This is a genomic window from Rhodococcus globerulus NBRC 14531 (assembly GCF_001894805.1).
Lineage (GTDB): Bacteria > Actinomycetota > Actinomycetes > Mycobacteriales > Mycobacteriaceae > Rhodococcus_F > Rhodococcus_F globerula.
Map to the genome: position 1 here is coordinate 1,095,142 of NZ_BCWX01000002.1, position 115,343 is coordinate 1,210,484.

Annotated in this window: 78 protein-coding genes (2 of these 78 only partly in view); 41 read left to right on the forward strand and 37 right to left on the reverse strand. The window is 62.3% G+C overall.

Annotated elements, in window-relative coordinates:
• Positions 1-12,594, forward strand: the 3' portion of a protein-coding gene (locus RG2_RS13735; RefSeq protein ID WP_230590035.1) for a non-ribosomal peptide synthetase. It extends 1,593 nt beyond the left edge of the window; the window shows 12,594 of its 14,187 coding nt (coding positions 1,594-14,187); its start codon lies off the left edge, out of view; its stop codon occupies positions 12,592-12,594.
• Between the two features lie 4 nt (positions 12,595-12,598).
• On the opposite strand, the gene ku is transcribed toward RG2_RS13735, so the two are convergent.
• From ku to RG2_RS13750, 3 genes are all read right to left on the reverse strand, one after another.
• On the reverse strand, positions 12,599-13,417 hold the full coding sequence (ku, locus tag RG2_RS13740; protein WP_174557358.1) for a non-homologous end joining protein Ku: 819 nt from the start codon (positions 13,415-13,417) through the stop codon (positions 12,599-12,601).
• Positions 13,418-13,508: 91 nt separating this feature from the next.
• Complete coding sequence (locus tag RG2_RS13745; protein ID WP_033232093.1) at positions 13,509-13,856, reverse strand: DoxX family protein; 348 nt, start codon at positions 13,854-13,856, stop codon at positions 13,509-13,511.
• A gap of 66 nt (positions 13,857-13,922) precedes the next feature.
• Positions 13,923-15,062 (reverse strand): lycopene cyclase family protein, encoded by a 1,140-nt coding sequence (locus tag RG2_RS13750; protein WP_033232092.1) that lies wholly within the window; start codon positions 15,060-15,062, stop codon positions 13,923-13,925.
• Positions 15,063-15,220: 158 nt separating this feature from the next.
• Between RG2_RS13750 and RG2_RS13755 the strand changes: the two genes are divergently transcribed.
• A complete protein-coding gene (locus RG2_RS13755; protein WP_033232091.1) occupies positions 15,221-16,852 on the forward strand; it encodes an ABC-F family ATP-binding cassette domain-containing protein in 1,632 nt (543 codons plus the stop codon).
• Positions 16,853-16,912: 60 nt separating this feature from the next.
• Here RG2_RS13755 and RG2_RS13760 read toward each other — a convergent pair whose 3' ends face one another.
• Positions 16,913-17,479 (reverse strand): TetR/AcrR family transcriptional regulator, encoded by a 567-nt coding sequence (locus tag RG2_RS13760; protein WP_033232090.1) that lies wholly within the window; start codon positions 17,477-17,479, stop codon positions 16,913-16,915.
• A gap of 140 nt (positions 17,480-17,619) precedes the next feature.
• Entirely contained in the window at positions 17,620-20,421 is a 2,802-nt protein-coding gene (acnA, locus tag RG2_RS13765) for an aconitate hydratase AcnA (protein ID WP_033232089.1), read from the reverse strand.
• A gap of 444 nt (positions 20,422-20,865) precedes the next feature.
• Between acnA and RG2_RS13770 the strand changes: the two genes are divergently transcribed.
• The 14 genes from RG2_RS13770 to RG2_RS13830 all read left to right on the forward strand — a co-directional run bounded on the left by RG2_RS13770 (position 20,866) and on the right by RG2_RS13830 (position 35,595).
• Complete coding sequence (locus RG2_RS13770; protein ID WP_051730338.1) at positions 20,866-21,465, forward strand: Rv1476 family membrane protein; 600 nt, start codon at positions 20,866-20,868, stop codon at positions 21,463-21,465.
• 406 nt (positions 21,466-21,871) lie between these two features.
• Complete coding sequence (locus RG2_RS13775) at positions 21,872-23,437, forward strand: NlpC/P60 family protein (RefSeq protein WP_033232088.1); 1,566 nt, start codon at positions 21,872-21,874, stop codon at positions 23,435-23,437.
• Positions 23,438-23,610: 173 nt separating this feature from the next.
• Positions 23,611-24,783: an AAA family ATPase gene (locus RG2_RS13780; RefSeq protein ID WP_080711641.1), complete on the forward strand. Its 1,173-nt coding sequence runs from the start codon at positions 23,611-23,613 to the stop codon at positions 24,781-24,783.
• Positions 24,780-25,754 (forward strand): DUF58 domain-containing protein, encoded by a 975-nt coding sequence (locus RG2_RS13785; RefSeq protein ID WP_033232086.1) that lies wholly within the window; start codon positions 24,780-24,782, stop codon positions 25,752-25,754. The genes RG2_RS13780 and RG2_RS13785 overlap by 4 nt, the downstream gene beginning before the upstream one ends.
• Positions 25,751-26,731, forward strand: a complete 981-nt coding sequence (locus RG2_RS13790; RefSeq protein ID WP_033232085.1) for a VWA domain-containing protein — start codon at positions 25,751-25,753, stop codon at positions 26,729-26,731. Before RG2_RS13785 ends, RG2_RS13790 begins: the two co-directional genes overlap by 4 nt.
• Positions 26,732-26,798: 67 nt before the next feature.
• Positions 26,799-27,548, forward strand: a complete 750-nt coding sequence (gene fabG1, locus RG2_RS13795; RefSeq protein ID WP_033232084.1) for a 3-oxoacyl-ACP reductase FabG1 — start codon at positions 26,799-26,801, stop codon at positions 27,546-27,548.
• Between the two features lie 56 nt (positions 27,549-27,604).
• On the forward strand, positions 27,605-28,402 hold the full coding sequence (inhA, locus tag RG2_RS13800; RefSeq protein ID WP_033232083.1) for an NADH-dependent enoyl-ACP reductase InhA: 798 nt from the start codon (positions 27,605-27,607) through the stop codon (positions 28,400-28,402).
• An 87-nt stretch (positions 28,403-28,489) separates the two neighbouring features.
• Complete coding sequence (locus tag RG2_RS13805) at positions 28,490-29,248, forward strand: hypothetical protein (protein ID WP_072782530.1); 759 nt, start codon at positions 28,490-28,492, stop codon at positions 29,246-29,248.
• 160 nt (positions 29,249-29,408) lie between these two features.
• Positions 29,409-30,977 (forward strand): LVIVD repeat-containing protein, encoded by a 1,569-nt coding sequence (locus RG2_RS13810; RefSeq protein WP_033232081.1) that lies wholly within the window; start codon positions 29,409-29,411, stop codon positions 30,975-30,977.
• The gene (locus RG2_RS13815) at positions 30,974-31,639 is read left to right on the forward strand and encodes a DUF305 domain-containing protein (RefSeq protein ID WP_033232080.1); all 666 of its coding nucleotides are present in this window, start codon (positions 30,974-30,976) and stop codon (positions 31,637-31,639) included. The genes RG2_RS13810 and RG2_RS13815 overlap by 4 nt, the downstream gene beginning before the upstream one ends.
• Before the next feature lie 106 nt (positions 31,640-31,745).
• A complete protein-coding gene (locus RG2_RS13820) occupies positions 31,746-32,621 on the forward strand; it encodes an LLM class F420-dependent oxidoreductase (protein ID WP_033232079.1) in 876 nt (291 codons plus the stop codon).
• Between the two features lie 138 nt (positions 32,622-32,759).
• Positions 32,760-34,022 carry a SulP family inorganic anion transporter gene (locus RG2_RS13825; protein ID WP_230590033.1) on the forward strand — a complete coding sequence of 421 codons (1,263 nt, stop codon included), beginning with the start codon at positions 32,760-32,762 and terminating at the stop codon, positions 34,020-34,022.
• On the forward strand, positions 34,012-34,449 hold the full coding sequence (locus RG2_RS32305; RefSeq protein ID WP_230590032.1) for a hypothetical protein: 438 nt from the start codon (positions 34,012-34,014) through the stop codon (positions 34,447-34,449). Before RG2_RS13825 ends, RG2_RS32305 begins: the two co-directional genes overlap by 11 nt.
• Positions 34,450-34,527: 78 nt before the next feature.
• Positions 34,528-35,595, forward strand: a complete 1,068-nt coding sequence (locus RG2_RS13830) for a ferrochelatase (RefSeq protein ID WP_033232078.1) — start codon at positions 34,528-34,530, stop codon at positions 35,593-35,595.
• 10 nt (positions 35,596-35,605) lie between these two features.
• Here the strand turns inward: RG2_RS13830 and RG2_RS13835 are convergent, their stop codons facing one another.
• Positions 35,606-36,214 carry a hypothetical protein gene (locus RG2_RS13835; RefSeq protein ID WP_033232077.1) on the reverse strand — a complete coding sequence of 203 codons (609 nt, stop codon included), beginning with the start codon at positions 36,212-36,214 and terminating at the stop codon, positions 35,606-35,608.
• Between the two features lie 108 nt (positions 36,215-36,322).
• Complete coding sequence (locus RG2_RS13840; RefSeq protein WP_033232076.1) at positions 36,323-36,664, reverse strand: metallopeptidase family protein; 342 nt, start codon at positions 36,662-36,664, stop codon at positions 36,323-36,325.
• Positions 36,665-36,741: 77 nt separating this feature from the next.
• Between RG2_RS13840 and RG2_RS13845 the strand changes: the two genes are divergently transcribed.
• Together RG2_RS13845 and RG2_RS13850 are read left to right on the forward strand one after the other, a co-directional pair.
• On the forward strand, positions 36,742-37,230 hold the full coding sequence (locus RG2_RS13845) for a transcriptional regulator (protein WP_033232075.1): 489 nt from the start codon (positions 36,742-36,744) through the stop codon (positions 37,228-37,230).
• A gap of 161 nt (positions 37,231-37,391) precedes the next feature.
• Positions 37,392-39,194, forward strand: a complete 1,803-nt coding sequence (locus RG2_RS13850) for an enoyl-CoA hydratase-related protein (RefSeq protein WP_051730337.1) — start codon at positions 37,392-37,394, stop codon at positions 39,192-39,194.
• A gap of 17 nt (positions 39,195-39,211) precedes the next feature.
• Here RG2_RS13850 and RG2_RS13855 read toward each other — a convergent pair whose 3' ends face one another.
• Positions 39,212-40,030: an Rv1486c family protein gene (locus RG2_RS13855; RefSeq protein ID WP_033232073.1), complete on the reverse strand. Its 819-nt coding sequence runs from the start codon at positions 40,028-40,030 to the stop codon at positions 39,212-39,214.
• Positions 40,031-40,097: 67 nt separating this feature from the next.
• Between RG2_RS13855 and RG2_RS13860 the strand changes: the two genes are divergently transcribed.
• The 3 genes from RG2_RS13860 to RG2_RS13870 are packed head-to-tail and all read left to right on the forward strand — an operon-like array spanning position 40,098 to position 42,679.
• The gene (locus RG2_RS13860; protein WP_033232072.1) at positions 40,098-40,931 is read left to right on the forward strand and encodes a DUF3097 domain-containing protein; all 834 of its coding nucleotides are present in this window, start codon (positions 40,098-40,100) and stop codon (positions 40,929-40,931) included.
• Positions 40,932-40,968: 37 nt separating this feature from the next.
• Entirely contained in the window at positions 40,969-41,400 is a 432-nt protein-coding gene (locus tag RG2_RS13865) for an NfeD family protein (protein WP_033232071.1), read from the forward strand.
• Positions 41,401-41,404: 4 nt separating this feature from the next.
• Positions 41,405-42,679, forward strand: coding sequence for an SPFH domain-containing protein (locus RG2_RS13870; protein WP_033232070.1), 1,275 nt, complete (start codon positions 41,405-41,407; stop codon positions 42,677-42,679).
• Between the two features lie 63 nt (positions 42,680-42,742).
• On the opposite strand, the gene RG2_RS13875 is transcribed toward RG2_RS13870, so the two are convergent.
• Genes RG2_RS13875 through RG2_RS13885 form a run of 3 tightly spaced genes read right to left on the reverse strand, consistent with a single transcriptional unit; the run spans position 42,743 to position 44,659 of the window.
• Positions 42,743-43,276 carry a hypothetical protein gene (locus RG2_RS13875; RefSeq protein WP_033232069.1) on the reverse strand — a complete coding sequence of 178 codons (534 nt, stop codon included), beginning with the start codon at positions 43,274-43,276 and terminating at the stop codon, positions 42,743-42,745.
• Positions 43,277-43,290: 14 nt separating this feature from the next.
• Positions 43,291-43,908 (reverse strand): hypothetical protein, encoded by a 618-nt coding sequence (locus RG2_RS13880; protein ID WP_033232068.1) that lies wholly within the window; start codon positions 43,906-43,908, stop codon positions 43,291-43,293.
• Between the two features lie 31 nt (positions 43,909-43,939).
• Entirely contained in the window at positions 43,940-44,659 is a 720-nt protein-coding gene (locus RG2_RS13885) for a TVP38/TMEM64 family protein (protein ID WP_033232067.1), read from the reverse strand.
• Positions 44,660-45,059: 400 nt separating this feature from the next.
• Between RG2_RS13885 and mutA the strand changes: the two genes are divergently transcribed.
• From mutA to meaB, 3 genes are read left to right on the forward strand one after another with little or no spacing between them, the layout of a single operon-like run.
• Complete coding sequence (gene mutA / locus RG2_RS13890; protein WP_033232066.1) at positions 45,060-46,964, forward strand: methylmalonyl-CoA mutase small subunit; 1,905 nt, start codon at positions 45,060-45,062, stop codon at positions 46,962-46,964.
• Entirely contained in the window at positions 46,961-49,213 is a 2,253-nt protein-coding gene (gene scpA, locus RG2_RS13895) for a methylmalonyl-CoA mutase (protein ID WP_033232065.1), read from the forward strand. The genes mutA and scpA overlap by 4 nt, the downstream gene beginning before the upstream one ends.
• A gap of 17 nt (positions 49,214-49,230) precedes the next feature.
• Positions 49,231-50,250 carry a methylmalonyl Co-A mutase-associated GTPase MeaB gene (gene meaB / locus RG2_RS13900; protein ID WP_051730336.1) on the forward strand — a complete coding sequence of 340 codons (1,020 nt, stop codon included), beginning with the start codon at positions 49,231-49,233 and terminating at the stop codon, positions 50,248-50,250.
• Between the two features lie 115 nt (positions 50,251-50,365).
• On the opposite strand, the gene RG2_RS13905 is transcribed toward meaB, so the two are convergent.
• From RG2_RS13905 to RG2_RS13980, 15 genes are all read right to left on the reverse strand, one after another.
• Positions 50,366-52,990, reverse strand: a complete 2,625-nt coding sequence (locus RG2_RS13905) for a LuxR C-terminal-related transcriptional regulator (RefSeq protein WP_033232064.1) — start codon at positions 52,988-52,990, stop codon at positions 50,366-50,368.
• A gap of 178 nt (positions 52,991-53,168) precedes the next feature.
• The gene (locus tag RG2_RS13910; RefSeq protein ID WP_033232063.1) at positions 53,169-54,119 is read right to left on the reverse strand and encodes a sulfite exporter TauE/SafE family protein; all 951 of its coding nucleotides are present in this window, start codon (positions 54,117-54,119) and stop codon (positions 53,169-53,171) included.
• Between the two features lie 231 nt (positions 54,120-54,350).
• Positions 54,351-55,385: a nucleoside hydrolase gene (locus RG2_RS13915; RefSeq protein ID WP_033232062.1), complete on the reverse strand. Its 1,035-nt coding sequence runs from the start codon at positions 55,383-55,385 to the stop codon at positions 54,351-54,353.
• The gene (locus RG2_RS13920) at positions 55,378-55,854 is read right to left on the reverse strand and encodes an OsmC family protein (protein ID WP_033232061.1); all 477 of its coding nucleotides are present in this window, start codon (positions 55,852-55,854) and stop codon (positions 55,378-55,380) included. The genes RG2_RS13915 and RG2_RS13920 overlap by 8 nt, the downstream gene beginning before the upstream one ends.
• Before the next feature lie 31 nt (positions 55,855-55,885).
• Positions 55,886-57,190, reverse strand: coding sequence for a CoA transferase (locus RG2_RS13925; RefSeq protein WP_033232060.1), 1,305 nt, complete (start codon positions 57,188-57,190; stop codon positions 55,886-55,888).
• An 18-nt stretch (positions 57,191-57,208) separates the two neighbouring features.
• Complete coding sequence (locus RG2_RS13930; RefSeq protein WP_033232059.1) at positions 57,209-58,087, reverse strand: hypothetical protein; 879 nt, start codon at positions 58,085-58,087, stop codon at positions 57,209-57,211.
• A 3-nt stretch (positions 58,088-58,090) separates the two neighbouring features.
• Positions 58,091-59,179, reverse strand: coding sequence for a hemolysin family protein (locus tag RG2_RS13935; protein WP_033232058.1), 1,089 nt, complete (start codon positions 59,177-59,179; stop codon positions 58,091-58,093).
• Complete coding sequence (locus RG2_RS13940; protein WP_033232057.1) at positions 59,172-60,554, reverse strand: hemolysin family protein; 1,383 nt, start codon at positions 60,552-60,554, stop codon at positions 59,172-59,174. The genes RG2_RS13935 and RG2_RS13940 overlap by 8 nt, the downstream gene beginning before the upstream one ends.
• A gap of 310 nt (positions 60,555-60,864) precedes the next feature.
• Complete coding sequence (guaB1, locus tag RG2_RS13950; RefSeq protein WP_033232056.1) at positions 60,865-62,301, reverse strand: GMP reductase; 1,437 nt, start codon at positions 62,299-62,301, stop codon at positions 60,865-60,867.
• Between the two features lie 3 nt (positions 62,302-62,304).
• On the reverse strand, positions 62,305-63,186 hold the full coding sequence (locus RG2_RS13955; protein WP_033232055.1) for a DMT family transporter: 882 nt from the start codon (positions 63,184-63,186) through the stop codon (positions 62,305-62,307).
• A gap of 5 nt (positions 63,187-63,191) precedes the next feature.
• Positions 63,192-64,700 carry a DEAD/DEAH box helicase gene (locus RG2_RS13960; RefSeq protein ID WP_033232054.1) on the reverse strand — a complete coding sequence of 503 codons (1,509 nt, stop codon included), beginning with the start codon at positions 64,698-64,700 and terminating at the stop codon, positions 63,192-63,194.
• A 62-nt stretch (positions 64,701-64,762) separates the two neighbouring features.
• Positions 64,763-66,220 carry an NADP-dependent phosphogluconate dehydrogenase gene (gene gnd / locus RG2_RS13965; RefSeq protein WP_033232053.1) on the reverse strand — a complete coding sequence of 486 codons (1,458 nt, stop codon included), beginning with the start codon at positions 66,218-66,220 and terminating at the stop codon, positions 64,763-64,765.
• Between the two features lie 217 nt (positions 66,221-66,437).
• Positions 66,438-68,420, reverse strand: a complete 1,983-nt coding sequence (locus tag RG2_RS13970) for a DEAD/DEAH box helicase (protein WP_230590031.1) — start codon at positions 68,418-68,420, stop codon at positions 66,438-66,440.
• Between the two features lie 280 nt (positions 68,421-68,700).
• Entirely contained in the window at positions 68,701-69,654 is a 954-nt protein-coding gene (locus RG2_RS13975) for a M56 family metallopeptidase (RefSeq protein ID WP_033232051.1), read from the reverse strand.
• A 44-nt stretch (positions 69,655-69,698) separates the two neighbouring features.
• Positions 69,699-70,094 carry a BlaI/MecI/CopY family transcriptional regulator gene (locus RG2_RS13980; RefSeq protein WP_033232050.1) on the reverse strand — a complete coding sequence of 132 codons (396 nt, stop codon included), beginning with the start codon at positions 70,092-70,094 and terminating at the stop codon, positions 69,699-69,701.
• Positions 70,095-70,259: 165 nt separating this feature from the next.
• Here RG2_RS13980 and RG2_RS13985 point away from each other — a divergent pair, with 165 nt between their 5' ends.
• A complete protein-coding gene (locus tag RG2_RS13985) occupies positions 70,260-72,833 on the forward strand; it encodes a rhomboid family intramembrane serine protease (protein ID WP_033232049.1) in 2,574 nt (857 codons plus the stop codon).
• A 10-nt stretch (positions 72,834-72,843) separates the two neighbouring features.
• Here RG2_RS13985 and RG2_RS13990 read toward each other — a convergent pair whose 3' ends face one another.
• From RG2_RS13990 to RG2_RS14000, 3 genes are all read right to left on the reverse strand, one after another.
• Positions 72,844-73,698: an ABC transporter ATP-binding protein gene (locus tag RG2_RS13990; protein ID WP_033232048.1), complete on the reverse strand. Its 855-nt coding sequence runs from the start codon at positions 73,696-73,698 to the stop codon at positions 72,844-72,846.
• Positions 73,695-74,708, reverse strand: coding sequence for a FecCD family ABC transporter permease (locus tag RG2_RS13995; RefSeq protein ID WP_202025710.1), 1,014 nt, complete (start codon positions 74,706-74,708; stop codon positions 73,695-73,697). Before RG2_RS13995 ends, RG2_RS13990 begins: the two co-directional genes overlap by 4 nt.
• A gap of 92 nt (positions 74,709-74,800) precedes the next feature.
• The gene (locus RG2_RS14000; RefSeq protein WP_072782575.1) at positions 74,801-76,261 is read right to left on the reverse strand and encodes an iron chelate uptake ABC transporter family permease subunit; all 1,461 of its coding nucleotides are present in this window, start codon (positions 76,259-76,261) and stop codon (positions 74,801-74,803) included.
• Between the two features lie 208 nt (positions 76,262-76,469).
• Between RG2_RS14000 and RG2_RS14005 the strand changes: the two genes are divergently transcribed.
• Positions 76,470-77,225, forward strand: coding sequence for a hypothetical protein (locus tag RG2_RS14005; RefSeq protein WP_242484429.1), 756 nt, complete (start codon positions 76,470-76,472; stop codon positions 77,223-77,225).
• Between the two features lie 259 nt (positions 77,226-77,484).
• Positions 77,485-77,913, forward strand: coding sequence for a PaaI family thioesterase (locus RG2_RS14010; RefSeq protein ID WP_033232047.1), 429 nt, complete (start codon positions 77,485-77,487; stop codon positions 77,911-77,913).
• Positions 77,914-77,988: 75 nt separating this feature from the next.
• Here the strand turns inward: RG2_RS14010 and RG2_RS14015 are convergent, their stop codons facing one another.
• Positions 77,989-79,380, reverse strand: a complete 1,392-nt coding sequence (locus RG2_RS14015) for an NAD(P)/FAD-dependent oxidoreductase (RefSeq protein WP_033232046.1) — start codon at positions 79,378-79,380, stop codon at positions 77,989-77,991.
• Positions 79,381-80,544: 1,164 nt separating this feature from the next.
• A complete protein-coding gene (locus tag RG2_RS14020) occupies positions 80,545-80,754 on the reverse strand; it encodes a hypothetical protein (protein ID WP_218020267.1) in 210 nt (69 codons plus the stop codon).
• Positions 80,755-80,861: 107 nt separating this feature from the next.
• Between RG2_RS14020 and RG2_RS14025 the strand changes: the two genes are divergently transcribed.
• From RG2_RS14025 to RG2_RS14070, 10 genes are all read left to right on the forward strand, one after another.
• On the forward strand, positions 80,862-82,928 hold the full coding sequence (locus tag RG2_RS14025; protein WP_033232044.1) for a glycosyltransferase family 2 protein: 2,067 nt from the start codon (positions 80,862-80,864) through the stop codon (positions 82,926-82,928).
• A 28-nt stretch (positions 82,929-82,956) separates the two neighbouring features.
• Entirely contained in the window at positions 82,957-83,229 is a 273-nt protein-coding gene (locus tag RG2_RS14030; protein WP_033232043.1) for a PqqD family protein, read from the forward strand.
• An 8-nt stretch (positions 83,230-83,237) separates the two neighbouring features.
• Positions 83,238-84,113 (forward strand): phosphoenolpyruvate carboxykinase (ATP), encoded by an 876-nt coding sequence (locus RG2_RS14035; RefSeq protein WP_230590030.1) that lies wholly within the window; start codon positions 83,238-83,240, stop codon positions 84,111-84,113.
• Complete coding sequence (locus tag RG2_RS14040) at positions 84,092-85,228, forward strand: nucleotidyltransferase family protein (RefSeq protein WP_033232042.1); 1,137 nt, start codon at positions 84,092-84,094, stop codon at positions 85,226-85,228. The genes RG2_RS14035 and RG2_RS14040 overlap by 22 nt, the downstream gene beginning before the upstream one ends.
• Positions 85,229-85,380: 152 nt before the next feature.
• Entirely contained in the window at positions 85,381-85,581 is a 201-nt protein-coding gene (locus RG2_RS14045; protein ID WP_033232041.1) for a hypothetical protein, read from the forward strand.
• A 184-nt stretch (positions 85,582-85,765) separates the two neighbouring features.
• A complete protein-coding gene (locus RG2_RS14050; RefSeq protein WP_051730352.1) occupies positions 85,766-86,167 on the forward strand; it encodes a hypothetical protein in 402 nt (133 codons plus the stop codon).
• 18 nt (positions 86,168-86,185) lie between these two features.
• A complete protein-coding gene (locus tag RG2_RS14055) occupies positions 86,186-86,698 on the forward strand; it encodes a helix-turn-helix domain-containing protein (RefSeq protein WP_080711633.1) in 513 nt (170 codons plus the stop codon).
• 127 nt (positions 86,699-86,825) lie between these two features.
• Entirely contained in the window at positions 86,826-87,185 is a 360-nt protein-coding gene (locus tag RG2_RS14060) for a VapC50 family PIN domain-containing toxin (protein ID WP_230590029.1), read from the forward strand.
• A gap of 173 nt (positions 87,186-87,358) precedes the next feature.
• On the forward strand, positions 87,359-88,117 hold the full coding sequence (locus tag RG2_RS14065; protein WP_207787533.1) for an ArsR/SmtB family transcription factor: 759 nt from the start codon (positions 87,359-87,361) through the stop codon (positions 88,115-88,117).
• Between the two features lie 497 nt (positions 88,118-88,614).
• Positions 88,615-89,151 (forward strand): nitroreductase/quinone reductase family protein, encoded by a 537-nt coding sequence (locus RG2_RS14070; RefSeq protein ID WP_033232039.1) that lies wholly within the window; start codon positions 88,615-88,617, stop codon positions 89,149-89,151.
• A gap of 21 nt (positions 89,152-89,172) precedes the next feature.
• Here the strand turns inward: RG2_RS14070 and RG2_RS14075 are convergent, their stop codons facing one another.
• A complete protein-coding gene (locus RG2_RS14075; protein ID WP_033232227.1) occupies positions 89,173-90,051 on the reverse strand; it encodes an alpha/beta fold hydrolase in 879 nt (292 codons plus the stop codon).
• A 117-nt stretch (positions 90,052-90,168) separates the two neighbouring features.
• Here RG2_RS14075 and RG2_RS14080 point away from each other — a divergent pair, with 117 nt between their 5' ends.
• Positions 90,169-90,612 carry a MarR family winged helix-turn-helix transcriptional regulator gene (locus tag RG2_RS14080; RefSeq protein WP_033232226.1) on the forward strand — a complete coding sequence of 148 codons (444 nt, stop codon included), beginning with the start codon at positions 90,169-90,171 and terminating at the stop codon, positions 90,610-90,612.
• Here the strand turns inward: RG2_RS14080 and RG2_RS14085 are convergent.
• Complete coding sequence (locus tag RG2_RS14085) at positions 90,609-91,631, reverse strand: hypothetical protein (protein WP_051730335.1); 1,023 nt, start codon at positions 91,629-91,631, stop codon at positions 90,609-90,611. The two genes, RG2_RS14080 and RG2_RS14085, sit on opposite strands and share 4 nt — an antisense overlap.
• 104 nt (positions 91,632-91,735) lie before the next feature.
• Here RG2_RS14085 and RG2_RS31495 point away from each other — a divergent pair, with 104 nt between their 5' ends.
• Positions 91,736-91,918 carry a hypothetical protein gene (locus tag RG2_RS31495; RefSeq protein ID WP_133637957.1) on the forward strand — a complete coding sequence of 61 codons (183 nt, stop codon included), beginning with the start codon at positions 91,736-91,738 and terminating at the stop codon, positions 91,916-91,918.
• A 240-nt stretch (positions 91,919-92,158) separates the two neighbouring features.
• A complete protein-coding gene (locus tag RG2_RS31810; RefSeq protein ID WP_255285225.1) occupies positions 92,159-92,308 on the forward strand; it encodes an antitoxin Xre/MbcA/ParS toxin-binding domain-containing protein in 150 nt (49 codons plus the stop codon).
• A gap of 155 nt (positions 92,309-92,463) precedes the next feature.
• On the opposite strand, the gene RG2_RS31815 is transcribed toward RG2_RS31810, so the two are convergent.
• Positions 92,464-92,700 (reverse strand): hypothetical protein, encoded by a 237-nt coding sequence (locus RG2_RS31815; protein WP_033232038.1) that lies wholly within the window; start codon positions 92,698-92,700, stop codon positions 92,464-92,466.
• A gap of 536 nt (positions 92,701-93,236) precedes the next feature.
• Between RG2_RS31815 and RG2_RS14105 the strand changes: the two genes are divergently transcribed.
• Positions 93,237-94,298: a GGDEF domain-containing protein gene (locus RG2_RS14105; protein WP_072782533.1), complete on the forward strand. Its 1,062-nt coding sequence runs from the start codon at positions 93,237-93,239 to the stop codon at positions 94,296-94,298.
• Between the two features lie 19 nt (positions 94,299-94,317).
• Here RG2_RS14105 and RG2_RS14110 read toward each other — a convergent pair whose 3' ends face one another.
• The 3 genes from RG2_RS14110 to RG2_RS14120 form a co-directional block, all read right to left on the reverse strand.
• Entirely contained in the window at positions 94,318-94,761 is a 444-nt protein-coding gene (locus tag RG2_RS14110; protein WP_033232036.1) for a DUF5709 domain-containing protein, read from the reverse strand.
• Between the two features lie 48 nt (positions 94,762-94,809).
• On the reverse strand, positions 94,810-96,000 hold the full coding sequence (locus RG2_RS14115) for a lipase family protein (RefSeq protein ID WP_051730332.1): 1,191 nt from the start codon (positions 95,998-96,000) through the stop codon (positions 94,810-94,812).
• A gap of 129 nt (positions 96,001-96,129) precedes the next feature.
• Positions 96,130-115,343: the 3' portion of a non-ribosomal peptide synthase/polyketide synthase gene (locus RG2_RS14120; RefSeq protein ID WP_033232223.1), read on the reverse strand. 7,321 nt of this gene lie beyond the right edge of the window; the window shows 19,214 of its 26,535 coding nt (coding positions 7,322-26,535); its start codon lies off the right edge, out of view; it ends in the stop codon at positions 96,130-96,132.

Here is a 115,343-nt window from a genome sequence, read left to right on the forward strand (position 1 = left end):
TCGCCGAGTCCCGACGATTTTGTATCGATGTTCGCCAATCAATTGGTCCTGAGAACCGAAGCGTCGACCTCCGCGACGCTCGCGGAATTGGTCGAGATCGTTGATGGTGTCACTGTCGAAGCATTCGATCGTGCGGACACCCTTCTGACATCGGTCACCGCAGCCCTCGGGGACGGTCGCACAGTGGAGAGCGGACCTTTGTTCCGGGCGATGCTGTGTTTCGACGAAGCACTCGACGCGCACCCACGGTTTCCCGGGCTGATAGTAGGGGTGCCCATCGGGTCCGACATCGCCACCGACCCGGACCTTGTTGTCTCGCTGACGGTCCCGGCTGGCAGTGACGGCAGCGGCGACCGGACTGTCACCGGGGTTGTGGACTGGCTCGGTTCGAAGCGAGCCGCCGAGGATCTCGCAGACCGCTTCAGTCGTGTCCTGACCGCGCTGGTCACGACACCTCGCTTGGCTTTGGGGGCTGTTGCGCTACTGCGAGCCGACGAGCGAGGTGCGCTCGTACGGCCGGTGCGGCCGCCAACTCCGGTTCGTACACTGACCGACGTCCTTGCCGGTCAAGTCCGCAACCTGCCACACGCTGTTGCGGTTGTGTGTGGCAGTGAGCGGATGTCGTACCGAGTACTGGACGAGCGATCGAACCGGTTGGCCCGCAAGCTGATCCAGGAGGGTGTTCGTTCCGAATCGCTTGTCGGCATCATGCTGACGAAATCGCTCGACATGATCGTCGCCGTAACAGCCGTGCTGAAGGCCGGCGGTGCTTATCTTCCACTCGATCGTGCGCACCCGGCTGATCGGGTGAGTTTTGTGATCGACGACGCGAAGCCGGTGTGCATTATCTCCGATTCCGAAATTCCGAATGCGGTGGTGGTCGGGGTCGAATCCGCTGAATTCTCCGCCGACGCTCTCGGCGACCACTCGGGTTTTCACAGCGCCGACAACCTGGCCTATGTCATCTACACGTCGGGCTCGACCGGGAAGCCGAAAGGAGTCCCGGTAACTCATGCAGCGGTGATGCGACTGTTCGAGAACACACGTCGTGATTTCGGGTTCGACCACACCGATGTATGGACGATGTTCCACTCGTTTGCCTTCGACTTCTCGGTGTGGGAATTGTGGGGAGCTCTGCTGTACGGCGGAACGCTGGTACTTGTCGACCACGACCTTTCGCGTGATCCCGATGCCTTCCGTGCCCTTGTCGCCGAAGAAGGCGTCACCGTGCTGAATCAGACACCGTCGGCGTTCTACCAGTACATCGAGGCGGACACGCGTGCAGTGTCTCCGACTGCGCTCCGGTACGTGATCTTCGGCGGTGAAGCACTGGACCTGCGTCGCCTCGGGCGCTGGTACGACAATCACAGCGACTCGGCACCGACTCTTGTCAACATGTACGGGATCACCGAAACGACGGTGCACGTCACTCGTCTCGAACTGGGCAGTGCACACGCACGCTCAGCGGCCGGCAGCCAGATCGGTGACGCCATCGACGGGCTTCGGGTCTACCTGCTCGACGACCATCTCTCACCCGTCCCAGTGGGTGTTGCGGGGGAGATCTACGTTGCCGGCGGCCAGCTCGCTCGCGGTTACCTCGGGCGTCCGGACCTGACGGCGTGCAGGTTTGTCGCCGACCCGTTCAACGCCGGCGGAGGGCGGCTGTACCGATCCGGAGACCGGGCTCACTGGGTTGAACCCGGCCGGCTCGAGTATCTCGGTCGCGGTGACGCTCAAGTCAAGATTCGTGGTTTCCGGATAGAACTCGGTGAGATCGACGCCGTAATCCTCGCTGCGCCTGGAGTAAACGACGCCGTGACGGTGGTGGCACCCACACCGGCCGGTGATGTTCTGGTCACGTATGTGACCACAGCCGACGCCGTCGACGACCAGGCGTTGCGAATGCATGCTGCTGGAATGCTCCCGACGTACATGGTTCCCGACGCGTTCATGGTGATCGACGCAATTCCTTTGACCACCAACGGAAAACTTGACCGACGCAGCCTGCCGTCACCGATCCTGGGTTCCCAGGCTGCGTTCCGGTCACCGACTACTGCGACCGAAATTGCGGTTGCCGCTGTTCTTGCCGACATTCTTGGCAGTGGCCCACTCGGGCTCGACGACAACTTCTTCCATCTCGGCGGAAACTCATTGGCCGCGACGACGGTGGTTGCCCGGGTGGCCGAGGCAACGGGCGTGCGAATGCCCTTGCGGGCGTTGTTCGACCACCCGACTGTTTCCGGAATTTCCGCGAGCGTAGAATACGCAACTCAGACGCCGGACAGCGGTGCCCTGCGGGTTGAACCACGTCCGCAGACGCTACCGCTCGCGCCCGCACAACAGCGACTGTGGTTCCTGGGGCGAGTGGCGCCGGAGTCCGGTGCGTACAACATTCCGTTTGCGATATCGCTGCGGGGCAACGTCGACACCGCTGCGCTGCAGCAGGCTCTTCTCGACGTCGTGACTCGGCACGAATCGCTGCGCACCGTGTTTCCCCAGTGCGGCGACCAGGCAGTTCAGGAAATCCTCGATCCCGGTGACAGCTTCGAGGCGCTGGAATCCATCGACGTCGAACGGCGCTTGCTCGACGACCGGATCTTCGAATTTGCTTCGGCCGGTTTTGATCTGGTGCGTGAATCTTCGGTGCGGTTCCTGCTGATCCAGGTTGCCGATACCGACGAATATGTCCTGGTGGTTGTCCTGCATCACATGGTGGCGGACGGTTGGTCACTTGCTCCGCTGGCCGCCGATCTCACCGGCGCCTACGCCGCTCGGGTCACCGGCCACGCTCCGATGTGGGAACCGCTAACCGTCCAGTACGCCGACTACGCACTGTGGCATCGTCAGCACCTTGGCGAAGTCGCCGACCCGAATTCGCTTGCATCCGAACAGATTGCGTTCTGGACTCGCCAACTCGCAGACGCACCCGAACAACTTGATCTGCCGATCGATCGTCCTCGCCCGATCGCGCCGTCGCTGCGCGGTTCGCACATGGACTTCAGGATTGATGCGCCCGTCCATCAGAAACTGACGGCCCTGGCCGCAGACCACGGCGCCACGCCGTTCATCGCTCTGCACGGCTGCTTTGCTCTGCTACTGGCCAAGTACAGCGGTACGGACGACATCGTCGTCGGAACGCCGGTCGCTGGTCGAGGGGACAGGTCTCTGGATCCCATCGTCGGTATGTTCGTCAACACACTCGCTCTGCGCACGGTCATCGACCGTGGCATGACATTCCACGAGTACCTCGAACAGGTCAGAAGTATCGACCTCGACGCTTTCGACAACGCAGACGTGCCATTCGACGTTGTGGTGGACGCACTGGAAATCGATCGTTCGTCGTCGCACAATCCGGTGTTCCAGGTGGCAATCACCTCGCGGATTGCGACCACCAACACCGGGGAAATCGCCGGGATCTCGATGACGGCTCGAGCGGTCGATACCGGCCTGACCAAGTTCGATCTCGAATTGACGATCGCCGAACGGCACGAAGCCGAGATCGAGGGGATTGCACGACCAGACGGAATCGATGCCACCCTCACCTATTCCACCGACCTGTTCGACACTTCGACGATCGAAGCGATGGCCGAGAACTTCGTGACGCTCGTGAAGTCCGCCGTTACCGACCCGGCAACGCGGGTTGGCGATCTTCATACGCTTCATGCCGGTGAAAGCGCCGCCGTACTGCCACGACGCGGTCAGGCAGGGTTGCCCGATGCGACGCTAGCGCAGATTATCGGCGGCACGGCAGAGGCATATCCCGACCGGATTGCCGTCGACGACGGTGAGCGCGCACTGTCGTACCGCGAGCTCGACAGTGAATCCAATCGGATCGCTCGATACCTCATGGACCTGGGCGTGTGCGGCGAAGTGCCGGTAGCGCTGGCAGTTGCGCGGTCGGTCGACTCGGTTCTTGCAGTGTGGGCAGTCGCCAAATCCGGTGGAGTCTTCGTTCCCGTCGACCCGCGGTACCCGGAAGATCGCGTGGCGCACATGCTCGAGGATTCCGGAGCGCGGATCGGCATCAGATCAGTCGACGCTGCCGCAGGTGGCAGCGTTGCCGCGTGGATCGACTTTCGCGACCCAGACATCGCGGCGGAGGTCGCGGCGTATCCGGACTCTCCGATCGGCCACGACGAGCACTCCACATCGGCCACACCAGCGTCTGCGGCGTACATCATCTACACGTCCGGATCGACCGGCGTGCCGAAAGGCACTGTCGTCACGCACTCCGGCCTGGCCAATCTTGCGCGGGAACAGCAGGATCGATATCGGATCACCGAAAATTCCCGGACCCTACATTTTGCGTCACCGAGCTTCGACGGTGCCGTACTCGAACTTCTGCTCGCGGGGTCCACCGGCGCGACGATGGTGATCGCGCCGGCTGACATCTACGGCGGCGACGCGCTTGGGAAGTTCCTTCGAACGAGCGCGGTGACCCATGCCTTCGTCACACCCGCAGCACTCGCGACGGTAGATCCCGGCGGTATCTCCGACCTTGAATGTGTTGTTGTCGGCGGCGACGTCTGCACACCGGAACTCGTCGAGAGTTGGAGCCGGGGACGCCGGCTGCACAACGGGTACGGGCCCACCGAAACCACGGTGATGGTGGCGATCAGCGACCAGATCGAACCCGGTGAGTCGATCACCATCGGCGGACCCATCCGCGGTGTCGACGCCGTTGTCCTGGACTCGCGGCTGCAACCGGTGCCGGTCGGCGGCGTCGGCGAACTGTACATCGGTGGAGCGGGGCTGGCTCGCGGCTACCATCGACGTGCCGGATTGACATCGGATCGTTTTGTCGCACATCCGTATTCGACCGACGGTGCACGGATGTACCGAACCGGAGACCTCGTTCGTTGGACCAAGGACCTCACACTTCGCTACGTGGGGCGCAGCGACCATCAACTCAAGATCCGCGGATTCCGCATCGAACTCGGTGAGATCGACGCCGCGTTGATGGAATCTCCACTTGTACAGTTCGCAACAACAATCGCCGTCGAATCCTCCGTGGGGACCGCACTGGCGTCGTACGTGCTGTTCAGTGACGAGAACCGCGACGGCGAGAACCGCGACACCGAAGCTCTGTTCGGGTTGCTCGGGGAAACCTTGCCCCGCTACATGATTCCGTCGTCCATCACCGCCATCGACGCCATACCGCTGACGCCGGTAGGAAAGCTGGACCGCCGGGCGCTACCCACGCCGCTCGCGCGTGAAATCCTCGGTACCGGGCGCGCGCCGGAGCCGGGTCTGGAGCAGGCAGTAGCGGAAGTCTTTGCAGCGCTTCTGGATGTGACCGCCGTGCGAGCAAGCGACAGTTTCTTCGATCTCGGTGGCAACTCGCTGATCGCCACGCAGGTCACCGCACGATTGACCGCCGCGACGGGTATTGCGGTAGAGGTGCGGTCGATCTTCGAGAACCCCACCGTCGAAGGTCTGGCACTGCGTCTCGCTTCGTGCGTCGCAGCCTCGGACGATCGCCCGGCTCTCACGGCCGTTGTCCGCCCTGATCGCGTGCCGCTTTCGGCCGCGCAACAGCGACTGTGGTTCGTCAACCGGTTCGATCCGGCATCGCCGGCTTACAACATTCCGTTCTCGATTCGGATTACCGGAAATGTATCGGTCGACGCCCTCGAAGCGGCATTGTCCGATGTCATCGCACGTCACGAAGCACTGAGAACCGTCTATGTCGATGACGCTGACGGTCCCGTTCAGATCATTCGCGCGCGGGCCGACGTGAATTTTGCGGTGGAGCAGTGCACCGGTAATGCCGACACCACGGTGGACGAGTTCACAGGTCGAGGTTTCGACCTGAGTGCGGACCTTCCGCTACGGGCACTGCTGGTACGCGAAGGCCCGGACGTGCATCGTCTGGTGGTGGTTATCCACCACATTGCCTTCGACGGTTGGTCGTTGACCCCGTTTGCTGCGGATTTCGTTGCTGCGTATTCGGCTCGCGCAGTGGGGGACTCACCGGTATTTATGCCGCTGGACGTGCAGTACGCCGATTACGCGCTGTGGCAGCACACCGTTCTCGGTGATGCACACGATCCGGAAGGCGTGGTTTCTCGTGAGCTGAAATTCTGGACGGCGACAATGGCCGGCGCGCCGGACGAATTGCGCCTACCCAAGGATCGTCCACGAGGATCCGAGTCCACCACCGCGGTCGGTTCCGTCCCGGTCATCCTCGACTCCGATGCAGGCAGGCTCATCGGCGTTCTGGCCCGTGACACCGGAACAACGCAGTTCATGGTCCTGCACGCGATGTTTGCACTTGTTCTTGCACGCCTCGGCGCGACCGACGACGTGGTGATCGGAACACCGGTTGCCGGCCGTGGGCGCCCCGAACTCGATGCGCTGATCGGAATGTTCGTCAACTCCTTGCCGCTGCGCACAGCGGTTGATCACCGGGCGCCGTTCACGGACCTGCTCGACGCCGTACGCGAGAGCGACCTCGCCGCATTCGAACACGCCGATCTGCCCTTCGACGTGCTGGTGGACGCACTTGATCTCGACCGGTCGACGCCGCGTCATCCGGTGTTCCAGGTCATGCTGTCGTACCATCAGAATCTTGTGTCTCCGCAGGTGAGTGTGCATGGCGTCCATCTGCACGCGGAGCCACTCGAACCTGCGACAGCGAAATTCGATCTCGAACTGACGCTCGTGGCGGGTGATTCCGACAACCCGGAGATCACCGGCTCCCTGCGTTTCGCGCACGCCTTGTTCGACGAGGACACCGCAGCTCGGATTGCCGCACGGTTCGAGTCGGTAGCGCGGGCCGTAATCGCCGATCCGAGTACCACGATCGCCGATATCGAACTGCTCACCGCCGACGAGCGGGCGTCGCTGATGCCGGTTCGCGGGCCGGCTTGGGTCGGATCGCGCACCTTGGCGGACATCTTCACCCAGACGGCAACGGAGGCCGGACATTCGGTTGCGCTCCGATCGGGAAATGTGACCCTGCGCTACCGTGAACTGTATTCCCGTGCGTCAGCGGTGGCGCATCGGTTGACCACGGAGGGAATCGGCGCCGAAGACATTGTGGCGATTGCGATTCCGCGTTCCGTCGACTCGATAGTTTCGCTGTGGGCCGTGGCATTGACCGGTGCGGCGTTTGTTCCCGTCGATCCGCGATATCCGGCGGATCGAATCCTGCACATGCTCACCGATTCCGGGGCTTCACGCGGATTGACGACAACATCTGTGCTCGAGTCGCTTCCACGATCCGTGCCGTGGTTGACAATGGATGAGATTGTCGCTGATTCGCGCGAACTGGTGGTTCCAGCAGCACCTATCCGAGCCGACAACCTTGCATACATCATCTACACGTCGGGCTCGACTGGTAAACCCAAGGGTGTCAGCGTCACTCACCGCGGACTGAGTGCGCTAGCCGCAGAACAAACGCAGCGATACAGCATCTCCGCTTCCTCGCGGACCCTTCATTTTTCGTCACCGAGCTTCGACGCTTCTATCCTCGAACTACTGCTTGCCATAGATGCCGGCGCCACGATGGTGATTGCCTCACCCGATGTGTACGGCGGTGAAGATCTGGCCGAGCTCATCGCCCGTGAAGGCGTCACGCACGCCTTCATCACCCCGGCAGCGCTTGCCTCGGTCGATCCGACCGGGCTCGATGTACTTCAATCCATCGTTGTCGGCGGCGAGGCATGCCCGCCCGAACTGGTGCAGCGATGGGCGCCGGGCCGTCGGTTGTTCAACGGCTACGGCCCCACTGAAACCACGGTCATGGTGTGCATCAGCGACGCGTTGGCAGTGGGGGAGCCAGTCACCATCGGCGGACCGGTCCGCGGGGTGTCGGCTGTCGTTCTCGACGGATCCGGAAACCCGGTGCCGGTCGGTGTGACGGGTGAGCTCTACATCGCCGGTCTCGGACTGGCCCGCGGATACCACGATCAGCCTGCGCTGACCGCATCGCGATTTGTGGCGGCACCATTCGGTCCCAGTGGAACTCGTATGTACCGGACCGGTGACCTGGTGCGCTGGACTGCCGGCGGAACCATCGACTACGTCGGGCGGTCCGATCATCAGGTGAAAGTTCGTGGGTTCCGCATCGAACTCGGCGAAATCGATTCGGTTCTCAGCAGCCATCCCGGCGTCGAATTTGCCGTCACGGTGGGTGTGGACGGCCCGGCCGGCGAGACGATATTGGCGTCGTACGTGGTGCTGTCGACGGAAACAGTTGCGGTGGAAGAGCTTCTGAGCCATGCGCGCCGGTCCCTGCCGGCGTTCATGGTGCCATCGGCGATCACTCCGATCGGCCACGTTCCACTCACCCCCGTCGGAAAGCTGGACCGCGCCGCACTACCGGCCCCGGTGCTTGGCACGATCGAGCGAACGGTGGCGCCCCTGGTCACGGCAACCGAACTGGTGGTCGCCGACGCGTTCGGAGAACTGCTCGGTACCGAGGACATCGGCGCCCTGGACAATTTCTTCGACCTCGGCGGCAACTCACTGCTCGCGACCAGGCTGGTTGCGCGTCTCGGCGAATCACTGGGCCGCCACGTTCCGGTCCGCATGCTGTTCGAACACCCAGACATCCGAGACCTCGCAGCTGCGCTGGATTCAACGGCTTCGGTCCTGGCGCTGCCGCCGATCACTGTAAGCAAGCGCCCCGAACGAATTCCACTGTCGTACGCGCAATCACGCGTCTGGTTCCTCAACCAACTCGATCCGGCCTCACCCGCGTACAACGTTCCGGCGGCAATCTCACTCGACGGCAGCCTCGACGTGCCGGCTCTGGAAGCTGCGGTGCTCGATGTGATCGAGCGTCACGAGATCTTGCGAACGGTGTTCCCCGACTCGGATACCGGGCCGCATCAGGTGGTGCAGAGCAACGTCACCGCGGTGGAATTCGAGACGGAAGGCGCCCGTGGGGCGGTGCCGATTGCCGCCGAATTTGCTTCTCGTGGCTTCGACGTCACCTCCGAAGCGCCCATCCGCGCACTACTGATGGAGACCGCACCGGATCGCCACACTCTTGTCATCGTCGTGCACCACATCGCCGCTGACGGATGGTCCGTCGCGCCCTTGATGAGGGACGTGCTCACCGCCTACATTGCACGATGCTCCGGACATGCTCCGAACTTCACACCCCTCGACGTGCACTACGCCGACTTCGCCCTGTGGCAACGCCAGGCGCTCGGCGGCGCGGACGACCCCGATAGTGTGCTCGGCGCACAGGCGTCGTACTGGCGGGAAACCTTGCGCGGGGCACCCGAGTTGATCGATCTCCCCGTCGATCGGCCGCGCCCGCTCACTCAATCGCTGGCTGGTGCGCACGTCACCGTCGCGCTGCCGTCGCACATTCGCACCGCAGTGGAAGCCCTTGCCGGATCTAACGCAGCGACACCGTTCATGGTGTTGCACGCGGCATACGCCGTGCTGCTGTCTCGCGTGAGTCGCAGCAGCGACGTCGTGATCGGCTCGCCGGTCGCCGGACGTGGCCACCGAGTTCTCGACGATCTGGTCGGAATGTTCGTCAACACCGTCGGACTGCGCACGATTGTCGATCCCGCTGCGACCTTCGTCGACGTACTACGCACTGTTCGCGCCGTTGACCTGGATGCATTTGCCCACACGGACATTCCTTTCGAACAGGTTGTGGAGGTTGTTGCGCCGACGCGTACAACCGACCGCCATCCGTTGTTCCAGACGATGTTCTCCTTCCACGCCGCTCATCAGGTGGCGTGGAAACTGCCCGGACTGATCGTCCGCGCGGAGGAGATCACGCCCGACGTCGCGAAGTTCGATCTGCAATTCACGGTCGTGGAACAGACAGACGCAGAGGGCGCCGGGTACACCGCGTCCCTGACCTATGCAACGGATCTGCTCGACGCAGATACCGCTGCGTCGTTTGCAACGATGTTGGAGACGCTTGTCGCCGAGGTGACTGCCGATCCGACCGTCGTAGTCGGCGACGTGGACCTCCTCGGACCGAATGAGTCCAGTGCTGTGCGCGGTGACGTAGCAGGCGACCCCGCGACGTTGCCGCAGCTTCTCGCCCGAGCTGCGTCCGATCCGTTGGCTTTGGCATTGATCGATGCGGCGGGATCCGACGCTCTGACGTACGGCGAACTCGATCGCCGATCCGACGCTCTGTGCCGCGTGTTGGCAGCGAGTGGCGCTGCCCCGGAAACGATTGTCGCGATTGCACTTCCGCGGTCCGTCGACTACGTGATCGCAGTGTGGGCTGTAGCCAAGACCGGCGCGGCGTTCCTGCCTGTCGATCCGGCGTATCCGGCCGAACGCATCGAACACATGCTTCGCGACAGCGGGGCCGTTCTCGGACTGACAGCCGGCAGTTATGTCGCCGACCTGCCGGACACATCGCGGTGGGTCACACTCGAGTCGCTCGAACTTACCGTCGGCGGCGCAGACGTGCGTCCGGTGTCGGTCGAGCTCGATCACCCGGCCTACCTGATCTACACGTCCGGTTCCACCGGAAAACCGAAGGGCGTGTTGGTCACCCACGCGGGACTGTCAGCTTTTGCGGAGGAACAACGCGAGCGATTCGGCGTGAGCGCTGATTCCCGCACCCTGAGTTTTGCGTCTCCCAGCTTCGACGCGTCGATTCTCGAACTGCTGCTTGCCGTCGGCGCAGGCGCAACCATGGTGATTGCACCCTCGACGGTGTACGGCGGCGCCGAACTGAGAGATGTGATGCAGCGCTGCGCTGTCACGCACGCGTTTGTCACCCCAGCAGCCCTGGCGACGGTTGATCCCAGCGGACTCGATCAGCTCGACGTAGTGATCGTCGGCGGCGATACGTGCTCAGCCGAGCTCGTATCCCAGTGGGCCCCACGGCGACGGATGTTCAACGCCTACGGTCCGACCGAGGCCACGGTCGCGGTCACGATCAGCGACGAGTTGAGCGTCGGGGATCCGGTGTCGATCGGTGGCCCGATCCGGGGCGTCGCCGCGCGTGTTCTCGATTCGCGCCTGCACTCGGTACCCGGGCGACTCGTCGGTGAGTTGTACGTCAACGGGGCCGGACTTGCGCGGGGGTATCTCGGTAGTCCCGCGTTGACGGCAACACGGTTTGTTGCCGACCCGTACGGCCAGGCAGGTGCGCGGATGTACCGCACCGGCGATCTGGTGCGCAGCGACCGCGGCGGTTCGTTGAACTACCTCGGACGCGGCGACCACCAGGTCAAGGTGCGGGGGTTCCGTATCGAGCTGGGAGAAATCGACACGGTCGTGGCGTCGGAACCGTCGGTCCGTGCAGCCGTCGCGGCCGTTGTGGGGGCCGGCAGCGATTCCAGGATCGTGGCGTACGTCGTCCCTGCCGTCGGCGGAAGTATCGATTCGGCAATGTTGCGCCGCCATGCCGCTCGCTTGTTGCCGACGCATATGGTGCCGTCCGCCTTCGTGACGATCGACTCGATCCCGACGTCGCCGGCAGGCAAGGTCGATCGCTCCGCGCTCCCGACTCCCACGTGGGACGACGACGGCGGCCGCAGGCCGGAGGGTTCCGCGGAGATCGCTCTGTGCGCGGCATTCGCCGACGTACTCGAACTCGACGTCGACATGGTCCACGCAGATTCGAGCTTCTTCGATCTCGGCGGAAACTCGCTGATGGCAACACGTCTGGTAGCTGCGATCGAGGTGAGGACCGGGAGCGCAGTTCCCGTTGGGTGGTTGTTCTCGGATCCGACGCCGGAGGCGCTGGCCCGCAAGCTTGCCGACGCCGACTCGTCCGAGCCGGATACATCAGCCTCGGCCGAGTCGGATGCATCAGCACTGTCGGTTCTGCTGCCTATCCGAACCTCAGGGGAAGCCGAACCGCTGTTCTGCGTCCATCCCGCGATCGGCTTGGCCTGGTGCTACGGCGGGTTGGCTCAGTACGTCGATCCAGCCCGACCGTTGTACGGCCTGCAGTCGCCGATCCTCACGGACCCGGAATTCCGGGCAGAGATGATCGAAGATTTTGCGGCGCGATATGTCACGGAGATCCGCCGAGTCCAGCCGCACGGTCCATATCACCTACTCGGATGGTCGATCGGGGGACTGATCGCGCACGCTGCTGCCGTGCAGCTGCAGGCATTGGGGGAGAGCGTTGCCGAACTGGTCCTGTTGGACAGTTTCGTGCTCGAGGATCCGTCAATGGACGGAGCGCAACCCACACTCGCGGAATTGGTCGCGGGGCTGGGGATAGCGGTCCCTGACGCGGTGGAGTTGACTCCCGCGGCTGCGGAAGTGTTACTCCGTCGCAGTATCGGGGATCATCCGTTGGCCTCCAGCAACACGATCGAGCGACTGTACGACGAGTACTGCGCCGGGGCGCACCTTGCACATCGGTATCGCCCCGGCAGATTCGTCGGTGATCTGCTGTTCTTTTCGGCACACACGGACACCTTCGACCCACTGCGCACTGCGTCGGCGTGGCGACCGTTCATAACCGGCGTGATCGTGGACCGTCCGGTCCCCACCTCACACGCGGACATGTTCACCGACGTCGGGCTGGCGGCGATCGGGCCCGCGGTGAAACTGGCCGTTGCGTCGGGTGGTGATCGAAGCACCGACGTCGACGCTGAACTCGATGCCTTGATCGACGAACAGGACATTCGGCGGTAGTTGCTCAGGCGCGCTTGCGGGTCTTGGACTTCGACGCGTTGGATTTTGCCTCGTCGACGCTTCGTTGCAGTGCTGCCACCAGATCGACGACGTCGGCGTCCTCGCCGCCTTGTTCGACCTCGGCTGCGGGGATGACCTTCTTGCCGCCGCTCTCGATCATGTTCTCGAGCAGTTCGCGAAGCTGAAGCTGATAGTCGTCGGTGAATTCGGTCGGGTCGAAATCGCCCGCCATGCTGTCTACCAGTGTCTGCGCCATCTTGAGTTCCTTCGGCTTCGGCTTCTCTGCGCCGTCGAGCGAGGGGAACTCGGCAGCGCGAACCTCGTCCGGCCACAGGAGGGTCTGAATTACCAGGACGCCGTCCCTGGCGCGCAACGCCGCCAGACGCGTTTTCTGCCGGAGTGTGAAGTGGACAAGCGCAGTGCGATCGCTCTCCGTGAGCACCGTCGAGAGAAGGACGTATGCCTTCGGTGACGCGGAGTCCGGTTCGAGGAAATAACTCTTCTCGAAAAGGATGGGGTCGATCTGCTCGTTCGCGACAAACTCGAGCACCGGAATTTCATGCTTTTCCGCAGCCGGCAGCTTCGTGAAATCCTCGTCGGTCAGGACAACACGCGTCCCGTCTTCGGCGTCGTATGCCTTGTCGATATCGGCAAATTGCACCGTGTTTCCGCACTCCGAGCACACGCGGTTGTACTTGATCCGGCCGCCGTCCTTGGCGTGGACCTGGTGGAACTTGATGTCGTGATCTTCTGTTGCGGAGTACACCTTGACCGGAACATTGACCAGACCGAACGCTATCGAGCCTTTCCAAATCGATCGCATGGTTCCCATGATGGTCGCTGCAACGCAATTGCGCGAGAGAAAACAATGGGTGCGATGTCGAATTGTTGTTCGCGATCACCGCGTCGGCGGGTCAGGACGACGCGATACGCAGCACCAAGGCGGCAACGGCGAGGAGCCCGAGCATCGCGGGAGGCACGATGTTCTGGTCGCCCGATCGCAGGTGAGCGGCGACGGCGCCGATGAAATACAGGATCAGTCCGATGGCGGCGGCGATGCCGATCACGGGGACAACAAGCCCGACCAATAGGCCGACGATGCCGACGAGCTTGATGACGCCGAGTCCGGGAATCCATTCTTCGGGAACGCCCAATCCGGTCAGGGTGTCGACGAGTTTTTCTTCGCGCGTGATGTCGAGATAGGCAGATCCGGCGAGAGTGGCAGTCAGAATCACGGCAACAACGGCATAAAGAATGAACAAGGAAACTCCAGTGATCGGTGAGGCGATATGTAGTGACGCTATCAACGACCGTTACTTGGACCGCCGTTATTTCGACCTCAACGCTGAAAGCGGCGCGCCCATCAATGTTCGTCTCACCCGCCACGGTGAGGCGGCGAATAGTGACGTCATGACCTTCGCCGTAGCGGCTGCATCGCGGCGATCCGACAGATAGGCCTGTTGCTGTTCGACAGGCAGCGCAAAAAACGTCGCAAAGAACGTTTCGACGTCAGCGGCTTCGAGCGTGAGAAGTGCGCTCAGGCCTACTCGCCGCAGTGCTGCGACAGCTCGAGCCGCTCGCGGCCACAGTGCGTTCTGAGGGTCGTCGCCGCGGGCAATCGCCGAAGCAACAGCGTCTGCTTCGTTCAGGGCCGTGGCGACGCTGTACCCGGTGCCGGGATGCATCAGTCCGCCGCGTGCGCCGAATCGGAAGGGATCACCGCGCCGACGCGGTGGCGATTCCACAGCGAACCGGACACGTTCGACGGGGGCGTCTTCCGCAACGGTGACGCCGCGATTGCCGAGCCGAATGTGCAGTCGCCGTTTCAGCTCGCCGAGCGGTAGGGGCGGTCGACCTACAAGACACGTCTCCTCGAGGAGCGTCCGGTTGGCGTCGAGGGGGACGGCGTAGAGGAACGACGGCTCTGCGGTTTCCGCGGTGCCGTTGTCGCGTCGCCAATCCATGAACCAGGCTGCGTTGCCGTCGAGTGCCGGCTCCGCGGCGGCGCGATCGACCACGATTCCGAAGGCGGTTTGCTGAGCCATTCTGGGAGTTGGTGGTGTTCCACGGGCATCGACCACGACCTGTGCGCCGATACGGGTCCCGTCAGCGCAGATGAGGGAGTGGGTAGTCACATGAGTGACTCTCTCTGCTATGACCTGCGTAGATCCGGTCGACAGTATTGATTGCAGTATCGATGTATTCAATACGCAGTAAGTGCGATCGAGCGTTGTGGGTCGCTGCGCCCACGCCGACGGGCGACCGATACGACTGGAAATGGCCGCGTCCGGCAACCACGCCGGAAGCTCGTCGAGCCAGGCCGCATACGTTGCCGTCCACGCTCGCGTGGGGTGCGGATCGATCAGAATGACCGACAGATTGTGGGCGACGCATCTCGTCGCCAGCGCCCGCCCGGCCGGCCCGCCGCCCACGATGACGACGTCTGCGGCGGTTGTTCGGGTTGTCATCCCCCGAGGATTCCATCTACATCGCAGATCTCCCACTGTTAGCGGATTCACACGCCGCTGGTCGGAGATGGCCCCAGCTCACGGTAAAATTGGAAGTTCTTGTGTCTGCCGTCAGGACACGTTTGCCCGTAGTTGTCTTTAGTTCTGAGGAGTTCTGCTTGATTACCGCCACTGACCTCGAAGTTCGTGCCGGTGTCCGCACCCTTCTCACGGCGCCCGGTCCGTCCTTGCGAATTCAGCCCGGTGATCGCATCGGATTGGTCGGTCGTAACGGTGCAGGCAAGACCACCACACTGCGTCTCCTCGCCGGTGAGGGAGAGCCGTACGCGGGCAAGGTCGTCCGGACCGGCGACCTCGGCTACCTGCCGCAGGACCCCAAAGAGGGCGACCTGAGCGTGCTCGCCAAGGATCGTGTCCTCTCGGCCCGTGGCCTCGACACGATGCTCCGTGACATGGAGAAGCAGCAGATTCTCATGGGCGAGGTTCTCGACCAGGAATCACAGGACAAGGCAGTCAAGAAGTACGGTCAGCTCGAAGACCGCTTTTCCTCCCTGGGCGGCTACGAAGCCGAGAGTGAAGCTGCACGCATCACCAGCAGCCTCGGCCTCGAAGATCGCATCCTCGGCCAGCCACTGAGCACGCTGTCCGGTGGTCAGCGTCGACGCGTCGAGTTGGCTCGAATTCTCTTTGCCGCGTCCGATGGCAGCGGCGCGCGCTCGGACACGACTCTGCTCCTCGACGAGCCCACCAACCACCTCGACGCGGACTCCATCACGTGGCTGCGCGGATTCCTCCAGAATCACGAGGGTGGCCTTGTGGTCATCAGTCACGATGTTGATCTGCTCAACGACGTCGTCAACCGTGTCTGGTTCCTCGACGCCGTGCGCAGTGAAGCCGACATCTACAACATGAACTGGAAGAAGTACCTCGACGCCCGTGCAACCGACGAGCAGCGTCGACGCCGCGAGCGCGCCAACGCCGAGAAGAAGGCCGGCGCTCTGCGCATCCAGGCAGCCAAGATGGGCGCCAAGGCAACCAAGGCTGTTGCCGCCCAGAACATGGCAAAGCGCGCAGACAAGTTGATGGCCAACCTCGATGCCGAGCGCGTGTCCGACAAGGTCGCGAAGATCCGTTTCCCCGAGCCTGCAGCGTGCGGCAAGACTCCGCTCATGGGCAAGAACCTCACCAAGGTGTACGGCTCACTCGAAATCTTCACCGGCGTCGACCTGGCGATCGACCGCGGATCCCGCGTTGTCATCCTCGGACTCAACGGTGCAGGCAAGACGACCCTGCTGCGCATCCTCGCGAACGCCGAGAAAGCCGATGCCGGTGAGCTGATCGCGGGTCACGGACTCAAGATCGGTTACTTCGCGCAGGAGCACGACACCCTCGACGACAACGATTCGGTGTGGGAGAACATCCGTCACGCCGCTCCGGACACGGGGGAGCAGGAACTGCGTTCGCTCCTGGGTGCATTCATGTTCACGGGCCCGCAGCTCGAACAGCCGGCAGGCACGCTCTCCGGCGGTGAGAAGACCCGTCTGGCACTGGCCGGCCTCGTGTCGTCCGCTGCAAACGTCCTGCTGCTCGACGAGCCCACCAACAACCTCGACCCGATCTCCCGCGAGCAGGTCCTGGACGCGCTTCGCAGCTACACCGGCGCCGTTGTCCTGGTGACTCACGATCCGGGTGCGGCTGAGGCTCTCAACCCCGAGCGCGTCATCCTTCTGCCCGACGGCAACGAGGATCACTGGTCGCAGGAATACCTCGAGCTGATTCAGCTGGCGTAACCGCCTGTGCGCCTTTCTGGTAGCTCCCACTACCGAAAAGGCGCACAGGGGCGAAGCCCCTCAGTCCTGTCGACGCACCGATTCCTCGACCAGATCGAGGACCGCCGACAGATTGTTGCCGGCGTGGCCCGACGCGATTCGGGCCACCAGACCGTCCATCACCAGATCGAGATAGCCGATCAGTACGTCGGTGGGTACGTCGTCACGCAACCGCCCGGCAGATTTCTGGAAGGCCAGACGAGCGCTGGTCGCCTCGGTGAGTTCCGCCGACCGCTGTGACCATTTGGCACGGAAATCCGCATCGGTCCGCAGTCGCCGGGCAATTTCCAAGCGTGTGCCAAGCCAATCGAATTGGTCGGGCTGAGCGAGCATGTCGCGCATCACCTGCACAAGGCCCTCTTCGGCGACGACGTCGGCCATGCGGCTCGCGTCCTCGCTCGCCAACGCGAGGAAAAGTCCGTCCTTGTCCTTGAAGTGATGAAAGATCGCGCCTCGGGACAACCCGGTGACATCTTCCAGTCTTCTGACTGTGGCGCCGTCGTAGCCGTATTCCGCAAAGCAGCGGCGGGCACCGTCAAGGATCTGACTGCGCCGTGCCGCGAGATGGTCTTCACTGACCTTGGGCACGTTCTTGTCCTCGTCTCGCGCATCTCCACGATGCCGACTCTTTGTATGGAGTTGGCACCACCCGTGAACCGATACCAAACGCACACGGCGGACTCAGCAAGGTCGCTGAGTCCGCCGTGCGGAAAAGGCAGGCTGGCGAACTAGCCTCGGATCATGTTGCGGAGCACGTACTGCAAGATGCCACCGTTGCGGTAGTAATCCGCTTCACCGGGGGTATCGATGCGTACGACTGCGTCGAACACGACCTTCTCGCCGTTCTCGCGCGTTGCCGTGACCTTCATGGTCTTCGGGGTGACGCCCTCGTTGAGCTTCTCGACGCCTTCGATGTCGAAGGTCTCGGTGCCGTCGAGCTTGAGCGACCCTGCGGACTCGCCGACCGGGAACTGCAGCGGGACAACGCCCATGCCGATGAGGTTGGAGCGGTGGATGCGCTCGAACGACTCGGTGATGACGGCCTTGACGCCGAGCAGGCTCGTGCCCTTGGCAGCCCAGTCACGCGAGGATCCGGAGCCGTACTCCTTGCCGCCCAGGACGACCAGCGGGATGCCGGCTGCCTGGTAGTTCTGCGACGCGTCGTAGATGAATGCCTGCGGTGCGCCTTCCTGCGTGAAGTCGCGCGTGTATCCACCCGAGACGTCATCAAGAAGCTGGTTACGCAGACGGATGTTCGCGAACGTTCCGCGAATCATGACCTCGTGGTTACCGCGACGCGATCCGAGCGAGTTGTAATCCGCACGCTCGACGCCATGGGAGTCGAGGTACTGCGCGGCGGGGGTGCCGACCTTGATCGGACCTGCCGGGCTGATGTGGTCGGTGGTGACCGAGTCGCCGAGCAGTGCGAGGACGCGAGCGCCCTTGATGTCCTTGACCGGAGCCGGATCCATCGTCATACCGTCGAAGTAGGGTGGCTTCCGCACGTAGGTGGAGTTCGCGTCCCACTCGAAGGTGTCGCCCTTCGGTGTTTCGAGGTTCTGCCAGCGGCTGTCGCCCGCAAAGATGGTTGCGTACGACTTGCGGAACATGTCCTGGTCGATCGAGGACTTGATCGTCTCTTCGATTTCCTGCGTGGACGGCCAGATGTCCTTGAGGTAGACGGGGTTTCCGTCGGTGTCGTTACCGAGCGAATCGGTCTCGAAGTCGAAGTCCATGGTTCCGGCGAGGCCGTAGGCAATCACGAGCGGCGGGGAAGCCAAGTAGTTCATCTTGACGTCGGGGGAGATGCGACCCTCGAAGTTACGGTTACCCGAGAGCACCGCGGTGACCGAGAGATCGTTGTCGTTGATGGCCTTCGAGACTGCCTCGGGCAGCGGGCCGGTGTTACCGATGCACGTGGTGCAGCCGTAACCGCCGAGGTAGTAGCCGAGCTTCTCGAGGTACGGCCACAGGCCGGCCTTCTCGTAGTAGTCGGTGACGACCTGCGAACCGGGAGCCATGTTGGTCTTGACCCAGGGCTTGGTGGCAAGGCCCTTTTCGACGGCGTTGCGTGCGAGCAGTGCAGCGCCGAGCATGACCGACGGGTTGGACGTGTTGGTGCAGGACGTGATGCCGGCAACAACCACGGCGCCGTGGTCCAGAACGAATTCACCGGCGTCGGACTTGACGACGACCGGCTTGCTCGGACGGCCATGCGCACCGTTCGCAGCCGAGAGAACGTCGACCGCTCCGTCGTCAGCGAAGGAGAGCACTGCGGGATCGGAAGCGGGGAAGGACTCTTCGACGGCCTCGTCGAGCTGCGTGTGCTCGGTCGGCTGGTTGTCTTCGACGTAGTTGTGGATGTCCTTGCGGAACGCAGGCTTGGAGTCCGACAACAGAATTCGGTCCTGCGGGCGCTTCGGGCCGGCGATCGAGGGAACAACGGTTCCCAGATCGAGCTCGATGTACTCGGAGAAGACGGGCTCCTGGTCCGGGTTGTGCCACAGGCCCTGTTCCTTGGCGTACGACTCGACGAGAGCGAGCTGCTCGTCGCTGCGGCCGGTGAGGCGCAGGTAGTCGATCGTTTCACTGTCGATCGGGAAGATCGCTGCGGTGGAACCGAATTCGGGGCTCATGTTGCCAAGGGTTGCGCGGTTCGCGAGCGGAACCTCGGCGACACCCTTGCCGTAGAACTCGACGAACTTGCCGACGACGCCGTGCTTACGGAGCATCTCGGTGGCGGTGAGCACGACGTCGGTTGCGGTGACGCCTGGCTTGATCTCACCCGAGAGCTTGAAGCCGACAACGCGGGGGATGAGCATGGAGACGGGCTGACCGAGCATTGCTGCCTCGGCCTCGATGCCGCCGACGCCCCAGCCGAGCACGCCGAGGCCGTTGACCATCGTGGTGTGCGAGTCGGTGCCGACACAGGTGTCGGGGTATGCCTGTCCGTTACGGGACATGACGGTGGGTGCCAGGTACTCGATGTTGACCTGGTGAACGATTCCCATTCCCGGGGGGACGACCTTGAAGTCGTCGAATGCGCCCTGACCCCAACGGAGGAACTGGTAACGCTCGCCGTTGCGCTCGTATTCGAGGTCGACGTTGCGCTCGAGAGCGTCGGCCTGGCCGAAGACGTCGAGGATGACCGAGTGGTCGATGACCATGTCGGCGGGGGAGAGCGGGTTGACCTTGTTCGGGTCGCCACCGAGGGTGGTGACAGCCTCACGCATGGTGGCGAGGTCGACGATGCAAGGAACGCCGGTGAAGTCCTGCATGATCACGCGGGCAGGCGTGAACTGGATTTCGATGCTCGGCTCAGCTGAGGGATCCCAGCTTGCGATGGCGCGGATGTGATCCGCGGTGATGTTGGCACCGTCTTCGGTGCGGAGAAGGTTCTCGGCGAGAACCTTCAAGGAATAAGGCAATTTCTCGGTGCCGGGGACGGCCGAGAGGCGGAAGATCTCGTAAGAGTTCTCACCGACCTCGAGGGTTCCCTTTGCTCCGAACGAATCAATACTGGTGCTCACGTCTGCTCCACTCGTCTATGAGGGTCGCCACCGACGGGGCTGTGTCGGCAGCTGAAGCGAGGTACTTACAACTCGGCGTATCCGGTGCCAGCTCACGCCAATCGCACAGTTCACGTGAGAACTGTCCGAACATCGGAGCTGAAGTGGACTCGGTCGAGGCGAGGTACCTCTCGGTCTGAAGTCTAACAGTACGCTTGTCCTGTGAGACTTCGGGGCAACTTGACCGAAACAATCTTCACGCAGTCTCAGGACCTGCGCAACGCAGGGTGGACTGGGTGAGCTGACCCACAACGGATTGTGCGGAGTGTCGAAGACTCGCGGGCTTCGCACTCAACCTCAAGTAGGGTGCATTCAGGCCCGTCGCGGTCAGACCGCCCGATAACGACCTCGGATTCATTCGCACACTCGCGTGTGAACGAGCACCGAACTGCACCCGGATGAGAGATGTCTGCTCCTACACATTTGGTCTTCACGCCCTTGCATGCGAGCGGTCCGCTGCACGCCGCACTACCTCTGCACGCCGCAGTCCCATCGGACGTCGATGTCGACGACGTGGTTGCCGACGTTGCGCAGAATGGGGTTTCCGCACCGGCTGCCGATGTCCCTGCACTGGTGAATGTCGTCGCCGACGCACGTGAGCGCGGGATCGATTTGAGCGTGATCGTTCTCGACGCCAATCCTTCCCGCGACACCGACCTCCGGGATCTGGCGACGACGGTCGGCGAATCCGAGGGCGGCACGGTCTTGGTGATGAGTCCGGACTGGATGGGCAGTTCCAGCGATTCGATCAGTCGAGTACAGCTCGAGACCGCGCAGGATCGCTCGTTCGGGGACAGTTCTGCTGCGATCGCCGATCGCTTTTCCCATGAGATTGTCCAACCGGGTCCGCCGTGGGCCTTGTACACGGTCCTTTTGGTGGCGATTGTGGCGATCGCGGCGGCAATTACTTTTGCCGTCAAATGGCGTCGGAGCCCCGAACCCGCGGTCGCCGAGCAGGTGACCGAACCTTCGGAACTGGCCGTCGGACACGCCGGATCTGCTTAGTCCCGCGCGCACGTTCCTGAATATCGACTAGCAGGTATTCACCAGCATTTGTGGTGAGTACCTGCTTTTTCGTCTGGATACAACAATCCACCTGGCGAAATACCCGATGTGTTATTTGGGGCTAAAGTTTCCAAAGTTCTCTCAAGTGTCGTACGGTACAACTGGCACTTTTTGGGGAAGAAGTGTCGCAGAAAGATGGCTGTTGTTCGACGGACTGCGCGCGACGCCACCCGAAACCGGGCGGCGCCGAGCGTTGCCCCCGAACGGCGGGTTAGCGACAAGCGGTAGCTACTTCGCTGCATCTTGTTGGTGGCGCCACGCGGCGTCATAGCTTCCTGCGCATTCCCTCCCCGCACGGATCGGCGACCCAGCGGGCCCGTGGCGTACACGCGAGGGAGAGTTATTTGTGAGCCAAGTAACACGAGGCGGATTCGGCCGTCGTAAACCTTCCCGAGCGTCGTCCCGCCTGGCACAGCTGGTAATCGGTGCGGGCATCGTCACTGCCCTAGTTGTCGGAAACCCGGGTGTCGGAGCGTCGGTCCCGCCGCCTCCGCCCAATCCCAGTGACTCCGAAATCGCGTCCGCAGATTCGCAGGTTTCATCGAGCGTCAGCACGGTCAGCGCCCTCATCAACCAGGTTGCCGCGGCAAATGAGCAGTTGTCCGCACTCGACAACGAAGTTGCCGTCAAACGCGAAGACGTCAACAAGACACTCGTCGACCTGCAGAACGCTCGAGGCGCCGCCGATGCCGCAGCCCAAGCCGTCGGCATCACCAAACAAGCACTTCGGGACGCCGGCGCACAGATCGACGTAGCGCAGAGCGATTTCGACAAGTACGCCCGATCGAGTTACGTCCAAGGCACCAATACCGCGTCCATCTCGTCGTTCCTCGACGCCAAGGGCCCGGGCGACGTCCTCGATCGAGCGCAGGTTCTCAAACTTCTCTCGAACACCCAACGCGCCGTGCTCGACGGTTTGCAGCGCGCTCGGACCGAACAGGCGAACAAGGACTCGGCGACCAGGCAAGCCAAGCTCGACGCCGACGCGGCCGCCGAAATTGCCGCCAATCTTCAGGCACTTGCCGAGCAGGCCATCGCGATCGCCCGCAACGCACTCGACCAGCAGGTAGCCAAGAAGGCGTCCATCGAAGCGGAGCGCAATTCCGCGCAAGCCCAACTCGATGCGGCGCGTAACGCTGTTGCAGGTTTGCAGGGGCAGCGCCAGGCATACGCGACGTGGGACGAACAGCGAAAGGCCGAAGAAGCTCATCAGGCCGCACTCGAAGCGGCCGCCAAGCAAGCGGCTGAGGAAGCCGCCGCCAGGGCTGCCGCCGATCAGGCCGCCAAGGACCGTGCCGCTGCGTTGGCTGCTGCTCAGCGCCCTCACACTGCCGTCGAAGATCCGACGCCGACAGTCATCCCCGATGACGACGACGAGACGTCGACGGACACGAGCACCGATTCGGATTCCGACACTCCGGTGGTAACACCGAAGCCCACAACTCCGAAACCGGCAACTCCCAAGCCGACAGTGCCTTCGGTGTCCGGAAGCGCCGCAATCGAATCCGTTATCGACCGCGGTATGTCGCAGATCGGCATCCAGTACGCCTGGGGCGGCGGCGACGAGAACGGGCCGACCCGCGGTATTCGCGACGGCGGAGTCGCGGACAGCTACGGCGACTTCAACAAGATCGGGTTCGACTGCTCAGGTCTGATGATCTACGCGTTTGCCGGAATCGGTATCTCGTTGCCGCATTACACCGGCTACCAGTACACCGCGGGCAAGCAGGTTCCGTCGTCCGAGATGAAACGCGGCGACATGATCTTCTACGGTCCGAACGCGAGTCAGCATGTGGCGCTGTACCTCGGTGACGGGCAGATGCTCGAAGCACCGCAGTCCGGATCCAGTGTGAAAGTTTCCCCCGTTCGCTGGGGTGGAATGACACCATACGCCGTGCGACTGGTGTCCTGAACTCGCGAGAAGGCTGAACCCGTTCATGCTTCGATGCCCGGTTCGTTGCATGTGTTGACGTGGTGTTGCGGCATCACGAGCAACTACCTGGAATAGTTGGCGGGGAACACGTTACTGTCGGAACTTTTCTAGGTGAAAGCGATGGATTCTTGGTGACCTCACGTGAAGATTCGATCGGATCGGTCGACGTAGACAAGGCGAGTGGAAATTCCGACGGGGTAGCTCCGTCGCTCGCCACCGACGTCCAGACACTGGAACGAGCGATCTACGAGGTCAAACGAGTCATCGTCGGCCAGGATCGACTGGTCGAGCGGATACTCGTCGGGCTACTGGCCAAGGGACACGTCCTGCTCGAGGGTGTTCCCGGTGTCGCGAAGACGCTGGCCGTCGAAACCTTTGCGAAGGTGGTCGGCGGATCGTTCTCCCGTGTGCAGTTCACCCCCGACCTCGTACCCACCGACTTGATCGGTACGCGTATCTACCGACAGGGACGCGAAGAGTTCGACACCGAACTGGGACCAGTGGTCGCAAACTTCGTCCTGGCCGACGAGATCAACCGTGCACCGGCAAAGGTGCAGTCTGCGTTGCTCGAAGTCATGGCCGAGCGTCACGTCTCCATCGGTGGCAAGCGCTACCACATGCCGGACCCGTTCCTGGTCATGGCGACGCAGAACCCGATCGAGAACGAGGGCGTGTATCCCCTCCCAGAAGCGCAGCGTGACCGCTTCCTGTTCAAGATCCTGGTCGATTACCCGACCGTCGAAGAAGAACGCGAAATCGTGTACCGGATGGGCGTCGCCGCGCCGGAACCCCACCAGATTCTCGGTCCCGAAGAGTTGGTTCGGCTCCAGCGCGTCGCGAGCACCGTCTTTGTTCACCATGCGCTGGTCGATTACGTGGTTCGGGTCATCGCGGCCACCCGTACGCCGAGGGAATTCGGCCTCGACGACGTTGCCGGCTGGATCGCCTACGGTGCGTCGCCGCGTGCAACACTCGGCATCATTGCAGCCTCCCGAGCGCTCGCCCTCGTGCGTGGCCGCGATTACGTTGTCCCGCAGGACGTCGTCGAGGTCATCCCGGACGTGTTGCGCCACCGGCTCGTGTTGTCGTACGACGCACTCGCCGACGAGGTCACTCCGGACGCCGTCATCACGCGGGTCCTGCAGACGGTCGGTCTGCCTCAGATCGCCGCGCGCCCGGTGCCCACTGTCGCGGGCCCACAACCGGTACCGGGACAGCCGGTAGGCCAGCCGATGCAGCAACCTCAGCAGGGCGCACCGCAGTTCAATCCCGCGGGAAACGGCGCGCAGTTCATGAGCCCTGATCCGATGAGTCGCCCGCAGTGACGGAAAGTCACCTTCCCGGTCATGCCGGTGCACCGCCGTCGTTCGAGTCCGGTGAACTTCGTGACCCACGACTGACCGCTGCGTTGCGAACACTGGAGTTGACGGTCCGCCGCCGGCTCGACGGGGTGTTGCACGGTGATCATCTCGGACTCATCCCCGGTCCCGGTTCCGAACCCGGCGAGGCTCGCGAGTATCAGCCCGGTGACGATGTGCGACAGATGGATTGGTCTGTCACCGCTCGTACGACGCACCCACATGTGCGGCAGTCGGTAGCCGATCGCGAACTCGAGACGTGGCTGGTGATCGACCTGTCCGCGAGCCTCGATTTCGGTACCGCAGGTTGTGAGAAGCGCGATTTGGTTGTGGCAGCCGCTGCTGCGGTGACGCACCTGACCAGTTCGGGCGGCAATCGCGTCGGCGCAATCATTTCCACCGGCGCGCAGATGACACGGATTCCGGCCAGGGGAGGCCGCGTCCACGCTCAGGCGATGCTTCGTAAGATCGCGACCACCCCCCATGCGCCGGACGGTGTACGCGGAGATCTGGTGGGCGCAATCGAGGCGCTACGACGCCCACAGCGTCGGCGCGGCTTGGCCGTCGTGATCAGTGACTTCCTGGGCCCGACGGATTGGGAACGTCCGTTGCGCGCCATTGCCGGTCGTCATGACGTGCTCGGGATCGAAGTGGTGGATCCGCGCGACCTCGAACTGCCCGATGTCGGTGACGTCGTGCTGCATGACCCGGAATCCGGTCGCACGCGCGAGTTCTCGACCACTCCGCAGTTGCGCGCGGATTTTGCGCGCGCGGCCGCTGAGCATCGCATCGAGGTTCAGCAGGCATTGCGCGGGTGCGGGGCACCGCTCATGTCACTGCACACCGATCGTGACTGGATCGCCGACGTGGTTCGATTCATCTCGGCACGCCGACACAGCTTCGGTGTCGGCGCCGGAACTGGGGGCGTTCGTTCGTGAGTCTTTCTCAATTCACTGCGCCGTGGTGGCTGCTGTTCCTGGTCGTCATCGCCGCATTGGTAGCCGGTTACGTCTATGTGCAGAAGCAGCGTCAGAGACATACGTTGCGGTTCACCAACTTCGATCTCCTCGAGAAGGTGGCGCCGTCACGACCGGGCCGGTGGCGCCACGTTTCCGCCATTTTGATGGTGATCTCGTTGGTGTTCTTCACGGTAGCGTTGGCCGGCCCCACAGCGGACAAGAAGGTTCCGCGGAACCGGGCAACCGTCATCCTGGTGATCGACGTGTCGCTGTCGATGCAGGCCACCGATGTGGAACCGACACGTCTCGCGGCCGCTCAAGAGGCGGCCAAATCGTTTGCCGACGGTTTGACGCCTGGCATCAACCTGGGACTGGTCGCGTTTGCCGGAACTGCTTCGGTGTTGGTGTCTCCCACGACAAATCGCGACGCGACCAAAGTTGCCATCGACAATCTCAAGCTCAGCGAGCGGACCGCGACCGGCGAAGCGATCTTCACGTCACTGCAGTCGATCGACACGTTGTCCGCCGTTCTCGGCGGGAGTGATCAGGCTCCGCCCGCACGGATCGTCTTGCTCTCCGACGGTAAGCAGACGGTCCCCGACAATTCGGATGACCCGCGCGGCGGATTCACCGCAGCACGTCAGGCCAAAGACAAAGGTGTTCCGATCTCGACGATTTCGTTCGGCACGACATACGGTCGGGTCGAAATCGAGGGTGATCGCATTCCGGTTCCTGTTGACGACGCGTCGCTGAAGGAAATCGCAAATCTGTCCGGGGGAAGTTTTTTCACCGCATCCAGCCTCGAAGAGTTGCGTGCGGTGTACGACACGCTGGAAGAGCAGATCGGATTCGAGACCACCCGCGGCGATGCAAGCAAGCCGTGGCTGATTCTCGGAGTTCTGTTTGCCACCGCAGGTTTGACCGTTGCCTTGGTCACTCGCCAAAGGCTGCCATGACCCTGCACCATTTTCGTTTGTCCGACTACTGCCGGAACTCGGCCCTGGAATTGATAGGTTGATCGCCATGTTTACCCCTTCCACCCCAGTGGTGTCAGAACGGACCGTCACCACTCCACGCTCGGTTCTGGTTACCGGCGGTAACCGCGGTATCGGCCTGGCTGTCGCGCAGCGTTTGGCCGCAGACGGACACAAGGTCGCCGTCACACACCGCGGCAGCGGTGCACCCGAAGGCCTTTTCGGTGTTGTCTGCGACGTCACCGACTCCGAGTCGATCGACCGCGCGTTCAAAGTGGTCGAGGCACATCAGGGCCCCGTCGAGGTCATCGTCGCCAACGCCGGTGTCACCGACGACACCCTGATCATGCGCATGTCGGAAGATCAGTTCACCAGTGTTATCGACGCAAACCTGACGGGTACGTTCCGGGTTGCGAAGCGGGCGACGCGATCGATGCTGCGAGCGCGTTTCGGACGCTTCATCTTCCTCGGATCGGTTGTGGGGCTTGCCGGTGGCCCCGGGCAGGTCAACTACGCGGCCTCCAAGGCGGGCATCGTCGGTATCGCCCGGTCCTTGACCCGTGAACTGGGCTCCCGTTCGATCACGGCGAACGTGGTCGCCCCCGGCTTCATCGAGACCGACATGACCGCAGCACTGGGCGACGACGTGAAAGACAAGGCCACCGAACACATTCCGCTTCAGCGCACCGGCAAGCCGGAAGATGTTGCGGCAGTAGTGAGTTTCCTGGCCTCCGACGATTCGGCGTACGTGTCCGGCGCCGTCATTCCGGTTGACGGTGGACTGGGTATGGGGCACTAGTCCCCGCTTCCACACTTTCCTTTCACTTCGTACGTCTCACTTCAGGAGGACAACTCATGGGCGGTTTGCTCGAGGGTAAGACCATTCTCGTTACCGGCATCATCACCGATTCGTCCATCGCATTCCATGTGGCGAAGGTTGCGCAGGAGCAGGGCGCCAAGGTCTTGATCACGGGTTTTGATCGTCTGCGTCTGATCGACCGCATTGCTCAGCGCCTTCCGCAGCCGGTGCCGCCGGCCATCTCCCTCGACGTCCAGAACCCGGAAGATCTGGCCACTTTGGCCGATCGTGTCCGTGAGTTGGCTCCGGAGGGCCTCGACGGCGTTGTCCACTCCATCGGTTTTGCCCCGCGCTCGTGCCTGGGCAGCCCCTTCATGGACGCGCCGTGGAGTGACGTTGCTGTTGCACTCGAGGTGTCCGCCTACTCGTACAGTGCCCTTGCAAAGGCGCTGCTGCCGGTTCTGAACGACAAGGGTTCCATCGTCGGTATGGACTTCGATCCGTCGCGTGCGATGCCGTTCTACAACTGGATGGGTGTCTCCAAGGCGACCCTCGAGGCTGTGAACCGGTACGTCGCCAAAGAGGTCGGCGTCCGTGGCATCCGCTCCAATCTTGTTGCATCCGGCCCGATCAAGACGCTTGCCGCCAAGGCAATTGCCGGCGACAGCACCGGTCCGGGTGCCGAGTTGGACAAGCTCAACACGGGCTGGGACAGTGCGGCGCCCATCGGCTGGGACGTCGAAGATCGTGAAACCGTTGCGAAGACGGTCTGCACCGTTCTCTCGGATTGGCTGCCGGGCACAACTGCGTCGATCATTTACGTCGACGGCGGTTTCCACGCCATGGTGGGTTAGTAGTTTGAATCCGGTTCGCCTTTGCCTGCTCGACGGGCTACGTCCAGGTGAAGGCGAACACGGGGGACATCAACACGGAGGACCTCGATGATGGAACCAGTCGGCGACGTGGCGGTCGGTGACTGGATCAGACCACGGTTGTCGGGTGCGCTGACGGCAGTTGTACCTTCGGGTTTCGACGCGTACGTGCGAGTTCTCCATCCCGTCGACATCGTTGGCGCTCACGTGGTCCGCTGGCGTGATGTTGCCGCCGTAACCGGTCGGCGGGTTCATCCGCTTGTGCAATGGTGGCGTTTGATCGACGCCACTGATTCCGTGAATCCGCGCAGCGAGCTCTGGGACGGCGGTGAGCCGGATATCGGTTCACTCGATCCGCCCGACAATCAGCGTCTTGTCGATCTTCTTGCAGGCCATACGAATTCACCGGACGATGCGTACTTCGCGGTGTGGGAGGGCAATGGCTTCTTTCATGCCGGAGCTAAGGCGATCTACAGTGCCGGAAAGAAACAATCTCGCCCCGCACCCGTTGTTTCGCTCGCCCGGGAACTGATCTCCGGACCGCGGCTGCGGCACCCTGGACGGGACTATGTTGTGCTGTCAGGATCCCTTCGTGCAGCGTCGACTATCCCCGACCTGATCGGTGCAAAGCCCTGGACGCCGTCAGCAAATCTCGTGTGGCCGCAGGACCATTCGTGGTGCATTGCCACAGAGGTCGATTTTGATTCGACTCTCGTGGGGTGCAGTCGGGCCGCCGCGAAAGAGATCCTGGCATGCCCTGACCTCGAATCGTTCCCGATCGACCCGAACGATTCGTTGAAGTACGACGCTGACTTGGTAAATACCTGAGATCTCCGGTATCTGATGGAGAGTCGCGTTCACTCTTGACGAGAGTGGCGTGCATCACGCACACTTCCCCAGGGAACCGGACATTCGGTCAGGACGTCGGTAGGTGGGATGGATACGGTCGTGTATCGCCGACGCCCGATACACAGGGGGTTGGGCAAAGATGAAACCGCTGAGCGCTCGTCGAACGGTCAGGTCCGCGATTGTTGCCGCGGCGGCCGTACTGCTACTTCCAGTGGTCGGCGCCGCAGCGGCGCCGGAATCCAGTCCAGGTACGGTGTACGAATCCCATACCGTCGGCAGCGATGCGGTCGAGCGCGCGAGTTGTAACGAGGATTCTCAGCCGGAAACCGGATTGCAGGGCGATGTACCAGCTGAAGACCGTAACAGCGGACGCAGTCGAACGGGATACAGCTGCAATATCTCTCGGTTGGGCGGGTACGAAGGCCGCGGCGGCGGAATCACCTCAACCAGTTTCGAGAACTGCGCGTATGTCGGCAGCTTCTTCCCCGGAAATCTCCTCGGACCCGCACAAGGCGTGCAGGTTATCGATGCCTCCGACCCGGCAAACCCGAAACTCACTGCAACGCTGACCGAACCTGCCATGCTCGCGGGAACGTGGGAGAGCCTCAAGGTCAACACGCAGCGAAAACTCTTGGTGGGAACGGGAGTTCCCCTGTTGACCGGCGTTGGCATGATGTCGGTATACGACATCTCCGATTGCGCTCATCCGAAACTGCTCAATCCGGGACCGGGAACGAATCTGGGGATGCTCCTTCCCATTACATCGCATGAGGGCGGGTTCTCCCCGGACGGCAACACCTACTGGTCTTCCGGTACCGCTCCCGGCATTGTGAGCGCTGTCGACCTCACCGACCCCTCCACCCCGAAGGTGTTGTGGCAGGACCTGATCGGTCTCTCGACCCACGGAATCGGCGTCAGCGACGACGGGAATCAGCTGTACCTGTCGAACAATATGGGCGGCATCCACGTACTCGACGTCAGTGCGGTGCAGCGACGCGATCCCAATCCTCAGGTTCGCCAGCTCTCTCAGCTTTCGTGGACCGACGGATGGGCGACGCAGCACAGTATTCCGGTGAACTACGACGGCGCACCGTATCTGTTCACCGTCGACGAGGGCGGTTCGGGCGGCGTCAAACTCATCGACGTCTCCGACGCAGCCCGACCGGAGATCGCCAACTCGATCAAGCTCGAAATCAACCTTCCCGAGAATCAGGACTCCTCGCTCGCGTCAGCGTCCGGCGGTTCGGCCTTTGCTTACGAATCGCACTACTGCGCAGCGGACCGCCCGGACAATCCCACGGCTCTCGCGTGTGGGTGGATATCGTCCGGGATCAGGGTTTTTGATGTCCGCGACCCGTTCGACGTCCGGGAAATCGCTTACTACAACCCGCCGGCGAAGACGGGGGACAATCTTGCGCTGACAAACTCACCGCATGCATTGGCGTCGATCTTGGGCGTTCCGATATTGAGCGCGCCCGCGATCGGCCAGTCGATTCTCAGTGGTCAATTCGACCCGAACCAAGCACTCAGCGCGCGAAGCGGGATGCTCACTCAAGGCGACATCTCCACGGACTGGTGCTTCTCGGCGCCGGAGTGGCGCGGCAGCAAGCTGTGGGTGACGTGCGCGGACAACGGGTTCATGGCGTTGCAACTGGATCCCGACGTCTACTCGCCACCGGCTGATCAGCACTCCACCGTCGGTTCATGACGACGACGCGAGTAGTGCGCATCGCAGCGTTCGGTTGCCTTGCGGTGATGCTGGTTGTGCTCGGTGCGGCAGTGCGGCCGCTGATGTTCACGGAGCAGGCTGCGCCTGCAGAGATATTGAGCGACAACGAAATCGGGTTTGTTCACGATATGGTCGTGCACCACCAGCAGGCCCTGTTCATCGCCCAGCGACTGAGCGTGAATGTCGATCCAGCGGTGAGTAGGCTTGCGCAACAGATCGACGATTCGCAGCGGACCGAGGTCGGGATGATGCTCGGTTGGCTGAGACTCGTGAACGTGACCCCGGGTAGTCGCACTCCGATGGAATGGATGCACAGCGCGTCGGGCACTACCGACCTTGCCGCACACCATGGCGTTGTGACATCAGACGCAACTCACGGTCAGTCGTCGATGCCGGGGATGGCAACCATGGCCGAACTCGACTCTCTCACCTCAGCTACGGGGGTTGATGCGGAAGTGTTGTTCCTGCAGTTGATGGAGCGTCATCACCGCGGCGGGATCGTCATGGCCCAGGCGGCCGACGAACTTCTGGCCGACGGTCCGGTTAAACAATCTGCCCGCGACATGATCAGCACCCAGGGTCAGGAATCCGGACTGATGGCTCTCATGCTCGCACAGCGAAGTGCCCAACCGCTCGCGTAGACGAGCCCTGGATCCACAATGAACAGCGTTCATTCTTCTGGTACGTTCAGCTCCGAGAGCGGCCGTCACCCTTATGTGCCGGTGCACAGTCGAAGGGGTTGCATCGATGCGAATCGGCATCAGTACACCGGTCGTGAGCGTCATCCCAGGCCGGACGGCGGATTGGGAACTGGACGCGGGGATCGAGGAAATCGCAGAGGTTGCGCAGCATGCCGATCGGCGTGGCTTCCATTTCGTCACCTGTAGCGAACACATCGGTATGCCCTCCGACGTATGGTCGCCTCAGCTGCCCAATGGGCGTGGAACGCGCTATTGGGATCCTCTGGCAACCCTGTCGTATCTGGCGGGAAAGACCGAGCGCCTACGCCTAGTGACGAACATCCTTGTCCTCGGCTATCACCATCCCCTCGAGATCGCCAAGCGATACGGGACTCTGGACCGGATGAGCGGCGGGCGCGTGGTTCTGGGCTTGGGCGTAGGGACCGTCGAGGCAGAGTTCAAGGCACTGGGCGTGCCGTTCGAAGGACGAGGCCCGCGTGCGGATGACGCGATGCGCGCACTACGCGCATCGCTGTCACAGCTCGAACCGGAGTATCACGGAGAGTTCTATGATTTCGATGGATTGATCATCGATCCCCATGCGATCCAACCTCGCGTGCCGCTCTGGGTCGGTGGGCATAGCAAACGCGCGTTGCGGCGGGCTGTGACGCTCGGCGACGGGTGGATGCCCGGCGCACCGGACATGGAGACCCTCCGAACAATGTTGGCAGGATTTCCGGAGCGTCCCGCGGGCTTCGAGGTTATCTGCGGTGCGGACTCTCTGGACCCGGCGGCGCACCCTGATCAGGTAGAAGAGACGCTTGCCGAGATGGACGAAGCAGGCGTCACAATGGTCCCGTTCCGCCCAGTTCATCGATCACTGGCGCACTATCTCGAACAACTCGATGCGATGGCTGCATTGGAGAACTTCACGCCGCTGTGATCCGTCGGAGTTCCCGAAGAGAAAGCCCGCGGCGCTTCACCCGGTCGGGATGAGGCGGGAGAGTGCACCCGTGGTCAACGATGGGATCACGAATCACCTCCCGGACGAAGGGCGCCACATGTCGTATCTCGGGGCTACATGAGCGCAGTTCTGGGTCGCATACGTGCTCTGCTGCCGCGCGAGCGAATGACCCGAGCCGATGTGATCGCGGGTCTTCCCGGCGCGATCGGTAGCGTGCCTGACGGTATGGCGTCGGGTGTGCTCGCCGGAGTGAGTCCGCTGCACGGTCTTTATGCGAGCATGGCCGGCCGGGTATTCGGAGGATTGTCCACCAGTACCCGTCTGATGGTGGTCACCACCACGAGTGCCTCAGCACTGGCGGCGGGGTCGGCTCTGACGGATATCCCTGATGAGGACCGATCTGCGGCTCTGGTGATGCTTACCCTCGTCGCCGGTGGCGTGATGATCGTGGCCGCCGTCTTGCGGCTGGGGAGATACACGCGCTTCGTCTCACATTCCGTGATGACCGCATTTCTGCTCGGGGTTGCGGCCAACATCGCGTTCGGTCAGATCCCGGCGCTGTTGGGGGTCGACGCGGAAGGCGGGTTTGCGCTCGCGAAGGCAGTGAATGTGTTGACGCACCCGGGGGAGATCGACTGGCGGTCCGCGGTGGTGGGCGTCAGTGCCCTGATACTCATGTGGGCATTGGGACAGACCCGGTTGCGGTTGTACGCATCGTTGGTTGCGCTGCTCGTGCCGACCGTTCTTGTGGTGGCGTTGGGTTGGGATTCCGTGAGCCGCGTTTCCGACATCGCGACTATCCCCACTGGATTCCCGATCCCGGGTCTTCCCGATCTGACCGTGCTGAGCCCCGCCCTGCTCAGTGGCGCGCTGACGGTAGCGGTCATTGTGCTGGTCCAAGGTGCCGGAGTGGCCGAATCCGCCCCAAATCCGGACGGCTCACGCTCGTCCGCCAATCGAGACTTCACTGCGCAAGGTGTCGGCAACGTCGCTGCGTCCTTGCTCCGCGGGATGCCAGTCGGAGGATCGGTGGGGCAGACTGCGCTCAATCGCACAGCGGGTGCCCGTACCCGTTGGGCAGCGATCTGGTCGGGTTTGTGGCTGGTTGTCCTGCTTCGCGGGACTGGTCGGGCAAGTGCCCATGCCAACCCTCGCAGCTGTCCTGATTGTGGCAGCTGCCGGGTCCCTGGATCCGGCCAAGCTGTCGGCCATCTGGAGCAGCGGATATACCTCCCGGGTCGTGTTCGGTACAACGCTGATGGCGACGCTGTTGCTGCCGGTCACAGCCGCGGTGGGAATCGGGGTCGCGCTCTCACTGATCCTGCAGCTGAACCAGGAAGCCATCGACCTCAAGGTGGTTCGCCTGCGGGTGGACGGTAACCAACTGGTCGAGGCGAGCGCACCGAAACAACTCTCCGACAACGAGATCGTGATACTCGACGTGTACGGCAGCCTGTTCTACGCGGGAGCGCGCACGCTTGCGGCGCATCTGCCGGATCCCGCCGGTGCGAGGTCGCCGGTGGTGATCCTGCGGCTGAGGGGGCGCACGACGGTGAGCGCAACGTTCTTCACCATCGTCGCGGATTATGCTCGTCGACTCGACGCGGTTGGCGGTCAGCTGCACCTCAGTGGGATCGACCCGCGCATTCGCGACTACTGGACCGACGAACTCCTCGCCGCGCATGGGGTGAGCATCGAGTTCCACCCTGCCACCGCAACTATCGGCGAATCGACCCTCGCAGCGTATGCCGAGGCCAGAGTTCGGACGCACGACGGCGACAATCCGCCACGCGAAACGCCTTGTTAGTTCTACTGCAGTTAGTTCTACTACAACAGTGCGTACCCGGGTTTTGTCTGCCGATCGGCATCGCGCAAGATTGAAGGCATGACTGTTGGTGTGGACGACAAGTTCGATGCTCTTCTCGTGTTGTCGTTCGGCGGTCCCGAAAAACCCGAGGACGTTCGACCCTTTCTCGAAAACGTCACGCGGGGAAGGGGAGTTCCACCTGAGCGTCTTGATGCGGTCGTTGAGCACTACATGCACTTCGGTGGAGTTTCACCGATCAATGCACTCAATCGAGATTTGATCGAGCGAGTCCGGGGTGAACTGGCAACGGCGGGGCTGGATCTTCCGATCTACTTCGGAAACCGCAACTGGCACCCCATGGTCGAGGACACTGTGGCACAGATGCGCGACGATGGTATCCGTAACGCGGCCGTCTTTGCCACGTCGGCGTGGGGCGGGTACTCGGGGTGCCGTCAGTACCACGAGGACATCGTCCGTGCGCGTGAAGCGGTCGGTGACGGCGCACCGACATTGACCAAACTTCGTCAGTATTACGACCATCCTCTGGTCATCGGCGCGTTTGCCGACGGAGTCCGGGCGGCGCGCGCGGCTCTGCCCGAGGCGACTCGAGAGGGCGCTCGGCTGGTGTTCACGGCGCATTCGGTACCGATCGCCGCCGACAGAAATGCCGGACCGCCCGAGCTGGGCGGCAACCTGTACAGCCGTCAGGTCGCTGAAGCCTCGCGCCTGGTTGCCGGCGCTGTGGGCGTCGATGATTTTGATCTTGTGTGGCAGTCACGATCCGGCCCGCCGCAGGTGCCGTGGCTCGACCCTGACATCTGCGATCATCTGGATATGTTGTCCACCAAGGATGTTCGCGCGGTGATCGTATGTCCTGTCGGTTTTGTCTCCGACCACCTCGAAGTGGTGTGGGATCTCGACACCGAGGCCAAGGACAAAGCCGCAGAACTTGGAATGGATTTTGTTCGGGCGGCAACGCCGGGCCGGGACCCACGTTTTGCTCAATTGGTACCGACGCTCATTTCCGAACGTCTGGCCGGTGAGCCGCCGCTCCGCCTCGGGGTCGAGCCGTTGCTCGGCTCGACCACCAACGGCGTTTCCTGCGCGGTCAACTGTTGTGCCGCAGTGCAGCGGCCTAAGCGCTGAGCGCTTCGAGCTATGCGTTGGGCTGCTTCAGCTTTCCGCACGGGCCTGGCACCGTCGACGTGCTTCGTGAGGTCAGCAGGGCGGCGACGATCGCCTGGTCTTCGGCACTCAGCGACGGATCGATGTAGTTGAGCGACGGCGCACCTAGTTCACGGACGCGTCCGGCAAGCGTTGCGACAAACGACACCTTCTCTTCGTCGCCCCGGTTTGCTTCGTGGATCTGGAGGACGGATACCGGAAACTTGCGCAGTGTGACCGGCAGGAAACGAGCGGCCAGAACATGGTCGACGTTGAATCCGGCCCACACTCCCTGGTTTGCTTCCACGCACTCGGCGTCGGAGTGCGCTGCACTCTCGCCGATGTACTTGCGCGGCGGGACCAACTTCTTGGGGGCAAGCTCGGACGCGCCCTGCTGCAGGACCGGATAGTCGCCGTCTGTGTACATCCACGGCTGGTTTGCCATCGTGATGAGTCGGCCGGCATCCAAATCGGGTAGGTACCGGGACTTGAGGAGGAAGGCCACGCTGTCGACCGAGATGCCCAACAGTTCGGCGGCCTTCTGACGACTCATGGCGAAGGTCGGCGTGTTCTTCGGGGCGATCTGGATCAGGTTGACCATGTGAACTCCTGTAGATGTTCAGTTGTTGCGGCGTGTCGGTACAGCTGACATGACTATTCGGCGATTATCAACCTCTAGCTCATTTTCGTGGCCTATGTGAGTGTGATGTCACCAACCGAGCTCTCGTAAACGGGGATCTCCGATGCCGAAGTGATGACCGATCTCGTGAATCACTGTGCGTCGTACCTGCTCGACAACCTCGTCTTCGGTGGAGCAGATCGAGCAGATCGATCGACGGTAGATGGTGATGCGGTCGGGAAGTACACCGGCGTAGGTGGTTGTTCGCTTCGTGAGCGGAATTCCCTGGTACAAACCGAGCAGTCCGGGTGGGCCACCTTCGAGTTGAACGGTCACCGCAACATTGGCCATTTCGCGACCGAGTTTGGGCGGCAAGGTGTCCAAGGCGCGTTTGACCATGTCCTCGAACTGGGCGTCGTCGACGTCGATCATCTGACTATTGTGCGGGAATCGCGCACCTGGGGGTGTGTCCATCTGGAAACAGTGCAGCGTGCGGCTATGTTGGTGGAGTGGCCGATGATCTGTACCAGCGTTACGAATTCACGTTTATCGTTCCCTTGCTGACGCTCTCGCAGGAACAGATGCTCGCCAAGTCCCTGGGTGGACGGGTGGAGGAGCGAAAAGGTCTGCAGTTGTTGACTCTCACCGCGGAAGGCATGCGGGCGGCGACGACCGCGATCACTCTTGTCGACCAACTTGCCGGCTCCGGTGTGCGACCCGAGCGGACTCATCCGGATCTGGTGTCCCGGCAGGACATCGCAGATCGTGCGGGTGTCACGCGGCAAGCCGTCGGGCAGTGGGTGCGCGGAGTTCGGCAAGCGTCGACGCCCTTCCCCGTTCCCTACAACTCGGTGGCGGGTGGCATCTGGTTCTGGGGAGATGTTCTGGCGTGGTTGCGTCGTCAGGGATACGGGCAGGACACAGGCTTGCGGTACCCGACGCTAGATGAGCACATTCGAATCGACCGGCATATTGCGATCAACCACAAAACTCCCTGACGTCAGCTCCAGCAAACTGTTTGCTTGATAGTAGCTGTTGAAACAAACCGACTGTAGGTATATGGTCCCCAAGTACCTAATTCAACCTATCGGTGCGTTGGTCGTGCTTGGGGGAGCCTGGTCTACGCCGTTGATACCCGACTATGCAAGCAGGGGAATTCATGGTTTCGACCCCCAGGGCGATCTCGTCAGCTGTGTCGCTGACGGTTGCCTCGAATGACGTGATGTCACCACCAGCAACATCTAGGCAACGTAGCGGTTGGGTGAGCGGGCAGCGATTGCGCACTGTCGCTGCTGGCCTGTTTGCCCGAAACCAGCCAAGCGAGTCGCCGACGCCGACGCCGACGCCGACGCGCACGGTGCTACTTCTTGTCACCTCGGACAACGGGCTGTCGCAGCGGGCGGCGCTGGTGTTGCGCGAGGCCGGCCATCGAGTGCGGACGGCAGTGGTGTCGGACGCGGAGTCGGCGCTCGTGGCCACTGCACCTGACGACTTCGATCTCATCATCTGCCCGTATCTGAAAGTTTATATACCGGAAGAGATTTGGCGAAGACGGACGACGATCATCATCCATCCCGGACCGCCAGGGGATCGAGGTCCCTCTTCGCTGGACTGGGCGATCGCGGATGGCGAGAGCACCTGGGGCGTCACGGCATTACAAGCTCGCGAGGAACTCGACGGTGGACCGGTGTGGGCGTGGCGAACCTTCGACCTGTGCGCCGGTGCCCCCAAATCTGCGGTCTACAACGATGCGGTTACCGCCGCAGCGGTGGAGTGCATCCAGGAAGTAGTCGACAAGTTCGGAACTCCGGATTTTGTGCCGCTTACCTCGGAATCGGTACCGCGGCCGGTAGCCTCCGCCAAGACGCGGCCGGTCATGAAACAAGCAGATCGCGCATTCTCGTGGTCACAGGACGCACCGAGCATCATGCGCGCGATCAATGCGGCGGACGGTTTTCCCGGTGTGAACACCGAATTGGGACTCGACCGTGTATTTGTCTACGACGCGCACCTGGACGCGCATGTCGACGCCGACCCCGGCACCATTCTCGAGTATCACCACGAGGCAATCCGTGTTGCCACCGGCGCCGGGACCGTCTGGATCGGCCAAGCGCGCCCTGAAGGTCCGGCAGGTTTCAAGCTCCCGGCGACAGCCGTGGTTCGCCCAGGCACCTTTGTTCCGCAGGTGCAAGACAGTCGCTACCCGGGTATCGATTACCACCGGGACGGCGACATCGGCTACCTCTCCTTCCGTTGCTACAACGGCGCGATGAGCACCGCGCAGTGCCGACGGTTAGCCGATCGTCTGCGCTGGGCCATCGAACTTGATACCAAGGTTTTGGTGTTGACCGGTGATTACAGCGGATTCAGCAACGGTATTCACCTCAATGTGATCGAGGCCGCCGCCGATCAGGCCGGTGAAGCGTGGTCGAACATCAAGGCCATCAACTCGGTCGCGAACCAGATCGTCAATTGCGTCGACCAGGTGATCGTTGCCGCCTTCACCGGAAATGCCGGCGCCGGCGGCGTCATGCTTCCACTCGGTGCCGACGTCGTCGCAGCCCGGGACGGTGTAGTTCTCAATCCGCACTACGCCACGATGGGTTTGTTCGGCTCGGAATTGCACACGTACACGCTTCCCGTCCGGGTTGGTGACTACCAGGCTCGGCGGCTGCTTTCGGAGTGTCAACCCATCAGCATCGGTCAGGCTCGACAGATCGGACTTGTTGATGCCATCGGGCCTCGCGATCCGATTCGTTTCGAGTCGTGGCTGAACAAGATCGCAACAGACCTTCTCGTCGGGGATCGGCGGAAAGCGATGCTCGAGAAGAAACGATCGCGGCTCGCACTCGATCCGGTCGCGCCGTACGAACAGCGGGAGCTCGAGGAAATGAAGAGCGACATGTTCGGTGATCGCAACGGGTTCGCGGAGAAACGTCGAAAATTCGTTCGCAAGTTGTGATCGGTGACTGTCGCTGTCTAGTTTTCGCCCGCCGGGTGGTGTGAGGAGGCACTCGCCACCGCTGCTGTTCGAGCGGATCGCACCGCGGCCCACAGCGGCCGCAACAAGGATTCTCGGGCATGGACAGCGGAGATGCTGGGTGGTTGGTTGGTCGAATCATGCTCGGCCACAGTCAAAATGGCGGCAACCTGATCGGCGCTGTCGAGGACTTGCAGCGCCCGAGGTGCAAGGGAATCGGGGTAGCGGTGATGCGCCAGGTCGGAGAGTGCATCGGCAATTGCGGCCCGGGCATCGTCACCCGGAGTGCCGGTGGGGACGGTCTGAAGCGACAGCAACGCCGCGGCGGCGTCGCGAACGGCCTCGCGCATCGAATATTCGGCTTCTCCGAGACCGACATACTCGGCCGGCCCCGTCACGGTCGGCACGGAGTACACCGTCCAGCGCAGAACGTCGGGACCTTCATGCACGGGAACAAGCCCGATTCCCGCAGATCCCGCAGCGCCGACCAGGACACCCTCACCGGAGCCCAACGCGGCTGCGGCGAAGCCCGTACCGGCAGGCAGCCCGCGCACATCACCCGGGGCAGGTAGCGCCAATCGTAAGTCGGTCGGTGAGATGTTCCCGGCGCGTCGCAGCACCCGGAGCAACATCGGCGCGCCACCGTCGGTGATACCCGGCCAGTCGAGTCCGAGGGCCGACGCGGTATCCGCGTCGGCGGCACCGATCAAATGCATCGGCGCCCACGCCACGAGCGCATCGATGACGTCGTCCGGGGCGCTGTCGCCGGCGAGCCATGATGCTGCCCACACGGTGAGCGTTGCGCTGGGAGAACTCATGACAGAAGAGTTTAGTTCGGCGTGGCAACCTGTGCCCCTTGGGCGTTGTCACCTAGCGTTATCCGGCGTGAGCGGTGGAAACGGATACGGTGACATCTTCGCGGGCCATGCCCGCACCCAGAAACGTCAAGTGCCCCAGGTGGCGGCCGAGCGCGACCTCGTCGTCGAGGATGCGGCAACGGGATTCTGCGGCGCGGTCGTCGGATTCGAGCGCACGTACGACGGTGATTTTGTTCGGCTCGAGGACGGCCGTTCGCAGAAGCGACTGTTTGCGATGCGTGAGGCTGCATTCCTCATCGACGGCGCACCCGTGACGTTGGTGCGACCGGCACCGAAGGCGGCGTCGGCACAGTCGGCGAGGTCCGCGTCAGGCTCGACCCGGGTTGAAGGATTACGCGCTCGCACAGCACTTCCCAGCCGGATCTGGGTGGAGGGTGTCCACGACGCAGCCCTGGTGGAACGGGTGTGGGGACACGACCTGCGCGTCGAAGGTGTAGTTGTCGAACACCTCGAGGGCTTGGACAACCTGGGGGAGCGACTTGCGGAGTTCGGCCCAGGTCCCGGGCGACGAGTCGGTGTTCTTGTCGATCACCTGGTTACCGGCTCGAAGGAAACGCAACTGACGCAGGGCCTCGGCCCGAACGTGTTGGTGACGGGCCATCCGTACATCGACGTCTGGGAAGCGGTCCGGCCGAAGTCCGTTGGAATTGCTGCCTGGCCGAAGATTCCGCGCGGTGAGGACTGGAAGACGGGGATTTGCCGCGAACTCGGCTGGGGGACACCTCAGGAAGGGTGGCGACGTGTGTACAACGCGGTGGAGAGCTTCCGCGATCTGGAAGCTCCGCTGATCGGAGCCGTCGAACAGCTTGTCGATTTTGTCACCGAGCCGAACCTGACGTAGGCGCGGCGCAGATCACACTCTCTGGTTAGATGGTGTTGTGGCTGCACTTCTTTGGCTTGTCGGGGCACTTGTGCTCGCCGGCGCGGAAGCACTGGCAGGAGATTTCTTTCTGCTGATGCTCGCCGGTGGGGCGCTTGCTACTGCCGGTGTCAGTTCGGTCACCGATTTTCCCGTGTGGGTCGACGCCGTCATGTTCGGCGTGTTCTCGGGAGTGCTCATTCTCGGTGTTCGGCCTTTCCTGTTGCGACGCTTCGGGACTCCGCCGCCCACTCCGATGGGAATTCAAGCGCTCGAAGGTAAACGTGCCGTCGTTCTCGAAGAGGTCGGCGAGCATGCCGGTCAGGTCAAGCTGGACGGTCAGATATGGACGGCTCGCCCGCTCGACAGCGCTGACGTGTATCCAGCGGGGACAACGGTGACGGTGATGGAAATCAACGGGGCAACAGCAGTTGTCTGGAGGGGACCGTAAAAAGATGGCAGCACTTATAGTTCTTGGTGTTTTGGTGCTTTTCGTGATCTTGGTGGTTGCGAAATCGGTAGCACTGGTACCGCAGGCGGAAGCCGCGGTCATCGAGCGACTCGGTCGGTACTCGAAAACAGTGTCGGGTCAGCTCACATTTCTGATCCCCTTCGCGGATCGGGTGCGAGCGAAGGTAGATCTGCGCGAACGCGTTGTGTCCTTCCCGCCGCAACCGGTGATCACGCAGGACAACCTGACGTTGTCCATCGACACCGTGGTGTATTTCCAGGTCACCAATCCGCAAGCTGCGGTGTACGAGATCAGCAACTACATTGCCGCGGTCGAGCAGTTGACCACGACGACTCTGCGTAACGTCGTCGGCGGTATGACGCTGGAAGAGACGCTGACCTCGCGTGACTCCATCAACGGTCAGTTGCGTGGTGTGCTCGACGAAGCAACCGGCCGCTGGGGCCTGCGGGTCGCACGCGTCGAACTCAAGAGCATCGATCCGCCGCCGTCGATTCAGGAGTCGATGGAAAAGCAGATGAAGGCCGACCGCGAGAAGCGCGCCATGATTCTCACGGCTGAGGGGCACCGCGAAGCTGCGATCAAGACCGCTGAGGGTGCGAAGCAGAGCCAGATCCTGTCAGCTGAAGGCAACAAGCAGGCCTCCGTTCTCAACGCCGAGGGCGAGCGTCAGTCGCAAATCCTTCGCGCGCAGGGTGATCGCGCTGCCAAGTATTTGCAGGCGCAAGGTGAAGCCAAGGCCATCGAGAAGGTCTTTGCCGCCATCAAGTCGGGTAAGCCGACGCCGGAACTGCTTGCGTACCAATACCTTCAGACGTTGCCTCAGATGGCGCAGGGTGACGCGAACAAAGTGTGGCTGGTGCCGAGCGATTTCGGCGACGCACTCAAGGGTTTCGCAAAAACACTGGGTGCACCAGGCGATGACGGCGTGTTCCGGTACGAACCGCCCGCGGCGGAAGAGAACCTGCCCAGCCCGGAGGACGATTCCGACGAGGTAGCCGAATGGTTCGAGACAAAGTCCGACCCGGCTATCGCCGAAGCTGTCCGCGCTGCGGAAATCGCGGCCCGGACGCCAGTAGAGGATCCGGCGGCAGCGGTTCGCGCACAGCGCGAAAGCGCCCCGCAGTTCACCGACCCGGCGCTGCCGGCGCCAGGTGAAAGCCAATGGTCCGGGCAGTTCCAGCAGGAGCCGGAACCTGGAGATTTCCAGCAGAAATACCCGTATCAAGACCAGCCGCCGGAGGGCGGACCGCGTCACTAGCCGCCCGTCGGCGGACCGCGTCACCAACGTTTGAACAATTTCGAAAAGCGCTGATCACTGGAACTACGTGATCAGCGCTTTTCCTGTTCCGCAGACAGCAATCGCCCAGAGGACGCTGGCGAAGGTTCCGATGATGAACTGTTCCGAGGCATGGGGTTCACGCAGTTCGGGATACCGGGCCAATCCCTTGACCGCCAACACGATTGCGATACCTTCCGGCCAACCAGCCAGAATGGACACGGCGACGGCGATGCGCTCGAGGACTCCGATGACGCGGCCACCGCGCAATGGACCCGCGTTGGGTGCGGGGCTGCCGTCCGGTTGCCGTCTCGCAACCTTGAACGTGGCCAAAACCACGGGAGCACCCGCCGTCGCCGAAGCCAGGACACACAGGACAAGTGTCGCTCCGAGCGCAAATCCCGTGACCGGTGTGGTCCGACTCGCGGCCAGCGCCGCAACCCCGAGGGCAGGCAGAGCCACGGTGGCGGATACCCATTCGGGAACCTGGACGTGGCCGCCGCTCAGTTTTGGCAGCGCAGCCGCAATCAGCGGTGCTGCGGCTGCAACTGCAAGCGCGATCAGTGCCAGAACAACCATGTAATGCGCCCCTGTCAGTGTGTGGTGCGAGCAGTGTAGGTCTGGGCTCGGACAAGTAGCCGCTGCGCGAGTCGTCGGCCGGCAAGTTCGGCTTGCCAGCCGGCGGTGAGCAGGCGTTTCGACATGGCCTGCTTGGTGATTCCGAGCCGTTCGGCGGCGGCGACCTGGGTGAGGCCGTCGTCCATCAATGCGATAGCCGCACGTCCGTCAGGTGTTTGCCGAAGCATGATCGTGCCAAGCATGGTCAGGGCGCCGTCGATGTCCGCGGCAAGTTCAGCGAGGTCGCCGTCGGCTGGGGCCTGCTCGACGGAGATACGCGCGGGGGCTTTCTTGGCACGTTCGACGGCGATGCGTGCCGCTTCGAATGCCGGACCACGCCCGGCGCGAGTCTGAGCGGGAAGTGGTTCTTCGACGGGGCCGATTCCGATTCCGACACTCCAGTATTCGCGTCGCAGTAGTTCGAGCGCCAGGTGGACCAGGAGTTGGGGATCGTCGGTGACTGCTTGAATCTCGTCGCCTGCTGTCCGTTCGAACCCTCGAACGAGGGGAGCGGACGCGAGATCCCGAAGGACTTCCTCGACACGGTCGACATCGCGGCGACTACTGCGCTGGTCGACTGTCAGTACGAACATGAGTCAACATTAAGAGGTTGACTTCTCTATGTCAATCTTTAGAAGTTGACTTATCACTATCAACCTCCAGAGTTTGACCCGTCAGAGCTTGGCCATCGGACGGTTGGTGCAGTTCCGCAGATGTCTTGCGAGCGTCGAACAGCAATCCGCCGATGCCGATGGCAATGCAGATTCCTGACAGCACAAGCAAGCGAGGGTCGGCTTCGCCGGACAGGGCATCGCCGAGTACGACGATTCCGATCGTGCCGGGCAAAATTCCCACCACTGTGGCGATCACGTAGGGCACCAGGCGGATCGACGAAATGCCGCAGCAGTAGTTCACCACTGAAAACGGGACGAACGCGATCAAGCGCAGGGACCCAACGGCCAGCCATCCGCGTTTCTCGATCCGCTCGTCCACTCGCCTGATTGTCGGACTCGATATCCGTTGCCAGACCACCTCTCGGCCGATGGCGCGGACGAGATACAGAGCCAGGATGGCACTGACTGTGGTTGCCGCGACGGTGAGAGCGATACCTGTCGCCGATCCGAACAGCACGCCGGCGCTGAGGGTGAACACCGTCCGAGGAAAGGGCGCGACGGTAACCAGGGAATGAACAAGAAAGAACACGAGCGGAAACATTGGTCCGATGGAATCTGCCCACTCCCGGACCTGAGATACCGACGGGTGCGGCGCAAGGAATGCCGCCACGAAGAGCGCGAGTACCAGCAGGACAATCGCGATCAATCTTCGGTCCAGCAGGCGCCCCATCACAGGGCACAAGGCTACCGGTGCGCGTGAGGAATCCCGACGTATGCGGCCCAGTCGTCCGGAAACCGGGTGCCCCTACCAGCGTGATGTGATGAAAACCACTACCCTTCGGGTGTGGGTGACGCAGTAGGTCCCGCCCAGTGAAACCAACTCGCCGGTAACTCGTAAACGCGCTGAACAATCGCTAGGTAAGGATCGGGGCTGCGCGCCAATCCTTGCCGTACCAGCCGGTAGGCAAGTTGTCGGGCGGCCTTAGCAGACCCCTTCGCCGCGAACGTGACGTGATCCTCACGATAAGCACGTCCGAAGGCGGGTTAGCATCACAGCCATAACGAGCAATTCGATGAACAGTTCCGATAACAGGTATAACGCTTACGCACAACGAGAGGCAGCGGACACAGTGTCATTAGCTTCAGAAGCCGAGGCTGTCGAGCAGGCATATGCGGAGTGGCAACGCTCCGTCGCCGGAGTGCTCGCCAAGTCCCGTCGAGTCGACGCCGCAGAACTAGGCCCCGAGCCGCAGAAACTGCTCGAAACCGTCACATACGACGGCGTCACTGTCGCACCGCTCTACAGCCCACGCGACGAGCGCCCCGAGCAGACCCTGCCCGGTAGCTTCCCGTACGTCCGCGGAGTCGACGCTCATCGCGACGTCAATGCAGGCTGGTTGGTTTCGGCTCAGTTCGGAACCGCTTCCGCCGCAGACACCAACCGGACCATCCTCGACGCACTCGAGAACGGTGTCAGTGCGATCTGGCTCAAAGCCGGACTCGGTGGCGTCTCCGTCGACTCCGTCGACGATCTGAATTCGGCGCTCGAGGGCGTGCTCCTCGATCTCGCTCCGCTCACACTCGATGCCGGCGCCGAAGCAAGCGCCGCCGCCCGCGCGATCCTGGCACTGCTCGATGCCCGCGCTGAAGCCGGTGACGGAGTCAGCGATCGCGCAAGCATCCGCATCAACCTCGGCACGGCACCGCTGACGAGTTCCTTCTCCGGCGCAGCCGACGTCGAGCTGACAGAAGCAGTCGAGCTAGCTGTCGCCGCTGACGCTCGCGCCGAATCGGTGCGGGCCATCACCGTCGACGGCACGGCATTCCACAATGCCGGCGCCGGTGACGCCGAGGAGCTCGGAGCGGCCGTCGCAGCCGGTCTCGAATACCTCCGCGCGCTTACCGCAGACGGCGATCTGACCATCGGTGCTGCGTTGGCGCAGTTGGCTTTCCGTTACTCGGCAACCGACGATCAGTTCCAGACCATCGCGAAGTTCCGTGCCGCACGTCTCGTGTGGGCCCGCATCGCTCAGGTCTGCGGCGCATCCGACTTCGGCGGCGCACCACAGCACGCTGTCACGTCCGCCGCGATGATGGCTCAGCGCGATCCCTGGGTGAACATGCTGCGCACCACCCTCGCCGCATTCGGCGCCGGTGTCGGTGGAGCAGACGCGGTGACGGTTCTTCCGTTCGACGTCGCCCTGGCCGACGGCACCCTCGGCGTCAGCAAGTCGTTCTCCTCACGCATCGCCCGCAACACACAGTTGTTGCTGCTCGAAGAGTCGCACCTGGGCCGCGTGCTCGATCCGTCGGCCGGCTCCTGGTATGTCGAAGACCTGACACAGCAGATCGCCGCGACTGCCTGGGAGTTCTTCCAGGAAATCGAAGCAGCCGGCGGATATCTGGCTGCACTCGAAGCGGGAATCGTCTCCGATCGCATCGCCGCTACCAAGGCCAAGCGCGACTCCGACATCGCACACCGCAAGACCACGGTCACCGGTGTCAACGAGTTCCCGAACCTCGGCGAAACACCGCTTTCCGCCGAGGCCGTCGAGCCCGGCCAGTCCGTCGCCCGGTACGCGGCTGCGTTCGAAGCGCTTCGTGACCGCTCGGACGCATTCCTCGCTTCCGGCGGCGCCCGCCCCACTGCGCTGCTCGCGCCGCTGGGCTCGGTTGCAGAACACAATGTGCGCACCACGTTTGCGTCGAACCTTCTCGCTTCGGGCGGTATCGACGCAGTCAACCCCGGTCCGCTCGAGGTAGGCGCAGAAGCCATCTCCGCTGCAGTCAAGGCATCCGGCGCCACCGTCGCCGTGCTGTGTGGCACGGACAAGCGTTACGGCGAGAGCGCCGCAGCGGCCGTCGCAGAATTGCGCGCTGCCGGTATCACCAAGGTGCTGCTGGCCGGCCCGGAAAAGGCCGTCGGCGATGCCGCGGGCGATTCGCGTCCGGACGGATTCCTCACAGCCCGCATCGACGCAGTATCGGCTCTGACCGAACTGCTCGACTTCATCGAGACGGGAAGCTCCAAGTGACGACACGAGAGGTCAAGCACGTGATCGGCAGTTTCGCCGAGGTCCCACTCGAGGACCCGCAGTCTCCGGCACCCACACCACCGTCGGTCGAGCAGACCCAGGCCCTCATCGAAGAGGGTGCCACCGCCAACAACTACGCTGCTGAGCAGGTTGTCTGGTCCACGCCGGAGGGCATCGACGTCAAGCCGGTGTACACCGGTGCAGACCGCGCGGCCGCCGCCGAGTCCGGTTACCCGCTCGACAGCTTCCCGGGTGCTGCTCCGTTCCTGCGTGGTCCCTACCCGACCATGTACGTGAACCAGCCGTGGACCATTCGCCAGTACGCCGGCTTCTCCACTGCCGCCGAATCGAATGCGTTCTACCGTCGTAACCTCGCGGCCGGTCAGAAGGGCCTGTCGGTCGCGTTCGACCTCGCGACCCACCGCGGCTACGACTCCGATCACCCCCGCGTTGCCGGTGACGTCGGAATGGCCGGTGTCGCAATCGATTCCATCCTCGACATGCGTCAACTCTTCGACGGAATCGACCTTTCGCAGGTGTCGGTCTCGATGACGATGAACGGCGCTGTGCTGCCGATTCTCGCGCTGTACGTTGCTGCGGCAGGCGAGCAGGGTGTCACTCCGGACAAGCTGGCCGGAACGATCCAGAACGACATCCTCAAAGAGTTCATGGTTCGCAACACCTACATCTATCCGCCCAAGCCCTCGATGCGGATCATCTCGGACATCTTTGCGTACTCGAGTGCGGAAATGCCGAAGTACAACTCCATCTCCATCTCGGGTTACCACATCCAGGAAGCCGGAGCGACGGCCGATCTGGAACTGGCATACACCCTCGCTGACGGCGTCGAGTACATTCGCGCCGGCCTCGACGCCGGTATGGACATCGACAAGTTCGCACCGCGCCTGTCCTTCTTCTGGGCCATCGGCATGAACTTCTTCATGGAGGTCGCCAAGCTCCGCGCCGGACGCCTCCTGTGGGCCGAGCTTGTTGCCAAGTTCGATCCCAAGAGCGCGAAGTCGCTCTCGCTGCGTACCCACTCGCAGACCTCGGGCTGGTCGCTGACCGCGCAGGACGTCTTCAACAACGTTCCGCGTACCTGCGTCGAGGCCATGGCTGCCACCCAGGGACACACGCAGTCACTGCACACCAACGCACTCGACGAGGCCATCGCACTGCCGACGGACTTCTCCGCCCGCATCGCCCGCAACACCCAGCTGCTGCTGCAGCAGGAGTCCGGTACGGTTCGGCCCATCGATCCGTGGGGCGGCTCGTACTACGTCGAGTGGCTCACCAACGAGCTCGCCAACCGGGCACGTAAGCACATCGAAGAGGTCGAGGAAGCCGGCGGAATGGCTCAGGCCATCAACGAAGGCATCCCGAAGCTGCGCATCGAGGAAGCTGCTGCTCGCACGCAGGCGCGCATCGACTCCGGTCGGCAGCCGTTGGTCGGCGTCAACAAGTACGTTCCCGACGAGGTCGACACCATCGAAGTTCTCAAGGTCGAGAACTCCAAGGTGCGCAAGGAACAGCTCGAGAAGCTGGTTCGTCTTCGCGCGGAACGTGATCCGGAAGCCGTCGAGGCCGCACTCGCGAACCTCACCCGCGCCGCCGCATCCACCGAAGGCGGCATGGAGAACAATCTCCTCGCCCTCGCAGTTGTTGCCGCTCGCGCTATGGCTACCGTCGGCGAGATTTCCGACGCCCTCGAAAAGGTGTACGGACGCCACCAGGCCGAGATCCGCACCATCAGTGGTGTGTACCGAGACGAGGCAGGATCGGTGAGCAACATCAGCAAGGCAATGGAACTGGTCGAGAAGTTCGCCGAGGACGAGGGACGTCGTCCCCGCATCCTCGTTGCGAAGATGGGCCAGGACGGTCACGACCGTGGCCAGAAGGTCATCTCCACGGCCTTCGCGGACATCGGATTCGACGTCGACGTCGGACCGCTGTTCCAGACCCCCGAAGAGGTCGCCAATCAGGCGGCCGACAACGACGTCCACGTAGTCGGTGTGTCGTCGTTGGCAGCCGGTCACCTCACCTTGGTGCCGGCACTGCGGGAAGCGCTGGCTGCGGCCGGTCGCCCCGACATCATGATCGTGGTCGGCGGAGTCATCCCGCCCGGCGACTTCGACGAACTCTACGAAGCCGGCGCTGCTGCCATCTTCCCGCCCGGAACCGTCATCGCCGACGCTGCCAGCGGATTGTTGGAGAAGCTGGCCGTCCAATTGGGTCACGATCGCAGCTGAGAAGGGGTTGACTGAAGATGGCACAGCCCATCGACACGCCGACGCCGGCTGCTAGGCCATCTGTTGATTCCCTTGCCGAGGCCGTGCGCGCAAATCAGCGCGCCGGCCTCGCCCGGGCGATCACCCTCGTCGAATCCACACGCGACGATCACCGGGCGCTCGCGCAGCAACTACTGCTGAAGTTGCTGCCCGAAGCCGGGGGAGCGCACCGCATCGGCATCACCGGCGTTCCCGGCGTCGGCAAGTCGACGTTCATCGACGCGCTCGGAATGTACTTGCTGGGCAAGGGACATCGGGTTGCGGTGTTGGCGGTCGATCCGTCGTCCACCCGCACCGGCGGCTCGATTCTCGGCGACAAGACGCGCATGGCTCGGCTTACCGTCGAACCGAACGCGTACATCCGGCCATCACCGACGTCCGGCACGCTCGGTGGTGTTGCCAAGGCAACCCGCGAGACCATCGTGCTTCTCGAAGCTGCCGGTTTCGACGTCATCCTGGTGGAGACAGTGGGTGTCGGGCAGTCCGAAGTCACTGTTGCCAACATGGTGGACTGCTTCACGTTCCTGACCCTCGCTCGTACCGGAGATCAGTTGCAGGGCATCAAGAAGGGTGTTCTGGAACTCGCAGATCTGGTCGCGGTCAACAAGGCCGATGGCAAGCATGAGCGCGAGGCGCAGGGCGCTGCCCGCGAACTTGCGGGAGCGCTTCGTCTGATCTACCCGCACGACGCTATCTGGAAGCCGCCCGTCATCACGATGAGCGGTCTCGAAGGTCTTGGCCTGGACGAGTTCTGGGGAACTGTCACCAAGCACCGTGAGGTGTTGACCGAGGCGGGTCAGTTCGAGGAGAAGCGTCGGAAGCAACAGGTCGACTGGACCTGGACGATGGTGAACGACCAACTGCTGCGCCGACTTTCGGCCAACGAGCACGTTCGCGCGATTCGTGCCGATGTCGAACGAAGCGTACGCGAAGGATCGTTGACTGCGGCGTTGGCTGCTCAACGGATTCTGGACGCATTCGACGGAAGCGACAAGTAGCACTGGAAGTCAGGCACGGTCGTTGCGACTCCTCATTTTCGAGGAGGTGCAACGACCGTGCTGTTTCTGCAGGTGCGGTGCACAACAGAGTCCGTGAGACGACCGATGTCGAACGTCAGAGGAGCTGTAATGCATGTGCCTTCGCCAGTGCCTCGTCGCGATTGTGTGCGTCCAGTTTCTTGTACAGGGAACGCAATTGCGACTTGATCGTGTTGGCGGAGACATGAAGTTGTCTGGACATCGAAACGGAGGTCATGCCGAGGGCAAGTAGTGCGAGGACCCGTTGTTCTCCACCGGTCAGGATGACAATGTGCACGGACTTCGGAAACGATTCCGGGGTAACGACATTCGTAAATTTCTCGAGTGCCTTCGATCGCGTGGATGCGGCCGCTTCCAGCTTCTCGATATCTTCGGCGGCGATGGTCGAGAAGGGGCGCAACAGTCCGGTCTGGTCTGCGATAGCGCAGGCGTAGGACCACGCCTCGATTGCACGATGATGCTCACCGAGTTCCGAATGTGCAACTGCTTGAACCAGAAGGGATTCCATCTGTGCGCGCGGGCACGGCTCGCCATTCCACTGGTACTGATTGCACAGGATGATCGCCGATTTGTTCTGGCCCATACGCTGTCGGACGCGTGCGACCGACACCAGGGTCCACGGGCTGCTTCCAGGATCGGCGATGCCCTCTGCAAGTGACGCGGCCTGGTTTCCTTCGCCGAGGGCTAGAAGTAGATCGATCTCGGTGGACAGCATCAGTGGCTCGGCAATGGACGTCGGATTGCACTGCGCGGAGTGGGCAGCGACTGTTCTGCGCAGCAACGACAACGCTGAGAACGCGTCACTGTTGCTGAGGGCGAACTGACTGCGGGCGTAGACGGTGAACGCCCAGAATTCGTCCGCATAGAGTGCATCGTTCTCGGTGGGGTGCCCAAGTTCGGTCAGTGCCCGTTCGGCATCTTCGAAATCGAGTGAATCGAGGGACACCAAGGCGCCGGCCGTTAATCCGGCAACCTTGACCTGGGATTGCATCTTGATCTCGACGTTTCGATGTTGGTTTTCGAGATCCAACCATTGCCGTGCGCGGCGCAGTTCACCGACTACCGCCCAGTTCAGCGCCGCTGTGCCGGCGGCGCTTCGCGCGATGTAGTCGATGCGCTGCGATTTCCCGCTCCAGTAGGCCATTCGCGCTAGGCCTGTCGATTCGGCAAGTCGGCCGTTCAGTTGAAAGGTGATTGCCCATTGCGCTCGCATGGTGGAAAGTCGATCGCTGATGTCGTGCCGATCGGTCTCAGTGATGTAGCGGCTCAGTTCGATCAGACGCACGGTGACATCTGCAGCGCGATCGTATTCGCCGACGTGCATGAGCATCAGAGCCTGGATGCAACCGATGGTGAGAGCTGACACGGCATCGGCACTCGCCCCGAGTTCGCGTAACTCATCAGCCGAATCGGGGAGTGAGGTCCCGAAGGTCACCTGCTCGTCGGGATGTTGCAGGTAGAGATTGCGTGCGGCCCGGAAGCTCGAGTGCTTGTCGGTGGACTCGGGCGGAATCTGCTGGAAGGCAGAGCGAACCAACTCGAGGTTGTCCGCGATCATCGTCGCCCAGTGCTTGTCGAGAATGTCGACTGCAAGCGGCCAGTCCTGTGCCTCGACTGCATAATCGAGCGCAGACGCGTGTTGTCCGGCATCGAGTTGAGCGCGCGATAGGTATGACAGGCGAGCGGCCGGATCACTTCCCCCGGAGGGTTGGGACGTCAGGATGGATTGTCGGATCGCCGGTGCCAGTCTCCAGGTTTCCACGACCTCGGTGTCGACATACGAGAGAACCCCGGCAGCTTCGAGCGCAACGAGTCGATCCCGAATGCGCTGAGAGGATTCGGAAGATTCGAGCAAGTGCATGACGGTATCAACGGTGAGCTCACGGGCTGCTGCCGTAGCGACGACAAGATCGTAGTGTCCGACCAGGTGCGCCTCGGCCGCGATAGATTCCTGGGTGTAGTGCTGGATTACTCGTCGTAGGTTATGCCGGAGAAGGTGTTCGCGTCCGACCTGAGTTGGAAGGTTTTTGAGTACCGAAATCGAACGGCGTACCAAAACTGGCAACCCGCCGGTCATTGAGTAAATATGTTCGGTTTCGCCGGGAACGATATGTGCACCGGAACCTTCGAGAACGCTCGTAGTATCCTCGAGCGTGTAGAGAAGGTCGTGCGCGCTGATCGATTCCTGATCGAGATCGAGCAAATGCGGTTCGGGGAACACGGTGCGCCCCGTCAAGGTCACAACGAGATTGACGCATCGGCAATACTTGACGAGGTCGGCGAGGCTTTCGTCCAACTTGCCATCCACTTTGTCCGGCCTGATCAATACAAGAATGACCGGGCGCGAGTTGTCGCGGAGCATCCGAACTATCGCGGTGAATGGGTCTTGCTCTTGCTCGATCACAGGATTCGGAAAGACAATTCCGGCGCTGACGAACCTTTGCAGCGCGTGTGCCCAGTATTCACGGGCCGTCGTGGATGGAGCGGGCTCAGGGATCCAGACGGAAATGCGCTCAGTCGCGCGAATGGTGCGCAACCACGAGGCGACAAGGGTGGATTTCCCGTAACCGATCGGTGCGCGAATAATGGTCAGCGCGGCATATTTATCGAGTTTCGTGAATTGCGGCTGGTGCGAAATCGACTCGGGGTGGGCGCGCCGGTCAGGAATTGACGACCAATTGTGGCGGTCCTTACCGATCACCAGAGCGGACTCCTTATATCGGCAGCTTTCGCGCCATGTGAACGGTTTGTCGTCTACTACCGTTTGTTCACAAGGATCCTAGCCGGTGTTAATCGGGTGAACGAGGGATATTCCGACTTCGTCGTCTTTCTTCGTTGAATGCCGGTTCGTAGACGGGATCGCTCTTCGGCAGCTGAACTTATCGCTTCTCGGGCGCGACCGTCGGCTCCGTGATTTCTTTCTCGACGGCCAGTTCGATACCGGCGAACTCGCCTTGGGCTTCGGCTGCGGTGAGCTTGGACCGCTGCCACGCGTAGACCAGCAACGCGGCCCAGGCGCCGATGATTGCGACGTATCCGAGCACCGTCACAGCGCCGGTGATGTCGAAGGACTTGAACAGTTTCTGCGTATTGGTCAGCACGATCACACCGCCGACGGCAGTGCCGAGCAAGGTGGCGGGAACTCTACTGACCAGCCAGGCGGCGGCTGGAGCTGCGATGATTCCGCCGAGTGCCAGGCCGGCGACAACCAGGAGATTGCCGGCAGATTCGCGGCCAAGCCCGACGAGGAAGCCCAACGACGCTGCTGATGCGACCAGGAACTCCGACGCGCTGACCGAACCGATCACGGTGCGCGGAGCAGTTTTGCCACGCGAGAGCAGGGTGCTGGTGGTGATAGGGCCCCAACCGCCGCCGCCGGAGGCGTCGATGAATCCTCCGAACAGACCGAGCGGGGATAGGAACCGAGCAGTGTGCGGTGTACTGCGAGCATGGGCGGTCGCGGGTGGGCGGACCGAGAAACGCAGCGCGACATAGACACCGATCGCGAGGAGGATTGTCGCCGTAATGGGGACCGCTGCTTCGGTAGACAGGCCGGACAAAACCGTCGCACCGGCAAATGCGCCTATTGCACCCGGAACACCGAGCTTGGCGACCAACTTCCAGTCGATGTTCTGGAACTTCCAGTGCGACAGACCCGAAGCCAAGGTAGTTCCGACCTCGGCAAGGTGCACAGCGGCACTGGCCTGGGCAGGCCCGAGCCCGCCGATCATCAGCAGGGTGGTTGCGGTGACACCGAACGCCATTCCGAGTGCGCCGTCGACAAGTTGAGCGCCGGCACCGACAAGTGTGAACAACAGCAGGTTGAACATGAGAAGACAGACTCCGAGCGAAGAAGCGACAAAGTCAGGGGTGCAGGCAGCGAGAAATCGCCGCTCAGCAACACGCCTGATCGAAGCATGCGCTACGACGAGTGGGCCAGAACGCCATCAATCCGAGCGCGAATGCCGGCGAGGCATCGGAGCTGGATATCTGCACGGTGGGGTCCTTTTATCTCGTTTGTGGGTTCTGTTCCTAGCGAGCATAACCGTTGACAGCGAATTTCAACCCACGGCGCGAGCGAACCGTCCCACCCGTTGGACAAGTTCATCGAAGAACTTCACCGGATCAGTGCTGATGGCGATGTCCGCATTGGGGTCACGTTTCCAGTGTCCGACCCAGTCGGCGACGGTGGTTCCGATCAGAAGTGGGCTCTCGGTTTCGACATCCACGGTTGCCGGCCTCAGTGTGGCCATCGTCGGGTCCAAGGCAATCGCAGCGGCAAACGGGTCGTGCATGTGCGCGAGGAATCCCTGGTCGTACTCCCGATGAAACTCCATGTAGAACCGGATGGCGTCGGACAGGTGCCGGATGACGCTGTTGGACGCGGCGCTGCGGACGTCCGGTCCGTCGTCCGGGGAAATGATCTCGGCCGGGGTGCTCCCAGCCGCTTCGGCAAGCCGACGGACGTGTTCCGGGAACATCTCGATCGACTCGGTGACATTAAGTCCACAAATGATCGGACGCCGGTGCGCCGGGACACCGGAAAACGCGTCGAACACTTCCTTGGCTGCGTGTGGGTCGACGGAGACGTTCCATTCGGCGGTAGGCGTGGTGTTTCCCGGGTAGTTGAACGATCCGCCCATCACGACCAATCGATTCAGCAGACGTGGGAGGTCGGGCTCGATCCGGATCGCGAGGGCAAGGTTCGTCAGGGGACCGGTCACCAGACCTGTGATCTGACCGGGATATTCACGAACCAGGTCCACCCACAATTCGGTGGCGGTACGTACCGACAACTCTCGCCCGGAATCGGGGAGTACCGCATGACCGATACCTTGCGGTCCGTGGGTTTCCTCGGTGGTCCGTAGCGGGATCACCAGGGGCACGGTGGCGCCCAGGGCAACCTCGATGTCGGGGGCTCCGCACAGCTCGAGCCAGTTGAGATTGTTTGCCGCGACCTGTTCCACGGGGACGTTTCCGGCGGTGCTCGCGATCCCGAGAATCTCGGCTTCGGGGCTGGCCAGCAGATACAGCAGGGCCAGCGAGTCGTCGATGCCCGTGTCGACGTCGACAATCAGCTTGTGACGGTTATTCATCGGTCGCAGCCACCGTGGTAGGCGCGTTCAGGACAGGGAAGTTCACAGACCGCGCGATGAAGCATTTCGCGTGAGCGGGGCCGTGTAGAGCCTCAGCCTTGTCGACCATCGATGCGTCGGACACCAAAACCGTTGGATGCAAGGTTACTTCGATGAACTGGCCGTCACCATCCGCCTCCTCGATCATCGTGCCGACCGGCTGATCTGTGTAGTCGAGCACAACGACTCCGGCAGCGGCCGCCAGTCCCAGATACCAGAGCATGTGGCACTGAGCGAGCGATGCGACCAGCAGTTCTTCGGGGTTCCACCGCTCCGGGTCGCCACGAAAAGCGGGATCGGAACTGCCGAGGAGTTCGGGTTTGCCCGCAGCTGATACGGAATGGTCCCGCGAATAGGCTTGTGAACTGGATGTTCCGGTTCCCAGATCGCCTGTCCATTGCAGATCCAGGGTGTACGTATGCGACTTCACATGTCCATCTTGCCCTGAATGCGTCACTATCTCAGCGCGCCCACGCGGCAACGTCGTTGCCCCACTTCTGTGCTGGTCGCGGATAGTCGTCGAACTCGGCCAGCGCCGGCCGCGCGGTGGTGACTTCACCATGACTGACAACAACATCTGGCCCTGGCGTCCTAGCCGGCCCGGGTTGCAGGGTTCGGCCCGGAGCATCGAGCAGTCGGACCCCGGTCCGAGCTAGTGCCACGTCGACATCGCGACCGAGCCCGTCCTGTCTTCGCAAGGTCAGCGCGTCCACGACGGCGGCCGCGAGGAAGTATCCGGTTGCGTGGTCGAGCGCTTGGGCCGGGAGCGCACCAGGCTTGTCGCCACCTTCGAGGAACGAGATCCCCGAGGCGGCTTGCACGATGGAGTCGAATCCGCGTCGATCTGCCCACGGTCCGTCCCAGCCCCACGCACTGACCCGTCCGTGAATCAGGTGCGCGGGGAGTTCGTGCCCGATGAGTGCCTCGAGGGCGCCTGGCCGGTACCCGGTCACCAGCACGTCGGCGGCGTCGAGAAGTCCGCGGAAACGTGCGGAGCCTTCTTCGCTCTTCAGGTCGAGAAGTGCCGAACGCTTTCCGTGCCCCGTATCCAGGTGCTGCCATTCGATCTCCGGCATGCCTGGGGGATCCAGGCGCAGGACGTCGGCGCCGAGTAGAGCCAGCGCGCGTGTTGCGACAGGTCCGGCAATGACGCGGGTGAGGTCCAGAACACGCAATCGGGGCGAATGCGTGGGTGATCCTTCGGTGTCCCGGACTCGGATGGTTACGAGCGGCGCCGACCGCGCTGTGGCGTACTGCTCGCTCAGACGCCATTCGTTCTCGGTACGGACACGGACAGCGATAGCCCCGGCGTCTGCGGCGCGCTGTTCGATCTCGATGGCGTCGATCGCGGATATCCGTTGCACTACATCGTCTTTGGTTGCGCAGAAACCCAGTTCGAGGATGGACAGTAGTCGGTCGCGATGGTGCGGGTAGTTGCCGTGGGTGCGCACCCAGCCGTCGCGGGCGGCAAAGAAGCCCGAGTACGCCGAGAACGCGTCGACGGGTTGTCCGCCTATCCGCAGTAGTCGGTCACTGGAGAAGGACGCGGCGATGCGTTCGGGATCGAGGGTCCATGGCGTGCGATCAACCAGTGGCGAGCGGTCTATCGCCGACGCAAATGCGGCCACTGATCCGGCAGCGAGGTCGAACACCGGTAGGTGCGCCGAGAGGTAACCCCCGGACTCGGGACAGGTGATCGAGGAGTGGACGTGCGCTCCGACATCGCGCTGGTACTCGTCCAGATAGAACCCGTAACCGTGCTCCATTCGATGCCTTTCGGGAGGTCAGCGACCGAGCAGGTCCCGGCACCGTTCGGCCAGCGTAGCGCGCAGCGGGGCGGCCCTCTCCGCCAACTGCTGTTGCTGCCGCACGTATTCGGCACGGCCAGCCGGTGTTTCGATGGCTATGGGGGAGTATCCGTAGTCGCGCAGATCGTAGGGACTGGCGCGCATGTCGAGTTCACGCGCCAGGAGTGCGTGCTCGAAGCAGGCCATCACCAGATCGGAATCGACGAGCGGCAGAAGTTTGAAGCTCCATTTGTAGAGATCCATCCCGGCGTGCAGGCATCCGGGCTGCTCGTAGTCGATCTGCGTGTCGCGAATCAGGTTGAGCGCATTCTTCGGAGCCGCGTCCGGAGTGAAGAAGCGGAACGCGTCGTAGTGAGTGCATTTGAGGGGCAAGGATTCCACTACGGCGTCGGTACCCGCGAATCCCAGTCGCAGCGGAACAGACTGATGGCGGATCGCTTCCTCGCCGCCCCGGTACACCATCGCCCACTCGTGCAAACCGAAGCAACCGAGCACAGCGGGGCGCGAAGAGGTCTGATTCAACAGATTCCAGACGAATTCGACCGTGGGCAGTCGACGCTCGAGCACGGATCGATCGACGCTCGCGCAACCGGATTCGTCGACGCGATACCCCGAGAACTCTGCGTACTCGGATCCGGCCTCCAGCGCTACGCCGTATCCGGGGTGCCAGCGTCGAAGCTGCGCGGGCTTGAAGTTGTAGTACGTGAACAGGAAATCATGCACCGGGTGAGAAATACCGGCACTGCGACGCGCCCGGTGCGGCCCGACAAGCTGCTCCACTTTTTCGAAGTGCAGAGCTTGCCGAGCCGTCCACTCGCTGTGTGCGAGCGCGAGTGTATCCACCGAACGTGTCATGGATCAGTTGTTCCGTTGTCCCGGAACAGCATCGGTTCCGCGGTGAGTGCCGTCGCGGACGGTGCCGACGTACTCCTCGAGGAGGTCTTCCAATGCCACGATGCCGATGACAATGCCGTCGGCATCGGTGACGGCACCGAGGTGTGAGCTGGCGCGGCGCAGGCCTGCCAACGCTTCGGCGAGCGGCGTGCTGAGCGGAACGACGGGCAACGGACGGATATCCGACGTGGGTACGACGGTATCCGGCCCGGCAGCTTCGTCGAGAACCTCGTCGAGCACGTCCTTGAGGTGCACGTATCCGGCCAGAGTGCCGTCGGCAGCTCGGACGGGGTACCGCGAGTAGCCCGTTTCGATGACGGCCCGCTCGATGTCGCCCAGCGTGGTGCCGGTCGGGGTGAGCGGGATGGTCCGCACCTTGTCGAGAGTGATCAGCACTTCCGACACCGTGCGATCGGTCGATTCGAGGGCCTGCTTCAACCGGCGGTGCTCTTCGGCGTCGATAAGCCCTTCGGAGCGGGATTCACCGATCATCGCGGACAACTCCACCGCCGAGACGGTGACATCGAGTTCGTCCTTCGGTTCGACTCGCAACAGACGCAGAATCCCGTTAGCGCAGATGTTGTAGAACGCGATGATCGGGCGCGCGATCTTGATGAACGCCAGGTGGATCGGCACGAGAAGCATCGCAGTCTTCTCCGGACCAGCCAGCGCGATGTTCTTGGGCACCATCTCACCGAGCAGGATGTGCAGCACAACCACCAACGACAGTGCGATCGCAAACGAAATCGGATGCAGCAATCCGTCAGGCAGACCGGCCGCTTCCATCGGCACCTCGAGGAGATGCGCGATGGCGGGTTCGGCGACCTTACCGAGAAGGATCGAACAGATCGTGATGCCGAGCTGCGCCGCGGCGAGCATGAGCGACAGATTCTCGCCGGCCTTGATGACGGTGAGTGCCCGCTTCTTGCCCTGGGCGACCAACGCTTCGAGTCGGTCGCGGCGAGCGGAAATCAGCGCGAATTCCGCGCCGACGAAAAACGCGTTGCCTGCCAGCAGTACAACGGTGAGGAGAACGCCGAGAAGGTTATTCATCGTCGGACTCCTCTGTGCGCTCTGCTGCTGATTCGGGTTCGACATCACCGGGGACCGGAGTGATGGTCACGCGGTCGATACGACGGCCGTCCATCGAGGTGACTCGCGCAATCCACTTGCCGCGGTGATCGCCGGACGCGTCGACGTCGGGCAATGCCACTTCGTCGCCCTCGTCGGGGATGCGTCCCAATTCGGTGAGCACCAAGCCGCCGAGGGTGTCGTAATCGCCTTCGGGTGCGGTGTACCCGGTAGCTGAGGTGACTTCGTCGATGCGCAGGAGCCCGGAGCAGGACCATCCGTCGCCGACGCGCTGGACGTCGAGTTCAGGTTCGTCGTGCTCGTCGCGCACGTCGCCCACGATTTCCTCGATGAGGTCTTCCATGGTGACGATGCCGGCGGTTCCGCCGTATTCGTCGACCACGAGTGCGACCTGCATTCCGTCCGAGCGGATGCGTTCCATGACGGCGTCACCGTCGAGGCTCGACGGGACAACCGGCACGCGCTGCGCAAGGCTGTCGACTCGCGTCGTGCGTCGTCGCTCGGCGGGAACCGTGAACGCGTGTTTGATGTGGACAACTCCGACGGTGTCGTCGAGGTCGCCGCGAACAACGGGGAACCGCGAGTAGCCGGTACGGGACGCCGTCACGATGAGATCGGCGACTGTATCCGACAACTCGAGTGATTCGATCTTCACACGCGGTGTCATGAGTTCTTCCGCTGTGCGGTCACCGAACTGCAACGACCGGTTGACCAGAAGTGCAGTGCCCGCGTCGATGGAACCACGCTGCGCCGACGTGCGCACCAGCGAGCCGAGCTCCTGCGGGGAACGTGCCGAGCGCAGTTCCTCGGCAGGCTCTATGCCCAGGCGCCTGACGATCCAGTTGGCGGTTCCGTTGAGACCGTTGATCGCCCACTTGAAGACCAGCGAGAAACCGGCTTGCAAACCAGCTGTGGCGCGGGCCGTCGGCATCGGCTTGGAAATTGCCAGGTTCTTGGGGACAAGCTCACCGAAAATCATCGAGAACGAGGTCGCGATAACCAGGGCGAGGATCAATGACGTTGTGGACGCTGCTGATTCGCTCAGCCCGACGGCCTTCGTGACCGGGGTGATGAACCGGGCGAGAACAGGCTCGGCCAGGTAACCGGTGATGAGTGTGGTGATCGTGATGCCGAGCTGCGCACCGGACAACTGAAACGAGAGCGTCTTGTGTGCGTGCTGGACCTGACGCGAACGGAGGTCGCCGTCACGAGCAGCTTCGTCGACGGTGCTGCGCTCGAGCGCGGTAAGTGAGAATTCTGCCGCCACGAAGAGGGCGGTGCCTGCGGTCAGTGCGATGAAGCCGAGCAGGCTGAGAATGGTGAATGCGATGTCCATCGATCATCGCCACCCAAGTGGAGAGCGAAGTGCGCCGGGTTTGTCTCCCGGCTCGCTAGAGGAGCCCTCCGAACCAGCGGAATCAGATGATTCCTCGGATATGACGACGGGTGTTGCGCCGGGTAAGTGTGTGGGTGCCTCGGGCACCGGGTTCCTCTCGTCGGGCCGATGACTTCTCGGCTTTAGCGGGCTCGGTCGGGTTGCCGATTGGCACCCGACCGAGTTTCATTTGTTGTTTCCAAGTTCGATGATACCGGCGAGTGCCCGGGCTTTGGGAGCCGAGCACCCGCCGTTCGTCACAATTACCGATTCACCAGCCGGCAGGAAGTGGCCGTCCCTCGGCAAATCCGGCTGCAGACTGCACACCGAGGACTGCCTTGTCGTGCAGTTCCTCGAGTGAACGCGCCCCGGCATACGTGCAGGTACTGCGGACACCGGAACAGATCTGGTCGATCAGATCCTCGACGCCGGGACGCTCGGGATCAAGCCGCATGCGTGAACTCGAGATGCCTTCCTCGAACAAACCCTTGCGGGCGCGATCAAAAGCCGTCTCGGTGGCGGTGCGCGCAGCAACGGCGCGCTTGGACGCCATACCGAAGCTCTCCTTGTACGCGTTGCCGGCCTGATCGACCTTGAGATCGCCCGGCGACTCGTACGTGCCGGCGAACCATGAGCCGATCATGACATTCGACGCTCCCGCGGCCAGAGCCAGCGCTACATCGCGCGGATGGCGCACTCCACCGTCAGCCCACACGTGTTTGCCCAATTCGCGTGCTGCCGCGGCGCATTCGGCAACAGCCGAGAACTGCGGTCGTCCGACGCCGGTCATCATGCGTGTTGTGCACATCGCGCCTGGTCCGACACCGACCTTGACGATGTCGGCGCCCGCGGCGATGAGATCACGGGTGCCCTGCGCGGAGACCACGTTTCCGGCCACCAGAGGCACACCGAGATCCAGAGCTTTGAGCGTGGTCAGTGCGTCGATCATGCGCTGCTGATGTCCGTGGGCGGTATCGACGACGATGACGTCGGCGCCGGCGTCGACCAGCGCTTTGGCCTTGGCACCCACATCGCCGTTGACCCCGACCGCCGCGGCAACGCGCAGCGCGCCGTTGGCATCCACGGCGGGGTCGTAGATCCCGGCACGAATTGCACCGGTACGAGTCAGAACTCCGGCGAGTGTGCCGTCGTCGTTGACGATGACGGCAAGCGGATCGTGCTTGGTTTCGAGTAGTTCGAACACCTCACGCGTTGTTGCGGTGACCGGTGCTGTGACGAAGTCGGTGATCGCGACGGTACGAAGGCGAGTGAACCTGTCGACGTCCGCGCAGGCAGCCTCGGTGACCACGCCGAGCGGCTTGCCGTCCTCGACGACGACAACCGCGCCGTGCGCCCGTTTGGGCAGCAAGGCCAACGCGTCGGAGACAGCGTCCTCGGGGCTCAGGGTCACCGGAGTGTCGGCGACGAGATGACGGCTCTTCACGAACGCCACCGTTTCGGCGACCGCTTCGGTGGGGATGTCCTGCGGGATGATGACCAACCCGCCGCGCCTGGCGACAGTTTCGGCCATTCGGCGACCGGCGACTGCGGTCATGTTGGCGACGACAACCGGAATGGTGGTTCCCGAGCCGTCGGCCGACGCAAGATCGACGTCGAACCGGGACGTCACGTCAGTCCGGTTGGGGACGAGGAAGACATCGTCGTAGGTCAGGTCGTATGGGGGGCGTTGCCCTTCGAGGAACTGCACGTTTCACGAGCTTACCGGCGACGGCGCAGTTACGCCGATTGTTTCGCGTCCTTGCGACCGCGAGAGCGCGATGGTGGTGACGATCATGACGGCCACCGCGCAACCGATGACGAGAATCCCGAGGCCCTCGACTCGTAGTCGCTCGTCGAGAACCGTCATACCGAGGAACACTGCCGCGATCGGTTCGCCGATGGTCAAGGCCGGCAACGACGCAGACAACGGACCCACCTGGAACGCTCGTTGCTGCACATACACGCCGATAGCACCCGACGCGATGAGAGCCCAGGTCTGCCACGCGCTCACTACGCCGACAAAACCGTGCTCCAGAAGCTCGGTCACGTATTTCGTGAATGCGACGGCTATACCGAAGTAGATGCCCGCTGCGGCTCCGAGAAGCAGCGCGCGCCATCCGGCATCGAGTTTGGACAAGCCGCCGATGGTGGCAACGACGGCCACTCCGACCGTGATCGCCAGCGGCACCGCCCAGTCCGACCACGGAGCATTACTGTCGCCTTCGGTGGGATCACCGACCACCAGGAAGACGGCCAGGGCAATGGCAAGCATGACCGCAAACGTCCAAGCCGTTCGAGTGATCCGGATCCCCGAGAACTTTGCCGAAAGCGGCAGCGCGAACAACAAGGACGACACGATCAACGGCTGCACCACCAACACCGAACCGAGTGCCAGCGCGAGGGCCTGCATGACGTAACCGCCGCCGTCGCCGATCAGGCCGGCCCACCACCGGGGACTTCGGATCAACGACGCCACCAGCGCGCCGCCCTCAGGCACCGACGACGCGGCCCGCTGTTGAGCTACCGACGCGCACGCGAAGAGCAGTGCGGCAGCGAGTGCGCAGATGATCGAGATCAGTGGAAGATCGCCCATAGATCTCAGTGTGCGCGTTTGCCTCCGGCTTTTCCGGCAGACGGGCGACCCGAATTCGGTGTACCTGTTCCGCGGCGCGGCGTGAGCCCCTTGGACGCGAGGCGCTCCGAACGTGTGGGGACGGGAGTGCCGTCGGCGCGAATCTTCTTCACCGTCTTGGGATCGGTGACCCGGCGCGACGCAACAGCGCGCTTGTCACCGTCCTTCTTCATCCGGCCGCCGGCAGCTGTGCGGCCAGCGGTGTCGTGTTCCTGGCGCCCACGCTTGGCCGTGTGTGTGACCTCGACGGTCGTATCGGGCGCTGCGACGGGGATTCCCGTCGGTTCCATGGCTCCGGTTATGCGGGTGAGTTCCAGATCGTCTGGACGGACCCGAACGCTGTGAACCTTCACGCCGGCCGCCTTGGTCAGCTTCTCGACCCCCGCGCGTTCCTCGTCGGTCACGATCGTCACGACAACACCCGATTCACCTGCGCGGGCCGTACGACCGGCGCGGTGCAGGTAATCCTTGGCCTCGGCGGGCGGATCGACATGGACAACCAGCGTCACGTCGTCGACATGGATGCCGCGGGCGGCAACGTCGGTAGCCACCAGGACCGGCGTCGTGCCGTCGGAGAACGACGCGAGGGTCTTGGTCCGGTTGTTCTGCGTCTTTCCGCCGTGCAGGGCTCCGGCGGACACGCCGATCAAATGCAGTTGCTGCGCAAGACGATCCACGCCGTGCTTCGTCTTGACGAACATGATGGTTCTTCCCGCACGCGAAGCGATATGTGCGACAACGGATCTCTTGTCCACCTGGTCCACGAACAGCAAGTGATGTTCCATGGTGGAGACCGTCGCAACCGGGGGAGCGGTGGCGTGCGATGCCGGGTTGCGCAGGTAGCCTGCGACCAAATCGTCGACCTTGCCGTCCAACGTTGCCGAAAAGAGAAGGCGTTGACCATCTTTCGGAGTCGTGTCGAGAATCTTGGCAACCTCGTCGATGAAGCCCATGTCTGCCATGTGGTCCGCTTCGTCGATCGTGGTGATCACAACGTCGTCGAGGATCACCGAATTCTGCTCGAGTAGATCGAGCAACCGGCCAGGCGTGGCGATCAGCAGATCGACCCCGCGAGCCAGAATGTCGGCCTGACGCTTGATCGGGACGCCGCCCACCGCGCTCGCTACTCGCAAGCCGACCTCGGTGGCCGCGTCGTCGAGCGCTTTGTGAATCTGAATTGCCAGTTCGCGGGTGGGAGCGAGCACCAATCCGCGGGGGCGATTCCGTTTACTTGCGCCGCCTTTGAGGCGCACCAGCATCGGAAGCCCGAAAGCCAAAGTCTTGCCGGAACCTGTCGCGCCACGCCCCAGAACGTCGCGGCCTGCCAGCACATCGGGAATCGTGGCAGCCTGGATGGGGAACGGAGCATCAATCCCGTGTCGGCGCAGTGCGTGCACCATCACAGCGGGGATTCCGAGGTCGATGAACGAGCGCCCTTCGGTTGATGTGGGCGAGTCGATCGTCGATTTCGGCATTTGTCCAGGCTACCGGGTATCGGTAGACGCAGGTGACCGCGTCTACCGATACCGGGTGTGAATCAGGCCTCGATTTCGCTACGGTCACCGCTCCACAACGTGTGGAACTTGCCGGGCTTGTCGATGCGCTCGTAGGTGTGAGCGCCGAAGAAGTCACGCTGACCCTGAGTCAACGCAGCCGGGAGACGCTCCGCGCGCAGTCCGTCGTAGTACGACAGCGACGACGCGAAAGCCGGCACCGGGATGCCGAGCATCGTCGCGGTGGCGACAACACGACGCCAGCTGTCGATTCCTGCTTCGATGGCTTCACGGAAGTACGGAGCGAGAATCAAGCTCGGCAGCGAAGGATCAGCGTCGAACGCGTCCTTGATGCGGTTGAGGAACTGCGCGCGGATGATGCAACCACCGCGCCAGATCGTTGCCAGATCCGCAGGCTTGACGTCCCAGTTGTACTCGGCGCTGCCGGCCGCGATCTGGTCGAAGCCCTGCGCATATGCCACGATCTTCGAGGCGTACAGCGCTGCCTGGATGTCCGCGGCGAACTGCTCGGCATCAGCAGGCTTGTCACCGAGCGAACCCGAAGCCAAGCCCTGAGCCTGAGCTGCGGCGCGCTGCGTGCGGCTACCGGAGAGCGCGCGAGCGAACACGGCCTCGGCGATACCGGTAACCGGTACACCGAGATCCAGGGCGGACTTGACCGTCCAGCGGCCAGTGCCCTTCTGCTCGGCAGCGTCGACGATGACGTCGACCAGCGGCTTACCCGTCTCGGCGTCGACCTGACGCAGAACCTCGGCTGTGATCTCGATCAGGTACGACTCGAGCGTGCCCTTGTTCCACTCGGTGAAGACGTCGGCGACCTGGCCGGCGTCGTAACCCAGAGCGTCACGGAAGAGGTTGTACGCCTCGCCGATGAGCTGCATGTCGGCGTACTCGATGCCGTTGTGCACCATCTTGACGAAGTGGCCGCTGCCGTCCGGACCGATGTGTGTGCAGCACGGGGTGCCGTCGACGTGAGCGGAGATCGACTCGAGAAGCGGGCCGAGAGCCTCGTAGGACTCCTTCGGGCCGCCGGGCATGATCGACGGACCGTTGAGTGCGCCTTCTTCGCCACCGGAGATACCAGCGCCGACGAAGTGGAGTCCACGCGCACGGATAGCGGCCTCACGGCGAATCGTGTCCGTGTACAGCGAGTTGCCGCCGTCGATGATGATGTCGCCCGGCTCCATCGCATTGGCGAGCTCTTCGATCACAGCGTCGGTCGGCGCGCCGGCCTTGACCATGATCAGCACGCGACGCGGCTTCTGCAGCGCGGCAACAAATTCCTCGACAGTCTCGGTGCGCACGAAGTCGCCCTCGGAACCATGGTCGGCGATCAACGCATCGGTCTTCGCGATGCTGCGGTTGTGCAAGGCAACGGTGTGACCGTGGCGGGCGAAATTGCGGGCAATATTCGAACCCATGACGGCCAGTCCGGTGACGCCGATCTGTGCCCGGGGTGATTCGGTGCTAGTGGTTGACATGCTTACAGCTTTCCCTCTCGGTCCGCGGCTGTGAAATCCTGCGCCTGGCGCAGCCGAAAAACTGTGCGGCCGCGACGCGCGTGAACATCAGACCGTGCATACAAAACACGGATGCAGATCACTTTATTGCAGTGACCTGCATCCGTCTCGATACAGCTTCCGGCGTGGCCGGAGTGTGATCAATATTCAGTTGGTGAGCCGCAGCTCAGCGAGCGTATTACCGCTGATCGCGCTTCGGTCCGTCGAAGCCGTCGTAGCTACGACGGTCGGTGCGGCTGCGGAATCCGCCGCCACTGGTCGAGCCTGCGCGGTCGCTGCTGTCGCGGTTGCCTTGGTATCCACCCGTCGAGCGGTTGCCCTGGTATCCGGTGGAGGGGCGGCTGTCGCGGTCTCCGTAGGACGGGCGGCTGTCGCGGTTGCCCTGGTATCCGCCGCGGCTTTCGCCGTCACGGTTGCCCTGGTATCCACCCGAGGAACGGTTGCCCTGGTATCCGGTGGAGGGGCGGCTGTCGCGGTCTCCGTAGGACGGGCGGCTGTCGCGGTTGCCCTGGTAGCCGCCCGAGGAGCGGTTGCCCTGGTATCCGCCGCGGTCGCTGCTGTCGCGGTTGCCCTGGTAGCCACCCGAGGAACGATCACCCTGGTAACCACCGGAGGAGCGGTTGCCCTGGTATCCGCCGCGGCTTTCGCCGTCACGGTTGCCCTGGTATCCACCCGAGGAACGATCGCCCTGGTAGCCGCCCGAGGAGCGGTTGCCCTGGTATCCGCCGCGGTCGCTGCTGTCGCGGTTGCCCTGGTATCCACCCGACGAGCGATTTCCCTGGTAACCACCGGAAGAGCGGTTGCCCTGGTAGCCACCACCTTCACGGTTGCCCTGGTAACCGCGTGAACCACCACGGTCGCCGAAGGAGCGCTCGCCACGAGAAGAGCTCTCGCGCAACGGTTCTCCGGTGGGCTTCTTGGCTCCGGTGATGCGAGCGAGCTCGGCGGAACCCGGGGTGACGGGAACAGCTGCGGCGTTGACGCCCGCCATTCCGGTCAGGCGCTTGAACTGACGCTTCTGGTTCGGCAGAACGATCGCAACGACAGTTCCCTTCTCACCGGCGCGAGCCGTACGGCCTGCGCGGTGAAGGTAGTCCTTGTGATCGGCCGGGGGGTCGACATGAACGACGAGGTCGATGCCGTCGACGTGGATGCCGCGGGCTGCGACGTCGGTGGCAACAAGGACGGGAGTGCGGCCGTTCTTGAAACGCTCGAGGACGCGGGTGCGCTGGTTCTGTGCTTTGCCGCCGTGCAGGGACTCTGCGGCGATTCCGACTGCGCGGAGGCGATCGGTGATGCCTTCGCAACCGAGCTTGGTGCGGGCGAACATGATGGTGCGTCCGTCGCGGGCGCCGATTTCAGCGAGAACCGCGTCCTTCTGCCCGCGATCGACGAGGAGTACGTAGTGCTCCATCGTGTCGACGCTCGCGCGGCCGTCTTCGGTGGAGTGGGTGACGTGGTTGGCCAGGAACTGACGAACCAGCGACTGGACCTCACGGTCGAGGGTTGCGGAGAACAGCAGACGTTGTCCGTCGGCCGGGGTCTCGCCGAGGATCGAGCGAACCTCAGGCAGGAAGCCCATGTCCGCCATCTGATCGGCTTCGTCGAGTGCGGTGATTTCCACCGAGTCGAGGATGCAGGTGCCCTGGCGCAGGTGATCGCCCAGACGACCCGGCGTAGCGACGAGGACGTCGACGCCGCGGCGGAGCTGATCGACCTGCTTGGCGAACGGAGTACCACCGACGGCGGGACGGACCGTGAGTCCGAGAGCGCCGGCGTAGGAGTTCAGGGAGTCGACCACCTGGAATGCAAGTTCACGGGTCGGGACCAGCACGAGTGCGCGAGGACGCTTCGCGGCCGGACGATCTTCGTGGCGTGACAGGCGGGTCAGCATCGGCAGACCGAAGGCCAGGGTCTTGCCCGATCCGGTCTGTGCGCGGCCCAGAACGTTGGTGCCGGCAAGCGCGTCCGGGATGGACTGAGCCTGGATGGGCGACGGGCTGGTGATGGAGTTGCGGGCCAGGGCGGCAACAAGCTGCTCGGGCAGGCCGATTTCGGCAAAAGTGATGGTGGGCTCAGCTGAGACGGCCTCGGTGGCGGCTTTGTCTTCAGCGGCGGGTGTTACTACGACATCTTCTGCGATGTTCTCAGAAGACGACATTTGGACAGCGTTGGTCACGCGGAAACCTCTCCGGACTACGGGCACGTCGCGGAGCGGAAGAAGTCATGCTTGAACACACGACACAGTTCGCAAAGGGACGAGCCAGGGCACATGTCACCTGGCAATCCGAACGCATACTGCGGGGAATTGGGCTGTGTGCCGTTAAATGTTGATGAACCACGATGGTGGCCGGGCTCTACTGTACGCCACTCGCTGCCGGGAAGTCAGGTAACCCCGCGTGTGACCTGTACTACTACAGCGCGTTCTGCTGGTCAAGACCTTAGTACGCGTTGAGAAGTAAGCGAAGTTCGGTGAGCCACGGCACTGCGACGGCGACCGTGGGGACAACCAGAATCGTGATGGCGGCAAGGTAGGCACATACCGCAACACGGGGATCGGCAGCGTCTGTCGAGAGTCGCTGGACGCGGATCAACGTCGACGGACCGCCGGCTGCCATGGCGCCACGCGGTGCGGTCGAACCTGCACACGCGACCAGTGCCCGGGCTAGGGGAGTCGGGCCCGTGACGCGAACCGCGGAATCATCGGCCAGCAATTCGACCAGCAATTGGACGGATCCGAGGGCGGATTTGCTACGAACGAACCGGGGGAACGCATGGTTGACCGCGGTGAATGCTTCGAGAACCAGATCGTGACGCGCGCGCAGGTGTGAACGCTCGTGCGTGAGAATTGCCTTGACCTCGGCATGATCGAGGTTTTGCAACGTTCCTTGGCTCAGGACCACCCGCTGACGTATTCCGGGCAGGCAGTACGCGATGGGTTCTTCGACATCGAGAACGCGCAGGTCCGGGGTGCGCTCCACCGCGGCGGGCATGGCGCAGTCGTCGAGTAGATCCACGAGGATGCGGTGGCGTGCCCGTCGTCGCCGAGTTCGTACACCCACTTGCAGGATCGAAAAAATCAGTTTCGCGCCGATGAGCAAGGTGAGCGCAAATACCACGACGTACAGAATCCACAGTGGCAAACCAAGAGCGTCGATCTCAGCGGTCGGCGCAGTAGTCGGTCGTCCGTCCGGTCCTGGAACCAGGAGCTGACTGGCAATGGCCAAGCCCGAGCTGAAAGCTGACAACACCGCGGCAAGCGCGATGGCCTGCCACAGGACGAGAGCCGCACGCGGCGCCCGGTACGGCCACGTGGAGCGGCTCAGGAGTGCTGGTACCGGACCCGCTAGCAACAACGCGAGGATTCCGAAAACCAGTGCAGTGGTGGCGTTCATGACCTAGTCATCATGCACGAAGAAATCAGTTAGGCCTAGAAAATCTACGGCCGCACATCTTTTTTCGCGGATTCGCGCACCTCGAGAGCGGCAAGTGCTTCGCGCAAAGCGTCAGCCTCGTCGGCATTGACCTGGCCGACGAAGTGAACCAGGGCTGCGGCTCGACCGTCCGACTCCGGCGCTTGAGCCAGAGCGTCGACCATCAGGCTCGCGACCAACTCTTCACGCTTGTTCACCGGGAGGTAGCGATGTGCACGATCGTCACGTTGCTGAATCACCAGGTGCTTCTTCGCGAGTCGTTGCAGGACGGTCATGACCGTCGTGTACGCCAGTTCGCGATGTGTTGCGAGTGCTTCATGTACCTGTCGCACAGTTTGGGGTTCGGTTGTAGACCACAAATGATCCATAACCGCGCGTTCGAGTTCACCTAGACCTGCCATTCTTCGATTCTACGGACTTCCACGACGAAATACGTACTACTGGTAGTAGTAAGGGCGGATCAATGAGTGTGGTATTGGACATAGTGAGCTGTAGGACAGATAACGTGGATGGAGACCGTGGCCACGTCAGAGCAGAGTCGATCAGTAGAAAGTAGTCGCGCGCAGATGAAGATCGACAGTTCCTCGGAGTCCACGCCTCTCTCGACTCGACTGTCGGCGTACGGGGGTAAAGCCCGGGAGCTTGTTCGTTTCGGAATTCGGGATGCCCCGATGACGACGTCGATCGTGGTCATCACGTGGGTTCTGGGTGCGGCGACGGGAAGCCTTGTGCATGGGCCGTCGAGATCGCTGGCTCACCAGATTGCCGTCGGAATGGGTTCGCTGCAACACGGGCGACTATGGACACCACTGACATCTGCGCTGTGGGAGGGGAACCTTCTGCGGTACATCGGCGCGACCGTGCTGTTGCTCGTTGTCGCCGCACCCCTCGAACGACGCATGGGCACGGTGAAACTCGCGATCGCGGCGGTCACAACGCAGATACTGGGCGTGATCCTTGGGCTGGGGTGGGCGTCGCTGGCCAAGGTTGTCGACGCCAGCTGGGGGTTTCGCCTCCACTCGGGAGCCGCGGTGGGCGCAAGCGCCTGGGTCGTGGGGGCTCTGATGGTCGCCACCGCGAACATGGGAACGCTGTGGCGTCGACGCATCCGCGTGGGCGTTCTCGCTCTCACCATCACGCTCGCGTTGTTCAGTGGACAACTCCAGGACGTCATCCGCCTCTTTGCAGGTGTCGTCGGATTGGTGATCGGTGCGTGGATCGTCGGTAGGTCAGCGCGCGGTGACCGGATCGTCGGGACTCAGCGGGAAGGCCGCGTGCTGGTGGCCATAGTTGTCGCGGCGAGTGCGATCGGGCCGATGATCGCGGCACTCTCCCCGGAGGCAGTGGGACCCTTGGCTGTTCTCCGCGATCTGTTCCGCGGTGTTCCCTGGACAGTGGCCGAGGTCCGCGACCTGTGTGCCGAGTCGTCGACCGACCCGGATTGCCGACGCGGATTGTTGGAACTGCGCTTGTCCGGGATCGGGCCGACGCTGCTCTCGCTCATGCCCTCGATCTTCGTGCTCGTGCTCAGCGACGGTTTGCGGCGCGGCCGGCGCTTCGCCTGGATCGCCACGGTGTGCGCGCAGGTGATCCTTTTGATTCTCTCGATCGGGAACTTCGTCATCCGGTTCGTCGACGCCGCCGACAGCGAGAGCTTGTTCTACGGCATCGGTGACCCCAACGTGTATCGGACGTTGGTGCCGTTCCTTACCCCACTGTTCGTCCTGATCATGTTGATCCTCACGCGGCGATATTTCGACGTGTCTGCTCCGGCCGGAACCTATCGGAAACTGGCAGTGTCACTCTTAGCGCTACTCGCCGGTCTGATCGTGGTGTATGTGGGCGGCGGGATGGTTGCGCGCCACGGGTTCGACCGCGAACCGAGCGTCGCGTTACTTCTGGCTGATTTTCCGCAACGGTTGGTGCCGCCTGTCTATCTGCAACTGGTTGATCCGCGGCTTCTGCCTGTCGACATCGAAGCGACTCTGTTGTTCGAATGGACAGGAGTGGTGTTCTGGGTGGCCGCATCGATTCTCGTGTTCGTGACGTTCCGCAAACCCGTCGACGCACTTGATCCGCGGGACGCCGCGCGCGCCCGAGCGATGCTGATCGCCGGAACCGGAAGCCCGCTGTCGTGGATGACGACGTGGACGGGAAATACCTTCTGGTTTTCGTCGGACGGCTCGAGTTACGTTGCCTACCGCGTTATTTCCGGGGTGGCTCTTACTACCGGCGACCCGGTGGGGCCACCCGGTTACCTGCGAGACACCATCGGCGAGTTTGCAGAATTCGCCACGGAAAATGGCTGGATCCCGTGCTTCTACTCGGTCACCGACGACGTTCGAGCGATTACGGATTCGATGGGGTGGAGCGGCCTGCAGGTTGCCGAGGAAACGATTCTCGATCTGGGCGAGATCGCGTTCACCGGTAAACGATTCCAGGACATTCGAACGGCGTTGAACCGGGCGAAGAAGTCCGGCATCACGGCCGAATGGATCAACTATCCGCACGCCGCGATCGCCGTCAAGGATCAGATTGTCGCGATTTCCGAGGAATGGGTCGCAGACAAGGGAATGCCGGAAATGGGCTTCACGCTCGGCGGACTCAATGAAATCGACGACGACAACGTGCGATGCCTGATCGCGATCGACGAGGAACGCACGGTCCACGGTGTCACATCATGGCTGCCCGTGTACCGGGACGGCCGAATCGTGGGCTGGACTCTCGACTTCATGCGGCGCCGTTCCGAGGGTTTCAGGCCGACCATGGAGTTCCTGATCGCGTCGGCTGCCCTGAGTTTGGAATCCGAAGGAGTCGAATTCCTGAGTCTCTCGGGCGCCCCGCTGGCGAAGGTCGCGACGGATGACGGCTCGGATTCGGTTGAGCTGGAAGCGATGACATTGTCCGGCGTGATGGACAACGTGCTCGAATTCTTGGGGCGCACCCTCGAACCCGTGTACGGTTTCCGCTCGCTGCTGGCCTTCAAATCGAAGTTCCAGCCGCGATATGTGCCCATGCACATGGTGTTCGCCGATCCTGCCGCGCTGCCGAGTATCGGCAACGCAGTAGGGCGGGCGTACCTGCCTACCGTGTCGCTCGGTCAGGGAGTGAAGTTGGTGCGGACGATTATCGGTCGATGAGCGAATGCCGTCAGGAAGTCTGTGCGGCCGGCCCGCCGACGGTACCGAAAACATGTCGAGTTCCGATGGGCACGATCAGCGGGCGATCCGAGACCGGGTCGTCGATGACAGCGGCTTCGAGACCGAACACCTCGAGGAGCAGTTCCGCAGAGATGATGTCTTTCGGAACTCCCGAGGCGACGATGGCGCCGTCCCGCATCACGATCAAATGGTCGCTGTAGCGCACCGCAAGATTGAGATCGTGCAGGATCATGACCACAGTGCGGCCCATCTCCTCGTGCAATTGATCAACGAGGTCGAGAACCTCCATGGAGTGCGCAAGATCCAGGTAGGTCGTTGGCTCGTCGAGCAGAAGGATATCTGTGCCCTGTGCCAGCGCCATCGAGATCCACGCCCGCTGCCGCTGACCACCGGACAGCTGATCGACCGGACGATCTGCAAGATCTGATACCCCGGTCAACTCGAGCGCCTGAGCTACTTCGCCTTCGTCGTCTGCCGACCATTGACGGATCCACGACTGGTGGGGATGGCGGCCACGCGCAACCAGATCGGCGACGGTCAACCCTTCGGGAGCGACTGGAGTTTGCGGCAACATGCCAAGGACTCGTGCGACGTCCTTGGTCTTCATCGAGCTGATTGCCTTGCCGTCCAACACAACCGACCCACTCTTGGGCTTGAGTAGTCGTCCCAGAGCGCGCAAGAGCGTCGACTTACCGCAGCCGTTCGGTCCGATGACCGTCGTGATCACGCCGGTCGGGATTTCGAGATCAAGACCGTCGACGATGATGCGATCCCCGTAACCCAGGGTGAGATCCTTTGCGACGAGACGTGCGGGGGCGTCGACGGACTGGGACAACGTGGTCATGCTGTGACCTTCCGATTGTTACGAACCAAGAGGTAGAGCAGGAACGGTCCGCCGAGCGCTGATGTCACGATGCCGACCGGCAATTCGACGGGAAGAACCGTGCGGGCGATCACGTCACTGCCGACAACAAGCACAGCGCCGGTGAGCGCGGACGCGACGATCGGGGGGCCGGCAGATCGCACCAAGCGCATCGCTACCTGCGGAGCAGCCAGGGCGACAAAGCCGACAGGCCCGGCAGCGGCGGTGGCGATCGCAGCCAATGCGACGGACGAGAGCAGGAGCTTGGCCTGTGACGACTGAAGGCGCACGCCCAGTGACGTCGCGTTGTCCTCGCCCAATCGCAGTGCGCCCATGGTGAACGACGCGATCACGGCGTATCCACCGACAACTACCACCGCGACGGCAACCGGCCACATCTGGTTCCAGGTCGCTCCGTTCAGCGAGCCGTTCAGCCATACCTGCGCCCGGGACGCATCGTTGATATCGGCTGAAATCAGGAGCCACCCGGTAGTTGCCACTAACATCGCGTTAACGCCGATGCCGATCAGGATCAGACGGAATCCTTCGACGCCTTTGCGCCACGCCAGCGTGTAGATGACCACGGCGGTCAGTAGCCCGCCCGCCAGCGCTGCCAGCGGAATGCCGAGTGTCGCAAGCAGACCCACAAACGATCCGCCACCACCGAGAACGATCAGTGCGACAGCGGCCGCGCTGGAACCGGCGGTGATACCCAGGATGTCCGGACTCGCGAGTGAATTGCGGGCGATGGTCTGCGTGATCGCGCCCGCGATGCCGAGTGCCATACCGATGAACAGAGCTGTCAGCGACCGGGGCAAGCGGAGATCGAAGACGATGAGGTTCTGGGTTTTTGTGCCGCCACCGAACAGAACTGAAATCACGTCGGGGATGGAGATCGGGTAGTCGCCGCGTCCGACGCTCAGGCAGATCAGCACGAACAGTGCGGCAGTCAGTGCAACGCACACCGACACCGCCAGCGGGCGATACACCATCGAAAACGAACCGACACGAATCGCTTTGCGGGAGGGAACAGTTCGGGGGAGCGCACCAGGTTCACCCCGGAGAACCTTGCCTTGTGTGATGGTCACAGACTTGCCAACTTCCTGCGCCGTACGAGAGCGATGAAGAACGGCGCACCGAAGATCGCCAGAATGATTCCGACCTGAAGTTCACCCGGACGGACGACAACGCGTCCGATGATGTCGGCGGTGATCAACATGATCGCGCCGAGCAGACCCGCGTACGGGACGAGCCAGCGGTAATCAGGGCCGGTGATGGCCCGGGCAACGTGTGGCACGACGAGGCCGATGAAGGCGATAGGTCCGCAGGCAGCGGTGGCGGCGCCGGTCAGCAAGGTGATCGCGACAATGCCGAGAGTGCGACTGAAGACGATGTTGGTTCCGAGCGCTTTGGCTACGTCGTCGCCGAGACTGAGGACGTTGAGTCCTGGCGTGCTCGCGAGAGCAATGACGAGACCGACGACCAGGAAGGGAAGCACCTGCCACAACACGTCGAATCCGCGTCCGGACACCGAGCCGACCACCCAGAATCGGTACGCGTCGAGGCTTGCCTGGTCGAGGATGATCACCGCATTGGTCATGGCCTGGAGGAAGAACGCGACAGCGGCCCCGGCGAGAGCCAGGCTGAGCGGACTGGAACCTCCGTTGCCGATGGATGACAAGCCGAATACGACAACACTCGCGATGAACGAACCAGCGAATGCAAACCACATGTACTGACTCGGTGCGGTGAACCCGAACAGGTAGATCGACATGACAACCAAGAACGCAGCGCCGGCATTGAGGCCGAGGAGGCCGGCGTCGGCAAGGGGATTTCGGGTGTGCCCCTGAATGAGTGCACCGACGATTCCCAGCGCGATGCCGACAACCAAGCCCAGGATTGTTCGCGGCGCGCGCAGAGTTCGCACGATGATGTCGGTCTGCGACCCGTCGGAGTTGAAGATTGCATGGAAGATCTCGGCAAAAGTGAGCGGACGCGCTCCGACCGCGATGCTGGCAAGCATGACCAACACCAGAAGGACGGTCAGAACTGCAAGACCGATGAGACGACGCCTGCGGGTGGCTGATACCGAGTTGTCGCGCTCGAGTTCGGCGAACCCCTCGTCGCGAGCGGTGCTTTCGCGGACAACGTCGATTCCGGATCGGTTGATCGGGCGCAAGAGTGCGCGTCTGACGCCAATGGGCTGCTTGGTCTGTGCATCCCGGGTGATCAGGCCGACCCAACCTTTTCCGGACGTTCGTCCATTCGTGCCCTCACGGAATCCGAAGTTCCAGATGAGAAGCCCGATAGCGATGGCGATTGCTGTCCCGCCGAACACTGCGCGATCAGCTTCACCGCCGCCGTTGTCGTCCTGCAAGGACTGGACTATGTACCAGCCGATCACGAGAGGGAGCGCGATGATTGCGACGTCGAACAGTCCGGCAAGGATGCGCAATCGGACGGGCGCCGGTCCTCGGGGTACGACACGTCGTCCGTAGTTCTCGCTGGGCCCGCGCGGATGTTCGCTCCCGGGCGTGTCGGTCATGGTCACTGGTGGATCGAACTCCTGGTCTTGGCTCGCAGGGATTTCAGATCTTAGGTTACGGAACCCTATCCCCGGGAACCTCGCGCGGGTTGGTTTCCGGACCGAATATGCGTGCCGAGGCTCACAGATCTTTACTCTTGAATTATGGTGAGGCTAACCTATGTTGAGTGTGTAAGACCCCTACGGCCGATTGGAGTGCATGGTGACCATGACCCTCACCACCGAGCATGTGCAGATTCGTGACTTGGATTTCCGGACTGACGCATTCAGCCGCACCTGCACACGCTTACGGGGGCTCAACCCCGATTACCCGCGCGTGTATGCAGTTGCTGCCATGGCTGGTGAGGGCAAACGCCGATGGTGGAAACTGAGCACCGGTCTGCACAGTGAACGAGTCGAACAGCTGTATTTGCGATCTCTCCAGGATCTCGACAATCCGGAGGCCGCGGCAATCCAGGTTGCGACGTCCTTGATCCACGCCGTTGTCGGCAGGGTAACCGCTTCCATTGTGGCGGAGGGCTCGGCGTGGGATCCCGGTCTCGAGAACCTCTGGATACATATGGACAGCGACAGTGGTATCGACTGGGCAGGCGTGGTTGACGAAACGCTGCGCGTGGCGCCGGGCGGTACCGAGTACGGCCGGGATGGCGTTGTCGGCATGCCCTGTGAGGAAGCGCTTTTCGTCTGGACCGCGCACAGGTGCCTTGGAGCCCTGCATGCAGTGCTCGCCGCTGTGTCTCGTTGCGCGCCGATAGATCCCTATCGATTCTGGGGTTTGGTCGGCGAAGCCATCCTGGGAGCAACTGCGTACGTCCCGATTCTCGCGGGTGGCGGCGAAACGGCAGCGCAGCGCCGAGGTCAGGGACTGCTCGACGCATTTGTCGGCGCCGGAGTGCCGGTGCGGTCTCGTCGGAAGATCGCAGCGCGCCCCCGTTGGAATCAATTTGACGAAACGCTTGCTTAATTAGGTAAACCTTGCCTATGATTGAGCAATGCAAAGCGGGGAGAACAACCCGCCGAGTTCAAGAAACTGCCGGACCGCGCCGGAGTCCTGAGGGCTGCAGAGACTCCCGGTCCTTCCCATGGCGGGTTCCGCATCGTCACGATGCGGAACCCGCCTGTTCGTCTTTACGGACCTGAATCGTCGCTCGAGTTACGGCTGGTGTAGGCAAGTAGTCAGCGGCCGCCGCACCGGCGCCACGGGAAACACAGATGGAGAAGGCATGTCCGACACAGCTGACATCGCAGACATGAAGAGCTTGCTGGGAACCGGTTTCGACGCCACCATCGGGCTGGAATACACCGACGTGACACCAGATCGAGTTCGCGCTCAGTGGACGGTCAAGCCGACGCTTCACCAGCCGGCCGGTATCCAGCACGGCGGCGTGTACTGCTCCGTAGTGGAATCACTGGCCAGCATCGGCGGCACGGTGTGGCTGGGGGAGCGCGGACACGTTGTCGGCGTCAACAACAACACCGATTTCCTGCGCGCGACACGCGAAGGGACGCTGACCGCGGAGGCCAACCCGATTCATCGCGGTCGTACATCCCAGTTGTGGGAGGTGCGCATCACCGATGAGCAAGGTCGACTGGTGTCCAAGGGGCAGGTACGCCTTGCGAACATCACGGACACCTCAGCGATCGGCAACTGACGACGGCGAGGCCTGAGAACAACAAACGGCGGTGGAATCAGATTCCACCGCCGTTTTCCGTGTCAATCGAGAGGCTCAGCCGGCAGCCTGTTCAGGTTTGCCTTTTCCGCTCTCGACCGCCGCCTTGGATTTGTTGTGTTTCTCCAACTCGCCCATGGCATTTCGCGCGAACACCTGCTGCTCGGTCGACGCCATCTGAGCACGGCCACGGCCGAAGAACGTCACCGTCCACGACAGGATCGTGGACACACGTGAGCGGAAACCGACCAGATACAACAGGTGGATGGCCAACCACGCCACCCAGCCGATGAAACCGCTGATTTCGAGCTTGCCCACCTTTGCCACCGCGCTGAATCGCGAAATGGTGGCCATACTTCCCTTGTCGAAGTACTTGAACGGAACGCGAGTAGTGGGTGCATGTCCGTCGATCTCGGCTTTGATCTGCTTGGCAGCGTACTTGCCGCCCTGCATCGCAACCTGCGCCAAGCCCGGCAATTTGTCCAGCGACATCATGTCGCCGACAACAAACACGTTGGGATGACCCGGCAGCGACAGATCCGGGTTGACCATGACCCGACCGGCGCGGTCTGTCTCGCCGCCGCTCTGCTCTGCCAGCTGCTTGCCGAGAGGGCTCGCCTGAACACCGGCCGACCACACTTTGCACTGCGACTCGATGCGGCGCAGTGTGCCGTCCTTCTCCTTGATGATCAGTCCGTCGTTGTCGACGTCAGTGACCATGGCATCCAACTGAATCTCGACTCCGAGGCCCTCGAGCGTTTCTGCGGCCTTGCGGCTCAGCTTGCCGCCGTAGACCGGAAGCACAGCGGGCGCACCGTCAAGGAGAACTACCCGAGCCTCACGGGGATCGATCTTCCGGAATGCGCCATCGAGGGTGCGACGCGACAATTCCGCGATCTGACCCGCGAGCTCAACACCCGTCGGGCCTGCGCCGACAACAACAAACGTGAGCAGGCGTGCGCGCTCGGCGGGATCGTCCGACAGTTCTGCCTGCTCGAACGCGCCGAGAATGCGACCGCGCAACTCGAGCGCGTCATCGATTGTTTTCATACCTGGCGCGAATTCGGCAAAGTGATCGTTTCCGAAGTACGACTGTCCGGCGCCCGCAGCGACGATCAAACTGTCGAACGGCGTCACGGTAACCCGTTCCAACAGCCGTGAAGTTACGGTCTTCTTCTCCAAGTCGATCGTCTCGACCTCACCGAGCAGTACCTGCGCATTTTTCTGCTTGCGGAGTACTAATCGGGTTGCCGGCGCGATATCGCCGACGGACAGAATTCCCGTGGCTACCTGGTAGAGAAGGGGTTGGAAAAGATGATGGGTGGTGCGCGCAATCATCGTGATTTCGGCATCGGCTTTTTTGAGAGCCTGTGTGCCGAACAATCCACCGAAGCCGGAACCGATCACCACGACGCGGTGGCGGTGCGATTCAACCGACTGGATGCTCATTCCGTGCTCCTCGAGTTGTAGACGACGGTTCTACGGTAGTCCCACCTACGCTGAGGTTCTCTGCGAGTCCGCAAGATGTCCGACTCTTCCGGAATCGATCAAGTGAAGTGTCCCCAGCGTCCTACTTGCCGCATCGGACAAGTAGGAACGGCTGGATGATCGCGCCGAGCGCGAGAGCGCCGGTTTACTGCCGAATCGACAGGATGAACAGGGCGATACAACCGCCTACGAAAACCAAGATCGACAATGCGACAGACGCGTACCCGACGCCCACACCAATTGCTGCCAAGTCCATGTGTTGACCCTCTCCTTTTAATGCCAAAAGTTGGCTCGCTCACATCACGGTACTGATGTGCCGTGGATTCGTCGGCATAACCCCGTCGTGGCGCGCCGGAGCGCACTGTGAATTACGGGTTCCGCCTACGGTCCGATTGGAAGCGCGGATCGCGACGGGCCAGCTATCGTATTGGTCGGTCAGTTATCGCTGATGGTTTGCCGTCGGCGTTGCCGAAAGTATGCAGTCCTCACAGATATGCCGTGGCGGTCCGGTGTACCGAACGCATGATTCTTGTCGCGACGCGGTAAGCGCTTCGACTGTTCGGCCGAGGTGACGCCCCTCTTGGTCCACCGTTGGAACGGCATCCTGCCTGAAACAGAGTATCTACAAGGGTGATTCGCGATCATGAGAATCTGCCCGAACGTCCAATCGGCGTCCAGGGAATCCCCATTTACAGAATCGGACAATTACGACATAGGGAGAAATGAGGATTGGTTCGGTAATCGAACGAAACCCGCAGAGGGATTAGAAAAGATTGCTGAATTCGACCAAAATCAGCGTTTTGGGTCGGTTTGTTCGCTAGATGGATGCTAGCTTTGTCGCAAACAGGTCGATTGAGCGTGAATGAATGGATTCGGGAGGACACCCGTGGGTGGCGATGCTTTTCAGACTGTTCCGGTAGATCGACGGAAATTTGTGAAAACTGTGCTTGCAGCTTCTGCGGTCACAGTTCCGGTAGTGACGTCCATCAGCCTGGGTGGTGCCGCACCGGCATTTGCATCGGGAGACACACCGAACTTGTCGGGTCTGCCGAATCGTGGTCAGCAAGGACAGAACGGCCAAGGCGGTCAAGGCAGCCAGCCGGGTCAGGGCGACAGCGGATCCGGTCAGCCCGGCAGTTCCGGGTCTTCGGGATCTTCGGGTAGCTCTGGTTCTTCGGGGTCATCAGGTTCGTCAGGTAGTTCCGGATCTTCCGGCTCATCGGGATCCAGTTCGGGTAGCTCGGGATCGTCGGGGAGTTCCTCGGGTTCGGGCGGCACAACAACCACCACGGTGCCGACGGAACCCACCATCCCGGCGGGACCCACCAACCCCACCGAGCCAACAGCTCCGACTGACCCGACCGAACCTACAATCCCGACAGTACCCACAAATCCCACCGAGCCGACCTGATCCTTGTCGATTACGAGGGGCTACCCACACGATGAGTGAGTTCGATGCCGCGCTGCACCGCGCTCTGAAAAAACTTCAGAGCGCGGGCACCGTGAAGGTGAAGGAGACACCGCCTCACGGGAATCCAGTGGATCTGACGATTGCAATTGCGACGTATGACGATTTCGATGGCGCGTATTTCACTATCCACTCGATATTGACTCACCATCGTGAAGTCCTCGATCGAGTCGAGTTCGTGTTGTTGGACAATTTCCCCGAGGGGTTGCCGGCACCGATGCTCGAATCCTTCGCGAAGTACGTGGACCGGTTCCGGTATATACCGTTCACCGAGGTACGTTCGACTGCCGTTCGGGATGTGCTATTCCGCAAGGCAACTGGAAAGTACGTCTTAGTGCTCGATTCCCACGTGATCCTGTCTCCTGGGTCATTGGAGTCGCTGCTGGACTACTTCGACGCGCATCCGGAAACAGATGATCTGATCCAGGGCCCGATGCTGTCGCAGGACTCGTCACACATCGCGGCCACACACATGGAGCCGGTCTGGCGGCGAGGGATGTTCGGCGCCTGGGGTGTCGATCCGCGGGCGAAGGAAAACCCTGACGTTCCATTCGAGATCCCCATGCAAGGTTTGGGGTCGTTTGCGTGTCGACGTGAGGCGTGGCCCGGACTGAACTCGCACTTCACCGGGTTCGGTGGTGAAGAGGGCTATATTCACGAAAAATTCCGGATCAACGGCGGGAAAGTGGTGTGCTTGCCGTCATTCGGCTGGTTGCACCGATTCGAACGCCCGGCCGGGGTGCCGTATCGCATCAACTGGGACGATCGGATTCACAATTACCTACTCGGTTGGCAGGAGATCGGTTGGGATGTCGAGTCGGTACACCGTCAGTTCTCCAAACATCTGGGTAACTCGTACCCGAGCATTCGTGAGCGCGCCGAGCGGAGCGTGCAGAAGCCCGAGCTGATCTTCGGTGGTCTGCTCGTCCTGAGTGACGATCGCCGCGTCGCGCCATGGCGGTCGTGCCTAGCCGAGGCCGAGTCGGTCGATGTGGCAGTGCACCGAGTGGTGCCCGCGGAAGACACCGAGGATCCGTGGCGACCGGCGGGTGCGTTTGTCGCAGGAATCGACAAGGCGATTCTGTTGGGCTGGAAGTCCGTGGTCTTCCTGTCGGAACACAACGTCATCGACGGTGCGCTGCCGTACAAACTTCGAAACGTCATGATCGATCTCGCCGAAGACGTCAATTGTGCAGTCATTCACGGGGCCGAAAACGACGTGTCCGGAGCGGTGTTGATCGTGCGCAGTAGTGCCTACGAGCGTTTGCGTGACCGACTGTCCGACGGCGTCACGATGGGTGAGGGTGAGTTCTCCCTGCCGGTTTGGCTCGTCTCTGAGGGGGCGAGCACTGTAAGGCTGAAACAGGATCTGGCACGCAGCCGGGCAACCTCCGGCGATGATTCGGTGGCCACCATGGGAGTGGCCCTGGTAAATCTCGATACGGACCGCGAAAGCTGGTCGCACTCGTGGCGGAAGTTCAATCGACTCGCGAACATCGCTGGGGTAGAGAGAATTTCGGCGTACGAGGACCGCGCGAACCCGGCAATCGGATTTGCGGTCTCCTGGCGTCGTGCCATCACACGGGCAGCAGAGAAAGAATGGGGTTCGGTTCTCGTCGCGGCCGACAATCTCGATCTGCTCGATGTGTCGTCGTTGATACTCGACTCAGCACGCACTGAACTCGACAATCTCGAGTGGGACGTGGTGCATCTCGGCCATGATCCGAAGTCACACGACGGAACCCTTTTTGGTGATTCTTCGTTGATTCGAGTCAGCGCGGAAAACCGTGGGGTGCATGCGGTACTTGTGAATTCTCGTGCGTACGAGACGCTACTTGTCGCCATTCCCGATCCTGAATCGCAATCCGCCGAGTTTGCGCAGTGGGCTGGTCGATATCGTTCCCTCGCTGAGTTTGTAGTGGATGCCGGCGCGTCAGGCATGCTGACCTGCCTGTCGTTGTCGCCAGGTATCGCCACCAACCGGACCTTGCTCCGTTCAGGCGCACTCGAATCCGAATACTCACGACGCTTCACACTCTGATTGCACAACACATCCACGGGAGGCTCCCTTGACCGAATTGCTCGTAGACACCCGGCCGCAGCGCGCACACAGCGTGGAAAGCAATGATCTCGCCGACGGAGTTGTTCTCTACGACAGCTCCAGCGAGGTAGCACATCACCTCAATCCCGTTGCGACCTTGGTCTGGGAACTGTGCGACGGGCGGACTGTCGGCGACATAGTCGACGCTGTCGCCGAAGTCCTCGAAATCCCCACTGCTGAAGCGCAATCCGTGGTCGTTGAAACTTACGGACAGCTGAACACGTCACGGTTGTTGGTGTGAGGTCCTAGGTGACAGCTGGCGATGCGGAGAACATCCGTTCGCAGTACCTATGGGTCGACGCACACGTCACGGGCACCGCGGTTCCCGAAGTTCGCGTCGTCGAACACAAGATTGCCAGCCCGTGGTCGGCGAACCACCGGGTAGACGCGCACGTTGTGCCCAGCGAATCGGTGCCAGGGCGATGGGATGCGACCATCCGCTCCACAATCGATGCGACCCGTGAAAACCTGGTCGGACTCGACGGTCTGCAGGCCGCCGAGAGTATCTATCGCACCGTGCACCGCGATGTCATGACCGCGGCTCGCATCGACCAGTGGACGCGGTTGCACGCTGCTCTGGTGGATTGTGGCGGCGTGCGGGTGGCGATTGCCGGGCACTCGGGGGCAGGTAAGACCACGCTTTCGTTGGCGCTCGCCCTGCGGGGCGCACAGCTTCACGCGGACGAGGGCGTCTTCATCCGAGGAGAAGAAGCTGTCGGTCTACCGCGCCGCGTCCACGTAAAGGCGGGCACGTTCGATGTATTGCCGGAGATCAGCAGCCGCGAGCTGCTGCATCTGCCGTATAAACCCCCGGTGTGGGCACTTGACCCGACATCATTGCCCACGCCACCTGACGTTGTGGCCGGGTTGCGGGGGATCGATGTGCTGTTGATCCTCGAAGGGTGGAGCGACACGACGCGTGTTGAGCCAATGCCCACCGCCGTAGCTTTGAAATCGCTGGCCGAACAATCCGCACTGTGGTCAGACAATCACCGGCTGACGCTCCGAAACATCGCAGCGCTGTTGTCGAATACGGCGTGCTTCAGTTTGACCCGCCAGCACCTGGATTCCGGGATCGCGGCCGTCGAGGAATTGGTGGCGTCGTGCGTGACACGCAGTATCTGATCGCGATGCTCGACGCCGAGGACGGCGCTGAGGTCATCCGCTCATGTAGTGATGACGACTGGCCGCGTCTTATCGACGTTGCCGCGCGGCACAAGGCGCTACCGCTACTCGCCGCGGCCGCTGTCGACGCTGAGTTCGCCTCGATTCTGTCTCCGAGTTTTGCAACGATGCTGGCAACATCGACCGCCGACGTATCCAGCCCACAATTGACACTGAGCCTGGTGCATCATCGCAATACGCTGCGAATCGCCGATCTGGAATCTCAGCGGGCTGAACTTCAGGAGATGCTGCGCGACAAGGGGTTTCCCACTGTTGCACTCAAAGGCGCGGCGTTACTCGAACGCAACATCTGGCCCAATCCCGCGGCGCGGCGGATGACCGACATAGATCTGCTTGTCGTGGACCTTGCTCACGCGGTCCCCGCCAACGACGCGATCATCGACCACGGATACCGCATGGTTCGCTCCGACGAGGTGTCCGCGGATTCCATCGATCACGACGACCATCAGGAACCAGCGCTGCTTCGAGACGATCGACATGGTTCCGTCGAAATCCACTCACACCTTCTGCCGCGCTTTGCACGACACGCGCTCACCCGAGAGCGTGCGGTGCAGAACATCGTGTCGTCGGCCGGCCCGAAACTCGCGCTTGACGATGTGGCCCTGCACGTTATCTCCCATGCCCGCCTTGCCGACCGGGCATTGGTACGCGCTGATCTAGCGCTGAACAGTATTTTCGACGTCGGATATCTACTTGCTCATGATCCGTCGATCGGCCACGCATTGGCGAACCGCCGGATGGCGCACGACGTTCGCCGGGCCGTGAACGTGCAGTTGGCAGCCGTGGAATCAGTCTTCGGCACAAGCGTTGTCGGCGTAACTGCGTCGGCACGTCTGTGGTGGCGATGGACGCTGTGGTTGGCGGATCACCCGCGCATGCACTCGCTCTACCGGGATCTGGTCATGGTTCCGCTGTTCCTCGATCGTGATCGACTCTCGATCAGGGCAGGACAGGAGCTGCGCGGAATTTCGCTGGCACGCGCCCGACTGACGTATTTCACCCGCCGCGCGCGGACCGCACTCGGTGACGCGCAGCGCACCTCCGCGCATGCTTAGGGAAGTTCTCTACTTTCTCAGCTTTCTCGTTGATCATGTACAGCAGCTCCGCTAGACAGATCTGCGTTCAGAAGGACTCGAAACCGACCGCCTTAGAGTTACCGGTGGGTGCGCCGGTAACGGACAGAGGACTGCCGCGCGATACCCCCGGTATGACACGAGCGCGGGTTCTGACTGTCGTCGCCACGGTTGTCCTGGCACTGTTCCTCGGCGGTGGGTTCGCTGCCGCCTCGCCGGGTGGACCGGACCCGTACTGGTGGATGGGTCCGCAGGTCCGGCCGTGGCTCGAGTCGATCTTCGTCGGTCTGGCCAACTGGTTCTTCAACCTGCCGCTGGTGCCGTACCTGTCGTAGCCGCCACGGCGCTCCCATCGCCACCTGATGCGTGCAGCAGCTTCGCATTCAGTGGCGGAACACTTCGTGTTGAACTACCCCGCTATGAGGTGAATGTCCGTTATCTTCCTCGGTAATGGTTGCAATCTCGTGGCTGCTCCGCCTCGCGTGCACGGAAGCTGTCACCACGAAAAGGAGTACATCCGTGAATGGTATCGAAACGCCCGCTCGTTGGTCCCGGACCACCTCGGTGCTTGGAGCCGGCGCACTTGCTGTCGCGATCACCCTCGGCAGTGCAGTTGGTACCGCGTCAGCAGATAGTCCGGTCACCGACTTCGGCAGCGTCTCGTTTTCGGTGACCAACACTGCCGACAACACCATCTACGACATCAACGCCGTCCTCAACCTACCTGCGGGCACCCTCCCGATAGGGATGATGATCCCGCCGATCGGTGCGCGCGCCTCGGCCCCTCAAGCGGTCAACGACTCCTTTGGCGACTCCTTTGTGGGCACCTCGTTGGACTTCGTTCTGGGTTTCGTTCTGGCTGCGGGTAATTTCTCCTTAACGCCCAGCAACTTCGGATCACCTGGGAGTTCAGGGTGGTGAGCCAGTCCCGACTCACGAATGGGGCCGGTCACCCTTAAGAAGAGCCCCTCTCGACGTCAGCCGAGGATATGGAAGATCAGTCGACCACCGGCGCCTCGAGGTGTCGATGGTTCCGGTGTCATCGAGCAGGAACAGGCGCGTCAGGCGTTGCAGGTGCTGCGCGGTGTCGAACCCGACGTGGGGGAGACGCTCGATGTCAAGGTTGCGGGCACTGCGGAGTCGCTACATTTGCCACGTGCAGCATTCGAGTTGATCCGGGATGTGTTGGCGAATATGGCTGCCGGGCAGGGTGTCACGGTCGTCCCGGCGCATGCCGAGTTGACCACGCAGCAGGCCGCCGAGATGCTCAATGTCTCTCGCCCACATGTGATCAAGCTGCTCGACGAACGACAGATCGAGTATCGGTTGGTCGGGCGTCATCGCCGGATCCTCGCATCGTCGCTGATTGCCTATCGGCGGTCTCAGCTTGGCGCCGCGCGCAGTGCCGCCGACGAGTTGGCAGCTCACACCGAAGAGTTCGGGCTGTACTGACGTGACCTTCACCGTGTTGTACGACGCAAACGTGTTGTACCCCAATGTTCTACGAGATGTGTAGATACGGCTCGCGCAGAACCGTCCGGACATCCCGATCGCGAAACTGGACAAGTTGCGTGAGTTGATGAATGTCGCGGTTCCGGGCTGTCTGATCACTGGTTACGAAAAACTCATCCCCGCCCTGACGCTGCCTGATGTCAATGATCGGCATGTGTTTGCCGCAGCGATCCGAGCGGGAGCCCAGGTCATTGTCACCGCGAATCTGCGGGACTTTCCGGAATCCGAACTCGCCCAATTCGGCGTCGAGGCCAAGCATCCGGACGAGTTCGTGATGGATTTGTTCAACCTCGACGGGGTGCGGGTTCATCAGGCGGTCAGTGCGACTGCAGCAAGATGGCGAAATCCTCCGGGGACGCCAGCGGATGTGTGCGACCGTCTTGTGGCAGCGGGTCTTCCGATTTCGGCAGCAGCGCTGCGGCGCTGAACAGAAGCTTCGGTTGCTACCTCCACGCTAGTGCTCAAGCCTTCGACGGTCGGCCTCGATTTGGCCTTGTTGTTTGCCGAAATTCGAAAATTCGAACTGATTGGTTTGTTGTGCAACGCTAGACATGCAGTCATTTGCCTGCATATCATGTGTCCATGGCGTCATCTACCGACCTGGTTTTCAAAGCACTGGCTGATCCAACGCGCAGGTTCCTTCTCGACTGCCTGCGCGAAGACAATGGTCAGACGCTGGGGGAGTTATGTGAGCGCGTGACGATGACACGTCAGTCTGCAACCCAACACCTGGCCGTGCTCGAGGCGGCAAATCTGGTGAGCTACGTGCGCCATGGTCGAGAGAAGCGTCATTATCTCAATCCTGTTCCACTCGAGGAGATTCGCGAACGATGGATTGACACTTTCGAACACTCGCGACTTCAGGCGCTGAGTGCAATCAAACGACATGCGGAGGCAGAAATGACCGTCAAGCCCACCTACAAATACGTCACCTACATCGAGAGCACACCGGAAGCGGTGTGGCGAGCACTCACCGACGCTGACCTCACGGCGGTGTATTGGGGGCACCAGAACGTCTCCGACTGGAATGTCGGATCCTCGTGGGAGCACCGCCGCGCCGATGGTTCCGGTATCGCTGATGTCGTGGGCACTGTCATCGAAAGTGAAGCGCCGAGCCGGCTGGTTACATCATGGGCGTCTCCTGACAATCCCAGCGAGGACACTACCTCCCGGGTGACGTACACAATCGAACCGTACGGCTCGATTGTTCGCCTCACCGTAGTGCACGAAAACCTTGCTGACGAGGAAGCGCACAGCAGTATTTCCCGGGGCTGGCCGGCAATTCTGTCCAACCTCAAGTCGCTGCTCGAGACCGGGCACGTACTGCCTGACACGCCCTGGGAGATGCCGGCCAACTGAAGGGTAGTCGGGCCGGTTCACGGGGAAGGGGAGGAACTCGTGGACCGGGCGCCGGCAAGCCTGGGGGAGTGATTGAGGTAGTGTCGTGCAGCGCTCAGGGGGGAGTGGCAGTCGGCCCAATTTCCGAGAAAACCCATGTGATAGTGCGGTTTTCGATCGCGGTTGGCTGATCGAACAGGACAGCTCGCTAAAAAATTGGCGTCTTGTCGTTGATCTCTCTATTCCGATTGCCTAAAATCGGACGGTGACGGAACCACGTAATTTTCCGAATGTACGTAGTCAGCAAATTACCTAACAACGCAATAAAAATGAGCGCGCACCTCACCACACCACAAAGAAATCGGGCACAAAGCACAGACAACAGGGTTCGACTTGTCACGATTTCGCATATTTGACGAACCCTTGTGCGTAAACATCGGCTGCGATGGAATTGAGGAAGCTGGATCCGGGGGAGAGCGCGTCTAGCGGCGCGAATTATTCCGAACCGAGGAACGATTGTGGACAAGAATCGCGACAATCCGAGCCACCCGGCAGATTCGTTTCCTGACGTCAGGTGGAGCCACGACAGGCCCAGATTGCGTAAACCCGTCACTGTCTTCGCGTCGAGCAAGGTCGGATCGTGGCTCATTCGTACTGCAACACCGTTGGATCGGTGGATTTTGCAACGCAGTAAGAGTCGGTACACGATCCTCGGGCCGCTCGGATTGCCACTTCTGCTGTTGACGACAGTCGGCCGAAAGACCGGGCAACCTCACACAACTCCGCTGACATACGTCCGCGAAAACGGTCAACTGTTTGTCGTGGGAAGCAACTTCGGTCAGGACCATCACCCGGCCTGGTCGAACAACCTGCTGGTCAACAACCAGGCCACCGTCACCATTGGCGGTGTGGATGTACCGGTGGAAGCGACACCTCTGTTAGGCGCGGAGAAAGAGTGCACCTTCGAAAGGTTCGTTGCAATCGGTGAGGCCTATGCGAGATATCGAGATCGTACGGACCGCGATCTGCGAATATTCTGTCTTGTTCCACGGTGAAAGAGCACAAGCACTGACTGACTAGCGCCCCAGTGCGGAGCACAGTGCGGCGTTCAGCTCTTGTGCCGGCACCATCGGAAGTGCGTGGTGTGTCGCCGAAGCGAGAATCAGAGTCTTCGCGTGGGGGAGCGATGCACGTATCAAAGCCGCAACTCGGCTGCTGTCATGAACTTTGCTTCGTCCCGCCAGGATGACCGTGGTGTCGACGGAAAACCCCGCCAACTTCTTCCTGCCGGGGCGCTTCGGCACAATCGTCTTCGATTTTGGAAAGTGTGCTGCCCCAAGAGTGAGGAGTGACATCCAGTCCTCATCCAGCGATGCACCACCGGTTTCCCATTCGATGAACGTCCGTTCCCTTTTTTCGTTCGGGCGCAAAAGAATTGGTAGTGCATGCACCAGGTATTGCATCCTCATGCCGGCAAAGCAGGAATTGGGGTCGATCAATATGAGCCGACTCACTCTGTCGGGATTGTGTAGCGCGTAGGCCAAGGCGATCATGGCTCCGTACGAGTGGCCGATGATGCTGGGGGAGTCGAGGTCAAGTCCGTCTATGACGCTCTTCAGCCAATCAAGCAGGTCATCGACAGCTTTCATCGGTTTGCCGTGGGCGGTGCTGCGTCCAACATCTCCCATCAGATCCACTGCATAGACTCTGTTATGCGCGCTGAGCGCAGTCACATTGTCAAACCACACGGTCGATGTTGCTCCACCTCCTGGTAAAAGAACGACCGGAGGGCCTGATTCAGGGCCGCATACATTGACATGAGTTGTGCCGTAATCGGATTCGATCTCAATAGTAGTCGTGTCGTCCGGCCAGGTGGACAGTACCGAATCGTATGCAGCGTAGAAGGCCGCACCGCTATCGGTTGCCGCGAACTGATCGATCGATGATGCAGGCATTGAGAACTCCATCGTCATTTATCTCGATAGTCGAGATAATAGACAATGGAACTAATCGCGTCGAGCGGAGGAGTGGAAGTGACCGATACGAATAAGTCGACTACCAGCGGTCACGAGATGGTGCACCTACTGCGGGCGTTGGTCGTGCAGTTGGATCTGTTCGGTGCGAACTTCGCAGCGCAGCATCAACTTCACTCCACAGATGTGCGCGCGCTGATCAGCCTTCTTGACGCTGAACGCGCGGGACAACCCGCCACGCCGGGATGGCTGGGTCAGCAACTGGGTTTGAACTCCGCGTCGGTAACAGCATTGATCGACCGTATGGAACAACGCGGCCTGGTGGTTCGAGAACGAGACATGAGTGACCGTCGACGCGTGATCATCGATGTCACCGATAGCGCCAAGAATCTGGGGTGGTCGTTTTTCGGACCGCTGATCGGCCAGGCCACCGACGTCTTGGAATCCTTTTCGCCGACGCAATTGACGACGATAGGCGAGTTCTTGACGAAAATGAGTGCCGCGGTCGAGGTCACCCGAGGATCGCAGGCACCAGCCGATTAGACTGGCTCCCAGAGATTTTCAGAGTTCGGGCGCCAGGCGGTCATGTTGCCGTCGACGGTGATAAAACTGGTGTTCAGCCAGAATGTGGTATCGGGATTCCAGCCCGCAAGTACGGTGGCACCTGAGCGGGCTGACAGAGGAATCGTGATACCCGGAGTGGTGAGATACCCGATCATGCTCAGGTGAACTGCGTCGTAGTCGTTGACTACCTTGCTCCAATCCGGAATGAACCAGTCGTGATACTCGCCCGTGGTGTCGTACCAAACGGAACGACGCGATGCCGGTACAGCGAGGGGATAGGTGTCGACGAGGTGAGCCCAGTCCGCAGGACTCGAGATCTCGTACACCCGAGGTGTTCTGTGGACGCTCACCGGCCACACGTGAGCGAAACTCCATCCTGGGCTGTCCTCAACGAGCATCAACTCGATAGCTCCGAGGACGTCCCGGGCGCGAGTGGTGTCGTAAGCCCCGTTCGCGGCTGGGATCGACCACCATTCACCGCCGATCTGCCTGTCAGGATCCGCTTTCAGATACTCGACGAACGTCGCTTCGTAGTCCAGCGTGTGCGTTCGCCACTGCTCCAGTCCGTCCTCGAACTTCCGGATGCGTAGAGGAGTTACGTCTGGGTCATCGGTACGTTCGTATTTCTGAACCATTCGTTGGTTGACGAGGTCGACGGGCTCGGCCCACCACTGAGTGTGCGGTGACGCCAGGACTGCATGAGCGATGGGTCGGAGAAGCTCGACAATCTGGGGGACAACCAACACGATGTCCTCTTCGTCCGGCGGCTGCCAGTAGCGTGCAAAATCCACGGCATAGGCGAACCGGTCGAGAATTTCGATTTCGGACAGTGCGGCAACGGCTCCGAAGTCCACGTTAGCGAGGACATCAACAACGTCGCCGAGTGTGGAGTGCAGACCGTAACGCGACGCCAACTCGTGCGTGCTGCAGGCATTTCCGATATTTGCGCAGAAGAACCGACCACGAGGCGAGCCCAGCATCATCGAGACCGTATCCATGTACCAAAGCTAGTCGCCTGTAACCGCGTAGTCGTGCGCTGATGGTCCGGCGCGGCGTAGTTCACAACACGGTTAACTTTCATAACTTGTGCAGGGAGGGTCTGATGGTTGCCACACGGAAGCACAGTGCCGGTGGTTCCACCCCAAAAGCGCGGCGCGCACGCCTGCATCTGGTCGCAGATCTTGCCGAGGCTGATGACATTGCGCGCGTTGCATCCGCAGTATCCGCAGATGACGAACTAGATGAGGGGGCCTGGGGCCGCGCCCACCCAAGCCGAGGCACTTGAGGCTGTCGTAGGTGACTTGTCTGACCAATTTGCCGCTAGGCAAGCCCTCATTGACACCGGGCTCACTTGTAAACAAGCTGACCACACTTACTGGGTGTTCGTGAGCAAGCAATCACGGCAAAGCAAGACGAGGGTAAACTGATTGGCCTCAAACGCGGTCGTGAATGGCGTTTGCCTGCATGGCAATTCATTCCGGACAATGCTTCCGGAATCATTCCGCGGCTCGGGACGCTGCAAGCAGTGTTTCCAGGCGGACCCGTGAGTCTGTCCGCCTGGATGAACAAGCCCAGTATCGAATTCGACGGACGCACGCCGCTGCAGGAAATACTTGCGCACGGACCTGACGGCGTCGTCGCACATGCGCAGCGCTTAACTGCCGCTGCATGGTGAAATCCCTCGAGTCGCCGCAGCGGCCGATGTCTCCAGGTGGCGTTCTGTGGCAATGGGTTCGATCAGGACCAGGGGAGCCGTGGCTGTGGTGTCGTGTCCACCACCGCGGGGCGCTGGATCCGGATGGGCGCGCTCAGGGCGCAGAACCCAGAGCATCAACTCAGGAATGGGCTCGCGCGATATTCGAAGATCAACCGGCCGGCGATTCCGTCAGCGGGATTCATTACCGAACGGCGTATGGCGACGGTGATGCGCTCGCGTTGTGGGATTGCAGTTCCTTCATCCGAATACGCCGCGATGCGCGCGGCAAGATCCTGGACCGTCCGCTGCAACATCCGTCGTTGCTGCGTCGACTCCAGGTCGAGATGTGGAAACGAGCGTGTCGGAAGCATCGTGCTCGATCTGCGTCTGATCCATGGGGGAAGGTCCTTCAGACGCTCAAATCCCCACTACTTGACATAATGTAGATTATCGGCAAATTACCGACCTGCGGATATGTGCCGGATGGCCTGAATGAACCCAATCTCTCGTGATGCTCGTCTGTGTTATACGTACACGCATTCATCCCGTCGGTGTCCGCGCGCCCACTGGCCGCGGCCCTGTGGAATCGGTCGCCGACTCAGATCTTCCGGCGCCGCCACGCCCCGTGCCCACGGGCCCATGGCAACCAACGCCGTCTGGCCCAGACCTAGACATACTGACGGGTCTGGGCGGGATTCCGGCTAGTGCTCGGCAGTTGCCAGGGTCCGCGTCCCCCAGCTCAATACGTCACTGTGACATATTGAGCTTTTCTGGTGGTGATCAGAAAGCTCTAAGAAATTCGATAACCGACTAAACTTGTCGGCATGCCCGAGTTTCCGCTCACGAGTTCGCGAGGCCTACGTCCTCAGTGAACCCCATACGTGAAGTGGTCGAACGCTGGCTTGCTATGCCTGACCAGTTTGATCGATTTACCCGTTTGCTTCGTGGCAACGGATTCCTCAAAACCGCACGAATACTTATCGGCCTCATGGTCTTTTCCATGGGAGTCACCGTTGTGGGAAAACGACTGGGAACGGCATCCGATCAAGTAAGCAGCATTCCGCTTGACTTGATGATCGGTGTACTCGCGCTGATAGGCGGATTGGCATACCCGGTATTCACGACTACCAGAAACCGTTCGCTTCAATTTGTCATCGCGAGCGATGTGTCGATCGCTATTATCGTGCTCACCGAAGCGGATCTTGATCAGCGACTTCTCGGATCACTGGTGTTCGGGCTGATGGGCACGTATATCGCTTTCTTCCACAACATGCGTGCTCACCTGGTTCACCTGCTGTTTTCGATCACAATCGTCGTCGCAGCATGCTGCGGTGTTTTCACCGAAGAACCGACGACATTCTTCGATACCTTTGGGCGAATTCTCTTTGCGGTGAGCGTCATCAGCGTTGTTCCGTTCCTGACGCAGATTGCATTGATCCTTCTGAGTAACGACGCCCAAGGGTCGGAGCTCGATCCCCTGACAGATCTTCTCAATCGCCGCGGTCTTGCTCGTCGTACAGCGGAGCTGATTCGATCCAAGTCCGGCATCGGCCAGTCACTATTGGTGGTTGTCATCGACATCGACAATTTCAAGCAATTCAACGACACTTTCGGACATGATGTCGGTGATCGCGTCATCATTCGAACAGCAAATCGATTGACCGCGTGGGCGCGAGCAGATGCGGCAATTGCCAGAGTCGGCGGTGACGAATTCATCGTGGTTCAGATCATGCCGCTCTCTGATGTCGGTGATCTGATCTCGCGAATCCACCCCGCAATGAATACACCGATTGTCGAACCACGATCGACTACAAGTATCGGGATCGCGATCCACAATGGCAGTTGGCTGGATTCGGACGCCGAGGAAGCCGGAATCGACGCGCTTCATCGTCTCGCCGATTCCGCGATGTACGAGAGCAAACGACTGGGCGGAAATCACGTCCACACAATCGTGATGACGTCGCCGTAGCCGTCAACCCTCGAACAACCTAGTCCTCGATGATATGAATCGCAGCTTCCTCCGCAGAGGCGGCCGCTCCATCAACACCGACGTCCTCGGCTACCAAGTTGCTTTCCTCGTCCTCGTATCGCCCTTCGTCCTCGGCAACAAGGCGTCCCGCACGGCGTGTGCCCACCTCACGGTCCGGTGGGAATTCCGCTTCGCGGACAGCGTCTTCCGCGTCACCTTGCTCGAATAACGGATCTCCCAGCTTGGCCGCAGGGTCGGGTTCTTCCTCGGCAAGACGCTCGTCGAGGGTCTCCCCCGTTTCCGAATCGCCGAGGGCATAGGGACGCTCAGGCGGCGAAATCCCTTCGTCGAGGATGTCGTCAACGCCTCGGTCGATCAGAGTGTCTTCTGGTTGCAGTTGGTCGTCTGGATCGAGGCTGTAGTTACCTTCGGCTGCTGCGCCGGTATCGTCCGCATCATTCATGACTTCACGATGCCACCGCGAGCGAGATTTGGCCACGGAACGCTCATGTCAGCAGTTACTCGGTGCCGGTCGGCCGGCAAATCGGTCTTGCAGATAGTCGACCGCGGCCGGCAGCCCGATGGCTCCCACGGTCAGGTGATCCAGATTGGGGCCCAACACGCTTTGGATGGTCGCGCCTGCTGCGCAGTATCGGGCCATGGTTGCCACGACGGAGTCGACCGGAATGAGATTGTCTGTGGCGCTGTGCCATTCGTATATCGGTGCCGTCGGAATTCCGGGATAGAGTTCCACGCTGTTGTCGTTCATGACGCTGATGGCGTCGGGGTTGTCCAGCATCGATGTCGACAGCGCTACGTCGAGGGCGCTTCGCCCGGCTCCGGTGATGAGGAGTTGGGTTGTGCAGGCGTTGGTCAAGTCTGTAGCCAGAGCATGTCCTAGACCGTTGAGTTGGCTGGTCAGTGGCAGTTCGGTCGGGTATTCGCGTTCGAGACCCAATGCGGCTGCAAATGCGAGACCGAATGCCGGGTGAGGATCGCGGCCTAGTGCGTTTGCCATCTTGGTGATGTTCATGGGTACACCGCCTTCGGCAACGCCGACGATGTTGATTTCAGGGGCATATGTCGGTGCAAGCGCTGCGGCCCACGCTGTTGCCATACCGCCGCCCGAGTATCCCGCGATTCCCACGGGACTGGATGTGAGCCCGAGTTCGGGCAACTTCTGCACAGCGCGGATTCCGTCGAGAGTGATCTGTCCGCCGAGGCGCGCAGCGCCGTACGCGCTGGTGGGACCCAGATGGTCAGGAAGCGCAACTGCCCAGCCGCGTTGAAGGGCGATGTTCAGTGCTATGGCTTCACGGTAGGTGCTCCTGGGGTCAGAGCTGTAGAGCGCTCGTGACGGTGCGCATTCAGTGCCCAGTGCGTTGACGATGTGTTGATACGACAACAGCGGGCCGTCTGGTGTGTGGTTGGGAGGGATTATGACGGTGGTGACCGCGACGATCGGATTGTTTGCCGAGTTCAGCGATCTGAAGTTCACCTGCCAGACTGCGGATCCTGGGAAGGTTAAGAGGTCAGGGGCTCGTCGGACGGAGATGGGTGTGCCGACGGGACCGGTTGCGGCTTCGGTTTGTGAGTAGAACGGATCTGGATCCAGAGAGGCCGGCGCAGCGGACGCTGTTATTGGTGTCGTGGAGAGCGCAAGCACTGTGAGCGCCGTCGCCAGCATCGGTCCAGCAAGCATCCGTCGAGTCCTGAATTTCAATTGTTTCCCCTCTACCTGTTTGTCGAGCAGGCACAAACTCCCCCGTAGGTGCCACTTTGCACCTTAGTGCGTAGTAGTACCCAGCGGCTACCAGTTTCATGCATCGTCCTAGATGAGATGCTCTCGCAACGCTGCCGCTATGTATGCGGACGGCACTGCATCGATCATCTGGTTGTGTGCGCAGTCAACGGTGTCGGCTGCGATCGCACCGCCCACATATGCGCGCCACTCGTCGACACTATGACCGTTTTCACTAGATTGTCCGGCTATGAAAAATGCGATGTCGCCACCGAAATACGGCGGACGGTGAGCATTCACCAGTGCGACCGAGCGGGAATAGCCGTCGCTGATCCGGGCGAGGTGATCGGCCTCGATACCGGTGCCGGGCCCGAGTGTTCGCTCGAGGAGGTCGACTGCGTCGTCGAACGTCGCGACGTTTGTCTCCCCAGGCGGCAATCCGAGTCCTGCGACCAATTCGGCGACGGAGAGGTCGACAGGTTGATCGTTGTCCGCGGATGGGTAGCTGTCGAGGATCGCAACTGTGGAGACGTCCGCGTGTCGCTTCTCGAGTTCGTGGGCCACCGCGTGGGCGATGACGCCGCCAAGCGACCACCCGACCAGATGGATGGGCCCGCTGGGTGCAAGTGATTGGACGCGGTCTGCATAGTTCTGAGCGAGTTCGGTGAGGGTGCTGAAGCTGGGTCCTCCGCTCAGGGACGGCAGTTGGAGGCCGTAGAGAGGGCGATCCGGGTCCACATGCGCAGCGAATCCTGCGTATCCCCAGGCCAACCCGATGCCGGGATGGATGAAGAACAGCGGAGGTTTGGCGCCGCCTGCGCGCAGAGTGACAACCGGAGCGAGGAAGGCGGAAGTGTCGGCGGGTTGATTCGCCTGGTCTGCGGCTCGGGCAACGCCTGCGGGTGTGGGGTCGAGGAAAAGTGCTTGCAGGCGGACGCGTCGGCCGATTCGTTCGTCGAGTTCGGCAGTGATCCTCGTTGCGACGATGGAGTTGCCGCCGAGGTCGAAGAAGTTGTCGTCGATACCGACGCGGTCGACGCCGAGGACGGATGCAAAGACCTCGGTCACAACTTCCTCGGTGTGAGTTGTGGGCGGTGCATACGGCACGTTGCGGTTCTCGAAATCGGGTGTCGGGAGTGCGCGGCGATCGAGTTTGCCGACCGGCGTCATCGGGATCTTGTCGACGACGATGATTGCCGCGGGAACCATGTGTGCGGGAAGTCTGGACGAGAGATGATGCCGCAGTTCGGCTTCCGCGATGGTATGTCCGTCGACGGGCTGCACGTACGCCGCGAGCATAGTGTCGCCGGACGGTGTTTCCTGGCCGAGGGTTGCGGCGAAGGACACGGACGGGTGTGACGTGAGAACGGAGTCGATCTCCCCCAGTTCTATGCGGAATCCGCGCACCTTGACTTGGAAGTCGCTTCGTCCCATGTATTCGAGGGCGTGATCGGCATTCCAGCGAACCAGGTCGCCGGTGCGGTACATCCGTTGGCCTGGTTCGCCGTACGGGTCCGCGACAAAGCGGTCGGAAGTAAGTCCGGGGCGGCGGTGGTAGCCACGCGCGAGACCTGGGCCGGTGACGTAGAGCTCACCGATGACGCCGACGGGGACGGGCCGCAGGTGGGCGTCGAGTACCAGTCCGGCAAAACCGATGGCGGGGCGTCCGATGTTGATGTTCTTCCCTGGCCGCATGGGCGTGCTGACGGCGGCTTGGATGGTGGATTCGGTGGGCCCGTATCCGTTGAACATCCGCCGGTCGCGTCCCCAGGTGTCGACGAGTTCGGTGGGGCAGGCTTCGCCGCCGACTGCGAGTACTTGCAGCTCCGGTAGTGCCGAGCTTTCGATGGAGCTCAGCGCGGTAGGTGTGATGAAGGCATGGGAGACGTGTTCGCCCGAGAAGATCTCGGCAAGTTCGGATCCGCCGAACACGGCCGGCGGAATGATGACGAGGCACGCGGCGCTGCCGAACGCCATCATCAGTTCGAAGACCGACGCGTCGAAGCTCGGTGATGCGAGGTGGGCGATGCGCGAGGTGGTCTGCACGTTGAAGCGTTGGTGCTCTTCGGCGTTGAGGTTGGACAGGCCGAGGTGTGTGACGATGACGCCCTTCGGTTTTCCGGTCGATCCGGAGGTGTAGATGAGATACGCGGGGTGCCCGAGGCGTAGAGGCATGGTGCGTTCGGCATCGGTGAATCGGGCGGGACTCCGAGATGTGAGTTCGCGGGTGGTCTGTTCGGAGTCGACGACTATCCAGTCGATGTTCGGGGGCAGCTTCGCGTGCTGTGCTGCGACGGTCAATCCGAGGACCGCCTGAGAATCGTCGAGCATGTGGGTAATGCGCTCGTGCGGGTAGTTCGGGTCGACGGGCAGGTAGGCGGCGCCGGTCTTGGCGACGGCCCAGATCGCGACGACTTCCGAGGCCGATCGTGGCAGCGCGAGTGCAACGTAATCTTCCGGACCGATTCCCCGGGCGCGGAGCACTCGTGCCAGACGATTGGCTTCGGTGTCGAGTTCTCGGTAGGTCATGGTGCGTTCCTGGCTGGAGACTGCCGGCGCGTCGGGGTTCAGCGCGGCAGCGGTCTCGAGGATCTCGGGCCAGGTGCGCGGTCGGGTCGCGTCGGCGCCCAATGCGGGGACAAGTGATTCGGTCTCGTCGGCGCCGAGGATGTTGATGTCGGCGACGTGGATGTCGGTGCTGCCGACCACGGTGTCGAGGATCAGTTGGAGCCTCTGCGCCAACGCGTGAATGGTGTCGGGTTCGAAGAGGTCTACGGCGAAGATGAAGGCCGCGGACATTCCATCAGGTTGTCCGGCTGCGTCGAAGGATTCGTTGACGACCAGTTCGAGGTCTTCCTTTGCGGTCTTGGATTCTGTTCCGAGTGCTTCGACGGTGAGTCCGGGTAGTTCAAGCGCCACCGTCTCGTTGTTCTGCAGTTCGAGTGCGACTTGGAACAGTGGTGAGTACGACGTGGACCGGGTGGGATTGACAACGTCGACGAGTCGTTCGAATGGCAGATCCGAGTGATGGTAGGCGGCGAGATCGGTGTCGCGGATGCCGTCGAGGAGTTCGGTGAACGTCTGATCTTGGTTCACGGGGGTGCGCAGGACCAGTGTATTGACGAACATTCCGACGAGGTTCTCGAGCTCGTCTTTTCCTCGTCCGGCGATGGGTGTGCCGATGCTGACTTCGTCAGCTCCGGAGAGTTTTGCCAGGAGCACGGCAAGCGCGCCGTGTAGTGCCATGAACATCGTGATGCCTTGTTCACGAGTCAGCGCGGTGAGTGCACGGTGGGTGTCCGCGTTGATCTGGAAGTCGAAGCGGTCACCGTGGAAAGTCTGTTGGAGCGGCCGGGGGTGGTCGGCTGGTAGCGCGATGACGTCGTCGAGCCCGGCGAGTTGTGCGTCCCAGTACGCGATTTGGCTGCTGATGATCGATTCGGGATCGGATTCGGAGCCGAGGACGTGTTGCTGCCACAGTGTGAAGTCGACGTACTGGACCGGTAGCGGCTCCCAGGCCGGTGCGATGCCGGCTGTTCGGGACAGGTAGGCGGTCATGACGTCGCGTGCGAGTGGAGCCATGGACGCCCCGTCCGCGCAGATGTGGTGGACCACAACGAACAGGACGTGTTCGGCCTCGTCGGTTGTGGTGTCGACCGTGAACAGCGTGACGCGCAGCGGAAGTTCGTTGGCTACGTCGAACCCTTCCTGAGCGAGCTCGCTGATGCGACTGAAGAGATCGTCGGGTCCGACCGTTGCCGTAGCGACGGCGGGTAGGGCGTCGGCGACGTCGAGCACCTTCTGGAACGGTTCGCCGTTCCCGGTCGGGAAGACGGTTCGTAGGCTTTCGTGGCGTCCGACGACGTCGACGATCGCGGCTTTCATGGCATTTGTATCGAGGTCACCGGTCAATCGCACGGCAAACGGAATGTTGTACGCGGCTGAGCTGGTGTCGAATTGATTGAGGAACCACATCCGCTTCTGGGCAAGCGAGAGCGGAATGTTGCCGGTCCGTTCGAACGGAACGAGTGGGACGTGGATGCTGGTCGACGGTCCCTCTTCCCGCTGCGAGGAGATCAGTACTGCCAGCTGCGCGGTGGTGGGTGATTCGAAGATTGTCCGCACGCCGAGGTCGAGTTCGAGGGCGGTATTCAGCCTGGATACCACGCGGGTGGCGATCAGCGAGTTGCCGCCGAGGTCGAAGAAGTTGTCGTTGACGCCAACTTTGTCCAGGTCGAGGATGTCGGCGAACACTGCTGCGATCTGCCGTTCGAGTGGTGTCCGGGCTGCCAGGAATTCCGTGGCCGGCGCGGTGAAGTCCGGAGCGGGTAGTGCGCTGCGGTCGATCTTTCCCACGGCGTTGCGTGGTAGTTCGTCGACGATGGTGATGCTGGTCGGCACCATGTGGGTGGGCAGACGTCCGGACAGGTGCGCGACGACGGCGGCGGGGCTGAGGTCGGATCCTTCGGAAACGGTGAGGTACGACGCGAGGACGGTCGCTCCCCCTGGTCCTTCGACGCCGAGGGTGACGGAGTTGGTGACACCGTCGATAGAGGTTATCTGGGTGTCGATTTCGCCGAGTTCGATGCGGAAGCCGCGGACTTTGATCTGGAAGTCGCTGCGACCGACGTATTCGATGGTGTGGTCGGCGCGCCAGCGCACGATGTCGCCGGTGCGGTACATCCGCTCCCCTGGCTTGCCGTAGGGGTTGGCCACAAACCGTTCGCTGGTCAACCCGGTGCGCTGGTGGTAGCCGCGGGCGAGACCGACGCCGGCGATGTACAGCTCGCCGTGCGCTCCGACAGGTACGGGTTGGAGACGGCTGTCGAGGACGATTTCGCTGACGCCTCGGATGGGGCCGCCGATGGTGATGGGTGCGCCGACGGTCATGGGTTCGCTGATGTCGGCCATGACGGTGGTTTCGGTAGGTCCGTACGCGTTGGCGAGCTCACGCCCAGGGGCCCATTGCGTGACGAGGTGCGGTGGGCAGACCTCTCCCCCGACAACAACGTGCCGGAATTCGTCGAGTCCTTCGGCGTTGACGGTGGCAAGGGCGGCCGTGGTGATGAAGGCGTGTGTGACGTGTTCGGTTTTGATGAGCTCGGCAAGTTCGCTGCCCCCGTAGATATCGGTGGGCACCAGCACCATCGTGGCCCCCACACCGAATGCCTGGAGGTATTCGAAGATCGCGCCGTCGAAGCTGGGCGTCGCGAAATGCAATGTGCGCGAAGTGTGGTCGGCATGGAAGCGTCGTTGTTGGTCGAGCGCGAAGCTGTCCAGGCCGGAATGGGTGACGACGACGCCTTTCGGTTTCCCGGTGGAACCCGAGGTGTAGACGATGTAGGCGGCGTTGTTCAGGTCGATTGCACCCAGTCGTTCGTCCTGGCTGATCGGGAGTGTGCAGGCGAGGGAGACGTCCCGGATGAAGGGTTCTTCGTCGAGGACGAGCCACGGCGCCGCGGGTGGGAGTGAGTCGACGGACTCGCTGACAGTGAGGCCGAGCAGGACGTTCGAATCGGTGAGCATGTGTTCGATGCGGTCGGCTGGGTAGTTGGGGTCGACGGGAACAAATACTGCTCCGGTTTTGGTGACGGCCCATACTGCGAGCACCGATTCGATCGAGCGGGCAATGCCGATCGCGACGGCGGTTTCGGGGCCGGCGCCGCGCTTGATGAGTTCGCGGGCCAACTGGTTGGATTTGCGGTCCAGTTCCAGGTAAGTGAGTGCGCGTTCGCCGGCCGAGAGTGCGATGTGTTCGGGGAACGTTGCGGCGGCGTCGGCAAATATCTCGGGGAGTGTTCGAGTGGATCGCCCGGGGGCGCCGAAGACGGGGACCAGGTCGCGGCTCTCGAATTCGGTGAGGATGTGCATCGAGGACAGTGGTTCGTCCGGCGTCGCCGCGATACGTTCGATCGCGATGAGTATGCGTTCGGCGATGATCTCGGTGTCACGCTCGGTGAACTGGCTGGGCTGGTATTCCATCTTGATGTGGAGGGCTCGATCTTCGGAGGCGACCACTGCCAGGGGGTAGTGGGCGGAGTCACGTCCGTCGATTCCCAGGACATGCATGCCGGCGATATCGGTACCGGCGGACAGTCCGGCGCGATCGACCGGGTAGGACTCGAAGACCGTCAAGGTATCGAAGGAGGCGGCAGGGCCCACCGCTGCGGATATGTCGGTGAGTCCGACGTAGTGGTGATCGAGCATGTCAGCTTGCTCGCCCTGGATGCGAACGCACAACTCGGACAGCGATTCTCGTGCGTTCAGTTGAACGCGTACGGGCACCGTGTTGATGAAGAGGCCCACCATGGACTCGACGCCCGACACTTCGGGTGGGCGCCCGGAGACGGTTCCGCCGAATACGATGTCGTCGCGGCCGAGCAACTCCCCCAGCACAATTCCCCACGCGGCTTGGACAACAGTTGCCATGGTCAGTCCGTGCGAGCGGACAAAGGTGCGGAGAACATCGGTGCGTTCGGGCGAGAGACTGACCGAGCACACCTCACTTGTCTGCTCGGGGTCGTCGGTGGACGCGCCCAACAGCGTTGGTGTGTCGATCCCCTGCAGAGCGCCTCGCCAGGCTTCGAGCGATGTGTTGCTGTTGCGGGTGGTCAGCCAGGCGAGATAGTCACGGTAGTGCGGTGCGCGGGGCAGGATCTCGGGGTCACCGTCGGTGGCGTACAGCGTGAGCAGGTCGCGCAGCACGAGGGGCGTCGACCATCCGTCGAGCAGGATGTGGTGGTTGGTGATGACAAGTCGGGCCGAGTCGTCACTGATGCGGACGAGCATGAACCTGATCAGCGGCGCTGTTTCCATATCGAAACGCTGCGAGCGGTCGGCCTCAAGGAGGCGTGTCCACTCCGCTTCGATCTCGGAAGGCCGGAGATGTGACAGGTCCGCATCCGTCCAGTCCGCCGTCACGTCGGATCGAATGATCTGCAACGCGCGCCCGCCGGGCGCTGCGATGAATCCGGCTCGCAGGCTGGGATGACGGTCGAGCAATGCCGCTGCGGCGCGTTGCATCCGCGCGTGATCGATGCGGCCGCCGAGTTCGAGCGTCAACTGCACCATGTACGGGTTGATGCCGGTGTCGTCGAACTGTGCGTGGAAAAGCAGCCCCGATTGCAGCGGTGAGAGGGACCAGACGTCCGTCAGGTCGGGGAATCGTGTGGTCAGGTGTTCGATCGCAGGCTGATCGAGAGTGACGAGGTCGACGTCCGACGGGGTGAGTTGCCGGGTGTGCGTCTGCTCGACGTAGTTGCTGAGCGCGGTCAGGGCGCGGGTCCACAGTTCAGCTAGCTCCGACGCGTCGGTAGCGGTAAGGATTCCTCCCGGGAACGCCCAGGTGCTGCGCAGGACCAGACCGTTGCCGCTGTCCGTAGCCACGGTGTTGATGTCGAGCACCGACGCGGCCGGGAGTTGTCCGTTGTGTGGTTCGTCGAGGGTTACTCCCGGCACTGGCAACCACGGAACTTCCTCGCTGCCGGTCTCGGTACCACCAAGTCGTCCGAGGTAGTTGAACGAGATCTGCGGCGCCGGGAGTTCATGCAGTGATCGGGCGTCGTCGAGGTACTTGGCCATTCCGAACCCGATGCCGTTGTCCGGTACGGCGAGCAGCGTTTCCTTCACCGATTTCACAGCCGACGCGATGGCGTCGCCGCCGGAGAGAGCGTCGATGACGGAGATGCCGGCGAGGTCGAGTCGTACCGGGAAGATGGTGGTGAACCAGCCGACGGTTCGGGACAGGTCGGCTCCCGGTACAGCGGCTTCCTCACGTCCGTGGCCTTCGAGATTGATCAGGACATCGGTGCCGCGCTTGCCGTGCGAGTGACGCCACCCGGTCACGGCCAGTGCCAGTGCTGCGAGCAGGCCGTCGTTCACCGAGCCGCCGAACAGGTGCGGAACGGCGGTGAGAATGTTGTCGGTGACCGCGGAGTCGATGTCGACGGTGATCTTTTCCACGGTCGAACCGAGGTCGACGGCCGGGTCGAGTGCCCGGTTTCCCAGCAGTGCGTCGCGGCCGGCGGTGGCTTCCCAGCGCGTGAGTTCTGCGCGGCGCGCGGGTGCCTGTTCGGCGAGGCCGGTTGCCCACCGGCGCATCGACGTCCCACCTGCGGGCAGCGCGACCGGAGTGCGAGCTTCGGCGGCGGCATATGCGGTCGCAAGATCGGGGACGAGTAGACGCCACGACACACCGTCGACGGCGAGGTGGTGAATCACCAGGAGTAGCCGTCCACGGGCGCTGGCTCCGACAGGATCGAGCCACACCGCTGCGATCATCTTTCCGTTCTCGGGATCAAGACGACTCGACGCGTATGCCATGGCTTCTTCGGCGGTTCGGCGGAACTGCGGCCCCTGATCTGCACTGATCTCCAGGCGGTGCAGTACATCAGATGCGCGCACCGTTCCGGGTTCGGTGACGATCAGGCTGCGTGTGCCGGTGTCGAGGCGGCTTCGCAGCACATCGTGATGGTCGAGCAGGGATTGCAGGGCGTCATCGAGTGCACGGGCAATGGTGTGACGAGGCAGAGAGAGCAGCGCGCTCTGGCTGTAGCTGCGGATCAGTTCGAGATCACCACCACTGCGCTCGAGGAGCCATGTCATGATCGGCGTGAGCGGCATTGTTCCGACTGCGCCGCCGGGTAGTTCCTCCAGTGCGGGTGCGGTTTCGACGGGTTCGCTGCGGACCACCTGCGCGAGTCCGGCCACGGTTTTTGCCTCGAACACGTCGCGCGGAGTGAAGGCCAGTCCGGCGTCCTTGGCCCGCGAGACCAATTGGATCGACATGATCGAATCGCCGCCGAGGCCGAAGAAGGAATCGTCGATGCCGACCGATGGTAGGCCGAGAACGTCGGCGAACAGATCGGCGAGCATGGATTCTGTTGTGGTGGAAGGGCTTCGGTTAGACGTCGGCCCCAGAGTGAGCACGGTGAAATCGGGGGCCGGGAGATGTCCCCGATCAAGTTTCCCGTTGACGGTCAGCGGAAGCTCGTCCAGGACCACTATCACCGTCGGCACCATGTACGACGCCAATTCGGCGGACACGGAGACGGTCACTGCCTCGGAATCGATGCTCGCTCCAGCTTCGGGCACAACGTATCCGACGATTTTCGAGCTGCCACTGTCGCTGCGCACGATGGCAACGGATTGCGCGACGCCGGGGCAGCGGAGCATGGCGGCTTCGATCTCACCGAGTTCGATGCGGAAACCACGCACCTTCACCTGGAAATCGCTGCGTCCCACATACTCCAGCTGCCCCGCGTCGTTCCACTTCGCAAGGTCCCCACTTCGATACATTCGATCCCCCGAGCCACCGAAAGGGTCGGGTAGGAACCGCGTAGAGGTCAATGCGGGCTTGCCGAGATACCCGCGGGTGATCTGGTCACCGGATACATACATTTCTCCGACGACGCCGGGCGGTACCAGGCGTAGTCGCTGGTCCAGGACGTAGACGTTCATTCCCGGTAGTCCGCGGCCGATGATGCTGGCGGAGCCGCGATGCGCGTCGTCGCGGGTCAAGGCGATGCGACTGACATGGACGGTGGTCTCGGTGATGCCGTACATGTTGATCAGTGCAGGTGTTGTGGGTCTGCGGTCGAACCACTTTCGTAGTTGACCGAGGTCGAGTGCTTCTCCACCGAAAATGACGTAGCGCAGCGCGAGGTCTGGTTCGCCCGGCGCTGGGTGATGACCGCGGTCGGCTTCTGCGAGTTGGTAGAACGCGGTGGGTGTCTGGTTGAGGACGGTGACGCCTTCGCGGCGCAGCAACTCGTCGAACATGTCGGGTGAGCGGGTTGTGTAGTAGTCGACCACAACGAGGCGGCCACCGTGCAGGAGCGGGCCCCACAGTTCCCAGACGGAGAAGTCGAAGGCGTAGGAGTGGAACATCGTCCACACGTCGGTGTGGTCGAAGCCGAATGTCGGGGACGCGTTGTCCATGAGGGTGAGGACGTTGCGGTGTGAGACGAGCACGCCCTTGGGCTGTCCGGTCGATCCGGAGGTGTAGATGATGTAGGCGATCGAGTCGCCGCGCAGTGGAGCCAGGCGGTCCGCGTCGGTGATCCGGGACGGCGCAAGATGCTCGAGACGCAGGTCTGTTTCCGGTGTCCCGAGTTCGATCACCGGGAGGCTGTAACCGTCCGTGAGGCCGTCGGGCAACATCCGCCGGAACTCGTCGGACGTGATCAGGGCACCGGGTTGTGCGTCGGCGACGAGGAATCGGATGCGCTCTTCCGGGTAGGTGACGTCGATGGGCAGGTACGCGCCACCCGCTTTGATCACGGCAAGAAGCGCGACCACCAGTTCGGTGGTGCGGGGCAGTGCGACGCCGACGACGGATTCCGGTCCTATCCCCTGGGCGATCAGCAGCCTGGCGAGTCGATTCGCGCGGCCGTCGAGTTCGGCATAAGTGAGTGACGTGGTGCCGTCACCGACCGCAGTGGCGTTGGGATGCGCCGCGACGCTCGCGTAGAAGCGATCTGCGATGGTGTCGTCTGCGGTGAGCGACGCATATCCTGCGGTGTTCCATTCGGTCAGCGCTGTGCGGCGCTCGATGTCGTCGAGGATGTCGAGGTCGCCGAGCCTTGTTGTCGGCTCCTGTGCGGCGGCGGTGAGCAGTTCGACAAACCGGCGAGCATAGGTTTCCATGAGATCGGCATCGAAAAGATCTGTGGCATAGATGAACTCGGCGTCGATGCCGTCGGGAGCGCCGTGTTCCCCGTACCGTTCCGTGACCGACAGTTGCAGATCGAATTTGGCGACAGGGAGTTCGATGTCCACTCCGGACACACTCAGTCCGGGAAGTTCGAGTGTCGGCACCACGTTGTTGCGGAATTCGAGGAGGATCTGGAACAGCGGAGTGTGCGATGTGGAGCGCTCAGGGTCCAGTGTGTCGACCAGTCGCTCGAACGGTAGGTCACCGTGCTGGAACGCACCGAGGTCGATCTCGCGCACCTGATCGAGCAGGTCGGCGAAGGTGGAGTCGAGTGAGAGCGGTGTGCGCAGGACCAGGGTGTTCACGAACATGCCGATGAGGTGATCGAGTTCGGCTTCACCGCGTCCGGCGATGGGTGTTCCGATCACGATGTCGCTCTGGCCGGATAGTCGGGCAGCAAGTGCCGCGTAAGCGCTGTGCAGGACCATGAACATGGTGACGCCGCGCTGGCGGGCTACATCGGAGAGGAGTCGGTGGGTGCTCGCCGGAATCTCGAACGCCGCCACGGCGCCTTGCATCGACTGCTTTGCCGGACGGGGATGCGAGGTGGGCAGATTGATAGGGTCGGGCAGATCCGCCAGTTGGTGTGTCCAGTAGTCGAGTTGACGGGAGATCTCCGAGTCCGCGTCCTCCTCCGAACCGAGGTTCGCCTGCTGCCACAGCGTGAAGTCCGCGTACTGGACGGGTAGTTCGGCCCAGGTCGGCGCGCTGCCGGTGCTACGTGCGGCGTAGGCGGTGGCAACATCAAGCGCGAGGGGGCTCATGGAGAACCCGTCGGCGATGATGTGGTGAGCCACGACCACAAGAACGTGGCGATCCGGGGCGATCTCGAGCAGTGTGCTGCGAATCGGGACAGCGCGTGAGACGTCGAAGCTTGCTGATCCGAATTCGAGGATGCGGTCGATCAGATCCTGCTCGGCGACGGGTTCCGGTTCCAGATTCAGTGGAACGTCATCGACGGGGACGATGCGTTGCGTCGGTGTTCCGGCGGTGGCGGGGAACATCGTCCGCAAGCTTTCGTGGCGGTCAAGGACGTCGTCGAAAGCGCGGGTCAGCGCGTCGTGGTCGAGTTCTCCGGTCAGGGTGACGGCAAGTGGGATGTTGTATGCCGGTGAGCTGATGTCGAATTGGTTGAGGAACCACATGCGCTTCTGCGCGACGGATACCGGGATGGGTTCGGGGCGCTCGATCGGGGTGAGTGGCACTCGCGCGGTGAGGTCGCGGCCGGCGTTCTGGGCGGCGTGTGCCAGTGCCCGTACCGTCGGGGCGTCGAACAGGGTCCGGACGCCGATGTCGCAGCCCAGCGCGGCGTTCACCCGTGCGACGACGCGAGTCGCGGTGAGCGAGTTTCCGCCGGCGTCGAAGAAGTGTGTGTCGAGACCGATCGGTCCCGATTCGAGGACTTCGTCGAATGCTGCGGCGACCAGTCTTTCGAACTCGGTGGTCGGGGCCGTGAATTCTCCGCCCGCGGTGTCGAACTGCGGTTCCGGTAGGGCCGCCCGGTCGACTTTTCCGGTGCCGGTCAGTGGGATGTCGTGCAGGATGACAACACTGGCGGGGACCATGTGCGCGGGCAGGTGCTCACGTGCGTGTGCGAGGACGTCTGCGACGGTCACCGCAGCATCGCTGTCGATCAGGACGTACGACGCGAGTGCCTGTTGATCGGCCGGTCCGTGAACGGCGAGGGTGACGGCAAATTCGACGCCAGGCAATGCGGCGAGGGCGGTGTCGATCTCTCCGAGTTCGATGCGGAAGCCGCGGATCTTGACCTGGAAGTCACTGCGACCGAGGTATTCGACGGTACGGTCGGCGCGCCAGCGTACGACGTCGCCGGTGCGGTACATCCGCTCCCCTGGTTCCCCGTAGGGGTCGGCGACAAAGCGCTCGCCGGTCAGCCCGGCACGCTGGTGATAGCCGCGCGCCAGTCCGGCGCCGGCGATGTACAACTCACCGGGCACTCCAACGGACACCGGCTGGAGGCGTCGGTCGAGGACCAGTTCGCGCACGCCTCGGATCGGTCCACCCAGGACGACGGTGCCGTCGGCGGGTATCGGGTCGCTGATGTTGGCGCCGATGGTGGTTTCGGTGGGCCCGTACAGGTTGTGGAAGGAGCGCCCAGGTGCCCAGGTGTGCAGCAGTTCCGGTGGGCACGCTTCACCGCCGACGATCACGCACGTCAACGCGTCGATGCCGCTCGGATCCACTGAGGTGAGCATGGCCGGGGTGATGAATCCGTGGGTGACCGCCTCATCGCGCAGGACTGCGGCGAGTTCCTCGCCGCCGTACACGGTGGTCGGCGCGATCACCATGGTGGCACCGTTGGGGAACGCGAGGAGGTATTCGAGAACGGAGGCGTCGAAACTGGGCGAGGACAATGCCAAGGTGCGGGACTGCTCGTCTATCCCGAAACGCTCACGTTCCTCGTCGGCGAAGTTCTCGAGGCCGGAGTGCGTGACAAGTACGCCTTTGGGTTGTCCGGTCGATCCCGAGGTGTAGATGACGTACGCCGCGTTGCCCAAGCGCGTGGGGGTAACGCTGGGGCCCGATGCCAAGGTGGCCAGACGCGCTTGCGTTTCGGGTGAATCCAGTTCGATCCATCCGATAGCGGCGGGTAGGTCACCGGAGTGCTCGGTGGTGGTGATGCCGATGTGTGCAGCGGAGTCGGCGAGCATGAACTCGATTCGCTCACGTGGATAGCGCGGATCTACCGGAACAAAGGCGGCGCCGGCCTTCGTGATCGCCCACATCGCGACGACGGATTCGACGGACCTGCTGACGCCGATCGCGATCCGATCCTCAGCCGCGACACCATCGGCGATGAGCATCCGGGCAAGGCGATCGGATGCGTTGTCCAGTTCGCGGTAGGTGACCTGGCGCGTGCCGGCGGTCAGTGCGATCCGATCCGGAAAACGGGCCGCGGCGTCGGTGAACAGTTCGGCAAGAGTGCGATTCGACCCGCCCGGCGTCCCGTACGCCGGAACCAGTTCGCGCATTTCCTGCTCGGGCATCAGGGACAGGTGAGCCAGCGGCAAGTCGGGATGCGCGGCAATGAGTTCGAGGGTCCGCATCAACCGGTCGGCTACCGCGTCGACGTCCCGATCGGCGAGTGCACCCGGGAAGTACTCGAACTTGAGCTTGAACATGCCGCCGTCGGTGGACGCGATGACGGCCAACGGGTAGTGCGCGGCGTCCTGCGCGTCATGCACGTCCAGTACGTGCATTCCGGCGATGTCTATTCCGGCGGACAACCCGGTGCGATCGACCGGGTACGACTCGAAGACGGTCAATGTGTCGAACGTGGCTGCGCTGCCCACTGCGGCCGAGATGTCCGGTAGACCGACATAATGGTGGTCGAGCAGCGCAGTTTGCTCACTCTGCACGCGAATGCACAACTCGGCCAAAGACTCTCGTGCGTCGAGTCGCACCCGGATGGGAACGGTGTTGATGAACAACCCCATCATCGATTCGATACCGTGCACCTCGTGTGGACGCCCGGACACCGTGCCGCCGAAGATCACGTCGTCGCGGCCGAGCAACTCGCTCAACACGAGTCCCCAGCCCACCTGGATCAGTGATGCCATGGTCAGTCCGCGGGATCGAAGGAACCCGCGCAGGGCTTCGGTTCGCGCGACATCGAGTTCGAGGAAGGTGTCACGCGATGTAGTGGTCAGTTCTTCGGCCGTGTGGGCATGCGTGACCAAGGTCGGTTCGTCCATCCCGGCCAGGGCGTGCGACCAGGCTGTCAAAGCCGACTCGGTGTCGCGATGTGAGAGCCATTCGAGATAGTCACGGTACGGATGGACGCGTGAGAGGGCACTTTGGTCGGAGTCCGTCGCGTACAGCGTCAGCAGATCCCGCAGCAGCAACGGCATGGACCAACCGTCGAGGAGGATGTGATGGTTGGTCAGAATGAGTCGGTAGGTTGTCTCCCCCGTACGTAGGAGCAGGAAACGCAGCAACGGCGCGGTGGCCATGTCGAACCCGCGGACGCGATCTGCTCGGAGCAGTTCGCGGAATTCTGTGTCCTGCTCGCTGAGCGGCAGCGGGGAGATGTCGATCTCGGTCCACGGCACAACCGCATTCGCGTGGACGATCTGCACGGAGTTGCCGGCCTCGTCGGTGACAAACGAGGTGCGGAGGTTGTCGTGCCGATCGAGCAGTGCCTGCGCGGAGCGATGGAGACGCGCAGGTTCGACGCTCTCGAGGTCGAGGGTCAACTGCACGGTGTACGCGTCGACGGTGTGTTCGGCGTACCGCGCGTGGAAGAGCAACCCCGCTTGCAGGGGTGAGAGTGACCAGATGTCGGCCAGATCGGGGATCTGCTCCTCGAAGCGGTCGATAGCGCTCTGATCGAGGTCGACCAGCGGGAGATCGGACGGGGTGAACCCTCCGCGTTCGGAATTCTCGGCGTGGGCGGCCAGTGCGGTGAGCGCCGATACCCACAAGTCCGCGATCTCCCGGACATCGCCGTCTGACAGAACGCCGGACGGGTACGCCCACGTAGCCGACAACTGTGGTCGCCCGTCGATGTCGGTGGCGACGGCATTGACGTCCAGGACGGCCGCGAGCGGCATGTCGGATCCCCGCGCGGATGCTTCCAGATCGACGTCCGATGCCAACGCCCAGTCGCCGTCGTGAGAAGATTCGGAGCCGCCGAATCGGCCCAGGTAGTTGAAGGAAATCTGAGGCGAGTCCGGTCCCGACAGTTGTTGCTGCCCGACATCGTCGAGATAGCGGAGCAGTCCGTATCCGATGCCGCTGTCGGGAATTGTGTGAAGCAGTTCCTTGACCGATTTGAGAAGCGGTCCGGCATTTTCCTGCCCGGACAGCAGTGCGGCGGTATCGACTGCCGATAGATCCACCCGCACCGGGAACACGGTCGTGAACCAGCCGAGCGTGTGCAGAACATCGGCACCGGGGACGACGTGCGCCTCGCGACCGTGTCCCTCCAACGAGACCAGCACGTCGTCGGCCCGAACTCCGCGAGACGATCGCCACTGCGTCACCGCCAGCGCCAGCGCAGCGAGCAGTCCGTCGTTGACCGAGCCCGAATACAGCGCGGGCAAGGCGGTCAGCACGGTCTCGGACACGTCCACCGGAACCTCGACGGCTACGCGCGCCAACGCCCGGCCGGTATCGAGGTGCGGGTCCAGCGGCCGCGAACCGATTTGCGGGTCCGCTCCGGCCAGCATGGAACGCCACAGGTCTATCTCGCTGCGACGGGTCGGGGCGATCTCCGCGAGGGCGGTTGCCCACCGCCGCAGGGACGTCTCACCGGGGGTCGACGTCGAGGCGGGGGTGAGTCCGGCGTCGAGTTGATGGAAGGCTGCCGCGAGTTCGGGTACCAGTACCCGCCAGGAGACACCGTCCACTGCAAGATGGTGAATGACCAGGAGCAAGCGTCCGGCGCCGGTGGGGCCGGACAACCAGGTGACCTTGATCATCGACGCGTTTCGTGGATCCAACGCGTCGCGGGCGTCGTCGAGGGCGGTGACGATCGCCTCGTCGAACTCCGACGTTCCCGGTTCGGCGTCCACCTGAACGCGTCGGCACACGTGGGCCGCGTCGATGCTCCCGATCTCGCCGACGACCAGCGCCCGGTGCGGTTGCAGTTCGAGTCGAGCGCGCAGCGTTCCGTAGCGGTCGAGAACGACTTGTACTGCGGCAGTGAGCTGTTCGATGCCATGCAGAGCAGTGGGGGCGTTGAGCAGAGTGGACTGCGAGAACGAGTCCAGTCCTGCCGTGTTCACGGCAAATCGATCGAGCCACCAGTGCGCAACCGGCAGGAGCGGCATCGAACCCACTCCCCCTCCCGGCAGTTCCTCCAGCACGAGCGGTGCGGCGTCTTCGGCGAGCTCGATCACTGCCGCAAGTGCGGCGACGGTCTTGGCTTCGAACACCTCACGCGGCGAGAACACGATGCCGCTCGTGCGAGCGCGAGCCACCAGTTGGATCGACATGATCGAATCGCCGCCGAGTGAGAAGAACGAATCGTCCACGCCTACCGAATCCAGCCCGAGAACGTCGGCGAACAATGCGGCGAGAGCCGTCTCGAGTTCGGTTTCCGCTGCTCGCGAATGCGTTCGGGCGGCAGCGAAGTCCGGGACCGGGAGTGCGCGGCGATCAAGCTTTCCGTTGGACGTGCGCGGCAATTCGTCCAGGACGACAACCGTCGACGGCACCATGTGCGGGGCCAGTTGGGTGCTGACCACCGCGATGACGTCATCCGGACTCAGAAGCGAGACGTCGGTATCCGAGGCAACGACATATCCGACGATCCGTGCCGGTCCGCCGTCACGCTCGACCGTGGTCGCGACAGCTTGAGCCACACCAGGGCACCCTGTGAGTGCCGTTTCGATCTCGCCGAGTTCGATGCGGAAGCCGCGGATCTTGACCTGGAAGTCGCTGCGACCGAGGTACTCGAGTTCCCCTTCACCGTTCCAGCGGACCAGGTCACCGGTCCGGTACATCCGGCTGCCTGGGGCTCCGGCGGGATCGGCGACAAAGCGTTCGGCTGTGACGGCGGTTCGGTTCCGGTACCCGCGGGCCACACCGTCGCCGTTGACGTACAGCTCGCCGGCCACACCGATCGGCACGGGGTGTAGTCGCGCGTCGAGGACGGATGCGGTGATCCCGAGCGACGGCCGTCCGATACTGACGCGCCGCGACGGCGTCAGCGGTTCGGTGATACTCGCGACGACGGTCGATTCGGTCGGCCCGTACGCGTTGATCATGATCCGCCCCGGGCGCGCCCAGGCAGCTACCAGTTCGGGCGGGCAGACGTCGCCGCCGGTCCCGACAGCCTCGAGTTCGCCCAGGACGCTTCCGTCGACGGTTGCCAGAGCGGCGGGTGTGATGAAGGCGTGAGTGACGTGCTCGTCGCGCAGCAGAGCCGTGAGTTCGTCGCCGCCCAGAATCGAGGGCGGCGCGATCACCATTGTTGCGCCCGCGGACACCGCGAGCAGCAGTTCGAGGACCGAAGCGTCGAAGCTCGGTGAGCTGAAATGCAGAGTCCGCGAGTGTGCATCGACCCCGAACGTGATGCGTTCCTGCTCGGCGAGTGCTGCCAGGCCCCGGTGCGTGACCATGACGCCCTTGGGCAGTCCGGTCGAGCCGGACGTGTAGATGACATAGGCAACGTGGTCGAGGGATCGGGGCCCGCGGAGTTCGGAATCGCGGATCGGCGCGTCCGATGCGGCAGCGCATTCTGCGCGGACCTCCATCGTGTCGAGAACAACCGTGCTCACGTCCGCCGGAATGGTGTGTGTGTCGGCCGTGGTGGTCACGACTACACACGCGCCGGAATCGGTGATCATGTGCTTGATCCGGTCTGCCGGATACGACGGGTCGACGGGAACAAACGCTGCACCGGTTCGAGCAACAGCCCAGATCGCGAGCACGGACGTCGCCGATCGCGGCAAGGCCAGCGCCACGACGGTCTCCGGGCCCGCGCCGCGCGAGATCAGCACTCGCGCAAGTTGATTGGCGTGCCGATCAGCAGCTTCGTAGGCGATCTCGATTCCCTCGAAGGCCAGCGCGATCGAATCGCTACGGTAGTTCGCCGATATCAAGTCCGGCAGAAGCGCAGGTTCGGGAAGTGCTCGCGTGTCGGCGGCGCGCACCTCGGCGCTGCCGAGCAAGTCGATGTCGCCAACGGGCGCGTGTGGATCCCGGGTGACCGCGTCGGTGATTCGGAGCAGGTACTCGGAAAAGCGCTCGATGGTGGCGCTGTCGAACAATGCGCTCGCGTAGGTGAATCCGGCCTCGATCCCCGCCGGTTCGCCGTGCTCGTCGAACTTCTCGGCGAGCGTCAACTGAAGATCGAAGTTGGACACCACTGTTTCGAGGTCGAGAATGTCCACGTCCAGGCCGTCGAGAGTCAATGTCGGCCGCTCGGTGTTCTTGAACTCGAGCATCGCCTGGAACAGTGGAGAGTGCGACGTCGACCGCTGCGGCGCCAGGGCATCCACGACGCGCTCGAACGGAATGTCCGCGTTGTCGAAGGCGTCCAGGTCGACACTGCGGACCTGCTCGAGAGCGTCGGCAAAGGAACGAGCGGGGTCGAACCCGGTGCGCAGGACCAGTGTTCCCACGAACATGCCGACCATCGGGTCGAGCAGCGCGTTACCTCGGCCGGCAATGGGTGAACCGATCGCGATGTCGTCCATCCCGGACAGTCGTCCCAGCAGCAACGCATATGCCGCGTGCATCGCCATGAAGAGGCTGCTGCGAGAATTCTGCGCGGTGGCAAGCAACCGTCGATGTACGTCCGCGTCGATCTCGAACCGTACGACATCGCCGGACAGATCCTGAACGCGTGGACGGGGTCGATCCGTCGGAAGTTGGAGTACTTCAGGGAGCCCTTCGAGTCGGTGTGTCCAGTAGTCGAGCTGGCGGGACAACTCGCTCCCGTGTTCGGCGACATCGCCGAGAACGCTCTGCTGCCACAACGCAACGTCTGCGTACTGGATCGGCAGCGGTGCCCAATTCGGCATGAAGCCGCGAGTGCGCGCGGAATACGCGGTCATCACGTCGATTGCCAGCGGCGCCATCGAGAAACCGTCCGCGCAGATGTGGTGCACCACCACGA

Coding starts and splice junctions, on each gene's coding strand:
- RG2_RS14005 (WP_242484429.1), top strand. CDS start 76,470: ATGACCCTCACCACCGAGCATGTGCAGATTCGTGACTTGGATTTCCGG.
- RG2_RS13870 (WP_033232070.1), top strand. CDS start 41,405: ATGGCAGCACTTATAGTTCTTGGTGTTTTGGTGCTTTTCGTGATCTTG.
- RG2_RS13855 (WP_033232073.1), bottom strand. CDS start 40,030: ATGAGTTCTCCCAGCGCAACGCTCACCGTGTGGGCAGCATCATGGCTC.
- RG2_RS13995 (WP_202025710.1), bottom strand. CDS start 74,708: ATGGTGTATCGCCCGCTGGCGGTGTCGGTGTGCGTTGCACTGACTGCC.
- ku (WP_174557358.1), bottom strand. CDS start 13,417: ATGCGATCGATTTGGAAAGGCTCGATAGCGTTCGGTCTGGTCAATGTT.
- meaB (WP_051730336.1), top strand. CDS start 49,231: ATGGCACAGCCCATCGACACGCCGACGCCGGCTGCTAGGCCATCTGTT.
- RG2_RS14060 (WP_230590029.1), top strand. CDS start 86,826: ATGAATGTCGCGGTTCCGGGCTGTCTGATCACTGGTTACGAAAAACTC.
- RG2_RS14075 (WP_033232227.1), bottom strand. CDS start 90,051: ATGCCTGCATCATCGATCGATCAGTTCGCGGCAACCGATAGCGGTGCG.
- RG2_RS14105 (WP_072782533.1), top strand. CDS start 93,237: ATGCCTGACCAGTTTGATCGATTTACCCGTTTGCTTCGTGGCAACGGA.
- gnd (WP_033232053.1), bottom strand. CDS start 66,220: ATGTCAACCACTAGCACCGAATCACCCCGGGCACAGATCGGCGTCACC.
- RG2_RS13980 (WP_033232050.1), bottom strand. CDS start 70,094: ATGGCAGGTCTAGGTGAACTCGAACGCGCGGTTATGGATCATTTGTGG.
- RG2_RS13935 (WP_033232058.1), bottom strand. CDS start 59,179: ATGAATAACCTTCTCGGCGTTCTCCTCACCGTTGTACTGCTGGCAGGC.
- inhA (WP_033232083.1), top strand. CDS start 27,605: ATGGGCGGTTTGCTCGAGGGTAAGACCATTCTCGTTACCGGCATCATC.
- RG2_RS13840 (WP_033232076.1), bottom strand. CDS start 36,664: ATGATCGACGTCGACGACGCCCAGTTCGAGGACATGGTCAAACGCGCC.
- RG2_RS13885 (WP_033232067.1), bottom strand. CDS start 44,659: ATGGGGCGCCTGCTGGACCGAAGATTGATCGCGATTGTCCTGCTGGTA.
- RG2_RS13955 (WP_033232055.1), bottom strand. CDS start 63,186: ATGGGCGATCTTCCACTGATCTCGATCATCTGCGCACTCGCTGCCGCA.
- RG2_RS14110 (WP_033232036.1), bottom strand. CDS start 94,761: ATGAATGATGCGGACGATACCGGCGCAGCAGCCGAAGGTAACTACAGC.
- RG2_RS13830 (WP_033232078.1), top strand. CDS start 34,528: ATGACTGTTGGTGTGGACGACAAGTTCGATGCTCTTCTCGTGTTGTCG.
- RG2_RS14085 (WP_051730335.1), bottom strand. CDS start 91,631: ATGGATACGGTCTCGATGATGCTGGGCTCGCCTCGTGGTCGGTTCTTC.
- RG2_RS13815 (WP_033232080.1), top strand. CDS start 30,974: ATGACGACGACGCGAGTAGTGCGCATCGCAGCGTTCGGTTGCCTTGCG.
- RG2_RS13940 (WP_033232057.1), bottom strand. CDS start 60,554: ATGGACATCGCATTCACCATTCTCAGCCTGCTCGGCTTCATCGCACTG.
- RG2_RS14115 (WP_051730332.1), bottom strand. CDS start 96,000: ATGCTTGCTGGACCGATGCTGGCGACGGCGCTCACAGTGCTTGCGCTC.
- RG2_RS13750 (WP_033232092.1), bottom strand. CDS start 15,062: ATGACAACCCGAACAACCGCCGCAGACGTCGTCATCGTGGGCGGCGGG.
- RG2_RS14000 (WP_072782575.1), bottom strand. CDS start 76,261: ATGACCGACACGCCCGGGAGCGAACATCCGCGCGGGCCCAGCGAGAAC.
- RG2_RS13985 (WP_033232049.1), top strand. CDS start 70,260: ATGAAGATCGACAGTTCCTCGGAGTCCACGCCTCTCTCGACTCGACTG.
- RG2_RS31815 (WP_033232038.1), bottom strand. CDS start 92,700: ATGCTTCCGACACGCTCGTTTCCACATCTCGACCTGGAGTCGACGCAG.
- RG2_RS13850 (WP_051730337.1), top strand. CDS start 37,392: ATGGTTTCGACCCCCAGGGCGATCTCGTCAGCTGTGTCGCTGACGGTT.
- RG2_RS13770 (WP_051730338.1), top strand. CDS start 20,866: ATGTCTGCTCCTACACATTTGGTCTTCACGCCCTTGCATGCGAGCGGT.
- RG2_RS13810 (WP_033232081.1), top strand. CDS start 29,409: ATGAAACCGCTGAGCGCTCGTCGAACGGTCAGGTCCGCGATTGTTGCC.
- RG2_RS13835 (WP_033232077.1), bottom strand. CDS start 36,214: ATGGTCAACCTGATCCAGATCGCCCCGAAGAACACGCCGACCTTCGCC.
- RG2_RS14080 (WP_033232226.1), top strand. CDS start 90,169: ATGGTGCACCTACTGCGGGCGTTGGTCGTGCAGTTGGATCTGTTCGGT.
- RG2_RS13825 (WP_230590033.1), top strand. CDS start 32,760: ATGAGCGCAGTTCTGGGTCGCATACGTGCTCTGCTGCCGCGCGAGCGA.
- RG2_RS13970 (WP_230590031.1), bottom strand. CDS start 68,420: ATGTCGTCTTCTGAGAACATCGCAGAAGATGTCGTAGTAACACCCGCC.
- RG2_RS13960 (WP_033232054.1), bottom strand. CDS start 64,700: ATGCCGAAATCGACGATCGACTCGCCCACATCAACCGAAGGGCGCTCG.
- RG2_RS13820 (WP_033232079.1), top strand. CDS start 31,746: ATGCGAATCGGCATCAGTACACCGGTCGTGAGCGTCATCCCAGGCCGG.
- RG2_RS13930 (WP_033232059.1), bottom strand. CDS start 58,087: ATGACACGTTCGGTGGATACACTCGCGCTCGCACACAGCGAGTGGACG.
- RG2_RS13925 (WP_033232060.1), bottom strand. CDS start 57,190: ATGGAGCACGGTTACGGGTTCTATCTGGACGAGTACCAGCGCGATGTC.
- RG2_RS13880 (WP_033232068.1), bottom strand. CDS start 43,908: ATGTTCGTACTGACAGTCGACCAGCGCAGTAGTCGCCGCGATGTCGAC.
- RG2_RS13805 (WP_072782530.1), top strand. CDS start 28,490: ATGATGGAACCAGTCGGCGACGTGGCGGTCGGTGACTGGATCAGACCA.
- RG2_RS13910 (WP_033232063.1), bottom strand. CDS start 54,119: ATGTTCAACCTGCTGTTGTTCACACTTGTCGGTGCCGGCGCTCAACTT.
- RG2_RS14025 (WP_033232044.1), top strand. CDS start 80,862: ATGAGTGAGTTCGATGCCGCGCTGCACCGCGCTCTGAAAAAACTTCAG.
- RG2_RS13975 (WP_033232051.1), bottom strand. CDS start 69,654: ATGAACGCCACCACTGCACTGGTTTTCGGAATCCTCGCGTTGTTGCTA.
- RG2_RS13915 (WP_033232062.1), bottom strand. CDS start 55,385: ATGAATAACCGTCACAAGCTGATTGTCGACGTCGACACGGGCATCGAC.
- fabG1 (WP_033232084.1), top strand. CDS start 26,799: ATGTTTACCCCTTCCACCCCAGTGGTGTCAGAACGGACCGTCACCACT.
- RG2_RS31495 (WP_133637957.1), top strand. CDS start 91,736: ATGGTTGCCACACGGAAGCACAGTGCCGGTGGTTCCACCCCAAAAGCG.
- RG2_RS13990 (WP_033232048.1), bottom strand. CDS start 73,698: ATGACCACGTTGTCCCAGTCCGTCGACGCCCCCGCACGTCTCGTCGCA.
- RG2_RS14015 (WP_033232046.1), bottom strand. CDS start 79,380: ATGAGCATCCAGTCGGTTGAATCGCACCGCCACCGCGTCGTGGTGATC.
- RG2_RS13875 (WP_033232069.1), bottom strand. CDS start 43,276: ATGGTTGTTCTGGCACTGATCGCGCTTGCAGTTGCAGCCGCAGCACCG.
- RG2_RS14045 (WP_033232041.1), top strand. CDS start 85,381: ATGACACGAGCGCGGGTTCTGACTGTCGTCGCCACGGTTGTCCTGGCA.
- RG2_RS14055 (WP_080711633.1), top strand. CDS start 86,186: ATGGGGCCGGTCACCCTTAAGAAGAGCCCCTCTCGACGTCAGCCGAGG.
- RG2_RS14010 (WP_033232047.1), top strand. CDS start 77,485: ATGTCCGACACAGCTGACATCGCAGACATGAAGAGCTTGCTGGGAACC.